Below are 115,343 nucleotides of genomic sequence, written 5' to 3' on the forward strand. Positions count from 1 at the left end.
TTCACGATAATTATAAATCCCCGGCGGTAGCACAAGTTGCCAGGCAATTTCTTCGGCTTTCTCACGCCCCAACAGCAAGAACACAATCTTCAGGGCGAAATCAATGGATGTCCCAGGCCCTTGGCTGGTGACCAAATTGACTCTTCGGTCGTAAACAACGCGCTGATCCATCCATTTCGTGGGCGTGATTTTATCCTTCAATGCAGGAAAGCCGGTCATATTCCCTACTGGAAATAAGTTGTGATGCTCAAGCACCAAAGCCGGGGCGGCGCAAATTGCGGCTACCAACTGGCCTTCATTATGTGTTTGCCGGATTTTTTCTACCAATAACGGGCTGTCGCGAAAACATTCCGCACCCTTAATTCCACCGGGCAGAACCACCACATCAAATTTTTGATCCGCCACATCCACAAGACGGGTGTCGGCCAATAACCGGACACCACGGGAACAGACTATTTCCAGCTCACCGTCACCGGCGACACTGGCTGTTGTGACCTTAATACCGGCGCGCACCAGAATATCAATGGTGGTGACAGCTTCGGTTTCTTCACTACCAGGAGCCAGGCAAACCAGTGCCGAAACGCTCATACTCATTTTCCTTACGTTTAATTAAATCATACAGGCGGGCATTCTCCGGTAATGTCATACCGTGGCTTCGTGCGCGGCGCAGCAAATAGCCAGTGATATAATCTATTTCGGTGTGCCGTTGGCAGCGCAAATCCTGTAAAAGTGACGAGGTGTTATCTGCCGTGCTCTGAATAACGTTATTTACATAGTTGAGCAGACTTTCAGTTGAAGTATGGTAGCCCTCCATCTCCATCACACTGGCAACTTCAGCACATAAGCGTTGAATCAGCTCAGGGTAGCGCTGCAAATCACCATTGCGGCAGTTATATTGGCCGGTAAGTGGATTAATTACGCAGTTTACCGCCAATTTTTGCCAGCAAGCAGCTGAAATATCGTTATGCCAGGCAACTTCGGGCAGGGCTTGATGCAGCACATCCGCCAGCGGACTGATATCTTTCGCAATAGGTGAGGTTGGGCCGATATGGGTAATGCCACTGGCGACATGGACAATCGTGTTGCCATCCCGGCGCGCTGCATGAGTGGTAACACCGCGCAGAACAATATGCTCATCTCGAGGCAATTCTTCCTGAGTCCCCATCCCATTATGGAGCAGTAAAATTTTACAATCAGGATTAAGCTTAGGCAGTAGGGCGGTCACCGCGCTGGAAACTTGCCATGCTTTTAAGCAAACCAACAGTAATTCACTTTTCGACAAATGCTCGGGATCGTTAGTGGCAAGGTTCTGATTGAAATCTTCACCATTTAACGTAATGACATTGACTGAACAAAAGGGCTGCGGCACACGAAGCCAGCCTTGTACATCATGGCCTTGCTGATATAACGCAGATAGCCATAATTGCCCGAGAGCTCCGCAACCAAGCACAGTAATTATCATTGAGACCTCCTTGGTATTAGCGGAAATACACCACTTATTTTTAACTATTATGATTTGATTATAGACTTTTTGGTCACTAAGCGCAGAGTTAGCTACACGTCGGGTTCGCTAAGCCCAGCAAGTTAGTTGAGTAATTGTCAGCGGCTTGGCTTTGTCTGTAGGGACAAAGCGGGTATTATGCTCGCCATTGATCTTATCTGGAGGAGGGAATATGCCATCTTTCGACATCGTATCTGAAATTGATATGCAGGAAGTGCGTAACGCCGTTGAAAACGCCACCCGTGATCTGGCGAACCGTTGGGATTTTCGTAACGTTCCAGCGAGTTTTGAGTTAAATAGAAAAAAACGAAAGTATCAAAGTAGCCAGTGAATCTGATTTTCAGGTGGAACAACTACTGGATATTTTGCGTGCGCAACTGAGTAAGCGCGGTATTGAAGGTGCAGCGCTGGAGATCCCAGAAGAAATGGATCGCAGTGGCAAAACCTACAGTGTCGAAGCTAAGCTGAAGCAAGGTATTGAAAGTGTGCAGGCGAAGAAGCTGGTTAAGCTGATTAAAGATAGCAAGCTGAAAGTTCAGGCTCAGATTCAGGGTGAACAAGTTCGTGTAACCGGCAAAGCCCGTGATGATTTGCAGAGTGTGATGGCATTGATTCGCGGTGCTGATCTGGGCCAGCCATTCCAGTTCAATAACTTCCGCGACTGATAGTTAGTTAAATCAGGTACAAAGATTGTTATCTTCTTTGTACCTGATGCTGATTTATAGCGCGTTAACCAATTGCTCAAGCTGGCTGCGGTTGGTTTTTTTCGTGTCCACTTTGATGTAAGCGCTGCGCTCCGCCGCCACCACTACCGCCTCCGTGACGCCCGGTTGAGCTTTAATTCGCTCCTCCAATGCAGAATCTTTTACCGCCAATTCTGACAAGGTAATTCGCAGGCTACTGACATAGGGCGGCTCCTGCATGGTGGTACTGATGAAGAACCATACCAGCGCGATAACTGCCCCGGCGGCAAATACTATTCCCGCGCCCTGCATACCAAATAGCCAGCCACCTAAACTCCCGCCGATAGCCACGCCGATAAACTGGCTGGTGGAGTAAATCCCCATCGCTGTCCCTTTATAGCCTGCGGGCGATTCTTTACTAATTAATGATGGCAATATTGCTTCCATCACATTGAAAGCAATAAAGAATAATTGCACGCCAGCAATAATAATCCATAGCTGTTGCCCGGCAGACCAGAGGACAACCTCGGCGGCAAACAGCACGGCAACGCAGCCCACAAAGACCTGTTTCATGCGGCGTTTAACTTCAGCATAAATAATGAATGGCACGACGGCGGCGAACGACACCAGCATGGTTACCAGATAAACAATCCAATGCTGGGCAGGGGGTAATCCTGCGCTGGCCATAATTTGCGGTAGTGCCACAAAGCTCGACATCAACAGAATATGCAGGCACATAATGCCAAAGTTAAGCTTAAGCAACCGGCTGTTATTGAGCACTTTGCTCACACTGCCCTTGACGATGCTGGACTCGCGATTAAGCACATGTCTTTCGGCATCAGGCACCACGGCTAAAGTGATAACAATGCCTAATAGTGCCAGTATCGCGATTCCCCAAAACAGCGCTTGCAGACCAAAGGCATGGGTCACTATTGGCCCAATAACCATTGCAATCGCAAAGGTGATACCAAAACTGACACCAATAAATGCCATCGCTTTGGTGCGGTTTTGTTCGCGAGTCAGGTCAGATAACAGAGCCATCACCGCCGCCGCTATTGCCCCAGAGCCTTGTAATGCGCGCCCCAGAATAATGCCCCAGATAGAGTCACTCATTGCAGCAATAACGCTACCCAAAGCAAATACCAACAGGCCGCCGACAATCAGAGGCTTACGGCCGATACGATCGGAAACCAGTCCAAATGGGATCTGGAAGATGGCCTGAGCCAGACCATAAATACCAATCGCAATACCAATCAGTGCTTCACTGGCACCTGAAAGTGCCATTCCATAGGTGGTGAGAACTGGCAAAACCATGAACATGCCAAGCATGCGCAAAGAAAATACTGTACCCAGCCCCCAAGTCGCTCGAAGCTCTAGCGGGGTCATTTTATTGTCGTTCATTGCACCTCAAAAAACATTCTGCGCGATACTCATCATCTTCTAAGTTGCTATTGTGCTGGCTGTGTTTGTTAATCCGAATAACTGACTGGTAGTTGACCTACCTTAGTTAGCGCATCGCGACGTTGAACTGGCCGCCTTCCTGCATCTTGAAATCTATTGGAGTATTGTAATGATGTTAATAGGGGCCGGTAAATCTATAGATGTTTAGAATGTATTACAGGCGAGTTTTTAGATAGCAGCCGGGTAGGGTAGAAATACAAAGTGGCTGGTAGGTAATGAGCCTGCCAGCCACTTGAGTTATTTTTCTAACATCAACTCGGTTGAGCTTATCCGACGTAAGTCAGCAACCCTGCCGAGGAAGGGACATTGAAATCAACCGACATCATGACGCTCAATGACGTAATCGCAATGATAGAGAAGACAAATAGTTTTCTCGCCCAGACGATGTCATTGGTTGCTTTATAACCGCGCAATGCCATTCCCAACCACCAGACACTTACCGCAGCAGCAACCACCAGATATTTATAACCGGCATAGCCACTCAAGGTCAGCATCAAGGTTGCTACCATAAATGCCAAGATATAAAGGGTAATATGGTTTTTGGTGACCGATATTCCTTTTATTACCGGCAATACCGGAATGTTGGCAGCTTGATAATCCTTAAAGCGGAAAATCGCGATGGCATAAGAATGCGGCATTTGCCACAAGCTGAAAATAAGCAACAGAATCAATGCACCCATATCAAACTGCCCGGTAACGGCGCAGTAACCAATCACTGGCGGAGCGGCACCTGACAAGCTACCAATCAAGGTGCCGTAGACGGATTTGCGCTTCATATAGAGGCTATAAACCCCAACATAAATAACAAAGCCGATGACTGCCAGCCACATGGCTAATGGGTTAGCGGCGACGTAAAGCAACAACATGCCAGCAATACCCAAGACTGATGCATAAATCAGGCTCACTTTCGGATCGATAAGCCCTTTTACCAGGACACGATTCTTCGTTCTCTCCATGACTCGGTCGATATCACGGTCGATATAGTTGTTAAATACACACCCGGAGGCAACAACTAACGAGACACCGAACAGGGTGGCGAGAAAAAGGGGGTAATCAATCACGCCTTTGGAAGCGAGGAGAAATCCCCCAACGACAGAAATTAAATTGCCGAAAATAATTCCTGGTTTAGTTACTTGCAGGTATTGCTTAATCATCACATGCAGCTCTTCAGTCAACCATCATATTGATGTTGAGGTTGTACATAATCCAGAGTGAGCCCACAACAACGATTGCGATAATCATAGCGGTGAACAGAAACGCCACCAGATTCCAACGTTCTTCGGACGATCCATTCATATGCAGGAAGTACACCAAGTGCACAATAATCTGCACTACGGCTAAACCAACCACTGTGGCCAGAATAGTCGTATGGGAGGCGGTACCGCTCATCACCATAGCGAATGGAATAACTGTCAGAATGACCGACAGAATGAAGCCAATAATATATGACTTCAAGCTACCGTGGCTGGCTCCACCGTGAGTAGTTGTTGGATGACTCATTACATGGCTCCTAACAGATAGACAACGGTGAATACACAGATCCAGACCACGTCCAGGAAGTGCCAGAACAAGCTCAGGCACATCAGGCGGGTTCGGTTCGTTTCATTCAGACCGCGTTTGGCTACTTGAATCATCATAATGATGATCCACACCAGGCCAGCAGTAACGTGAATACCGTGGGTGGCAACCAGTGCGAAGAAGCTGGACAGGAACGCACTGCGATCCGGGCCGTAGCCTTCAACAATCAGGTGATGGAATTCATAGATTTCCATTGCCACAAAGCCCAGACCGAACAGGAAAGTCAGACCTAACCAGGTATTAACCTGGTTTTTGTGGCCTTTATTCATGCCCAGCATAGCAATGCCGTAAGTAATACTACTGAACAGTAACAGGAAGGTTTCGACCAGAACAAAGTTCAAGTCGAAGATATCCTTGCCTGACGGGCCGCCAGCGGTTCCGTTGACCAGGACTGCATAAGTTGCGAACAAGGTCGCAAACAAAATACAGTCGCTCATCAGGTAGATCCAGAAGCCGAAGACCTTAGTCGCTCCTGCATCGTGATGCCCATGCTCTGCATGGGCGACGTTGTGGTTAGTCAGAGTTTCAGTTGACATTATTCACGCCTGCTTTGCTGAGTTGTTCATGATGAAGATTTTCAATGCGCTCAACTTCTGCAACTGGCACATAGTAATCCACATCCTCGTCGAAGCTTTTCACAATCCAGGTCACAATCATGCCAGCGAAGCCAATAATGGCCAGCCACCAGATATACCAGATCATGGCAAAGCCGAAGATCAAGCTGAAGCCAGCAATAATCACACCTGCACCGGTATTTCTCGGCATGTGGATTTCTTCGTATTTCGCTGGGCGTTTGTACGCTTCGCCTTTCTCTTTCATATCCCAGAATTCGTCACGGTCAACAACTTCAGGGACTACAGCGAAGTTATAGAACGGCGGTGGGGAAGAGGTAGACCATTCCAGCGTACGGCCACCCCAAGGGTCACCGGTCAGATCGCGGTTTTGTTCGCGGTCACGGACACTGACGTACACCTGAATAACCTGGCACAAAATACCACAAGCAATCAGAGCAGCACCGCATGCCGCCACCATCAACATTGGGTGGAATTCCGGGTTGATGTCCTGGCTCAGACGACGGGTCATCCCCATAAAGCCCAGCACATACAACGGCATGAAGGCAACGAAGAAACCAATTATCCAGAACCAGAATGCACGGATGCCCCATTTCTCATTTAGCGTAAAGCCAAAGGACTTAGGCCACCAGTAAGTCAGACCGGCGAAGCAACCAAATACCACACCACCGATAATAACGTTATGGAAGTGCGCAATCAGGAACAGGCTGTTATGCAGTACAAAGTTTGCACCCGGAACAGCAAGCAGAACGCCGGTCATCCCACCGATAGAGAAGGTGATAATGAAGCCAATCGTCCACAACATTGCGGAGTGAAACTGAATACGACCTTGGTACATGGTGAACAACCAGTTGAAGATTTTCACCCCTGTTGGGATGGAAATTATCATCGTCGCGATACCAAAGAAGGCGTTAACGTTGGCACCTGACCCCATGGTAAAGAAGTGGTGTAGCCAAACAATAAACGACAGCACGGTAATGGCGATGGTTGCCCAGACTAGAGAGGTGTAGCCAAACAGACGCTTTTTCGAGAAGGTTGCAGTAACTTCAGAGAACACCCCGAATACTGGCAGAACCAAAATGTACACTTCCGGATGGCCCCAGGCCCAAATCAGGTTGATGTACATCATCATGTTGCCACCCATATCATTGGTAAAGAAATGGGTGCCAATGTAGCGATCAAGAGTCAGTAACGCGACGGTCACAGTCAAGATAGGGAAAGAAACGATAATCAAAATGTTGGTGCAAAGTGCCGCCCATGTGAAGACTGGCATCTTCATCATCGACATACCCGGCGCACGCATTTTCAAAATAGTGGCGAAGAAGTTAACACCGGTCAGCAAGGTTCCCAGACCAGAAATCTGTAGACTCCAAATCCAGTAATCGACCCCGACACCCGTGCTGTACTCTTTGCCCGACAGTGGCGGATAAGCCAACCAACCGGTTTGCGCAAATTCACCGACTCCCAGCGAGATGTTGATTAACACCACCCCGACGACAAAGAACCAGAAACTCAGTGAGTTCAGGAACGGGAAGGCAACGTCGCGTGCACCAATTTGCAAAGGTACGACGATGTTCATCAGGCCAACCACGAAAGGCATCGCCATGAAGAAAATCATGATTACGCCGTGCGCAGTGAAAATCTGATCATAGTGATGAGGCGGGAGGAACCCGGCTTCACCCGCGGAGGCCAGCGCTTGCTGACCGCGCATCATGATGGCGTCGGCAAAACCACGCAACAACATGACCATGGCGACCAGAATATACATGATCCCGATTTTTTTATGGTCAACAGAGGTCAGCCATTCGCTCCATAACCATTTCCATTTGCCGAAATAGGTCAGGGCAGCAACCAGGGCCAGCCCGCCTACAATAATGGCAGCAACGGTAACCATAATGATTGGTTCGTGTAGCGGAACCGCATCAAGTGTTAATTTTCCCAACATCGTTTTATTCCTCGGCTCCGGCGTGAGCGGCGTGTTCGCCCATATCCATGCCCTGGCTCATATCCATACCTTTATGGGTATCATTGCCTTTCTGGTGCATGTTCATATCGCCCATAAATTTGCCAATGATTTCTTTAAACAGCTCCGGCTTAACGCTGGAGAAGTACTCAACCGGATTGTTTTCACTCGGTTCAGCCAACTTATCGAAATCAGCAAGGGTATTTAGGGTGTTTGGCGATTTTTTCACCTGTGCGACCCACTGGTCGAAATCACCCTGCGTTGGTGTTGCGATCGCAGTGAATTTCATCCCAGAGAAGCCTTTACCACTGAAACTACTGGAAATACCATTGTATTTACCGGCTTCATTGGCGATCAGATGCAGTTTGGTTTGCATCCCGGCCATCGCATAAATCTGCCCGCCTAACTGAGGAATAAAGAATGAATTCATTACCGAGTTAGATGTGATCTTAAAGTTCACGGGAACATCTGTAGGGAAGGCGATTTCATTGACGGTAGCAATACCTTGTTCTGGATAGATAAATAGCCACTTCCAGTCGAGGGAAACTACTTCAATGGTGATCGGTTCTTTACCTTCAACGACTAAAGGTTTGAACGGATCAAGTTCGTGAGAGGTTTTCCAGGTTATCGTTGCCAAAATGGCAATGATAATGATTGGAACAGCCCAAACAACAAGCTCAATTTTGTTGGAATGGGACCAGTTTGGGGTGTAGGTCGCACTTTTGTTGGACGCGCGGAACTTCCATGCAAAAGCAAACGCCATAAAAATAACCGGAATGACGACGATCAACATTAAACCGATAGCAGTAAGTATCAGTGTTTTTTGTTCGACTCCGATTGCGCCTTTGGGGTTCATCAATACCATATCGCAACCACTGAGCATGACGGTGGCTGCTAATAAAGACAACATACCCATATTTTTAATGTATTTCTTAAGTCTCATCTAACGACCTCAATTACAAAAGGGCTCTATTGTCGTTTCATGTGTGCGGGCATTTTACGGGAAGGTTGCAGGACTGTAAACATGCTTAAGATTGTGTCAGCGGCTTGTTGACACTTTATGTTAAGGGGGTCACAGATGTTACTGTGCAAGACAATTTTCTAATTGCAACAATGTGTTGGCGCTAATGTAGGGTAGAAAAACCGTGGATATTAAGGAAAAACAACGTTTATTGCGGTTTTATTTACGGGAAATACTGATTTTAAATTATTAATTAATTTTATTTTATGTAGATAATATGTAGCGAAGCCGTAAATTAACATGCATTCGGGGTGCTATAAATAGTCACCCCAGAATGATATCAGTTAGAAATTATATTTAATTGAGTAGACGATACCGTCTTGTAAAAAATCTTCGCCCAATTTGTTATAAGCATAACGATACTGAATACCTGTAGTGAATTGCTTAATTGGTGTCCACCAAAGTGCAATCGCCCCATTCACCCCGTTACGGCCACCGTTACCTGCGGCATAACGTTCTGCTCGGTTGAACTCCAGTTCATTCCAGTTGGTGATACTGAAGTTTTCCTCAAACGCCGTAAAGTCATAACCGGCCACCCAGCCCACGACATAGCCGTTATTGCCAGAGTAATAAGTTTGATCAACATAATGCAGTGCAACAAAAGGTTTCATCCACACACCGGCTACGGTGGCGTTATAGCCAATCCCGTACAAGGTATTTACTTCGTGGAAGTTGCTGTAATTGTTACCTTCAGCGCTTGGCAGTGAGTAAGTGCCATAAATATGGCCATACAGGTTAAAACCAGAGTCGCCTAAGTAATAACGGCCGGTTGTTTTGAAGGTATAACGTTGATTATCGCCAGGCTGTGCTGTTTTTGAATTGAATGGGTTTTCAAGATCAAAGAAACCGTAAACCTCGCCCCAGCTATAACCTGCCCCACCTTCCAACTCGATATAAGCAAAGTCATCTTTGTGCGAAGAATCGCCTGATTTATGCGTAGTGCTGCGAGTCCAGTCAAGATAGTTCATGCTGATATTGGCAAATCCCCACTGATATTCAGCTTGTGCGGCAGGAGCCAAAGTGATCGCAGTCAGCGCTACGGCGCCGATAAGAATTTTACGCATAAATGCCTCTGTGTAGTTGAAAGATGTCAGAAGAAACAAAAGGACACAGTCCTTAACAAAAAGTGCGCTCATCATAGACTCAGAGCACGAAAGGATAAATAGCCGAGAGTGATCAAGATCTCGTTTTGTGAATAATGTTTTGCAATAGTTGCTTAAGTTTGTGATGCGGTTCAAGTATCGCGCAGGGGGAACTTTAAATAACCCCACTGAATGAGATTGTTTTTCTGGCTGATAAAAACAAAAAAGCCGGTATAAGCACCGGCTTTAGTTAATATATGGAGCTTGTTAAGCTAGTTTCTCTCGTTTTAGCGCGAGATAATCTAGAATTCCGCCGAGCACCATACCTACCACACTGAGTTGAATACCCCGCAGCAGTAGCATATCGGCTAATTGTGGTGCAGCGGTCAAATCCAACGCATTGCAAATCAGCAAAATCAGCCAAATCGCCAATAATATGCAGCCAATCGTCAAAAAGCGTAACGCCCAACGGTAAGCGGTTTTAAATGCAGTTCGGGGCATAAATTCATCTGTTTTCTGGGTATGTTCCAGTGTCTGCCGGCAGATATACAGCAGCAGCAGCCCTGGGATGGCCGCGGCAATTGAGAATAAATAAAACAGCGGCCAGCCATGCATTTCAACAAACCAGCCGGCAATGGGGCCAACATAAACCCGACCTACTGCCGATAATGCGGATAACAAAGCAAATTGTGTTGCCGAGAAAGATTTGTTACAGAGCGTCATCAGCAGTGCGACAAACGCCGCAGTCCCCATTCCCCCGCATAAATTTTCCAGGAAAATAGCGCTACCCATAGAGAATATATTCTTGTCAGTGATGGATAACAGCCAATAACCGGCATTGGAGATCGCCTGTAAAATCCCAAAAATCATCAATGCCCGGAATAAACTCAAGCGCCGCATCAGCAGGCCGCCATAGAGGGCGCCAATAATAGTGGCAATCAATCCTAAAGATTTATTAACCAATCCGACTTCACCGGCATCAAATCCAACGCCGCGGATCAGGAATGTGGTGCTGAGGCTGGCGGCAAAGGCATCGCCCATTTTGTATAACACGATAAGCAGCAGGATAAGCCAGGCATTGTTGCGGCCGAAAAAGTCACGTAATGGCTCGACAACCGCCTGTTCCAAGGTTTTGGGCGGGGCAATTTTAATATCGGGTTCAGGGGCAAAAAGAGTGGTAATTACCCCGATTAGCATTAATCCGGCCATCAGCCAGTAAGTGTATTGCCAGCCAAGATAGCGATCGGCTATCCACAGTGCCAGCCCGCCAGACACCAGCATCGCCAGGCGATAACCTAATACCGAAACTGCCGCCCCAGTGCCGCGCTCTTCCGATGTCAGTAAATCAGTTTTATAGGCATCAAAAACAATATCTTGCGAAGCAGAGCAAAATGCGACTAATACGGCGATAGCCGCCAACCACCATAAGTGTTTGGCCGGTTCCATAAAGCCCATGGCAAATATGGCAACAATTAATAGCAACTGACTGATTAGCAACCAACCACGTCGGCGGCCAAGAAATGAGGGGGTGTAGCGGTCCATCAATGGCGACCAGAGGAACTTGAAGACGTAGGCCTGACCGACCAGAGAAAAAATGCCAATAGTTTTTAGGTCGACGTTTTCGACCGTCATCCAAGCTTGCAGTGTCCCACTAGTAAGGGCTAAAGGAAGGCCTGAAGCAAATCCTAATAATAAAAGAACAAGAGAATTACGCTGGGTAAAAAGGTTCGAATAGCGATTGGACATGTGAGACCTACGTGCTCTCCCTTAAGTGCCGGGAGAGCATTCTGTTAAGCAGTAATAATGTTAAGCAAACAGCAGATTAGCGGGCATTTTCTTTGATAAAGCTGCTGACACTGGTGTCTTGCGCCATATCGGCAATGACATCGCTTAGCACGGTATTAACGGCATTGGTGATTTTTTCGTTGGTGGCGGTAAATGCGCCCTGCACGTTGTAACTGGCACGGTAGTTTTTCACCTGTTTATTGCCATTTTTTGCAGTAGCAGTAATAGAAATATCAGCCTTGGTGGTGATGTTGTAACGCAGGTTACCTTCTTGCACATCAGCATATAATTGATTTACAACAATTTGAAGGTCAACTGGGGCATTGGTGCCAATCATATAACCGCGGGCAGTCATTTGTTTTTCCAGAACTTCCTGTAACAGGAAACGCAGGTCACGTGATGGTGTTAACACCACCAGTTGACCATCACGATTGACTTTCGCCAAGGCTGAATCTTGGCGCTGATCCGCGCCATTAATGCTAATAGTAACCCCCATCAAGGTAGGGTCTTGTGGTGGTAAGACGACTTTAGGGGTGACGTTTAAGGTGTTGTTGGTGGCAGCACAACCCGCCAAGATAAAAACAGCCAACAGCGGGAAAAGAATTTTCTTTAGCATGTTCACTTTCTCAATAGTTATGGAATTTTTTAATAATCAGAGCGGGATAGCGGCTATGTTATTTTGCGAATTTGCAGTGGCGACATCATAGCACTGCGATGGGCCGGTGGAAGATCCCGATGCAGAGAAATTCACCAAAAAAGACGATTTTCCGCCAAGAGGTCGTGTATTTAGGACTAAGGGCTTACAAATAACCTTTTGCTGGCCCGCAGATGAGTCTCTTAACCTAAATCGCTGTTGAGGAGATATTCAGGATATTTTGTATCTGAAATGTTATAAAACAGCGAAAATAAACTAATATTACCATAGCGAGTAGGCAGTTCTCTGCCTAAGCAGTAAGGAGAGCGCGATGATTTTGATTCGAGAACAAATTGAAGAGAAACTTAAAATAGCATTCGAACCGGATCATCTGGAGGTGATTAATGAAAGTTACCGCCACAATGTTCCTGCCGGCTCTGAAAGCCATTTTAAAATTGTGATCGTCAGCAATAAATTTGAGGATCAGCGCTTTCTAAGCCGCCACCGGGCGATTTATAGTGCGTTGGCTGATGAGCTGGCAAGCACGGTTCATGCGCTGGCCTTGCATACCTATACTCAGAAAGAGTGGGCTGGGTTACAAGATACCGTGCCAACTTCACCTTCTTGTCGCGGGGCGGGTACATTGGCCTAATCTGCCAGCGTAATCAAATACAAACCGGATAACAGTAGTAATTCTGGTCTGATTTAGGGTATTAGTAGGTGAGAATTTTGCGAGCGGCCTTTAGGGCCGCTTGTGTTTCTATATAGGCGACATGTTAGTTTCATTAGTGTGCTGTGGGAGTTTTAGCCGAGGGAACGATCAACGCGTGAATTTTACCGCGACAACATTCGCTTGCTTTCCTCGACTCATAACCTGCGCGCCGCTATAATGTCGCGTCTTATTTTTCCGGAATGGTTTCGGGACGCTTCTGACATCTGGGATACTCGGTTCTGTTTAATGCGGCCATCCCGGTTCTTAGAAGATGTTTTCAGAGTGGGTATCATTCCTGAAAGGGGATTGGTGCTGCTTTGTTTGCAGCTTCTGGAGTTGACCGAGCACTGTGATTTTTTTGAGGTAACAAGATGCAAGTTTCTGTTGAAACCACTCAAGGCCTTGGCCGCCGTGTAACAATCACTGTTGCTGCTGACAGCATTGAGAAAGCAGTAAAAAGCGAATTAGTTAAAGCCGCTAAAAATGTTCGTATCGACGGTTTCCGTAAAGGCCATGTGCCGATGAATATCGTTGAACAGCGTTACGGCGCATCTGTTCGCCAGGATGTATTGGGTGACCTGATGCAACGTAATTTCGTTGATGCGATCATCAAAGAAAAAATCAACCCAGCTGGCGCACCTAACTATGTGCCAGGCCAGTATAAGCAGGGTGAAGATTTTACTTATTCCGTTGAGTTCGAAGTGTATCCGGAAGTTGAGCTGAAAGATCTGGAAAGCATTGAAGTAGAGAAGCCAGTTGTTGAAGTTAATGACGCTGACGTTGATACCATGCTGGACACTCTGCGTAAGCAACAAGCTACTTGGAAAGAAACTGACGCCGCAGCAACAGCTGAAGACCGCGCAACTTTGGATTTCACCGGCTCTATCGACGGTGAAGTGTTCGAAGGTGGTAAAGCGTCTGATTTCGTACTGGCAATGGGCCAGGGTCGTATGATCCCAGGTTTCGAAGAAGGTGTAATCGGCCATAAAGCCGGTGAAGAATTCACCATCGACGTAAACTTCCCTGAAGACTACCACGCCGAAAACCTGAAAGGTAAATCAGCTAAATTTGACATCGTGTTGAAAAAAGTTGAAGTGCGTGAGCTGCCAGAACTGACTGAAGAGTTCATCAAACGTTTCGGCGTTGCTGATGGTTCATTAGCTGGCCTGCGTGCAGAAGTACGCAAAAATATGGAACGTGAGCTGAAAGGCGCGGTGCGTAACCGTGTTAAAACTCAGGCAATCGACGGGTTGGTTAGCGCTAACGAAATCGACGTTCCAGCTGCACTGGTTGAAGGTGAAATTGACGTTCTGCGCCGTCAGGCTGCACAGCGTTTCGGTGGCAACGAAAAACAAGCTGCTGAATTGCCTCGTGAACTGTTCGAAGAACAAGCTAAGCGTCGCGTTGTTGTTGGTCTGTTGCTGGGTGAAGTTATCAGCCAGCACGAGCTGAAAGCTGATGAAGATCGTGTTAAAGCATTGATCGAAGAAATGGCTTCTGCTTACGAAGATCCACAAGAAGTGATTGAGTTCTACAGCCAAAACAAAGAGCTGATGAACAATATGCGTAATGTTGCTCTGGAAGAACAAGCGGTAGAAACTCTGCTGGCTAAAGCCAAAGTAACTGAAAAACCAACTACCTTTAGTGAACTGATGAATCAGACCACTAATGCGTAACGTTTTTTTGCATATTAACTGAGTGTAATCTCGACCCAATGAAAGCGGAGTTGTAGCGACTAGTCTTGCAACTTCAATTTCGGTAAGAATACTCAGTGTTTGCTTGATTAAGCCCGTTGCCTTTGGCTACGGGCTTTTTCTTTTAGTAACAATAATCCCTCAATAGTATGATTAATCTGGCATGTTTCACTGCAATCTGCGCTATATTTGAAAAGTGAAATAGGGTACTTAACAGATAAATAATTAACAGAGCATCAAGATTGCGGCAGGGATAGCAGGCGGTTATTAGTGCATAAATTGTGGGAGGGGCTTGAAAATGAATATTAATCCCCCAATTAACCTAATAGACGTTCATAACGATGTTGATGAAACACTGGCTGATTACCACCGTCGAATGAGTCTGTATCTACCCTAAATAATTCGAGTTGCAGGAAGGCGGCAAGGGAGATAACCCCGATGAGCTTACTGTCGTAAGTGATTCGGGTTATTGAGTGTAGCCAACGCACATGCAGCTTGAAGTATGACGGGTATAACCAGATTGTTTGCATGCAACCTTGATGCATGAGCATAGTCATCATTACTTATCTCAAGTAGAATCGGTTATGAATGGCGCCAAAGTAAATTCTATTAGGAGACGGTAATGTCATACAGTGGCGAACGAGATCAATTTGCACCTAACATGGCTCTGGTGCCAATGGTGGTTGAGCAGACTTCACGTGGGGAACGTTCTTACGATATTTTCTCCCGTCTGCTGAAAGAGCGCATTATTTTTCTGACGGGTCAGGTTGAAGACCATATGGCCAACTTGATCACAGCGCAAATGCTGTTTCTGGAAGCAGAAAACCCAGAAAAAGACATCTTCCTGTACATTAACTCACCAGGTGGAGTGATTACTGCTGGGATGTCGATTTATGACACCATGCAATTCATTAAGCCGGATGTCAGCACGATTTGTATGGGTCAGGCATGTTCAATGGGTGCATTCCTGTTGACGGCGGGTGCTAAAGGCAAACGTTTCTGTTTACCGAATTCACGCGTAATGATCCATCAACCGTTGGGCGGCTTCCAAGGCCAGGCCACAGATATTGAAATTCATGCCAAAGAGATTTTAAAAGTGAAATCACGCATGAACGAGCTGATGGCGCATCACACGGGGAAATCTCTTGAAGAAATAGAGAGAGACACTGAGCGCGACCGTTTCTTGTCAGCTGAACAGGCTGTAGAATACGGTTTAGTTGATTCTGTGTTCACCCGTCGTGACTAACGACTTATTTCTGTGAGCCGATATACTATAGTGAATATAAATAGAACAAATCGTGATGCTGAATAAATCAGATTGTGTATTGTTTGTACCGTTCCCATTATATCGGCTGCCCGTTGAAGGCTAACGTGGCATACAGAAGTAGAGAGAATAGTCTCCCTGCCATAGGATTTCAGGTATGGCAGATACTAAAGAAGAGGTTTACTGATGACAGATAAGCGCAAAGACGGTTCTGGAAAGCTGCTGTATTGCTCTTTCTGCGGCAAAAGCCAGCATGAAGTGCGTAAGCTAATTGCCGGGCCGTCAGTGTATATCTGCGATGAATGTGTCGATTTGTGTAACGACATTATTCGCGAAGAGATCAAAGAGGTCGCGCCGCACCGGGAGCGCAGTTCACTGCCAACGCCACATGAAATTCGTCGTCACCTGGATGATTACGTTATCGGACAGGAACCGGCGAAAAAAGTCTTGGCGGTTGCGGTGTATAACCATTACAAACGTTTACGCAATGGCGACACCAGCAATGGTATCGAGTTGGGTAAAAGTAATATTCTACTAATCGGCCCGACGGGCAGTGGTAAAACACTGTTGGCGGAAACCTTAGCACGCTTCCTGGATGTGCCATTTACGATGGCAGATGCGACCACACTGACTGAAGCGGGTTACGTGGGCGAAGATGTTGAAAATATCATTCAGAAGCTGCTACAGAAATGTGATTACGATGTGCAGAAAGCACAGCGCGGCATAGTCTATATCGATGAAATTGATAAAATTTCACGTAAGTCTGATAACCCATCGATCACCCGTGATGTGTCGGGTGAAGGTGTGCAGCAGGCTTTGTTGAAATTGATTGAAGGGACTATTGCCGCTGTTCCACCGCAAGGTGGCCGTAAACATCCGCAGCAAGAATTTTTGCAGGTTGATACCTCTAAGATTCTGTTTATCTGCGGTGGGGCTTTTGCGGGCCTGGATAAAGTTATCGGGCAGCGTATTAACACCGGCACGGGCATTGGTTTCGGTGCCACGGTAAAAGGCAAGTCAGAAAAGGCAACAGAAGGCGAGTTATTGAGCCAGGCTGAGCCAGAAGACTTGATTAAATTCGGTTTAATCCCTGAATTTATCGGCCGTCTGCCTGTTGTGGCGACCTTGAGTGAATTGAGTGAAGACGCTCTGATTCAGATCCTGAAAGAACCGAAGAACGCACTGACTAAACAATATCAGGCGTTGTTCAATCTTGAAGGTGTAGAGCTTGAGTTCCGTGATGAAGCCTTGACAGCTATTGCCAAGAAAGCGATGGCGCGTAAAACCGGTGCTCGTGGCTTGCGCTCTATCGTAGAAGGCGCTTTGCTGGATACCATGTATGATTTACCGTCAATGGACAGTGTGGAAAAAGTGGTAGTGGATGAATCAGTTATTGCTGGTCAATCTGCACCTATGCTGATTTATGGTCAGCCTGAAGCGCAAGCTTCTGGCGAATAATTAGCCAAATAATCCAGATGGTTAGTATGACAATGGGGGATTTTATCCCCCATTTCTTTTTCCTCGCATTGTAATCGTTGAATGTAAGACATTCGTCCCCATATACTCAATTACCTATTTAGTGAAACTCGTGATGACTCGTGTTTCACGAGATTCCCAGTAATCTGGCGGAAGCTAAACTAAGAGAGAGCTCTATGAACCCTGAGCGTTCCGAACGCATAGAAATCCCCGTATTGCCTCTGCGCGATGTGGTGGTTTATCCGCATATGGTGATCCCACTGTTTGTTGGCCGGGAAAAGTCGATTCGGTGCCTGGAAGCTGCAATGGATCATGATAAAAAAATCATGCTGGTTGCGCAGAAAGAAGCCTCAACTGATGAGCCTGGTATCAACGATCTGTTTTCAGTCGGCACTGTAGCTTCTATTCTGCAAATGCTGAAATTGCCTGATGGCACGGTCAAAGTGCTGGTTGAAGGGCTACAGCGTGCGCGTATCACCACGCTTTCCGACAGCGGCGAGCATTTTGCTGCCCAAGCGGAATACCTGGAATCACCGGTGATGGACGATCGTGAGCAGGAAGTCCTGGTTCGCACGGCGATTAATCAGTTTGAAGGTTACATCAAGCTGAACAAAAAAATCCCACCAGAAGTGCTAGCTTCATTGCATAGCATTGATGATGCTGCACGCCTTGCTGACACTATCGCGGCACATATGCCGTTGAAGTTAAATGATAAGCAAGCTGTGCTGGAAATGTTTGATATCACCGAACGTCTGGAATATTTGATGGCGATGATGGAGTCTGAAATTGATCTGTTACAGGTCGAAAAACGGATCCGTAATCGCGTTAAAAAACAGATGGAAAAGAGTCAGCGTGAGTACTATCTGAATGAGCAAATGAAAGCTATTCAGAAAGAGCTGGGCGAGATGGACGATGCGCCAGACGAGTACGAAGCACTAAAACGCAAAATTGAAGCGGCTAAAATGCCGAAAGATGCGCGCGAAAAAACCGAAGCTGAACTGCAGAAACTGAAAATGATGTCGCCGATGTCGGCGGAGGCCACCGTAGTTCGTGGTTACATTGATTGGATGTTGCAGGTGCCGTGGAGTAGCCGCAGCAAAGTTAAAAAAGATTTGGTAAAAGCGCAGGAAGTTCTGGATACCGACCATTACGGCTTGGAACGCGTTAAAGATCGTATTTTGGAATACCTCGCAGTACAGAGCCGGGTTAGCAAAATCAAAGGGCCAATCCTGTGTTTGGTGGGGCCTCCAGGGGTGGGGAAAACCTCTCTGGGGCAATCTATTGCCCGCGCCACAGGCCGCCAATATGTGCGAATGGCACTGGGTGGGGTACGCGATGAAGCCGAGATCCGTGGTCACCGCCGCACCTATATTGGCTCTATGCCAGGTAAATTGATCCAAAAAATGGCGAAAGTTGGGGTGAAAAACCCGCTCTTCCTGTTGGATGAGATTGATAAAATGGCATCTGATATGCGTGGCGATCCAGCCTCTGCATTGCTAGAGGTGTTAGATCCAGAACAAAACGTCGCATTTAACGATCATTATCTTGAAGTGGATTATGATCTGTCTGATGTGATGTTTGTTGCAACGTCTAACTCCATGAATATTCCGGCACCTTTGCTCGATCGTATGGAAGTGATTCGCCTGTCCGGTTATACCGAAGATGAGAAACTCAATATTGCCAAGCAGCATTTGTTGCCGAAACAATTTGAGCGCAACGCCATTAAGAAAGGCGAGCTGACCATCGACGACAGCGCCATCATGAGCATTATCCGTTATTACACCCGTGAAGCTGGGGTGCGTAGCCTGGAGCGCGAAATCTCCAAGTTGTGCCGTAAAGCAGTAAAAAATCTGCTGATGGATAAGACGGTTAAGCACATTGAAATCACGGGCGACAACCTGAAAGATTTCCTGGGTGTGCAGAAAGTCGACTATGGCCGTGCTGATACTGAAAACCGCGTAGGGCAGGTGACTGGTCTGGCATGGACAGAAGTCGGTGGTGATTTGCTGACCATTGAAACTGCCTGTGTTCCGGGCAAAGGAAAACTGACTTATACCGGTTCATTGGGTGAAGTCATGCAAGAATCCATTCAGGCGGCATTGACTGTGGTTCGTGCACGTGCGGATAAATTAGGTATTAATCCTGATTTTTACGAAAAACGTGATATCCACGTCCATGTGCCTGAAGGTGCGACACCAAAAGACGGCCCGAGTGCTGGTATCGCCATGTGCACGGCATTGGTTTCTTGCCTAACGGGTAACCCAGTGCGTGCCGATGTCGCCATGACCGGTGAAATCACTTTACGTGGCCTGGTATTGCCAATTGGTGGTTTAAAAGAGAAATTGCTGGCCGCTCACCGTGGTGGGATCAAAGTTGTGCTGATTCCAGAAGATAACAAACGTGATTTGGAAGAGATTCCAGACAATGTTATTGCAGATCTGGAAATTCATCCGGTTAAACGAATTGATGATGTTTTAGCCATTGCTTTGCAAAATCCTGCCTTCGGGGCACAGCCGGTAACGTCAAAATAGTGACGGATCGCAAGAAGTATTGATAAAACTGATGCTGGTGAGTGAAATGCTACTTGCCAGCTATTTTTTGTGCCGCTAAGTTAGTTCGGCTGTCTGGTAAAAGTTTACGCCTCTGGGCTGCTTGCTAAGGCCAGACAGGATTGATATAACAGCTGCGCTGTCGTGTTGTCCGTAGGGATTTCGGCGCAACGATAGAATTTTAAAGGGGATGAAAGAGTGAATAAGTCACAACTGATCGACAAAATTGCCGCAGGTGCTGATATTTCTAAAGCGGCCGCTGGGCGCGCGTTGGATGCAATTATTGCTTCTGTTACTGAATCTTTGAAAGAAGGAGATGAAGTAGCTCTGGTTGGTTTTGGTACTTTTGCAGTACGTGAGCGTTCTGCACGTACTGGCCGTAACCCGCAGACCGGTAAAGAAATCAGTATTCCAGCCGCTAAAGTACCAGGTTTCCGCGCCGGTAAAGGCCTGAAAGACGCTGTAAACTGATTATCACGTCAATCTTCAGCTGTGTTTGTGTTAAACAATAACCTGACGCAGTTGAGCTGGTAAGGTAAGATACAAGGCGCATCGTTATTGATGCGCTTTTTTTTCGTTTAGGTCGTTGAACTGACTGAGAGCTGAACTTACTAACCTGTAAGGGTGACGAAAAATATCAGCAGCCTGATGAGTAAAAATACCGTAGTAAAAAGTGCACTAAAATAAGTAGTTTTAACGCGCAGCAGCACGAAGGGCTGTCGCAAGGAATGCTGGGTTTATTTAGACCTGCGCAACAGTTTTAATCCATATTACAGCGGAGTATTGTCACATTATGATGGACAATTTACGCGCGGCTGCTAATAACGTCGTGCTCAAAATCATTCTGGCCTTGATCATGTTGTCCTTTATCCTGACCGGGGTTGGCAGCTATTTGATTGGCGGTTCCAACGACTTTGCAGCCAAAGTTAATGGCCAAGAAATTAGTCGTGCTCAGTTAGAACAAGCTGTACAGAGTGAACGTAGCCGCATGCAACAACAATTAGGTGAACAGTTCTCCGCTCTGGCCGCAAACGAAGGCTACATGCAGCAAATGCGTCAGCAGGTTCTCGGGCAGTTGGTCAACAATATGTTACTTGACCAATACGCTAAAAAATTAGGTCTGACTGCCAGTGATGCACAAGTTAAAGATGCCATTCGTCAGGCACCTTATTTCCAGACCGAGGGTAAATTTGATAACAGCAAATATCTCGCGCTGGTTAATCAAATGGGCTATACCCCAGACCAATTTGCTCAATTACAGCGCCAGCAGCTTATTAATCAACAATTGCTGCAAGCCTTTGGTGATACTGGCTTTGTTCTGCCAGCGGAAGCACAGGCAATGTCAGAGCTGATTTTGCAGCAACGTGACGTCCGTTTGGCGACACTAGACCTCAAAGCACTGCAAGCTCAGCAGAAAGTAACTGATGAAGAGCTGCAAGCCTATTACGACCAAAACAAAAATAGCTTTATTGCACCGGAACAGATGAAAATCAGTTTCATTGCAATGGATGCTGCGGCGATGCAGGACAAAATTACTGTTACTGAAGAAGATATCACCGCATATTACGATCTGCATAAAAGCAGCTATACCCAGCCAGAACAACGCAATTACAGTGTTATTCAGTTTAAGACTGAAGCCGATGCTAAAGCTGCGTTGGATGAGCTGAAAAAAGGTGCTGATTTTGCCACTATCGCAAAAGAAAAATCTACCGATATCATTTCTCGCAAGAATGGCGGTGAATTGGGTTGGTTAGAACCAGATACCACTGCCGATGAACTGAAACAAGCCAATCTGAGTGACAAAGGTCAGTTATCTGATGTGGTTAAATCCTCTGTTGGCTATTTGATTGTTCGTTTAAATGACATCAAGCCAGAGCAGGTTAAACCGCTGTCAGAAGTACATGATGCGCTGGCAAAACAGGTTAAGCAGGAAAAAGCTGTTGACGCCTATTACGCGTTACAGCAGAAAGTAAGTGAAGCGGCTACCAGTGATAACGAATCTTTGGCTTCTGCTGAAGAGGCTGCTGGTGCTAAAGCGAAGCAAACGGGTTGGTTCACCCGCGATGCAGTACCTGCTGACGTTAATTTCAAACCCGTTATTCAGGCTATCTTTGATGGCGGTTTAGTTGGTGAGAATGGTGCGCCTGGTAGTAACTCAGATGTCATCACCGTGGATGGCGATCGTGCGTTTGTTATCCGTATTGACGGCCATAAACCAGAAGGTATCGAGCCATTTGACCAAGTTCGTGATCAAGTTGCCGAATTGGTGAAACGCCAGAAAGCGGAGCAATTAGCACGTGTTGATGGTGAAAAGATTCTGACTGCGCTGAAACAAGGTAAAGGCGAAGAGGCCATGAAAGCCGCGGGTATCAGCTTCGGTGAGAAGAAAACCTTATCGCGGGCACCTGGTGACGAGCAATTGGTACAAACTGTCTTTGCCTTGCCTCATCCACAAAAAGATCAACCGGTTTATGGTTTATCTCAGGATCGTGCAGACAACATTGTATTGATTGAGCTGCTATCAGTGATACCAGGTAAATTGCCGGAAGGTGAAATGAAGACCTTTATCGCTAAAATGGAAGAAGGGGCGAGTAATGTGACCTTTGATGCATTAATGGCGAACCTGCACAAACAGGCCACGATTAAGATGGGTACTCTGGAGCAGCAGCAACCGCAATAAGCTTCGCATTCATTTGCAAATCGATGTAATAACGAAAGGTCGCTTTGGCGGCCTTTCGCATATCTGAAATCTGCTATTTGCTGTAAATCGGTGGGTGCGGCAAGGTAGTCGTGCTGTCAAACACAAGGAGGATACAGCATGAAATACCTAGGAAAGTTATTTGTAATTGCAGGATTATTGGTCGGTTTTAATCTTCAACTCTTAGCCCATACAGCACCTGTAAGCCCCACCAGTTCCTCTCAGGAAAAAGTGCTTAATCGGCCAGCTAACGCCACTGCAACCAATAAACCGGTGAACGCGACACAGGATAAAATGACGGTAACCGCGACAGCGGGCAGACTGGTAAATAGTCACCACAACCAAATTAATGTTAATAGTGCTGATGCGGAACAGTTGGCGCAGTTCCTCAATGGGATTGGCAAAAAGAAAGCGGAGGCCATTGTTAACTATCGCGAGCAGTTCGGCCCTTTTACGGATGCCGAACAATTACTTGAAGTCCCTGGTATTGGCCCTTCTTTTTTAGATAAAAACAGTACCAAAATTAAGTTGTAAATATCCTGGTCAGGTAGGTACAGCTGAGTGTTTGCCTGACTATTCTTACCGCTAATACCTCCCAGCATTTCATAATGTAAATCGTAAGGATAGGGAGAAACTGTGATGCGGATCCAGATTACATAGTAAGCATGCTATGAAGTGTTTTTCCTCTGCTACTCTTTTTCCCTGAGGTCATACCAGTTGTGTTTGCCTCCTTAAAATTATTATTAACTGTGTGGAGAATCTCGCCGTCATGCATACTCATATTAAAGTCAGGGGTTTTCATATTGATGTTTTTCAACATGTTAATAATGCCCGCTACTTAGAGTTTCTCGAAGAAGCCCGCTGGGAATGGCTTGAGGGAGAGCCAGCAGCAATATGGATGGCTGAAAACCAAATTGCTTTTATCGTGGTGAATATCAATATTAATTACCGTCGGCCTGCTGTATTGGGTGACTTACTGCGTATTGATAGCCAACTAATAAAACTTAACGGTAAAAGTGGTGTGATGAAACAAACCATCACGTTAGAACCTGAGTCTATTTCGGTGGCAGATGCAGAGTTGACCTTCGTTTGCATCGATTTGCGTAACCAAAAGGCATTACCCATTGAGGGGGAATTGCGCGAAAAACTCGAGGAGTTTGTTAATCGAGGGGCTAAATAGGGGCTCTGTGATGTCTATATTCCTACCTCGCTGATAGCGCGAGGTAGGAATACGAACGTAAAAGTGAAAATACTTAATTCAACCCAGTCTTTTGTTTCATGCTCAGAAGGACTTTAGGTTTATTAGCTAAATAGAATGTTAACCCTTTAGCGCGCAAGTGGCAGGCGGCGCATTGACCACAGCCATCGCCCTGAATACCGTTGTAGCAGGTGAGTGTGTCATGGCGAACCCGATCTAGTTGCTGATAGTAATCAGCTAGCGCCCAGGTTTCGGCTTTATCTAGCCACATCAGCGGGGTGATAAAGGCAATATCTCGGCCAATACCTAAATCTATAGCATGGTTAAGCGCTTTAACGAACTCATCCCTGCAATCGGGGTAGCCGGAGAAATCAGTTTCGCAGACGCCAGTAATAACAGCCTGAGCTTGAACCTGATAAGCATAAATAGCAGACAAGGTCAGAAAGAGAATATTACGGCCGGGAACAAATGTGTTGGGAACCGCATTCTCGTCGTCTTCATGGTAAGAAGGCACGGGAATACTGTCTCGGGTCAAACTGCTGACAGCCAATTCGTTGAGCATACCGACATCCAGTACCTTGTGTGCTTTGACACCAAGCTGAGTTGCTAGCTGGCGGGCAACCTCTATTTCGGCACTGTGGCGCTGTCCATAATCAAATGTAATACAGTGGACTTCATCATATTGCTGTAATGCTTGAATTAAACAGGTCGTGGAATCTTGTCCACCACTGAAAACAACGACGGCGCGTTTCATGCTAATACCTCGTACGGCTGTGGAGAGTAACAAAGCAAACCCACAGCAAAATTAAAAACTGACACTATGGTACTCAGTCAGTGAGAGAAAAGGTAGCAATCCAGATTTGTCATTATGCTACCGCCGGCGGTAGCCATGCCTGGCTGAAATCGAACCATCCGTAAGCGGTTAATGTGACACCATTAATTCGTGGCGGCGCATTGACCTGATATTGGTAGTTGAACAGCGGCAAAATCAGCCCAGATAGCATCAGGTGATGATAATGTTCGCGTAATTGACGAAAACGCTCTGGAGCCAGTTCAATTTGCTGAATATCAGCCAGTGTTTTTTGCTGCATTTCCAGTTGTTCAGACGAGAGAATACCTTGCCACAATGGGTCAAGCCGGAGCCAGCTCTCCATTGCGGCCTCTGGCGATTCGCCAACTAAATGATCCGCGAGTAATAAATCGGCCTTTTCAATTTGGTGGCTATCTTTCCACTCTTTATCATGGCTGGCGCGGATTTCTAATGTGCAACCATTGGCCGCTAATAGCGTTTTGAGCAATTCAGCAACACTCTCAAGCTCTATTGGCGGTTGATATATCAGCAGTAAATGGGGTGGCAGGAGAGGGGCTTCAACAGAAGTAAATTGTGGAATAGGCCAACCGGGCAACATTTCATGACAAGGGGTGATCACGCCACGTTTGATGGATAACTCCTCTAATATTCCGGAGGTTTGCACTAACATCAGTAATTTAGCTATTTGCTGAGGCGTCATGTTACGTCGATGCTGATTAATTGCCAGATAACAAAATCCGAGGCTCATACTGCGCTGGACTGGGCGGGCTAACGGGAACTCTTCTTCCTGACCAATGGTGATACGCACTGGGTGTTGGCAGCTTCCATCGGCTGATGATATTGCCAAATTTGGGGTTATCCAGTATTCGATTATCTCCAAATAAGGATGTTGCAGATGGTAAAACTCGTGTTGCTCTAATCGCACCAAATGCTGTTCGAAGGTCGCCAGTTTAAAGGGGCCAGCCCCCAACAGTGGAAAGTCTGGATGAAATAGCCGGCAGGGTAAATCTGCCAATCGATGTGCTAGCCAGTAATCAGATTGGGAAAGTGTAAATTGCAAACATAGGGCATGGGGCAAGGTGATGGCTAAAATATTGCTAAAACTAGGCTGACTGCGAGAGTTTGATTGTAACTGTGCCAGTGTTTGCAGTAATTGCTCACCCCTGATGTGTTCACCATTATGCCAGCGCAGTTGGCTACGTAAAAAAAATTGCCAGGTTAAACCATCTTTACTCACTTGCCAGTGATGGGCCAGGTCGGGCTTTGGCTGTGGATCGCCGGTGTTAAATCGGGTCAGACCGGCGTGTAAAGTATAAATAAGATGTTGCTCAGCCCGGCCAGTGGCGGTGAGTGGGTTTAACGGTTCGAGTTCGCGATAATAAGGTATTCGCAATATGGGGCTATCTGCTTGCCATTGCCCGCCCATATGCGGATTCAGTAAAGACTGTAGGCGTTCTGGTTCTAACTGAGCTAATGCGAGTGCGGCTTGATGATCACCTTGTTCAAGGAAGGTTTGCAGATAAGTTGCCCGAAGTGTCTCCGGGTTTTTCAAACATTGCAGTTGTGCGCGCTTTCCTCTACCAACTTGTGAATGCCAGCTTAGCCAGTCATTCACCTGCAACTGCTGGATCAGGGTTCGGGCATGCCGCTCACTGCAAAATAGCAGACTGGCGACTTCACTCACCGTGGTTGCGACTTGCCGATCGGCGAATTTCTGATACAAACGCTGGTATTGAGTCAGTCGATGAATAATTCGCATAATTAAGGGCCTATACCTTTGGCGCTATTTTATTGGCCATTCTTTGCTATATAGCACGAACCTGTACAGGGCTTATTTACACGTACTGGCGCATAGACTGGCAAGGGGAATTTTCTACCTATAGAAATAGGTTATAAATACGGAACAGTTTATATTATTTGTTCACTATTAGTTCCGTAAATACTACGGCATAATTTTATTCATACCACCAGTTTCACTCTTTATGAGGTTTTAAATGTACCGTTTAGCCGCTTTTGATATGGATGGAACCTTACTGATGCGCGACCATAAAATTGGCGGCGCGACATTAAATGCGTTGCATCAGTTAGTGGAGGCTGGGGTCATTCTGACGTTTGCGACAGGGCGTCATTACATTGATATGAAAGGGATTTTGTCCCATTCAGGGATTGATGGATATTTGATTACGGGCAATGGTACCCGAGTATCTGACATGGAAGGTGCGCCGTTATATGGTATGGATTTGCCCGCAGAACTGGTGGAGTTTGCATTGCGCACCCCGTGGCAAACCAATGCCAGCATCCATATTTTTCGCGATAATGGTTGGTTTACTGACTGCAATGACCTGGCATTGTTGAACGCACATAAAACCAGTGGATTCCAGTTCCAGCAGACCTCTTTGGATACTTTGCCTTTGACTGGTAATCATAAAATTTGTTTTATTGCACCGCATCAGGAGTTAGTTGAGCTCAAAACTCAACTTGAACAGCAGATGGGGGGTAAGGCAGATTTTTGTTTTTCAGCCGCAGAATGCTTAGAAGTGTTGCCCCTTGGTTGTAATAAAGGGGCGGCGTTGGAACGACTAAGCCATCACCTTGATTTAACACTGGCTGACTGCATGGCATTTGGCGACGCGATGAATGATAAAGAAATGTTGTCTCGAGTTGGCCGTGGGCTGGTGATGGGAAATGCATTACCGCAATTGAAACTAGAATTGCCTCAGTTACAGGTTATTGGTCGCTGCGAGCAACAAGGTGTAGCGCACTATTTGCAACATTGGCTAAGTTCACCACACCTCACCTATTCCCCCGAATTCTGAGGTTTTGCTATTAGCCAGCCGGATAACCATCCGGTTTTTTTCTTCTCAAAGGGGCCGTTTTGCGGCCCCGTTTACCCGTCGTTTACAGGTTATTTAATTCATTACTGAATGGGGTTAAATCGCCAATATTCTTACTGACCCATTGGGTATCGTAATAGGTATCGAGATAACGTTCACCGCTATCACAGAGTAGTGTCACGATAGCGCCGCTTTTACCCTGTTCGCGCATCTGTTTCGCTAATTGCAATGCTCCCCAAACATTGGTGCCAGTTGAGGCTCCCACTTTGCGCCCAAGGATGCCTTCCAACCAAAGGATGGTCGCAACACTGGCGGCATCAGGGACACATAGCATGCTATCGATCACTTCAGGAATAAATGAAGGCTCTGCGCGCGGTCGCCCAATTCCTTCAATACGGCTACCACAACTGCCAGTTACACTGCGGTCACGGTTGCAGAAACAGTCATAAAATACTGAGTTTTCCGGGTCGACCACCATCAGTTGAGTATCATGGCCTTGATAGCGAATATAGCGGCCTAAGGTTGCTGATGTGCCGCCAGTCCCCGCGCTCATCACAATATAGTTAGGAACAGGGAAAGGCTCACGGGCCATTTGGCGAAAGATACTATCAGCAATATTGTTATTGCCCCGCCAATCCGTCGCCCGTTCGGCATAAGTGAACTGATCCATATAATGGCCGTTAAGCTCGCGCGCTAATTGCTCAGACGCCGCATAAATTTGCCCGGCGTTTTCGACGAAATGACAGCGGCCACCATAGAAGGCGATTTGTTCAACTTTACGTCGGGCGGTGCAACTTGGCATTACCGCAATAAAAGGCAAACCAATCAGACGCGCAAAATAAGCTTCAGATACCGCGGTGCTTCCTGAAGACGCCTCTATTATCGTCGTGCCTTCTTTTATCCAGCCATTACACAAACCATAGAGAAATAATGAGCGGGCCAGACGGTGTTTCAAGCTTCCGGTTGGATGGGTGCTTTCATCTTTTAAATAGAGATAAATACCGGGGAATGCCGGCAGATTCAGACGGATCAGATGAGTATCCGCGGAGCGTTGAAAATCGGCTTCTATTTCACTGATAGCATTTTTTACCCAAGTATTGCTCATTTTATGGCCTGCAATGAATACCCTTTGTTTTTGAAGCAGCAGTTAACCACCCTGTCACACCAATTACTTGAATATGGTTAGTAAATTAATGATGACTAGATTAACTGTTTTGGTAGAAAAAAATATTGCCATTTTTCCTTCTTTATCGCCAAATGGTAGAAATTTATTCTACGGTGGATGGCTATGTTAGATAAAACTGACCGAAAACTCCTTTGTATGTTGCAAGCAGATTGCACACAATCACTGCAAGTTTTGGCCGATGCAGTCAATTTGACTTCAACACCCTGTTGGAAACGTTTGAAGCGCCTTGAAGAAGAGGGGTATATTCGCGGGCGAGTCGCCTTGTTGGATAGCGAAAAGCTAGGATTAGGACTCACCGCATTTGTACTGATTAAAACGCAACAGCATAATAGCGGTTGGTATCAGGAGTTCGTCGAATTTACCCGGCAAATGCCAGAGGTGTTGGCATTCTATCGAATGGCGGGGGAGTACGATTATCTGATGCAGGTTGAAGTTGCCGATATGAAAAGCTATGACAACTTTTACAAACGTATGGTTAATGGTGTTCCGGGGTTGATTGATGTGACGTCGAGCTTTGCGATGGAACGAATTAAATACACCACCATGCTACCGGTGCCTGAATAATTATTGATTTGATAGTTAACGTTTTTTGTTGTCAGCTCAGGTTAATTTGGATCTCTGACTGGTGTCAGTTCACTCGGCTTGGTTGCTTGCCGCATTGTTGCAACTTGACATCTAATGAGTATAAAAAACCATTTTATCAATGGTATTCTACTTACCGCCTGTAGCGAGATAATACCGATACTTTTCGGTGTCAGACCATGGAATAAAACTGCGTGAGATTGTTTGCACAATTAGGCTGGTATTTCCGCCGTGAATGGCGCCGTTACGTGGGTGCGGTGTTGTTGTTGATAGTAATCGCTATTTTGCAATTATTGCCACCTAAGTTGGTAGGGGTAATTGTGGATGGCATCAGCACTAAACAGATGTCCACCAATATGTTATTGGTATGGATTGGCGTAATGCTGGTGACCGCCATTGTAGTTTATCTGCTGCGCTACGTATGGCGAGTGCTACTTTTTGGTGCCTCTTATCAATTAGCCGTAGAGTTGCGGGCAAAATTTTATCGCCAACTCAGCCGGCAGAACCCTGGTTTTTATTTACGTCACCGCACTGGTGATTTAATGGCGCGCGCCACTAATGATGTCGACCGCGTGGTTTTTGCCGCCGGTGAAGGGGTTTTGACGCTGGTGGATTCACTGGTGATGGGCTGCGCCGTGCTGATTGTGATGAGCACCCAAATCAGTTGGCAGTTAACTTTGTTGTCATTGTTGCCCATGCCGGTGATGGCGATAGTCATCAAATATTACGGCGACCAATTACATCAGCGGTTTAAATCAGCCCAAGGGGCATTTTCTAACCTTAATAATCAGGCGCAAGAAAGTTTGACCAGTATTCGCATGATTAAAGCCTTTGGTTTGGAAGAAAGCCAGTCGCAGCAATTTGCGCAGGTCGCGGAACACGCCGGGGCCAAGAATATGTATGTGGCGCGCATTGATGCCCGTTTTGACCCAACAATCTATATTGCCATTGGTGTCGCTAACTTATTAGCCATCGGTGGCGGCAGCTGGATGGTGGTGAATCACAGCATTACTCTGGGCCAGTTGACCAGCTTTGTTATGTATTTGGGGTTAATGATTTGGCCCATGCTGGCACTGGCGTGGATGTTTAATATTGTCGAGCGGGGCAGCGCGGCTTATAGCCGGATCCGCAGTTTATTAGAAGAAGCGCCAGTGGTAAAAGATGGCGATATTCCATTATCTGATGAACGTGGCACTTTAGTGGTTAATATTCGCCATTTCCATTATCCGCAAGCAGAAAAGCCAGCATTGCATGATGTGGCGCTAAAGTTGGCTCCAGGGGAAATGCTGGGGTTATGTGGGCCTACGGGCTCGGGTAAAAGCACCTTATTGGCATTAATTCAGCGGCAATTTGATGTAGATGACGGTGCGATTTGCTATCAGGGGCACCCTCTGTCTGAGCTGCGTTTGCATGACTGGCGTGGCCGTTTATCGGTGGTGAGCCAGACGCCATTTTTGTTCTCTGACACTGTCGCTGGCAATATTGCTTTGGGAAAACCGGAGGCCACGCAGGAGCAAATTGAATGGGCCGCCCGCTTAGCCAGTGTGCATGAAGACATTTTGCGCCTTCCGCAAGGATATGACACTGAAGTGGGCGAGCGCGGTGTGATGTTGTCCGGTGGGCAGAAGCAGCGGATTTCCATTGCCCGAGCGCTGTTGCTAGACACTGAAATTCTAATCCTTGATGACGCGCTTTCTGCGGTTGATGGCCAGACTGAGCATGAAATCTTAAAAAATCTGCGGGAATGGGGCGAACATCGCACCGTGATTATCAGCGCTCACCGCCTTTCTGCTTTGACCGAAGCCAGTGAAATTCTGGTCATGCAACATGGCGGAGTCATGCAGCGAGGCAGCCATAATCTCTTGGTTAATCAGCCGGGATGGTACAGGGAAATGTATCGCTATCAACAACTGGAGGCTGCTTTGGATGACGGCGAGCCGGAGGCCAAAACCGATGAGTAATATTGAGCAACTCAGGTCGCCGAAAAAACTCTGGCCGACACTAAAACGCCTGCTTTCTTATGGTTCTCCTTACCGTAAACCCTTAGGGTTGGCGGTATTAATGCTGTGGGTTGCGGCGGCGGCCGAGGTCAGTGGCCCACTGTTGATAAGCTATTTCATTGATCATGTGGTCGCGAAAGGAACCTTACCTTTAGGGTTGGTCAGTGGGTTGGCATTGGCTTATTTACTGCTGCAATTGTTGGCCGCGGCTTTACATTATTTTCAGGCATTATTATTCAATCGGACAGCTGTTGGCGTGGTTCAACGGTTACGTATTGAAGTGATGGATGCCGCCTTGCGCCAGCCTCTTAGTGCTTTTGATACTCAGCCAGTAGGGCAATTGATTTCCCGCGTAACAAATGACACTGAAGTTATAAAAGATTTGTATGTGATGGTGGTGTCAACCGTACTGAAAAGCGCGGCGTTAATTGGTGCAATGCTGGTGGCGATGTTCAGTTTGGATTGGCGTATGGCGCTGATTTCAATTTGTATTTTCCCAGCGGTGCTGGTGGTTATGGCTATTTATCAGCGCTATAGCACGCCAGTGGTGCGCCGGGTTAGGGCCTATTTGGCTGACATTAATGACGGCTTTAATGAAGTTATTAATGGTATGGGCGTTATCCAGCAGTTTCGCCAACAAGCCCGTTTCGGGGAGCGGATGGAGTCTGCCAGCCGTGCACACTATGCTGCACGGATGCAAACGCTGCGCTTAGAAGGTTTTCTCTTGCGCCCATTGCTGAGCTTATTTTCTGCCATGGTGCTATGTGGTTTGTTGCTGCTGTTCGGCTTCAGCCCAGAAGGTTCGGTGGGTGTCGGTGTGTTGTACGCGTTTATTAACTATCTGGGCCGGCTGAATGAGCCATTAATTGAACTGACATCACAGCAATCCGTCATGCAACAGGCGGTAGTGGCAGGGGAGCGAATTTTCGAACTGATGGATCGCGCTCAGCAGGGTTATGGTACTGATGACCGCCCACTGAGCAGTGGACGCATTCAGGTCAAAAATGTCAGTTTTGCTTATCGTAGCGATAAAATGGTGCTGCAAAATATTACTCTTGAGGTGCCATCCCGCGGTTTTATTGCCTTAGTTGGGCATACTGGCAGCGGCAAGAGCACATTGGCTAACCTGTTGATGGGTTATTACCCCGTGCAGCAAGGCGAGATTTTTCTCGATGGCCGGCCGCTAGCTGAACTATCACATCAAGCTTTACGCCAGGGGGTTGCTATGGTGCAACAGGACCCAGTGGTTTTGGCGGATTCATTTTTTGCTAATGTGACTTTAGGTCGGAATATCAGTGAGCAACAAGTGTGGGCGGCGCTGGAAACCGTGCAATTGGCTCCCTTAGTCCGGGCATTACCGGATGGGCTACACAGCATGCTTGGGGAGCAGGGCAATACCTTATCAGTAGGGCAAAAACAGCTATTGGCGATGGCTCGGGTATTAGTACAGACGCCACAAATTCTAATTCTGGATGAAGCGACGGCGAATATTGACTCTGGCACTGAGCAAGCTATTCAGCGGGCATTACAACTTATTCGAGAACATACCACGTTAGTGGTGATAGCCCACCGTCTTTCAACCATTGTTGATGCAGACACTATTCTGGTATTGCACCGTGGCGTCGCAGTGGAGCAAGGAAAGCACCAAGAATTGTTGGCAGCTCATGGCCGCTATTATCAAATGTACCAGTTGCAATTAGTAAGCGAAGATTTAGCCGCCATTGATCAAGTAGAAACCGCGGCGAGTTAGCAGACAACCTGTGGGGCTGGTTGGCCCCACAAGCTCTGGCTGGATATTTTCCTACCCTCTTTTTTGGGGGCCGCCCCCATTAATACCCACGGGCCATGATAGCCGCACGACAATCATCCACACGACAATCATCCACACGACAATAATCCACATGACAGTCAGCCGCACTACAATCAGGCGAAGTCATCACCTGACTGAAGCCTTTGTGCACTTTTGTGACATAAGTCGCACTAATTTGGTGCACGAAAACCGTTCAATTCTATTGATTCAGTCACAAAGCCTCTGGAGTTAGCAGCTCCGCCACCCTGAGTTCGCCCTTTCTGCATTAAATTCTTAAAACTTATATTTATGGCATAGCCTTTGCTTTATTTGTTTCGTGGCAGACGTGAATTCGACTTAATTCGAGAAGGGGCAAATATGAAGCTGGTTACCGTGGTTATCAAACCATTTAAGCTGGAAGATGTGCGTGAAGCCTTGTCCTCTGTGGGTATTCAGGGGCTGACCGTAACCGAAGTGAAAGGATTTGGTCGCCAAAAAGGGCATGCAGAACTCTATCGGGGAGCTGAATATAGCGTCAATTTCTTACCTAAAGTAAAAATTGATATTGCCATTGCCGATGATCAATTGGATGAAGTTATTGATGTGATCAGCAAGGCGGCCTATACCGGAAAAATTGGTGATGGCAAAATTTTCGTTGCTGAATTGCAACGTGTTATTCGCATTCGTACCGGCGAAACAGACGAAGCAGCACTGTAATTTGCAGGCTCAAATTGAGTGAATAGGGATGGGTCGATGATGAAAAAACTTTTATCCGTGTTGGGCTTGGGTTCGGTCGCAATGCTGCCTTCTTGGGCAATGGCCGCCGCACCGGCTGTAGCTGACAAAGCTGATAACGCTTTTATGATGATTTGCACCGCCTTGGTGCTGTTTATGACTATTCCCGGTATTGCCCTGTTCTACGGCGGCTTGTTACGTTCTAAAAACGTATTATCGATGATGACTCAGGTCATGGTGAGCTTTGCCCTGATTTGCGTCTTGTGGATACTGTATGGCTACAGTCTGGCATTCAGTACCGGCAATGCGTTCTTCGGTAACTTCGATATGGCGATGCTTAAAGGCATTGGGCTGACAAGCTTGAGCGGCACCTTCTATCAATATATCCATGTTGTGTTCCAGGCCTCATTCGCCTGTATCACTGTCGCGCTGGTGGTTGGTTCATTTGCCGAACGAATTCGTTTCTCCGCAGTATTAATTTTTGCCGTGCTGTGGTTTACCTTCTCATATCTGCCAATGGCGCACATGGTATGGGGCGGCGGTTTCCTGGCAATGGACGGCGCACTGGACTTCGCTGGTGGTACTGTGGTGCACATTAATGCCGCTATCGCTGGTTTGGTGGGGGCTTACTTGCTCGGCAAACGTGCTGGTTTTGGCAAAGAAGCCTTCAAACCACACAACTTACCTATGGTGTTTACAGGTACAGCAATTCTGTATATCGGCTGGTTTGGCTTCAATGCCGGTTCCGCCAGTGCCGCTAACGAAATCGCCGCACTTGCCTTCGTGAATACGGTTGTGGCAACCGCGGGTGCCATTCTTTCCTGGGTCTTCGCCGAGTGGATTTTACGCGGTAAACCTTCGCTGTTAGGCGCATGTTCTGGTTGTATCGCAGGTTTGGTTGCGATTACTCCAGCAGCAGGTACTGTGGGGGTCGGTGGTGCACTGATTATCGGCCTGATTGGTGGTGTGGCCGGGCTGTGGGGTGTGGTGCTGCTGAAAAAATGGCTGCGGGTGGATGACACCTGTGATGTGTTCGGTGTTCACGGTGTGTGTGGGATTATTGGTTGTATTCTGACCGGGGTTTTCACTTCTGCTTCACTGGGCGGCACCGGTTACGCCACTGGCGTGACTATGGGGCATCAGGTGGGTGTGCAGTTGTTTAGCGTCGGTGTGTGTTTAGTCTGGTCTGGTGTGGTTGCTTTCGTTGCCTATAAAATTGCTGACTTGGTGGTGGGGCTGCGGGTACCGGAAGAACAAGAACGCGAAGGCTTGGATGTTAACAGTCACGGCGAAAATGCCTATAACCAGTAAGAACTGGCTGAAGGCGGCCTAGTTAATAATAAGCTAACAAGACATTAAGATAAGTAGGGCAGTTGCTGGGGAATAATGCCAGAGAGTGTAATTACCCCAGCAGCACAAAAACAAGAATAATGATGATGCGAGAAACAGGGGCGATGGCGACATCACCCCTGTTTGTTTTAAATAAAGACAATTGATTACAGCACCGGACGCAAACGAATCACACCTTCCTGCACAGTCGAGGCAACGAGTTCACCTTCTCGGTTATAGATCTGCCCGCGAACAAAGCCCCGCGCGCCAGAGGCCGATGTACTTTCAACCGCATACAACAACCAGTCATCTAAACGGAAAGGCCGATGGAACCACATAGAATGGTCGATAGTGGCAATTTGTACTTGCGGCTCAAGGAAACCAATTCCGTGCGGTTGTAAGGCGGTTGGCAGGAAATTGAAATCTGAGGCATAACCTAATAAATACTGATGAACCCGCAGGTCGTCCGGCATTTGGCCATTGGCACGGAACCACACATGGCGATTTGGCTCATCGATTGACCCCTGCAGTGGGTTGTGGAATTTTACTGGCCGCATTTCAATGGGTTGATGACCAATAAATTTTTCGCGCACTTTCTCGGGAATCAAATGGGCAAATTTACGGGCAATGTCAGTTTCTGACATCAATCCCTCCGGCGGGGGAACATCTGGCATGGTATTTTGGTGCTCAACGCCCTCTTCTTGGACTTGGAACGATGCCGTCATGTAGAAAATAGGTTTACCATTTTGAATGGCACTAATTCTACGCGCACTGAAACTTTTGCCATCACGCAAAGTTTCGACGTCATAAATAATAGGTTTGCTGCTGTCCCCAGGGCGTAAAAAATAGCTGTGAAACGAATGGACAGAGCGGTCACTGGGGACAGTCTGTTTGGCCGCATAAATTGCCTGACCCACAACCTGGCCACCAAACACTTGGCGTAAGCCCAAATCTTCGCTTTGTCCCCGGAAGATCCCTTCTTCAATTTTTTCCAGAAAGAGTAGATCGAGCAGTTTTTTTAGTGCCTGACTCATGTTGCGGCCCCTGATGATTGAGTTCATACACAGTGTGCTGAATCCATTGGGGGGACGTCAATATATTGCTGCTCAACTAATGATTATCTAATAAGGATTAGTCTGATAAATAGCGCAATGGGGTGGAAACGGACATTAATCAGCATATTGCGCTATAATTAGCAGGCTAGGTGGTTGAAGCCACTTATTAAACGCGGGCTTAAGTTGGACATAGCCAGCATCTTAATAATAAGAAGGAGGGAGACCTATGAAACCTTGGCAACCAATTAAATTATGGCAGATAGTGGGTGGGGCAGTATTCGTCGTGAGTTTAGCAGGGTGTGCTCATAAAGGAGCTGATGTTCCGGTGCCCGCGCCAGCAACAGCAGCGGCTGCACCTATTACGCAGCCGACAGTGCAGGGGACAGTGAACATCCGCGAGCGCATTGCTTTGCCACCTGATGCCGTTGTAACGGTTACGTTGTCGGATGCCTCATTGGCAGATGCACCTACCCGGATCATTGCGCAAAAAGCCGTTCGAACTGAGGGTAAACAGGCACCATTTACTTTTGTCTTGCCATTTAATCCGGCAGAGATTCAGCCAAATGCCCATATTATTGTCAGTGCGGCTATCACCCATAATGGCCAATTGATGTTTATCACTGACACCATTCAAGAGGTCATTAATAATGGGGCTGGTACTCAGGCTAACCTGTTGTTGGTTCCGGTGACCTCAGTGGCCATTGAGACAGCACCAACAGCGGCAACCCCTGGCACGGGGACGATACAGTAACCTTGAAAAGCGCTATAGGAATATCATCATTCTGCAGCGCTTTTATTATTCGTATTGCCAACGATACTGTTGTAAATCAATCCGCCCAGCAGGGGTTATTTCAATACCTTCAGCCAACAACGCGTTTTTCTGCCTAAGATAATCCTCACCAACTAATGATATTTCGCCATGACGATTAATAACGCGATACCAAGGTAATAGAGAGCCTTGGGGAAGGCGCTTTAGTACACCGCCAACTTGTCGTGCAGCTCTAGGGGAACCTATCAGCCGGGCAATATCACCATAGGTGGTGACTTGCCCATAAGGGATTGCCGCCACCACATGGAATACACGTTGGCGAAAACTGTCTGCTATTTGTGCGTTGCTTTGCTCTGCGATAGCATTCAGTTCTTGGGTACTATCCTGATTTTGTGACTCTATTTTTAATGATGTCACGGCATTCCCTTTTTATCTGTAATCTGCCGGGTGGATAGATTGGCGCTATCAAGGTAAATAGCGAGATATAAATAAAATAAGTGAAATAAATAGCATTCGCAGCCACTTTTTTACTAAAAGAAAATAATTTTGATATTCATTAAAGGATGGTTGGACAAGAAACCATCGGTTGGCGCGGGTTGTCTTGCTATTTAATGAGGCATGGCCGATAATGCACACCGCTCCAGAGTATAAGGAGCCGTTAACGTCAATGGAGGCCCTGTTGGTTCTCCCGCAACACTAACTTGTGAACTCGGTCAGATCCGGAAGGAAGCAGCCGTAGCAGGCGAGGTGTGTGCCGGGATGTAGCTGGCAGGGCCTCCACCATTTCTATCGTATCAATCTCTCGCCTGATTTCTCTGATGACTTATTGCAATATCCTCCTCCAATAGCATTTGCTGTTACTTTGCCACACCCTGCATCTTTCAAGTTGTCGTTTATTATCGCCATCGTTGTATTTTGATATCTTGTTCGTCAGATATGGGGTTACTGAAGTGAATGAATTTCGAACAATTTAATAGGATTTTTCTTATTTTTATAGAAGTATGTATTCTATTTATATTTTAGATTTAGCAAAGAATTAATAATATTTCAAAGCTATTAGCTATAAGTTCGAGTTTTAATAAATTAATAGAAGCCACAATGTTTTACTGAAATGCGGTGATAGTCCTATGACTTTCCTTGAGCACAGCTGTGCAATAAGGCGGGATTAAAGTTAACCTTTAATACCGTAGCGCCATCACAACAGTTATCCCAAATTAAAACACGTACAAACCACCTACCGCATTGAAGCCAATAGTGATTATCGGCTCAACGTGGTGTGTCTTAACCAGCGTTAAGCAGACTATTTTACATGTTGCCAGACGGTAGGGGGAATTTTATCATAAAGCTTATTCATAGTGAGTTCAGCTAAACGATGGTCAGCGGCTGAGTAAAATAATTCCAACTCATCATCTGAAAGCTCATACTTATTTTTTTCAATTACGCGCTCTAATGTATCGATAGTCGTACATTTTCTTAAACGCATTAGATAGTCAGTCTTTGTCATGGTAATTTTTCTTCTCAATATACTAATAATATTAGGGGAACTATCCCTTAAGTTTTCATCAGGGTACAGATGTATTCCCCTGAGAATAGTCTGAATAAACGCTCTTTAGTTTTTTGCCAGCGGTGCAATTCAGGATCGTTGATCCCATAACTACTAAACAAAGTATATGTATCGTCTAAATATTCTTCAACTAACTCTGACAGTTCACCGCCATCGGGGTATTTTATTTTAAAACTCATCACAAATGAAGCTATATGCTCGATCAAATCATTGAGTTGCAGGTTTACGGCAGATGTCGGGTCATTTACCCAGCCATGGTGACTATCACCGAGGGTGGCGATACCTTCATCATACAAACTCTCACATAGAAACTTCAATTGGGCAATATCATGCCGCTTAGGTGAGTACTCATCCATATCATCCCCTCCGTAAACGCTTAATTCGGTGTTGATAACACAATGTGAGTAGATCGGTAATCATATAAAGGCAGAGTCTTATCGGTAAAGAATATAAACTTGTCTTGCTATGAATATAAATCATTTCTCTGCTCACCGCGCAACTTTATTACTTAATCTTACAATTCATCAGCGGTTGAGGGCCTATCTTTGTTAATTATATCAAAGATGATTTTTTCTGGATGTACAATAAATGTTACAGTATCTGTTAGTGATTCTTCAGTATTGATATCCAGGCATGGGTTGAAAATATGCCACCTATAAGAGTAAGTCATTGAATAACAATTATCTTCTAAGTGGGTGATATCAAGGATTACTAATGAATCCGCTGTAAATTTGGCATTTTCAGAATAATACATTAACCCGGAAACTAAACTTCCTTCAATTTCTTGGATATTATTACTGATAACATTCTTCAGTAATAAAACCGAGTATCCCACCGAGCTGAAGTCCCCAGCTATTTCATTGTTCATTAATCGTCCGCTTATGGTGGTGCAAAATGCGATGATATTTTGTCCTCAACAGCTATTGACCTGATCTGAAGCAAAACATTCAATTTTAATCAAATTTATCAACCCAAAGGGTTAGTTAACGCATAGTGGGGTTATTGGGGCCACTATCTTTCAATAACGCTATCATTCAATAACACTATTCTACAATAAAGACATTAATCTTAAATAGGGCATCCCGCTATTTAAGATTATTACCCGCGATTAATTTTTCATAACACTATTAATTTAGAATGCTCTGTGAGTTTTATCAAGTGGAGGCTATCGAATTAATTATTTTTTTATTACGTAATTTACTGTTTTGCGAGCATTAACGAGTAATTGTCTTACTAGAATACCAAAATCAAGCTGGCCCTCACCAGTGAAGCCCAGTAAGGAGAGTTTAATTTACTGTAACTAATGATGTAACGGCATTTTTACCCACAGAGCTAGATGCTGTTGCGCATAATTTTCATGTGTATCGGGGGGCGCAATGGCTCGTGACTTGTGAAATGGAACAGCCAACAACAGAGTCTTGAACTTAATGATGATATGTGATGTTATAATATAACTATATAGCCACCTGTCATTTATCTAAGATGAATAAATTATCTTCCCCGCTAAACCCTTGTTGTGACTGGACGTTGTTCTCACTTTCGTCATTACAACGTATTGCAGGTGTTGCCATACTTTGCATATTTCTATGGGGCGCTATTTATTGGGCCAATGTATTGCCATGATAAATTTGAGAAATATTGAGATTGGCTATGCACAGCATGCCCTGACCCCGCCCATTAATGGGTGTTTTGTGGCGGGATCTCTGACGGCGGTTATCGGAGCCAATGGCTGCGGAAAATCGACATTGCTGAAAACCTTGGCGGGTTTGCAACCGACAGTCGCCGGGCAAGTTATTTTTGCAGGCGGCCGCGCACCGCAAATGGCCTACCTTCCTCAGCAAACTGAATTAGATAATCATTTTCCAATCACAGTACAAGATGTGGCGGCCATGGGGTGCTGGCCACAAAGTGGACTATTTGGTGGGATTAACTATCAATCACGGCAACGTATTCAGCAGGCATTAGAGTCGGTTGGCATGCAAAATATGGCTCGCATGCCCGTGGGGGTACTTTCCGGCGGCCAGTTACAGCGGGTATTATTTGCCCGCCTTTTAGTGCAACAAGCTCCACTTATTTTGTTGGATGAGCCTTTTACCGGCATAGATAACCAAACGGTAGAGCAGTTACTTAAGGTTATTCATCAGCTGCATGATGAGGGGCGAACTATTATTGCTGTTCTGCACGATATGGCGATGGTAGCAAATGACTTCCCACAAGCATTATGGCTAACCCCTCAGGAATATTGCTGGCAATCCTCTGAGCAGGTGTTAGCTCAATGGCATCACACCCGCAGTTCACCTTCTGCACTTTCCTCTTTGATTTCGGCAGAACCTCAGGGCGCTATCTCATGATGACATTGCTGCATTTACTTGCGGATCCTTTTTTGGATTTTGGTTTTATGCGCCGGGCTTTGGTGGCCTGCTTGGCTCTGTCACTCAGCTCCGCCCCATTAGGTGTCTTCTTATTATTGCGGCGCATGAGTTTAGTGGGCGATGCTTTATCTCATGCGGTTTTACCGGGTGCGGCTATTGGTTATCTGATTTCAGGTATGTCATTGGTTGCAATGGGTATTGGAGGATTTATTGCCGGACTTGCTGTCGCCATGATGTCTGGCTGGGTTAGTCGGCGAACCCTGTTAAAAGAAGATGCCAGCTTTGCCGGCTTCTACCTTGGCTCATTGGCGTTGGGGGTTACGCTGGTTTCGCTGCGGGGTTCCAGTATGGATCTGCTCCATGTGTTATTTGGTTCTATTTTGGCCGTTGATAGCAGCGCGATGGTCTTGGTGGGCATTATAACCACACTATCTATGCTGATTCTGGCCGCCATTTATCGCGCGCTGCTGATTGAGTCATTCGATTCTGTGTTTCTGCAGGTCAGTATGGGGCGCTGGTTGATGGTCATCCATGCACTGTTTTTATCCTTAGTTGTGCTTAATCTGGTTGCTGGCTTTCAAATCCTGGGCACTTTGATGTCGGTCGGATTAATGATGTTACCAGCCGCCAGTGCACGTTTTTGGGCCAAAAATTTGCCTCAAACTCTGGGTGTTGCAATAGCGATTGGGATGATTGCCAGCCTTATCGGTTTGCTGTGGTCATATTACGCCTCGTTACCTGCCGGCCCAGCAATAGTGCTCAGCGCCAGCCTTATTTTCTTTTTCTCTATTTTATGTGGAACGCGTGGGGGTGTTTTGGTCACCGCGCGCCGTTGAGAAGTGCCTGTCATTAAAGGAGTATGAAATAAATGAAGTTTTTACCTATTAGTTTGGCGGTGGCTGCCCTACTGTCAAGCCCCTTGGCAATGGCGAAAACTGTTGAAGTTGTGGCCAGTTTTTCTGTTTTAGGTGACATAGTGCAACAAGTTGGGGGAGATCACGTCAATGTAGTGACCTTGGTTGGGCCTGATGGGGATCCTCACAGTTTTGAGCCAACACCGAAAAATAGCCGGCAATTATCGAAAGCTGATGTAGTGTTTATCAGTGGGTTAGGGCTGGAAGGTTGGTTGGAGCGGCTAATTAGTGCCTCGGGTTATAAAGGACAGGTAGTTATTGCATCAACCGGGGTAGATATTCGCAAGATGGATGAAGATGGCAAAGTTATAACTGACCCCCATGCATGGAACAGCATGACGAATGGGATTAAATATGCCCATAACGTGATGAATGCATTGATCGTCGCAGACCCGGAAGATGCCGATTATTTCCGCCAGCGCGGGAGTGCATATATTCAACAGCTGGAGAAACTGTCGGCCTACGCCAAAGCACATTTTGCCGCTATTCCCGCCGAGCAGCGAAAAGTTCTGACCAGCCATGATGCTTTCGGCTATTTTAGCCAGGAATATGGGGTTAGATTTCTTTCCCCTGTGGGGTTCTCGACCGAGTCTGAAGCCAGTGCTAGTGGGGTAGCGGCACTAATTAATCAAATTAAACGAGAGAAAATAAAAACCTATTTTATTGAAAATCAGACAGACTCACGTCTGGTGAAACAGATTGCTACCGCCAGTGGTGCTAAAGCCGGTGGCGTGCTCTATCCAGAATCCTTGTCTACTGCAGATGGCCCCGCCTCAACTTATGCTAAGGCGTTTAAGCACAATGTGGATACTTTGGTGAGCAGTATGAAAGAGTAATAAGAAGATCATTATGCAGCCTCTGATTGGTATTAGAGGCTGAATTTCAATGCCTTTTATGACAAAAAAAAGCCCCGCTGGGCAGCAACGGGGCTTATCAATAGGTAACAGATTCAATATCAACGCTTCTTATGGGTTCCCCCTTGTACTGCTTTAAACCTTGGATTACTTTTGCAAATAACATATACCCGACCACGTCGACGGACAATTTTACAATCGGGATGGCGATTTTTTGCCGAACGTAAAGAACTCAAGACTTGCATAATTAACTCCCAGAATTAGCTGACTTTTTTGGTCAGGAAACTGCCGAAACGTTGATGGAAACGTGCTGTGCTACCTTCTTTGGAAAACTCTTTTTGTTTACCGGTGTAATACGGATGTGAGGCCGAGGAGATATCCAAGGTGACATAAGGATAAGTCTGGCCGTCACGTTCAATAGTACGAGCCGTGGCAATGGTTGAGCCGACGGTGAAATAGCTGTCGGCGCTGGTATCGTGAAAAACAACTTTCCGATAGTTAGGATGGATGCCCTGTTTCATAATAACCCTCAACTGTTATGTTATACTATAACAATAATTATGCTCTATTCATTTTTGAGTTTCAAGCCCGAATAAAAAAAACTACAAACTCACCGCTGCATTTTCTCAATGTGGGGGCTGTAATTGTTCAAAATTTGGAGGCGACATATTATTTATTGGCCACGAGTGGCAGCTAAGGGGCAAGGGGGCTTTGTTGTATAGGGCATTATTGTGGTGGAGGTTATTGTGGTGGAGGTTATTGGGTAGCGCAGGGAATAAAAAAGGCCCCATCAGGGGCCTTTACGTTGATGACAAACCGCTATTTTTAGTTCCAAGTCAGTAGGAGAAACTGTAGCGATGGTTGCTTTGGTCGCTTACACGACGTCAATCCATTCGCTACATTCCCCCCAATCAACGGTTAAATAGGGTGTCATCCATTGTCTAAAAGGTTTACTTCACCTTAGGGTCAACAGCATGAGGGTGTTCTAAATCTTCGCTTTTGCTAGAGAAGCGGCGGCGAACCACCACGAAGAATACCGGAACAAAGAAGATAGCCAATACTGTTGCGGTCACCATCCCGCCCATTACACCAGTACCAACCGCATTCTGTGCACCAGAACCTGCCCCACTACTGACCACCAGTGGTAGAACGCCAAGGATAAAGGCCAATGAAGTCATTAAGATAGGACGCAGACGCATACGTACTGCTTCCAATGTTGATTCCACTAAACCTTTACCTTCTTTATCCATTAAGTCCTTGGCGAACTCAACAATCAAGATGGCGTTCTTAGCCGATAGCCCGATGGTGGTTAACAGACCAACCTGGAAGTAAACGTCGTTATTCAAGCCGCGTAAAGAAGCGGCGAGTAACGCGCCGACCACACCCAGTGGTACCACCAACATAACTGAGAAGGGTATCGACCAGCTTTCATACAAGGCTGCCAGACACAAGAAGACCACAATCAGTGAAATGGCATACAGCGCCGGGGCTTGGTTACCAGACAAACGCTCCTGATAGGACATACCCGTCCAGTCATAACCGATGCCACTTGGTAATTTAGAAACCAGCTCCTGCATCATATCCATTGCTTCACCGGTACTTTTACCCGGTGCCGCCTGACCCAGAATTTCCATGGATGGTAAGCCGTTATAACGTTCTAATCGCGGTGAGCCGTATTCCCATTTTGCTGTAGAGAAAGTAGCAAATGACACCATCTGACCTGAACTGTTACGGACATACCATTTATCAATATCATCCGGCAACATACGGAATGGTGCGTCAGCCTGCACATAAACTTTCTTCACACGACCGCGGTCGATAAAGTCGTTTACATAACTGCCGCCCATAGCGGAGCCCAGAGTGGTATTGATATCAGAAATTGCCACGCCAAGTGCTTGGGCTTTTTCTTGGTCAACTTCTACTTTGAACTGAGGTGTATCTTCCAGCCCGTTTGGACGCAAGCCCACCAACAGATCTGGATGTTGCGCAGCCATGCCGAGCAGTTGGTTTCTTGCTTCAGTTAATTTTTGATGACCCAAGTTACCTTGGTCAATTAACTGGAAGTCAAAGCCACTGGCAGTACCCAATTCCACAATTGCTGGCAAGTTAAAGGCGTAGACTAAACCGTCTTTAATTTTTGAGAAGGCCGCAGAGGCCCGACCAACAATGGCTGGAACTTTGTTTTGATCGCCCGGACGCTCATCCCAGTTTTTCAAACTGACAAATGCCAAACCGGTGTTCTGACCCTGACCACTGAAACCGAAGCCGTTAACTGTAAATACTGAGTTAACCACGTCTTTTTCTTTGTCGAGATAATAGTCAGTAACCTGATTAAGCACTTTCTGAGTACGTTCTTGGGTCGCCCCGGCAGGCAATTGCACCATGGTCAGGAACACGCCCTGATCTTCTTCTGGCAAGAATGATGTTGGTAAGCGCAGGAACAGCACGCCCATACCAATCACAATGGCCAGATAGATAACCAGATAACGACCGGTGCTGCGCAGAATATTGCCAACACTGTCAGTATAGTGGTCGGTACTTTTCTCGAACATGCGGTTAAACCAGCCGAAGAAGCCGGTTTTCGGGCCATGTTCACCTTTGGCAATAGGTTTTAGCATGGTTGCGCAAAGGGCAGGGGTCAGAATCAATGCGACCAAAACCGAGAGCACCATGGCCGAAACGATAGTGACAGAGAACTGACGGTAAATTGCCCCAGTTGAGCCGCCGAAGAAGGCCATAGGGATAAATACCGCTGACAGCACCATCGCAATCCCCACCAATGCACCCTGGATTTGTTCCATGGATTTCTTGGTGGCTTCTTTTGGTGGCAGCCCTTCCTCTTGCATTACACGTTCGACGTTCTCGACGACGACAATGGCATCATCCACCAATAGCCCTATCGCCAACACCATCCCGAACATCGTTAGGGTGTTTATCGAATAGCCCAAGGCAGACAGAATGGCAAAAGTCCCCAGCAATACGACCGGAACCGCAATCGTTGGGATCAACGTCGCGCGGAAGTTTTGCAAGAACAGATACATAACAATGAACACCAGAATAATGGCTTCTATCAGTGTTTTTACCACTTCATTAATCGAAATTTTAACGAATGGAGTGGTGTCATACGGGTAAACCACCTTCAACCCGGCAGGGAAGAACGGCTGTAATTTTGCCAGTTCAGCTTTTACTGCCGCAGAGGTGTTCAGGGCGTTAGCCCCAGTCGCTAGCTTAATACCAATACCTGCCGCGGGTTTACCGTTATAGCGGGCAATGATGTTGTAGTTTTCAGCACCCAGTTGAACGATAGCCACGTCTTTCAGACGAACTTGCGAACCATCAGTATTGACTTTCAGCATGATCTGGCTGAATTCTTCCGCGTTAGTTAAACGGGTTTGCGCAATAATTGATGAGTTCAGTTCCTGGCCAGGAACCGGTGGAGTCCCACCGAGCTGACCGGCTGCGACCTGGTTGTTTTGTACTTTAATAGCATTGATGACATCGACTGGCGTTAAGCCAAAATTATTCAGCTTGTGCGGATCCATCCAAATACGCATCGCATATTGGGAACCAAACAGCTGAACATCACCAACCCCTGCGGTACGGCTTATCGGATCTTTAACGTTCGAACCGACGTAGTCAGCAATATCTTCTTGTAACATGGTGCCGTCTTCAGAAATAAAGCCGGCAACCATCAGAAAGCTACTACTGGACTTTTCAACACTCACACCTTGCTGTTGCACTTCTTGCGGCAGCAATGGCATGGCTAATTGCAGTTTGTTCTGTACTTGAACCTGGGCGATATCCGGGTCAGTGCCAGAGTTAAAGGTCAACGTCAACTGAACGTTACCGGATGAGTCACTGCTGGAAGACATATACAACAGGTTATCGATACCGTTCATGTTCTGTTCGATAACCTGCGTAACTGTATTCTGCACAGTCGTCGCATCGGCGCCAGGATAGTTGGCGGAGATTGAAATTGCCGGCGGCGCAATGGTTGGATATTGCGCGATAGGTAATTTCATTATCGCAAGAGCGCCCGCCAACATTAGTATGATAGCGATAACCCAAGCAAAAATAGGGCGATCTATAAAGAACTTAGCCATGAATTACCGGCTCCTTTTAAGACTTCTTCGCTGTATCAGCTGGGGCTGCTTTTTGCGCCTGGTCAGTAACTTCCTGCACTTTTACCTGCACGCCAGGTTTGATTTTCTGTAAGCCGGAAACAATAAGACGATCGCCTGCTTTCAACCCTTCAGTAACCAACCACTTATTGCCAATTGCTTGATTTGCAACCAGTGTGCGCAATTCAACTTTATCGTCGGCACCGACTACCATTGCAGTGGCTTCACCACGTGGGTTGCGGGTAACACCTTGTTGAGGCACTAACAGAGCGTCAGGTCTGACACCTTCATCCAAGCGGGCACGGACAAACATCCCCGGCAATAATGCTTCATTCGGGTTAGGGAAAATTGCCCGAATAGTAATAGAACCGGTGGTTTCATCCACGGTCACACCAGAGAACTCCAAAGTACCGGTTTCGGAGTATTCAGCACCATTTTCCAGCAACAAACGAACTTTGGCTTTACCATTTTCTTGTTTGAGCGTGCCATCAGCCAGCTCTTTTTTCAGGCGAAGGAATTCATCGCTTGATTGAGTGACATCAACATACATCGGGTCAAGCTGCTGAACAGTGGTCAGCGCGGTTGCCTGGCCGCTGGTTACCAGCGCACCTTCAGTGACTGAAGATTTGCCTGTACGCCCAGTGATTGGCGAAGTGACCTGAGTATAGGCCAGATTAATACGCGCACTTTCTACTGCCGCTTTTGCTGCGACTACTGCTGCATTAGCCTGCATTGAATTAGAAACAGCCTGGTCATATTCTTGCTTACTGATGTAGTTGGTACCCAGTAAAGGTTTGTAGCGATTTACAGTCAGGTGGGCAATTTCAGCGGCAGCTTGTGCTTTAGCTAAATCACCTTTTGCGCTGTCATAAGCAGCCTTATAGGTTGCTGGATCAATTTGATAAAGTGATGTTCCGGCTTTGACATCACTACCTTCAACATAGTTACGTTTAAGAATAATACCGCTAACTTGCGGGCGAACTTCTGCAACACGGAATGCGGACGTACGGCCTGGCAACTCGGTCGTGATATTCAATGGTGCAGCTTTCAATGTCACAATGCCGACTTCAGGTGCCTGTTGAGCATGGGCTTGCGCCGCATCTTTATCATTACATCCTATAAGTACTAAGCTGCCTGAAAGTACCAGAATTGCAGCCAGAGGCATTACCCCTCTGTTTTTGCTCATAGATAAACCTCAAGTGTCCGATTTTTTAATTTAATCCAATGGATCACAAGCTTTAAAACCCATTGCTGCGTAAATTATATGTGCGTGCTATGGTACATACATTCGTGAATGTATGTAAATCGCACCCCCTAGAAAAAACAACCCTATGGCACGAAAAACCAAACAGCAAGCCGAAGTGACACGGCAACAAATCCTAGATGCCGCTGTGCGAGAATTTTCTGCGCACGGCGTTTCTGGTACCTCGCTTACTGATATTGCTGCTGCCGCAGGCGTAACCCGAGGCGCAATTTACTGGCACTTCAAGAATAAGGTAGACCTGTTTAACGAAATTTGGGAGTTATCAGAGTCTAAAATTGATCAGCTCGAGTTAGAGTATCAAGCAAAATATCTTGATAATCCACTCCGGATTTTACGCGAAATACTCATCTATGTACTTGTTTCTACGTGTGAGGATAATCGACGCCGTGCATTAATGGAGATTGTCTTTCATAAATGTGAGTTTGTCGGTGAGATGACCTCTGTCCACGATGCGCGTAAAGTCCTTGATTTAGCTAGCTATGAGCGAATTGAATCAATCTTACAAGGCTGTATTGAGGCGAATCAATTGCCCGTAAATCTTGATACTCGCCGTGCTGCGATAATCATGAGAGCCTATATTACAGGGTTGATGGAAAACTGGCTTTTTATGCCAGAAAGTTTTGATATAAAGCAAGAGGCGCCTATATTAATTGATGCTTATCTGGATATGCTAAGTCACAGCCTTTCATTACGAAAAGAAACTAATAGCAAGGTATCGGATTAACTGGAGATATTAATATGGGTCACGAGATGAATTCACTGGTTGTGATTGCCAATGGTGCGGCTTATGGCCATGAATCACTATTTAATGCCCTACGTTTGTCTATCGCCTTAAAAGAGCAGAAAGCCGAGCTCGATTTACGTCTATTCTTAATGTCTGATGCGGTTATTGCGGGTTTAAATGGGCAACAACCACGAGAAGGCTACAATTTACAGCAGATGCTGGAAATCCTGACCGCACAAAATGTTCCCGTTAAACTTTGTAAAACCTGTGCGGATGCACGAGGTATCAGTGAGTTGACACTGGTTGATGGTGTGGAAATTGGCACGTTAGTCGAACTAGCACAATGGACGCTGGCGGCGGAGAAAGTTTTGACCTTCTGAGTTACATGTAAATCACTGTTTTTGAGCTTCTGAATCAACTGCTATTTTAAGCGGCTACATTACACCGCAAATGCGAATCTGCCCGCATTATTACAGTTATTCATGCTCTGAAAGACTTTTGTTATTATGACCCGAGACTGAACCTGATAGGATTTCAGTCTCTTTGTTGAAATGAAGTTCAAATATGAGCAGCCGATTTCACAATCAATATTCTCTACCATTCTCACTGCCAATCATTGCGGCGACGGGCACGTTTTTACTGCGCTGTCAGATAATGATTTTCGTGCTTATAATTACGTTGCTAATTTCTCCGTCAATCTTTGCTGCGGGCGTCAATGTTGATGTACCGACCCGGAGTGAAGTGCTCAGTCAACTGGATACATTAACAAAGCAAAAGATATTGTCGCCTGCAGAAAAGCTGGCACAGCAAGACTTGACCAAAACGCTTGAGTACCTTGATGTTATTGAGCGCACTAAGCAGGAGGCCATTCAGCTAAAGCAGCAATTGGCTCAGGCCCCGGTAAAACTACGTCAAGCAACAGAAGGGCTGGAGGCGCTTAAAGACAGCTCAGCAGATACTTTGACTCGTGAGTCACTGGCTAACTATTCATTACGCCAATTAGAATCGCGGCTGAATCAAACCTTGGATGACTTACAATCCGCTCAAGAAGACCTCTCTGCCTACAATAGTCAGCTGATTTCCCTGCAAACCCAGCCCGAGCGCATACAGAGCGAGATGTATAATTCGTCGATGCGTTTAATGCAAATTCGTAACCAACTTAATGGACTGGCACCAAGCCAAGACGTTTTGCGCCCAACCCAGCAGCAAGAGTTATTTACTGAACAAGTCATGCTTAATATGCAGTTAGATTTGCAGCGTAAAAATTTGGAGGCCAATACTACCTTACAAGATCTGCTGCAAAAACAACGAGATTATACTAACGAGCACATTAATCAATTAGAGCGCTATGTTCAGCTACTGCAAGAGGTGGTTAGCGGTAAGCGGTTAATATTGTCAGAGAAAACAGCCAAAGAAGCACAGGCACCTACAGATGCGACCGATATCCAAAATGACCCTTTAGTCAGCCGTGAATTAGCTATTAACAAAGAATTGAGTCAACGGCTGATTAACGCGACAAAAGAAGGTAACACCCTGGTACAACAGAATATTAGGGTTAAAAACTGGCTGGATCGTGCCCTGCAATCTGAGCGCAATTTAAAAGAGCAAATAACAGTCTTGCGCGGCAGTTTACTGCTTTCTCGTATTCTGTATCAGCAGCAACTCAACTTACCGACTTCTGGTTTAATTACCAATATGGGGCCGCGCATTGCTGATTTACGGCTAGAGCAATTTGAGATTAATCAGCAGCGTGACCAGTTATTCCAAGGTGATAACTACATTCAAACGTTGACAGAAAATAGTAAAGAGAAAGTCAGCCCTAATGTGGAAGATGCATTAGGGCAAATTGTTGATATTCGACGTGAATTGCTGGATCAACTCAATAAGCAGCTGGGTAATCAACTCACTCTCGCGATTAATCTACAAATTAACCAGCAGCAGCTATTGAGTGTTAATCAGTCATTGCAACATACTCTTACCCAACAGATTTTCTGGGTTAGCAGTAATAAACCAATGGATTGGTCTTGGTTGAAAGCATTGCCGGGTGCGATTAAGACTGAAATAAGTAATTTTCAGTTTACTTTGTCGTGGAGTGACGCCCTTACAGGTTTAGGCAAATCAGTGGTGTTCCTGGTACCGATGCTAATTGTAGTGGGGGGGCTCAGGTCACGTTACAAAATTATCAATAAGCATTTGGATAGACTGGCCGCTGATGTTGGGCAATTAAAACACGACAGCCAGATGCACACACCAAAAGCCATCATGCTTACCCTCCTGAAAGTGTTACCGGGATCCTTGATAATTCTAGGTGTTGGGTACTGGTGTTCGCGGTCAAACTTTAATCTTAGTGATTTGCTCTGGATTTTCTTCCAACGTTTAGCGCTGTTCTGGTTAGTGTTTGACCTGACATATCGTATGTTATCGCCAGGCGGCATAACTGAACGGCACTTTATGATAGACGCGGCCCGATGTGCTCATTATCGGCGGCAGATTATACGTCTGGGGGCAGCCTTATTGCCGGTTATCTTCTGGTCTGTCTTAGGGGAAAAAAGTCCACTTCGGCTGGTCGATGATGTTATTGGGCAGGTGGTTATTGTCATTGCACTGGCATTGCTGGCCTTATTCGTCTATCCATTCTGCCGTGATAGTTGGCGTGAGAAAGATTCCCATGCTGTGCGGTTAGTGGTTGTTACCGCAATAGCTGCAACGCCGATCATATTGATTGGGTTAATGATTGCAGGGTATTTCTACACAACATTGCAACTTGCGGGCCGCTGGATAGATAGCCTGTATTTATTATTCTTGTGGTATATCGTTTATCTGACAGCTATTCGCGGTTTAGGGGTTGCTGCGCGGCGTTTGGCATATCGGCGAGCAGTTGCCCGTAGGCAAAGCTTGGTGAAAGAGGGGGCAGAGGGCAGTGAGCCAATAGAAGAACCCCCACTGGCCTTGGATCAAATTAACCAGCAGTCATTACGATTGACCACCATGACACTGTTCTTAATTTTCGCTACTGCCTTCTACGGCATCTGGGCTGATCTGATAACGGTTATCTCTTATCTGGACAGCATTTCTTTGTGGCATTACACCACAACTGTGGCCGGGGCGAGTGTCACACAGGCTGTCACATTGGGAAATATGCTAGTGGCCCTGATGGCGTTAGTCGTCTCCTATGTTTTAACTCGTAACTTACCGGGCTTACTTGAAGTCTTGGTGCTGTCGCGTTTACAACTACGCCAAGGCACTTCTTACGCGATAACCACAATTTTGACCTATCTTATTACCGTGATGGGGGTGGTAACCGCGCTGGGCTCGCTCGGTGTCTCGTGGGATAAATTACAATGGTTGGTGGCTGCACTGTCTGTGGGGTTGGGGTTTGGTTTGCAGGAAATATTCGCCAACTTTGTGTCAGGTTTGATTATTCTATTCGAACGCCCCGTCCGCATTGGCGATACCATTACTATTGGGACTTTCTCTGGCAAGGTCAGTAAAATACGTATCCGTGCGACGACAATTACCGATTTTGATCGTAAAGAAGCCATTATACCGAACAAAGCCTTTGTTACTGAACGTCTGATTAACTGGACACTCTCTGATACGGTTACCCGAATTATTATTAAAGTCGGCGTTGCCTATGGTTCTGATTTAGCAAAAGTAAAAGAGCTTTTGCTAAAAGCCGCGCACGAAAATCCCCGGGTAATGACCGACCCTGAGCCACACGTATTCTTCCTGAATTTTGGTGCCAGCACTCTGGATCATGAATTGCGGGTGTATGTACGTGAATTAGGCGACCGGAGCTATACGGTGGATGAATTGAATCGTGCGATTGATAAATTATGTCATGAGAATGACATTAATATCGCGTTTAACCAGTTGGAAGTGTATTTACACAAATCTGATGGTACCGAGGTTCAAGAAGTAAACCGCCCATTTGATACCAAAGGATTAGCTTCTTTACCGTCTGAAATAGACAATAAAAAATCAGATTTACCGGATATCAATAAGCCACTGGTTTGAAAATTACGGATCAGGGTGTTTTGAGTCGATAGACTGATGACAGCAGATCAATTCTGCATTTTGTAAGATAAAAATCTACCCTAAGGCGATACCTGAATGTATCGCCTTGGTTAAACATCAGAGACAACCTGCTTAATCAGAGGTTTGACGGCGTAACTTACGCTGATAATCAAGTTGCACTATCTCTAATGCTGCCAGTGCTGTTTCTGGCGCTATCTCATTGCATTCCAGCAAGTAGATAAGATCTACTGCCAGTTGCAGTTCTGGTGAAGCTTTTTCAACTGACATAATGTGGCCAATATTTGATTTTCAGTTAATTGGGAAAGTCGAGCAGTAATACCCAACTGTGGGTTTCCACCTAACTTGATTTCAGTCTAACACCCAATAGATTTCAATATGCAGGAAGGTGGCAAACGCAGCCCACAGACCTACAACGTGAAAGATAACGGTATAGAGATTATAGAAAACAATTCGAGGTCGGAACCCTAATGATTCAAAGAATGTGACAAATATTCAAAAACCGTTCTCTTTCTTTTCAATGCTGCGCTCAATTTTTATTAACGCTTGCCGGCATCGCATTAGTCGGCCTTCTAGCGCGGCGAGCTCTTTCTGTATTTTTTGTTGCTCAGTTAATAAATTTTGCTTACCAAGCTGGCTTTCTCGATCTTGAATCATCGCCAGTATCCGCCGTTCATAATCTTGATGTTCAGCTAATTTATGGTAAGGATCTAGCTTATTATCCCGCGGTTCAGGATTAGATTTTCTCAGCTTTTGTGTTGCCAATTCTCTTTGTAATGCGGATATCTGCGCAACCAGCTTCTCAGCCAAAAAGGCCACCTGCTGGGTACGATTTTCTGCCACGACCTGTTTCAATTGGGCCATGTTCTTGTGTACTTCCAGTAGATAGTCGCGAAAGCGATTACCATGATTGCTGAATAAATTCAGGTCAAAACGCGCTTGCTGGGAAGGGGTGTTGGCTTGTGGTCCAACTTGTGCGGATAATGCTGCAATTTGGCTTTCAAGCACCTGCAATAATTGTTCTGTACTCATGGCGCTTCTCCTTGATGTTTCCCGCCAGCTTGCCTTTGAACCGTAATAGTTACAAGCTGAGGGCGAGCAAATACCTGTATTGTGTTAATAATGCCAAGAATATGTATTGATGATGGTTAGCGTATGCGCTAATGATAATGCGGCCTTGATGAATATCATAAAGGGAGTGTATGTCTCGTTGGTTGTTAATAGTTTTGGGTTGGTTGGCGGTCGTCTTGGCAACCTTAGGTGTCGTGCTTCCTCTGTTACCCACTACGCCATTTTTGTTACTGGCGGCGTGGTGTTTTGCGCGCTCATCTCCCCGGTTTCATCATTGGCTACTCTATCGCTCATGGTTTGGCAGCTATATACGCACCTGGCAGCAACACCGCGCTTTGCCTCCTGGAGCTAAGTGGAAAGCAATAGCTGTTACCCTGCTCACCTTTGCTATTTCACTTTGGTTAGTAAAAATTTGGTGGGTCAGGGGCATATTGCTCGTGATATTAACGCTATTATTGATATTCATGTTGCGAATGCCCGTTATTGACCTATCGCAACAAAAAAAGCGCTGAGCAGCTCACACCAGTTGCATTTTAGTGCCAGTTTGCATAGATTTGAGCGCTTTCGTGCGCGGGATAATCCCTTGTTGCGTCCTTAGGGTTAAGGATGCGGTAATTTATTCTATTGGGGCGTTAGCGCCAGATAGATTAGGTTACTCAGTTGATGCCATTTTAGCACCGGCTGGCCGCGCTTTAGTATGTACAGCAGTTTTATCAGGCACAAATTATGACCGCTACTGCACCTAACACAGCACAACAGCTTCAATATATTAAAGACAGTATCAAAACCATCCCCGATTATCCAAAAGCGGGAATACTGTTCCGTGATGTGACCAGCTTGCTGGAAGATCCATTAGCCTACGCCTCCAGTATTGAACTGCTGGTTGAGCGCTATCTGGATGCAGGCGTGACCAAAGTCGTGGGCACTGAAGCCCGTGGTTTTCTGTTCGGCGCACCAGTAGCTTTGGCTCTGGGCGTGGGTTTTGTTCCGGTACGTAAACCGGGCAAGTTACCTCGAGCAACTATCAGTGAAAGTTATGAGCTGGAATACGGCACTGACAAACTAGAGATCCACACCGACAGCATTCAACCGGGCGATAAAGTCTTGGTTATTGATGATTTGCTGGCAACGGGTGGCACTATCGAAGCGACAGTTAAGCTGATTCGTCGTTTGGGCGGTGATGTCACAGACGCTGCATTTATCATCGATTTGCCGGAGCTGGGTGGTGAAAAACGCTTGGTTGAGCAAGGACTTACTTGTTACAGCTTGGTCTCTTTCAGCGGCCACTGATTGTCTTGAAAACAGCGTTTCTCGAATAAAGCCTCGCCATCAGTCGTGAGGCTATATTTGAGTTATCCCCTCCGCCTCTCTGGCCTGAAAAAGTTTAGGTTGGGGACGCACACCCAGTCTTCACAAGCTATTCCTATCAAGCCCGCTCTAATACTGTATCGCCATAAGTGCTATATCACCATATCCCCGGTTTGTTCCCTTGTTTTGCTAGGGCAAGGTTCATATCCACAAAGTAAATTTATGGGAATGAGGATGGTCGTACTGATACACTAAGGTGAGCATCAACATTATGCGAGTTGCATATGTCTGAAAATAGACCAATTATCCCCAGCGGCTTTCGGATTGCAGGTCGGCGGCAATGGAATAAATCCAAGGAATTGGGTAAGTAAAGTTTGCCGCACCCTTGCATCTTGAAAGATGACGGGTATAGATATACTAGGTTAAATTATCCATCATAAATCAACGATGAAGTCTTAATGAGCTATCAGGTACTTGCCCGTAAGTGGCGTCCCAAAACATTCGCAGACGTTGTTGGACAGGAACATGTTCTGACCGCATTAGCTAATGGCCTTTCGTTAGGGAGAATTCATCACGCCTATTTATTCTCTGGTACTCGGGGGGTAGGTAAAACCTCTATCGCTCGGTTGTTAGCCAAAGGCCTGAACTGCGAAACGGGCATTACTGCGACACCTTGTGGTATTTGTGCTAATTGTCAGGAAATTGAACAAGGCCGTTTTGTTGATCTTATCGAAATAGACGCCGCCTCTCGGACGAAAGTAGAAGATACCCGAGAGCTGCTGGATAATGTTCAATATGCTCCCGCCCGTGGCCGCTTCAAAGTCTACCTTATCGATGAAGTTCATATGCTGTCACGGCACAGTTTCAATGCGTTGCTGAAAACCCTTGAGGAGCCGCCAGCACATGTGAAATTCCTGCTGGCGACGACTGACCCGCAGAAATTGCCGGTGACCATTCTTTCCCGCTGCTTACAGTTTCATCTCAAAGTTATTGATGTTGAAATTATTCGCGCGCAGCTTGAAAAAATACTGCTGGCCGAACACATCAGCAGTGATGCCCGAGCCTTGCAATTATTGGCGAGAGCCGCTGATGGCAGCATGCGGGATGCACTCAGTCTGGCGGATCAGGCCATCGCGATGGGGGACGGTCATGTGACGACCGCCACCGTCAGCCACATGCTGGGAACGCTTGATGACGAGCAACCGCTGGCAATTATTGAAGCTTTGGTTAGTGCCGATGGCGCACGCGTTATGGCTCAGATTGAGCAAGCTGCATCACGCGGTGTCGACTGGGAAAACCTCTTGGTCGAAACCTTGAGTTTGCTGCATCGCATTGCGATGGTGCAATTATTGCCCTCGATGCTGGATAATCACTATGCCACTATTGAACCGCGGCTACGTGAGCTAGCTCGAACACTGCCGCCAGCGGATATACAGCTGTATTATCAAATATTATTGGTAGGGCGCAAAGAGTTGGCTTACGCGCCTGACCGCCGCATGGGGGTTGAAATGACCTTATTGCGGGCATTGGCATTTCATCCTAAAGCAATCATTGCAGAACCCCAGATTGCGCCGGTGAATGCTCCAGCAGCAATAGCCAATAACACCCCCGCTGCGCAGCCGATGTCAGCCCCTGCCTATGCTCAGGATGCGCCGCCCCCATTGGGTGTCGCGCCGCAGGTGAATACCCAGCTACCGGATTCAACTGCGCAATTGTTGCAAGCGCGTACGCAGTTATTGCGACAATCGGGGACGACCACACCAAAAAAGAATGAGCCGGCAGCGCCAGGAAAAGCGCGGCCGGCAAACTCAGCTCTGGAGCGACTGGCTTCAGTGACTGAGCGCAGCCAACAGCGCCTGGCGGCGAAATCCACCGAAGAAAAGAAACCGGTGAAGAAAGAAGCCTATCGCTGGATTGCGCAAAATGAACCTGAGGTATCAGCTGAGCCGGTTGCTACTCCTAAAGCATTGCGTACCGCCTTGGAGCATGAAAAAACCCCGGAGCTCTCGGCTAAATTGGCTGAAGCTGCGATGGAAAGAGACCCTTGGGCGGCAGAAATAGATAAATTATCAATCCCGAAATTGGTGCAGCAACTTGCGCTGAATGCATTTAAAGAAGAAAAAGAAGCGGGTAATATTTGCCTTCACTTGCGTTCTGCGCAGCGCCATTTAAACTCGCCTTCGGCGCAGAGTGTACTGGCTGATGCACTGAGTGAATTACGGGGTAATGCTGTTACACTTAGCATTGTTGAAGATGATAATCTAACGGAGCGTACCCCGTTAGAATGGCGGCAGGCCATTTATGAAGAAAAACTGGCACAAGCGCGCCAGTCAATTATTGCGGATAACAATATTCAGACATTGCAGCGCTTTTTTGATGCTGAACTGGATGAAGAAAGTATCCGACCGGTTTAATCGCTGCGATAAGTACATGGTGTACTGACGCGGCCCTTGCGATGAGAGATGACTATGTTTGGTAAAGGCGGTATGGGCAATTTAATGAAACAAGCCCAGCAGATGCAGGAAAAAATGCAGCAGATGCAGGAAGAAATTGCCAAATTGGAAGTTACCGGTGAATCTGGCGCAGGTTTGGTAAAAGTAACAATTAATGGGGCGCATAACTGCCGCCGGGTTGAGATTGACCCAAGCCTATTAGTTGAAGACGATAAAGAAATGCTGGAAGATTTGATTGCTGCGGCCATCAATGATGCTGCTCGTCGAATTGATGAAACGCAAAAAGAGAAAATGGCTTCTGTATCCAGTGGTATGCAATTACCACCAGGCTTTAAGATGCCGTTCTGATGCAAACCAGTCCACTCCTTGAATCATTAATGGAGGCGTTGCGCTGCCTACCGGGTGTTGGCCCGAAGTCGGCGCAGCGTATGGCATTCCAACTGCTACAACGTGATCGTAGCGGTGGAATGCGTCTGGCGCAGTCTTTGACCCGTGCCATGTCCGAAATAGGCCACTGTGCTGACTGCCGCACATTTACCGAGCAAGACCGCTGCACTATCTGCTCCAACCCGCGTCGCCAGCAAAATGGCCAAATCTGTGTGGTCGAAAGCCCGGCAGATATCCATGCTATCGAGCAAACGGGTCAGTTTGGTGGGCGCTATTTTGTATTGATGGGGCATTTATCACCGATGGATGGCATTGGCCCGGGTGATATTGGTTTGGATTTGCTTGAGAAACGGCTTGAAACTGAAACTATCAGTGAAGTGATTCTGGCGACCAACCCGACTGTCGAGGGTGATGCAACCGCCAACTATATTGGCCAGATGTGCGGTCAATATGGGGTATTAGCCACGCGTATTGCGCATGGCGTGCCGGTGGGGGGCGAGCTGGAAATGGTTGATGGCACCACTCTGTCACATTCATTAGCCGGACGTAATCCGATTAAGTTCTAATGTTACCCAGTTTCTTTCTCATTTTATCTGGTGGGCGATGGCTTTTGTTATTGATTATCATATGGATGACTTTATTCATGATCTTCAGTAAATCGCCCCTGATTGAGGTTGATTCAGTTTCGGGTTAGTCGGGCGAATACGGCTATCGGCGTTCGGTTCGTTTATCCGGTTACGGCCTCTGCGGCACATTTTCTCTCCAATCAACTTTGTCAGCAGTTGCTCCTGATTCTTTGTTTTTTCTGCGTTATGACTTGAAACCCTCCTCTCTTGGCCCCATTTGATCTCCATCATTCGGCTATGTATACCTGTCGGCAATTTAGATTGAGGTAATTAATGAGTATGAAAGGTCAAGAAACCCGTGGATTCCAATCTGAAGTAAAACAACTGCTCCATTTGATGATTCACTCGCTTTATTCCAATAAAGAAATTTTCTTACGTGAGTTGATCTCTAACGCCTCTGATGCGGCAGATAAACTGCGTTTTCGCGCGCTATCTACCCCTGAGTTATTAGCTGGGGATGCCGATCTGCGCGTGCGCATCTCTTTTGATAAAGAAAAACGCACTTTGACCCTAAGTGATAACGGCATCGGTATGAGCCGTGATGAAGTCATTGATAATCTTGGTACTATCGCGAAATCAGGTACTAAAGCATTCCTTGAGTCTATTGGTTCAGATCAAGCTAAAGATAGCCAGTTAATTGGTCAGTTTGGTGTGGGCTTCTATTCTGCTTTCATTGTGGCGGATAAAGTCACAGTGCGCACCCGCGCAGCTGGCGCACCTGCGGATGCCGGTGTGTTCTGGGAATCAGAAGGCGAGGGTGATTACACCATCGCGGATATCACTAAAGAAGATCGCGGCACAGAAATTACATTGCACCTGCGAGCAGGTGAAGATGAATATCTGGATGACTGGCGTTTGCGCTCGGTTATTAGCAAGTATTCAGACCATATTGCCCTGCCGGTCGAGATCCAAAGCAAAAATGAAGAAGATGGCACGGTAACTTGGGAAAAAATCAACAAAGCCCAGGCATTGTGGACTCTCAGTAAATCTGAGATATCTGACGACGAATATAAAACTTTCTACAAACATATCGCGCATGACTTCACTGACCCACTGATTTGGAGCCATAACCGCGTTGAAGGTAAGCAAGAGTACACCAGCTTGCTGTATATCCCGGCGCAAGCACCTTGGGATATGTGGAATCGCGACCATAAACATGGTTTGAAATTGTATGTCCAGCGCGTCTTTATCATGGATGATGCAGAGCAGTTCATGCCGAACTACCTGCGGTTTGTTCGTGGTTTAATAGATTCTAATGATCTGCCGCTGAACGTCTCACGTGAGATCCTGCAAGACAGCCGCGTGACTCAGAACCTGCGCAGTGCGCTGACTAAACGTGTGCTGCAAATGTTGGAAAAACTGGCGAAAGATGATGCTGAGAAATATCAGCAGTTCTGGCAACAGTTTGGTATGGCATTAAAAGAAGGCCCTGCTGAAGATGCGGGTAACAAAGATATCATCGCCAAGTTATTGCGCTTTGCTTCAACCCATAGCGACAGTTCCGCGCAGACCGTCTCATTAGAAGATTATGTCGGCCGGATGGCAGAAGGGCAGGAGAAGATTTATTACATCACTGCTGACAGCTATGCTGCCGCGAAAAACAGCCCGCATCTGGAGCTGTTCCGCAAAAAAGGCATTGAGGTCTTGCTGCTATCAGACCGTATTGACGAATGGATGATGAGCTACCTGACTGAATTTGATGGAAAAGTATTCCAGTCAGTCAGTAAAGCGGACGATTCACTGAACAAGCTGGCAGATGAAGAAAGCCCAGAGAAACAAGAAGCGGATAAAGCGCTGGAGCCTTTTGTTGAGCGAGTCAAAACCCTGCTGGGTGAGCGCGTCAAAGATGTCCGTCTGACACATCGTCTGACCGACACCCCGGCGATTGTAACCACAGATGCTGATGAAATGAGTACGCAGATGGCGAAATTATTTGCTGCTGCGGGTCAGCAAGCGCCGGAAGTGAAGTATATCTTTGAATTGAATCCAGAACACGGCTTGGTCAAACGTGCAGCCGATGTTACTGATGACGCCCAGTTTGCTGAATGGGTCGAGTTATTGCTGGATCAAGCGCTGCTGGCTGAAAGAGGAACCTTAGAGGATCCGAATCAGTTCATTCGCAGAATGAATCAGTTATTAACCGCTGAGTAATAGGACGCCCTTGATAGACATCTATCAGGGGCGTTTTTTATCTAATATCAATTAGTTATAGTTTTATTCTGTTGTGTTTTTCTTCATTCAATCTCGCCCGCTAAACTCACGCGCCTTGAGCCAACCCCCCTGAAAATGGTATGGTTGCTTGTTTTCCGCAATTTCGATTTTTTTAAGTAAAAACACATAGAAAAACTACATAGCAAGGGGATTTACGCAATGCGTATCATTCTGCTGGGCGCTCCGGGCGCTGGTAAGGGTACTCAGGCTCAATTCATCATGGAGAAATACGGTATTCCGCAAATCTCTACTGGTGATATGTTGCGCGCCGCTGTAAAAGCAGGTTCTGAGTTAGGTCTGAAAGCGAAAGAAATTATGGATGCCGGCAAGCTGGTAACTGATGAGCTGGTTATCGCCTTGGTTAAAGAGCGCATCACACAGGACGACTGTCGTGATGGTTTCCTGCTAGATGGGTTCCCACGTACCATTCCTCAGGCTGATGCCATGAAAGAAGCGGGCATCAAGGTTGATTATGTTCTGGAGTTTGATGTTCCGGACGAACTGATTGTTGAGCGCATCGTTGGCCGCCGGGTACATGCGGCTTCAGGCCGTGTTTATCACATTAAATTCAACCCACCAAAAGTTGAAGATAAAGACGATGCGACGGGCGAAGAACTGACTATCCGTAAGGACGATCAGGAAGCCACAGTACGTAAACGTTTGATTGAATATCATCAACAAACTGCGCCTTTGGTTTCTTATTATCGTAAAGAAGCTGATGCGGGCAATACACAGTATTTTAAACTGGACGGAACCCGTAAAGTAGCTGAAGTCAGTGCAGAGCTGGCGACTATTCTCGGTTAATTCTGAATGGTAAGATAGCTAAGGCGGCCTGAGGTCGCCTTTATTATTTTACGGATACCGTCGAAACCTATTCGTCAGTGCAAATAATCGGCGTAATACCCACAACAAGGACTTCAGCATGAAGCAAAGCAAGCTTGGCGTACTGATGGTTAATCTGGGCACCCCAGATGCCCCTACACCACAGGCGGTCAAACGCTATCTGGCTGAATTCTTAAGTGACCGGCGGGTGGTAGATACCTCGCCCTGGCTGTGGTGGCCACTGTTACGTGGGGTTATTTTACCGATTCGCTCCCCGCGCGTGGCAAAATTATATCAGTCTGTCTGGATGGACGAAGGTTCTCCGCTGTTGGTGTATAGCCGGCGGCAGCAAAAAGCGCTCGCGGCACGAATGCCGGATATCCCAGTGGAGCTAGGCATGAGCTATGGCTCACCCAATCTACCGGGTGCTATTGATAAATTATTAGCACAAGGCGTGACCAGGCTGGTGGTATTACCGCTCTATCCACAATATTCGTGTTCGACAAGTGCGGCGGTTTGGGATGCTGTTGCGCGTATTTTGAAAGGCTACCGCCGCTTGCCATCAGTTACATTTATTCGTGATTATGCCGAGCATCCTGCTTATATTTCAGCATTGAAGCAAAGTGTCGAACTGGCATTTGAGCAGCATGGAAAGCCCGACCGCCTGGTTCTTTCTTTTCATGGTATTCCTAAACGTTACGCCCATTTAGGAGATGACTATCCACAGCGCTGTGAAGATACCAGCCGTGCATTACGCGCGGAGCTAACTTTGCCCGCGGAACACGTCATGATGACCTATCAATCGCGATTTGGCCGCGAGCCGTGGCTGACACCTTATACTGACGAAACATTAAAAAGTTTACCTTCGCAAGGTGTGAAACATATTCAACTCGTCTGCCCCGGTTTTTCTGCTGATTGTCTGGAGACATTGGAAGAGATCAAAGAACAGAACCGAGAGATTTTCTTACATGCGGGCGGTGAAAAATTTGAATACATTCCAGCACTGAACGACGACCAGGCGCATATTGATCTTTTAGAACAGCTAATAAAACAAGAGATTAACCCTGGGGCCCATTACTCATAATTTTGTCTGTTTTGACTACCACCAAAATGGTTTGTTATGACCTACTTTTGGCTCTCCCTTTTGCTTGTAATGCTTGTTTAGATGTATAAGAATTAGACGTTTATGATTGGCTGGCGCATCAATAAATTATGTAACCTTTGGTTATAAAATATATTTTAAGTTTAATTTAGACTAAAACCTGAGATCAGTGCATTGGTAGCTGTAAGCCAAGGGCGGTAGCGTGTCTGGATTTAGGTTGATATTCTCATCATCAATTGTGAAAACTAAATTTTGCTTGATGAGAAAAAGAAGAACTAATTAATAGGCTTAACAAACATGAGCAATATCATTTAATCCATCGCTGGAAATTAAAATGTCAGTGTTACGAAGAAATATTTTTTCTTTATTCATATTGCAAGGCAGTAATTATATTATTACCTTTCTGACCCTCCCGTATTTGACGCGAGTATTAGGGGTGGAAGGTTTTGGTGTTTATAGTCTTACACTATCAATAGCCCAGTATTTTGTTATTTTTATTGATTTCGGGTTTAACTTATCAGCATCGAAAAGAATTGCCGAACATCAAAATGAACCTGAATATATATCCAGGGTTTTCTTCGAAACACTCTTTGCTAAATCAATACTCTGTCTCATATCGATACTTGGTATTGTTTTGTTTGCATTCGTCAGTTCATTCTCAATTATTAGAAGTGAATTAATTTATACTGTTTTAATGCTAATAGGCACTGTATTAATGCCTATCTGGTTTTTCCAAGGGATAGAAAAACTGTCTGTTATTACCAAGTTAATGGTGATCTCTAGATTGGCATTATTGCCGTTATTCTTTATATTTGTTCGTAGTGATGCAGACATTAAACTTGCTATAATAATACAGTCGTCATTGAGTCTACTGGCTGGGATAATAGCAATAATATATATATATAAACAAAAATTAATACAAATAGTCAATTTTTCCAGTTTAAAAATAAGTCATACACTAAAAGATTCTCTGCCTATTTTCTGTGCCACGCTATCTAATAGTCTTTATACAATGAGCACCACCATTATCATCGGTATATTTAGCAGTGTTTATGAGGTCAGTATATTTACGGCTGCGGACAGGATGAAAGGTGCCATTCTCGGCGTGTTTTTGATTTTGGGTAATGCTTTTTACCCTAGAATAAACGCCTTGCTTGTTAATAATAAAGAACAAGCCTATGCATTGATACGAAAGATTTTTTATTGGCAAACTGCATTATGTTTGTTTATCATTTTATTTGTTGTTGTCTTTTCAAAATTGATTACCAAAATAATGTTCGGAGAGGAATATTCAGAAGTTGCTCCTTTGTTAATATTGTTTTCTCCTGTTTATTTTCTTATCTTACAGTCGGCCGCTTTGGGTAATTATATTTTACTGCCACATGGGCATAAAAAGGCCTATACAATCCTACCTATAGCATCAGCAATTATACATATTCCACTTTGTGCTTACCTGGCCTCAAAGTATGGGGCTTGGGGTGGAATAGTCTCGATTGTTACCGTTGAAGTTATATCATTAACTTTATTGGTCTTTATTCTAAAAAGAAAAAAATTATTATTCGAAATTCTGTATAGAAATAAACAAAATTTAATTCAATAAGGTATAGAAAACAGAATGATAGCAGTTACCGTGTTTACACCAACATTCAATCGAGCTGATTTATTAAAGCGTTGTTACCTGTCTATTTTGCAGCAAAATAGAGATGATATCGAGTGGTTAATAATCGATGATGGTTCAATAGACAACACGGCAGAAGTGATTAAAGAATTTAAAAATGAGAATAAAGTAAAAATAAATTATATATATCAAGAAAATAGCGGAAAACAAGCCGCCTGGAACTTAGCTGTTAACAAAGCAAATGGTGAATACTTTATCGGTTTAGATTCTGATGATGCTCTGGTTGCTGGTTCTATTGATAAATTACTTTCAATAAATACGGTATTTGATGATAAAGAAATCATGGGTATTAGAGCGGTTTCAGTGAGTTCAGCAACAATGAAGCCCAACAATGCTTATTTATTAAATGAAGATAAAAAAAGTTCATGGTTTGATGAGTTTCAATCAGGAATTAAAGGCGAGCGAATTGATTTTTTTAAAACTGAGTTATTGCGAAAATATCTCTACCCAATAACCTCGGGTGTGAAGTTTATTCCTGAAATTTGGTTTTATAGTACTGTATCTAAAGAGTATTGTTTTTACTACAGCTCAATTCAAGTGCGTATCTTTTTCGATGATGAAGAAACTAATCGATTGAGTAAGTCATCAATAAAAAAACATGCGATAGGTCACTATATATCACGTAAGGCTTTACTGGATAATGTACCTAAAAAAATATGGCTATCTCGACCAGTCGATTTTATAAAATCTGTTGTACGCCTTAATCAGGCTTTAACTATGATTGATAGCAAATATATCGACCATAGCAAATCCTCTATCTTAGTGAAAATTGTTGCATTGCCTGGTGTGATAATGAATAAAATTAAAAGGCAATAGGGTATTTTATGAAGAAAGTTGCTTTCTTTGGTGGCGATATCAGCCATACCGGTGGGACTGAGCGAGTAAGCATTGCTCTGGCTAACTACCTGGTTAACTATGGCTATCAGGTTGTCATTATCAGTTTGAGTGGCAGCACCCCGCCTAAATTTCATGTGGATGAACGCGTTAAATTAGTATCAATCTTTGATAAGAAAAGGCGTTTTTCACTGGCCTATTTTTCTGTTGTTTCGAGATTGCGCCGTATTTTAAAAGATGAATCCATAGATGTGCTTATTGATGTGGATACGATGTTAGCATTATTCAGCACTGTTGCCGTGATAGGGACAGGTATTAAGCATATTTCGTGGGAGCATTTTAATTATAAAAGTAATTTAACTGTAAAGTCGCGAAAACTTGCCAGAAGAGTGGCTGCTAAATATGCTGATGCCGTCGTCACTCTGACAGAGAAAGATCGTGAATATTGGTTAGCAGAAAACCCATATCCTGAAAAAATAATATCAATACCCAACCCATTACCTTTTGAACCCGACAGCGAACTTAACACAAAAAACAAAAAAACAATCTTGGCATTAGGGCGTCTAAATTATCAGAAAGGTTTTGATCTGTTGCTAGATATTTGGGCTGGAATTGAAAGTAATAATAATGGCTGGCAACTTATTATTGCCGGTGATGGTGAAGATAAAAAACTATTATTGGATAAAATAAAAGAGTTAAAGCTAAAAAATGTGGAATTACTTCCAGCCACCCAGAATGTCAGAGACTTATATAACCAGTCTGCAATCTATGTAATGACCTCTCGTTTTGAAGGTTTTCCTATGGTGTTACTTGAAGCCAAGGCCTGCGGGCTGCCCATTATTGCCTATGATTGTGATACTGGCCCCTCGGACTTGATCGCGGATAACGAGGATGGCTATCTTGTGCCATTTGCCGATAGTGACACATTTATTACCAGACTTCTGAAACTGATAAAGGATGATAATTTAAGAGAAGCAATGTCAATAAAGTCATTGGCCAGCGCTGAAAAATATAAGATAGAATCTACTATTGGAAACAAGTGGAAGAGTTTGATAAATAACATTAATAACTAAAAATCAGCGTTTAATTTTCAATAGAATGAGAGGCATCAGTGAACATATTATATATTATCACCGGACTTGGTATGGGAGGGGCCGAGAAGCAAACCGTCTTAATTGCTAATAAAATGTATGAAGCGGGTCATAAAGTTATGATTGTGTCTCTCACTGGCGAGACACTAGTGAAACCCCAAAATGGGGTTCAGTTAAGTGAGTTAAAGTTAGATAAAACTCCTTTTAGCTTGTTCAAAGGTTTATTCGCAGTTAGAAGAATAACAAAAAAATTTAAACCTGATGTTGTCCATAGTCATATGTTTCATGCCAATATCTTTGCCAGAGTTCTACGGCTGCTTACACATATTCCTGTTTTAATATGCACAGCTCATAATACCAATGAGGGCAGTTCTTTGCGGATGTTGGCATATAAATATACTGACAAACTCGCGACTATTTCTACTAATGTTAGCCAGGATGCAGTGGATTCATTTATTCGCAAAGGTGCAGCGAAGCCAGATAGAATGATTGCTGTATCTAATGGTATTGATACTTCCCAATTCGATTTTTCACTAAATGATAGAAATGTTAAAAGAGCAGAGCTAGGGCTTGCGGATGAAACGCCTATGCTACTCAGTGTTGGTCGATTAACTGAAGCAAAGGATTATCCTAACTTACTGACTGCATATTCTTTACTGCTAAAAAATAACATTTTTCAGAATGTACCTCGCCTATATATTGTCGGGACAGGTCATCTTGATGCTCATCTGGAAAGTATGGCTAAAGAGTTAAATATTGATAAATACCTGACATTTCTTGGGCAAAGAGATGATATCCGGCAATTAATGTGTGCTACTGATATCTTTGTTCTGTCTTCCGAATGGGAAGGTTTCCCGCTCGTAATTACTGAAGCCATGGCATGTAAGAAAATGATCGTTGCTACGGATGCCGGTGGTATAAAAGAGGCTTTAGGTGATTGTGGTGCAGTTGTTCCAATAAAAGATCCGGTCAGTTTATCTCAAGAAATAAATAAAATGATAAATTTATCTGATAAAGAAAAAGAGATATTAGCTAATAGAGTTAGAGAGCGGATTATAAAAACAAATTCTATTGAAAAAATAATAGAACGCTGGATGTCTATTTATACCCAATATAAAAGTAAATGATAAGTTTGATCGAAATATAATGAAAGTTGAAGGTGTATTTATAGTTTGTGTAACTATGAAATGAATTGGGGTTAAAATGTCAAAATTAATGCTATTAATATCAGTGTTCTTTATTGCTTCCGCAATACTAACGTATTTATTACGTTTTTATGCATTAAAACATAATATTATTGATACACCTAATTCTCGAAGTTCGCATGTTATCCCAACCCCAAGGGGCGGCGGGGTAGCAATAGTTATCAGCTTCCTCATAGGGATAATCTTGTTTTATTTTCAAGGTTATCTGCCTCTTTTATCGACGGTAGGATTAATTGTATCTGGTGGGGTAATTGCACTAGTGGGTTTTTGGGATGACCACGGGCATATTGCGGCTCGTTGGCGTCTTCTGGCGCATTTTTCAGCAGCTGCATTTTTGTTATTTTGTTTGGGTGGTTTCCCGCCATTAATTATCTCCGGATACAGTATAAATCTTGGAATTTTTGGTAGCCTGTTTGGATTGTTATTCCTGGTATGGATGCTGAATCTCTATAATTTTATGGACGGTATAGATGGTTTAGCCAGTATCCAAGCCATAACCTCCTGTCTTGGTGCTATTCTCATCTATGCTATCAGCGCTGATAACATTGCACTGGACAATTATCTGGTTCTTTGGTTACTTGCGAGTGCTGTTTTAGGATTTTTACTGTGGAATTTCCCACCGGCGAAAATATTTATGGGGGATGCCGGTAGCGGATTTTTAGGACTGATAATTGGGGCTTTAGCGATAAATGCGGGTTGGATAGAAACGAAATTTTTCTTCTGTTGGCTGATTCTGTTGGGGCTATTTATTGTTGATGCAACCTGGACTTTGGTACGTAGAGTGCTTGGTGGCTTTAAAGTTTATGAAGCTCATCGCAGTCATGGCTATCAGATTTTCGCGAGAAAGTGTAAACGTCATTTACCGGTAACATTATCAGCCATTGCCATAAATGTTATCTGGCTATTCCCTATTGCATTACTGGTTGGGTTAAACATAGTTAATCCGATAATAGCATTGATTATTTCCTATATTCCTCTTTTGTTTATTGATTATAAGCTTAATGCCGGTGTGAATAATAATTAACTTTTTTAGTTTGTAATGATATACCGGGTTAATTCAGTATTAAAATGGCGTATTCCGTCTTGGGGTTGGTATTATATGTTTCCCATTTTTTTATTATCTTTACCAAGATCTATTAAGCGAATCATTATGCTGCTGTTAGATGCTTTTCTAATTACGCTGGCATATTGGGGCGCTTTCTGGGTGCGACTGGATGTAGACAGCCCATTTACCAGTGTTTCACAATGGGTGGCATTGGCCGTAATTATCCCTCCGACTCTTTTTGTCTTTATTCGACTGGGGTTGTATCGGACGGTATTACGTTATGTCAGTGCTCAAATTGTTCGTGTCGTGCTCGCCGGTGTTGTATTGTCCTCCGGTTTACTGGTGTTCGGTTCTTATTTCTTAGGTGTATATTTGCCAAGAACCGTCTCTTTGATGTTCTTTGTTTTCTCGTTGGTTCTCATCTGTGGTTCACGGCTATTTTTTCGCATGCTATTAAACTATGGTGTCAGAGGTCAGATACCGGTAGTTATTTATGGTGCGGGCGCTTCCGGCCGACAATTACTACCTGCCCTCACACAGGCAAGTGAGTATTTCCCCATTGCTTTCATCGATGATAATCCTAAGTTACATAAAGCAGTTATTCATGGTGTGACCGTCTATCCCTCAGAAAAGCTAGAGTATTTAATTGGCCGCTATGGTATCAAGAAAATATTGCTCGCAATGCCGAGTGTTAGTCAAAGCCAGCGCCGGGCAGTCGTCGGTAAACTTGAAAATCTTTCTTGTGAAGTGCTCTCTATTCCAGGTATGTCAGATTTAGTTGAAGGTCGGGCGCAAATCAGTAGCTTAAAGAAAGTGTCAATCGAGGAATTGCTGGGCAGAGATCCTGTAGAACCTGATCAAAAACTATTAGCTAAAAATATTAAAGACAAAGTGGTCATGGTGACAGGGGCTGGCGGATCAATTGGTTCGGAATTGTGTCGCCAAATTATCTTCGAAAATCCAAGCATGTTAATTCTGTTTGATATTTCTGAATTTTCACTTTATGCCATTGATAACGAAATAGCCGCAATTTGCCGGAATCATCACCTTGATACAAAGCTGGTAGCTCTACTTGGGTCAGTACAAAGTGAAAAACGGTTAGCTCAAGTGATGGCCAATTTCAATGTTAATACTGTTTATCATGCCGCTGCCTATAAACATGTTCCCCTTGTTGAGAATAACGTGATTGAGGGGGTGAGAAATAATATATTCGGCACGCTCTCTTGCGCCAAAGCAGCAATTAAATCTGGGGTTGAAAAATTTGTTTTAATCTCTACGGATAAAGCCGTGCGGCCAACCAATACTATGGGCGCAACTAAGAGAATGGCTGAGCTGATATTACAGGCATTATCAAAGGAGCAAAATAAAACGAAGTTTTGTATGGTTCGCTTTGGTAATGTGCTTGGATCTTCAGGTTCTGTTGTCCCACTCTTTAAGAAACAAATCGCTGAGGGTGGCCCTATCACTCTCACCCATAAAGATATTATTCGCTACTTTATGACCATTCCAGAAGCGGCTCAACTGGTTATTCAAGCTGGTGCTATGGGGCAAGGAGGCGATGTTTTTGTCTTGGATATGGGGGACCCGGTTAAAATTATTGATTTGGCTAAACGGATGATTAACCTTTCGGGGCTTTCAATTAAAAATGAAGACAATCCCGATGGCGATATTGCGATAGAGGTTTCAGGTTTACGTCCTGGTGAAAAGTTATATGAAGAGTTGCTGATTGGGGAATCTGTACAGAATACTTATCACCCACGAATAATGACAGCAACTGAAGTTATGCTGGAATGGGAGCATTTGAACATTTTGTTAAATAGAATTGAGACTGCCTGTGATGATTTTAATTATGAATCTATCCGCGCTCTATTATTAGAAGCACCTACAGGGTTTCAACCAACAGATGGTATTTGCGACTTAGTTTGGCAAAAGACTCATGAGGAAAATGCAAAAAGACTCACTGTTCATTAATGGTTTGTAGTCTGCTATCTGGCTATATTTGCATTCTAATGTTTATGGAACTGATATGAAGAATATTGCATTTGTCATCACAAAATCAATCATTGGTGGCGCTCAAGGCTGGGTCTTAGAGCAAGTTAAGCTACTAAAAGATGACTGTAAGATTATTTTGATTACCTCTGAAGCAGGTTGGTTAACTGAAACTATTAGTTGTGACAAAGTGGTTATTATTCCAGAGATAAGAAAAATGGCCAGTATTAAGGCTGTTTACACTTTGTATAAAACTCTTAAAGAAAATAAAATAGATATAGTGGTATCCAGTTCGGCTAATGCGGGGCTATATAGTCGGTTAGCCAGTTTATTCTTACGTTTTCGGGGCGTATATGTTTCTCATGGCTGGTCATGTATTTATAATGGCAATATATTAAAGTTTATCTTTTGTTATATTGAGAAACTACTATCAAATATTACTGATGTTATATGGTGTGTTTCTCAAAGTGATGCTGATAAAGCTATTAATATTATTGGTATTAAACCCGAAAAAATCATAACTCAACTTAATGCGATCACACCATTAGTTGAGCGACCAGACCGCCCTTGTCAAAATAAAATTATTTATGTTTGCAGATTAGCCTATCCTAAGAGACCTGATTTGATCTTAAAAGTAGTTGCTGCTAATCCTCAATATGATCTCGATATTGTTGGTGATGGTGAATACTATCAAGATCTTAAAAATGAATATGGTAGTTATGAAAATATTCATTTTTACGGTGAAATTAAAGGATTCGACAAATTCAATGAGTATGATGTATTTGTATTAACATCAGAAAGTGAAGGTTTACCCATGGCAGCAATTGAGGCGACCAGTGCAAGTCTACCGGTTATCCTGAGTAATGTTGGTGGCTGTGGTGAGGTTATTGATCAAAATGGTATCTTGATTGAAAATACAACTGAGCAATTAGAAACTGCGCTAAATACTGTATTTTCAAATTATGATTCATTTTATAAGGCAGCACAGCAGCAAAAAAATAAATTTGATATCAATAGTGTTAAAGATAAATGTCGTGAAATTATTCTTGGGTGATAGCCCAGCCTTGATACATCAAATTCAATAGGTAAATTATGACTATTCTAGTGACCGGTGGTGCAGGTTATATTGGTTCACATACAGTATTAGCATTGTTAGAACAAGGCGAGAATGTTGTAGTAGTAGATAATTTATCTAATTCTTCTGCTGAGTCATTACTTCGTGTAGCTAAAATCACTGGCCGAAGTGCGGCATTTTATCAAGGTGATATATTAGATAGGAATTGCCTTAAAAAGGTATTTTCTGAGCATAAGATTGATGCCGTGATTCATTTTGCTGGTTTGAAGGCTGTCGGGGAATCCGTTAGCAAGCCCATTGAGTATTATCAAAATAATGTTGTGGGCTCAATTGTCTTGCTGGAAGAAATGGTGGCGTCGGGAGTGAAAAAACTCATTTTCAGTTCATCTGCCACGGTATATGGCGATCCTGAATTTGTTCCCTTGACCGAGGATGCCCGCATTGGCGGAACAACAAATCCTTATGGCTCATCTAAGGTCATGGTTGAGCAAATATTGAAAGACTTCTCTTTTGCTCATCCGGATTTTTCTATCAGGGCACTGCGTTATTTTAATCCAGTTGGGGCTCATCCATCAGGATTAATTGGCGAAGATCCTAATGGCAAACCTAACAATTTATTGCCATTTATTACCCAAGTTGCCATTGGGAAACTCCCTAAATTAGCAGTCTACGGTAATGATTATCCTACCTTGGATGGTTCAGGGGTGAGAGATTATATCCATGTAATGGATCTGGCTGAGGGGCATCTTTGCGCGCTGAATAAACTGACTCCAGGGTTCAAGGTTTATAATCTTGGCTCGGGTGTTGGCTACTCAGTGTTACAGATGATTGCGGAATTTGAGCGTATCTCAGGTAAAAAAATTCCTTATGAGATAGTGGCACGTCGATCTGGCGATATCGCTGAGTGTTGGGCGAGTGCCGAACTTGCGCTTAAGGAGTTAGATTGGAAAACCAAACGCAACTTGACGGATATGTTGACAGATGCTTGGAAATGGCAGCAATCCAATCCAAATGGCTATGCTCGCTGAATATCCGATAACTTATGCTAAAATTCCTTATCTTTCATTTCTAATTTGTCACTATTAACCATGAAATTTCCTGGTAAACGTAAATCTAAACACTATTTCCCTGTTAATGCCCGTGATCCGCTATTGCAACCGGCCCTGACAGAGAATGAAGTGAGTACATCTTATATTGTCGGTATTGATCAGACGCTGGTTGATATTGAAGCGAAGGTCGATGAGGACTTTATCCAACGTTATGGCCTGAGCCAAGGCCATTCTTTGGTTATTGAGGATGAAGTCGCAGAGCGCCTATATCAGGAGTTAACTGCCAATGAGTTGATTACACATGAATTTGCCGGCGGAACTATTGGTAATACGTTACACAACTATTCTGTATTGGCCGATGACCGTTCCATTTTGTTAGGGACGATGTGTAGCAATATTAAAATTGGTAGCTATGCCTATCGCTATCTGTGTAATACATCCAGCCGTACTGATTTGAACTATTTACAGGCAGTCGATGGTGCTATTGGCCGTTGTTTTACGTTAATTACGGATAATGGTGAGCGGACATTTGCGATAAGTCCGGGCCAAATGAATCAGTTACGGCCCGAGAGTATTCCTGAAGAGGTTATTGCTGGTGCATCTGCATTAGTACTTACAGCTTATCTGGTGCGCTGTAAGCCCGGCGAGCCGATGCCAGAAGCCACGATGCAGGCTATCAATTATGCGAAGAAGTATAATGTGCCAGTAGTCATGACTCTGGGGACGAAATATGTCATTGCAGATAATCCGCAGTGGTGGCGAGATTTCCTTCATGAACATGTTTCTATTGTGGCAATGAATGAAGATGAAGCCTATGAGCTGACGGGCCTTAGTGATCCGCTGATGGCTTCTGATATGGCACTGAACTGGGTTGATTTGGTGCTGTGTACTGCTGGCCCTAATGGGCTTTATATGGCGGGCTATACCGAAGAGGCTAATAAGCGCCAAACTCAGCATCCATTATTACCTGGCGCTATTGCTGAATTTAACTTGTATGAATTCAGTCGAGCGATGCGCAAGCAGTATTGTGATAATCCATTACGTATTTATTCTCATATTGCCCCTTATATGGGCGGGCCTGAGAAAATAATGAATACCAATGGGGCAGGGGATGGTGCTTTATCTGCTGTGCTGCATGATATTGCGGCCAATGGGTATCACCGTAATAATGTGCCTAACTCGAGTAAACATGTTCGTAGCTACCTGAGTTATTCTTCACTGGCGCAAGTGTGTAAATATGCTAATCGTGTCAGTTATCAGGTACTGAATCAGCACTCACCGCGTTTAACTCGTGGTTTACCCGAACGGGAAGACAGTTTGGAAGAGTCTTACTGGGAGCGGTAATTTAGTACAATAATAGGCATCAAATATCAGAAAATAAACAGGGCCGGCATATGCTGGCCCTGATTGTATCTATTATGCGTAATTGCGGTAATACCGCTTAAATTGGGCAGCCCTGGCGGGTATCTTCTTCGCTCAGCTTATCTATTTTCAGCATATTAAGCATACTGTTGGCAATTTCCCGTTCGCCCATAACCACCTGATTTGCTCCGCGATCTGAGATATAGACCACTTCGTCGTCATAATGGGCGCGCGCAATTATCTCAAGGTCAGGGCGTCTAATTCGAGCCGCGGCGACAATTTCACCTGCTTCATAACCATTTGGGATCGTCAGTAATAGCCAGCGAGCGCAATCTAGTCGAGCCAACGACATGGTATCTGCGCTGGCAGCATTACCTAAAACTGCATGAATTCCTTGTTCGCGCAAGGCTTCAACTCTTGGTCGGGAACTTTCAATAACAACCAGAGGAACCCCCTCGGCATGAAGTTTTGCCCCTAATAAGCTTCCTACCCGGCCATAACCCACCAACAATGCATGATTGCACAAGTCGACCGGGATCTGTTTTTCCTCTTCTACCGCTTCTTCCAGAATTTGGTCTTCCATAGTTTCATTCTTGGTTAAATAGCGGTCTAACAGAGTGAAAAGCAACGGGTTGAGCATAATGGACAAGATTGCCCCTGCCAGTACCAGATTACGGCCATGTTCTGACATTAAACCAAGAGAAATCCCTAGCCCTGCCAGAATAAAGGCAAATTCGCCAATTTGCGCCAGACTGACGGAAATGGTGAGTGCGGTACGTTTTGAGTGACCGAATAGCCGTACCAATAGATATGCCGCTGCTGATTTTCCGAAGATGATGATCGCCAGTGAAGCCAATACGGCTAACGGCTCGTGAATTAAGATCATTGGATCAAACAGCATGCCAACAGAAACGAAGAACAGCACCGCGAATGCATCACGTAACGGCAAGGTATCTTGTGCCGCTCGATGGCTGAGTTCAGATTCATTCAATACCATTCCGGCGAAGAATGCTCCCAGAGCAAAGGATACATCGAACAGCCCTACAGCGCCGTAGGCAATCCCCAGTGCTAAGGCCAGCACTGCCAGGGTGAACAGCTCGCGGGAGCCGGTACTGGCGGTTTTAGCCAATATCCAAGGGACTAATCGGCGGCCGACCACTATCATCAATGTAATGAAGGCGATAACTTTACCAATGGTAATCGCCAATTCAGTAAATAATTGGCTCAAACTGGTGGTTTCGTTGCCCATCACACCGGCAAATGCCGGGAGAAGCACCAGTGTCAGTACCATGGCTAAATCTTCAACAATCAGCCAGCCAATAGCAATTTGCCCTCGCTGACTATCAATGAGTTGCCGTTCTTCCAGTGCTCGCAGTAATACCACGGTACTTGCGGTTGATAGACAGAGGCCGAAGACAAATCCAGTCATCAAATCCCAGCCTAATAAATGAGACAATCCCATTCCTAGCACGGTTGCGACGGCAATCTGTGCTATAGCACCAGGGATGGCGATGGCTTTTACTGCGAGAAGGTCTTTAAGCGAGAAGTGAAGTCCGACACCAAACATCAACAAAATTACACCAATTTCAGCCAGTTCCGGTGCTAATGAGGTATCAGCGACAAAACCTGGCGTGAATGGCCCGGCTAGCACCCCTGCGGCAAGGTACCCCACCAGTGGTGAGATGCGCAGGCGGTGGGCCAGGGTGCCCAAGAGGAAGGCGAGGACAAGGCCTCCGACGATCGTGGTAATTAAGGGTGTTGAGTGGTGCATCCAGACTCCTTCTAGTTATACTTGTTATCTTTCAAGTTGCAGGTGTGTTGGCGGCGAATTTATTCAGCCCCTCCTTGGGCCTTGCCTCTGCGAGACCGCTGTAATAGTTTCACAGTAATAGCATCAGTTTATTGCATTTATGCGATCAATGCGCGATAAAAATTAAATTTTAATCGAAAAAAAACAGGTTTGGCATGGAAATTGTTTGAAATGGTTGTTTGTGAGGGGTTTGACGATTTAAATATGATTCTATGCGGAGTTGTCCTGACTAAGAATGCTATCTCAGTCAGGATTATAAGGTTATTACTATTACTTATCTTCTATATTAGGCAGTAAGGCCGTGAATATCCCCAATAATGGCAGGAATGCACATATTTGATAAACCAACTCAATACTGGTTAAATCAGCCACATAGCCTAGTACTGCCGCACCTATCCCCCCCATACCGAAAGCAAAACCGAAGAATAGACCGGATACCATGCCCACTTTCCCCGGAATAAGCTCCTGTGCATACACCAATATTGCGGAGAAGGCCGAGGCAAGGATAACACCAATTATCACGGTCAAAATCCCAATCCAATACAAAGATGCATAGGGTAAAATGAGGGTGAATGGTGCAACACCTAAGATTGACCCCCAAATAACATATTTTCGCCCTATTCTATCGCCAAGAGGGCCGCCAATGATGGTGCCAGCCGCGACGGCAAACAGGAATGCAAACAAATGTATCTGGGCGTTTTGGACAGAAACACCGAACTTATGCATCAGATAAAAGGTGTAATAGCTGCTAATGCTCGTCAAGTAGAAGTATTTCGAGAATATCAGCACCATTAAGATAGCTAGTGTCTTAATAACTGTCTTTTTTGGCAGCATTTTTACTGAAGAGATTTTAATGGCTTTGCCATGGCTGGCTTTTTGTTGCTGTTGATACCATTTACTGACCTGCAAGAGCACCACAATCGCCAGTAATGCAGCGAGTGAGAACCAGCCGACATTGCCTTTGCCATAAGGGGCTATCAGTATCGCCGCTAACAGAGGGCCGAGGGCGCTACCCAAGTTACCGCCGACCTGAAAAATAGACTGAGCCATACCATGACGGCCACCAGATGCCATACGCGCGACCCGCGAGGATTCCGGATGGAAGACTGAAGAGCCTGTCCCAACCAACGCCGCTGCCAGTAAAACGACCGGGAAGGTGGTGGCAACCGCCAGTAGCAAAATACCGGATAGAGTAAAACCCATACCTATTGGTAATGAATAGGGCTGCGGGTGTTTATCTGTATACAGGCCAATTAATGGCTGTAATAACGAGGCGGTAAGTTGGTAAGTTAGAGTAATTAACCCTATCTGGGCAAAACTTAGCGAAAACTCGGCTTGGAGGAGAGGATAAATCGCCAGGATCAGCGATTGAATCATATCGTTGAGTAAATGAGATACGCTGATAGCACCCAAAATAGAGAAAGAAGTACGTTTTACAGCGGTATTAGCAGAGGGCTGAAATCCTGTCTCAGAGCGATCGGTCATATTGAGTATTCGCCTAATAAATTTCACTGTTAATAATATGTTTGTAATGAATACATAATATGCAGATCGCATGCTTTTTACTACTGCTGACACACTTTGATGTTCGTCTCAAAGTTATGAAATTCTTACATTCTCCAACACATTACAATGCAAACTGTGTCAGAGTTTGGCTTTGATTTATCATTATGTTGATATATTTGACCCCATTTTCATTCATTAAGCTGGTCGTTAGCAGGCTAGTTTTTAACGATAACATGGAGATTTACCATGCGTTTTTCATTACCGTCGACAGTGGGTATTTTAGCTGTGTCGCTGGCGCTCACACCGGCATGGGCCGCCGCCTGGGAAAAAGATAAAACCTACAATATCACTATCTTGCACACCAATGACCATCATGGGCACTTTTGGCAAAACGATCACGGCGAGTATGGTTTGGCGGCACAGAAAACCCTCGTCGATGGTATTCGTAAACAAGTTGCTGCCGCCGGGGGGAGTCTGCTGCTGCTTTCTGGCGGGGATATCAATACTGGCGTGCCTGAGTCTGACTTACAGGATGCAGAACCTGATTTTCGTGGTATGAATTTGGTCGGCTATGATGCCATGGCTATTGGTAACCATGAATTTGATAACCCACTAACCGTGCTGCGTCAGCAGGAAAAATGGGCAACTTTCCCGTTATTATCGGCCAATATCTACCAAAAAAGTACGCAACAGCGGTTATTCAAACCTTATGCTTTGTTTGATAAGCAAGGGGTGAAAATTGCGGTGATTGGGTTGACTACCGATGATACGGCCAAGATTGGTAATCCTGAATATTTCACCGACATTGAATTTAAGGTGCCAGCAGAAGAAGCTAAGCAAGTTGTTGCTGAGCTGAGAAAAACAGAAAAGCCGGATATTATTATCGCCGCGACCCATATGGGACATTACGATGATGGCAAGCATGGCTCTAATGCTCCAGGTGATGTCGAGATGGCGCGCAGCCTGCCCGCAGGTTATCTGGATATGATAGTGGGTGGTCACTCGCAAGATCCAGTTTGTATGGCCAGTGATAATAATAAGCAAGCTGATTATGTCCCTGGGACTGCTTGTGCCCCTGACCGGCAAAATGGCACTTGGATTGTGCAGGCGCATGAATGGGGTAAATATGTTGGTCGGGCTGATTTCACCTTCCGCAATGGTGAATTGAAACTGACCAGTTATCAGTTAATCCCGATTAATTTAAAGAAAAAAGTTGAGAAGGCTGATGGCACCAGCGAGCGGGTTTTTTATACCCAAGAAATAGCCCAAGATCCGTCGATGCTGAAACTTCTGACGCCATTTGAAGAGCATGGTAAGGCGCAACTGGATGTCAAAGTGGGCAGTGTGAATGCCAAACTTGAGGGCGATCGCAGTAAAGTCCGTTTCGAGCAGACAAATCTGGCACGTCTGTTATTGGCAGCACAAATGGAACGTGTGGGCGCTGATTTTGCCGTGATGAGTGGTGGTGGCGTTCGCGATTCTATTGAGGCCGGTGATATTACCTATAAAGATGTGCTTAAGGTTCAGCCCTTTGGTAATACCTTGGTTTATGTGGATATGCCCGGTCATAAAGTGAAAGAGTATTTAGCAGTAGTGGCAAATAAAAAAGTAGATTCAGGTGCTTATGCACAATTTGCTAATGTTAGCCTGGTGGCTGATGGCCAGAATGTGAGTGATATAAAAATACAGGGGAAACCATTAGACCCGAATAAAACCTATCGTCTGGCAACATTGAATTTCAATGCATTAGGCGGTGATGGCTACCCGAAAATAGAGACTCTACCGGGTTATGTCAATACCGGTTTTATCGATGCTGAGGTGCTCAAACAGTATATTGAAAAACACTCGCCGTTGGATGCTAAGCAATATCAGCCGCAAGGTGAGATAGTTTATAAGTAATTGTAATTAATCGGGATGAAGTACATTAAATATCATGAAGTACATTAAATATCATGAAGTACATTAAACGTGATGTATTTCATCCCGATTTAAACCTTTGGAAAAGGCGGCTACAAAACGCCACTTCAAAACTGAATACAAATTAAAGAGCAGCGGCAATCTATTTTCGCCACGAAACATTATATTTATCAATCTCGTTTGGCGATATCCGCAAAGGTACCTTGCAGTAATCGGCATAAATCCGCTGCGGCTAATTCAATATCTAAACCCCGCTTGCCACCGGAAACAAAAATAGTGGCGTATTCTTGTGCCGGGCTATCAATGACGGTGGGCAGGCGTTTTTTCTGCCCTAATGGACTGATGCCGCCGACTAAATACCCGGTGCTGCGCTGGGCCAATTGCGGATCTGCCATTTCTGCCTTTTTGGCTCCCAGGGCGCGTGCCACTTTTTTTAAATCAAGCTGAGTCGCCACTGGAGTCACCGCCACTGCCAGATTTTTGGCATCACCATTTAATGCGACCAATAATGTTTTATAAACTTGATCGGCATTAAGGCCTAATTTCTTCACGGCTTCGTCACCAAAGTGGGTCTCTGCTGCATCGTGGTGATAAGGATGCAAAGTGAACGGTACTTTTTGTTTTTCCAGCAATACTACGGCAGGTGTCATAATAAACGTCCAATTAGAAATGAAGATTTATTCAGGTGGATTATCCTACACGCAATCATCTACATGATTAGCTTAAATATTAACCTAATGAAATCAGTATATTGACATTTGATGACCTGAGTTGGGGTGAATGTTGGTTGCCAATCTAATCCTGAGGTTGCTACCCTATCACTGCTGCTCATATTATCCGCAAGGAATGTGGGCGCTAAATAACTAAAATAATGAAAATTCCTCTTTGACTGGCCGATAGCGATATCGGCCATTTTTTTACAGCGAGTTGGGTTGCAATAGCTCAGGCAAATTCCCCGCACCATATAAATGCAATGCGCCAACGGCAACCACATAGCGCCCGGCAGGTAACTGTTCCAGTTGCTGCTGCCAGCGTTTATTGCGCTGAGTCATCAGCACATCATAGAGATCCTGGCTAAAAGTGGGGGCCATTGCTGTTAAATCAGTTGCTGGTTGATGTTCCAGCCACCAGCCAATCATAGTTTGCAACAAGCGGGCGTTAGTGTGCCAGTGGGTTAAGGTATCCAGTAGCAAAGACATGCCGTTGTCCGGCAAGGTCTCCAGCAAATCGAGCTGCATTTGTGCGCCTTCCAGTTCAATAACTGTTTTTGCCTGTGCGGCAGCCGCTCGCAATAATTGATAATCAATACCGTATTCACCACGTAACCCTAAACGCTGCGCCTGCCGGGCCTGAAGCATCAAGGCGACTTGCCAGGCGGGCAGAAAAGCCATGGACTGCGGGTCATTATCCAGCTCTTCACAACGTCGCAGCAACTGCTGATAGTGTTCTTCAGATAATCTGTCAATTAAAGGGGTGGCAAGGTTATCGTTACCAAAGGGCGAGGCTGTTGCAGTGATATCAGCCTCGACGATAAGTGCATCAGCCTGATTTAATTTATTGAGCAATTCATGGGGAAGGGGAAACATTCCCTCGGTTCCCATATGAATGCTGCCGACCAAATGGAGGTGGCGCTCGCCGGGTAATGTGACGTCCAAAGCCGGATAGGTATAGGTTGTTGGGGCTGCGATACCTAGAAATTTTGCAAGGCGGCGTAATAATTGGCCCATGAGTTTCCCTGATTAGCTTTTTTTCTATGCTATCCCTTCTTCGTTGAAATTGCAGCGTTGTTCACCCTTATTACCTCTAAATTACGGATTATTTTTAGCACTTCGAGCTAGCTTAACTTGTTGTATTGCATTAGGTAAAAAGGGAAAGGCGCACAAGATAGCCTTGTGCGCCAGTGAGATATTTTATTGTTTAGGTTTAAAACGCAGTAACCGGTTGGCATTACTGACGACGGTAATGGATGAAAGTGCCATCGCCGCCCCCGCCACCACTGGGCTGAGCAATGTGCCAGTGAAGGGGAACAAAATACCCGCAGCAATCGGGATCCCCAAGGCGTTGTAGAAAAATGCCCCCAGCAAGTTTTGTTTCATATTGCGCAATGTCGCTTTGGAAAGCTCCACCGCATCCGCGACCCCATGCAGGCTATGGCGCATCAGAGTGATAGCCGCAGTTTCAATTGCAATATCACTGCCGCCGCCCATGGCAATCCCGACGTCTGCTTGCGCCAATGCAGGAGCATCATTAATGCCGTCACCAATCATGGCCACTTTATGTCCAGCGGCTTGCAACTGCTTGATAGCTTCTGCTTTACCATCCGGCAGGACACCGGCTATCACCCGATCAATTCCTGCTTCTTTGGCAATGGCATTGGCAGTTATAGGATTGTCACCGGTTAACATCACCAGGTTGTATCCTTGCTGGTGCAATCTTTGCAGCGCACTGACACTGTCACTGCGCAGTGGGTCACGAATTGACAACAAGGCCGCAGGTTTGCCCTGCGCGGTTAAAATAACCGGCGTGGCACCACTTTCTGCTTCTTGCTGCATCAAAGAGTGCAACTCGCGGGTATCAATTTGTTGCTCTTCCAGCAGGCGGCTGTTCCCCAGCAACAGCGGAATGCCCTCGACTTCACCACTGACCCCTAAGCCGCGCAATGTTCTAAACTGGCTGGCTGTTGGCAGTGTTATTCCTTCCGCGCGCTGTAAAATCGCCCTGGCCAATGGGTGATTTGACCCCGTTTCCAGTGCTGCAGCCCATGCCAGCGCTTGCTGTTCAGTCACACCATTGAAAGTATGAATGGCAACCACTTGCGGATGCCCTTCGGTCAGAGTCCCGGTTTTATCGAACACTAAAGTGTCGAGATTACTGGCCTGCTGCAAGGCATCGGCATCACGTACCAGCACACCAAACTCAGCCGCACGCCCTACGCCGGAGATAATTGACATCGGCGTTGCCAACCCGAGAGCACATGGGCAAGCAATAATAAGCACCGTGGTAGCAACCACCAGGGTATAGACCAGCTGCGGTTGCGGACCGAAGAAATACCAAATTAGCCCAGCAATAATGGCGATCGCGACCACGGTTGGCACAAATACCGCAGAAATTCTATCTGCCAGTTTGCCGATTTCTGGTTTACTGCTTTGCGCCTGGCGCACCAACTTGATGATTCGCGCCAAAGTGGTCTGGCTACCAATAGCATTGGCGCGAAACAGCACCGAGCCATCCTGCACCTGTGTTCCGGCATGGACAACATCACCTGCGGATTTTTGTTGTGGAATGGGTTCGCCGGTCAACATGGCTTCATCCATCCACACTTCGCCTTGTACAATTTCTCCGTCGACGGGGACGCGGTCGCCGGTTGTCAGCCGCAATGTCATGCCCAGTTGGACATCCGCCAGCGGGATAACTTTTTCGCCTTCGTCAGTGACCAGCCGTGCGGTGGGTGGTGCTAAATCTAACAGTCGCTCCAGCGCGTTAGACGAACGCTGTCTGGCGCGCTGTTCCATGGCATGACCCAAGTTAATCAAACCAATAATCATGGCGCTGGCTTCGTAATAAAGATGTCGGGCTTCCATCGGGAAGACCTCTGGCCAGATATTCACCGTGATGGAGTAGAGCCAGGCCGCACCGGTACCTAATGCCACCAGAGTATCCATAGTGGCGCTGCCATTCTTCAAGCTGACCCAAGCATTACGATAAAAATGGCCGCCGGCAAATATCATCACCAGCAAGGTGACTACGCCGACAATCAGCCAGGGTGTTTGGGTTTCGGCTGTCAGCGTCATGCTGCCGCCAAATAACCCCCATGCCATCAATGGGATACCCAGCAACAGGCCGAGAGCAGCTTGCCACTGGAAGCGCTTCATACTGGCTTGCGACATTTGCTGTTGCCGTTCGCGGCGCTCCCCTTCATCTTCAATAATTTCAGCACCATAGCCCGCATTTTTGACCGCTGCTATCAAAGCTTCATGGCGAGATTTGCCGGTCACCAAAGCACTGCGCTCGGCCAGGTTGACTCGGGCCACCTCAACACCTTCAACACTTTCCAGTGCATTTTGTACTTTCGAGACGCAACTGGCGCAGCTCATCCCCGTCAGCAAGAGTTGGACACTCTCACTATCAGTTTCAGTATCCACCGGTTCTATAGCCGATGGGGTGGTTGGTGTGGTTGGTGTGGTTGATTGATTCTGCTCAGTATTTTTTGTTTTTTGTGTTGGCTCAATCTGACTTTCTGCCCCAATCTTATTTATTTTTCCCAGATGGATTGCCGCCGGAACTGTCGAAGAGGCCGCTGCCAGATGTTCCGGCTGAGATGGGGCTGAGTGAGTCAGCGGCTCAGATTTTGGGGAGTCAGCCCCTTGCAGTGTGGCGTGATAGCCCGCCTGTTCTACTGCATCAATTAGGGTTTTGGCCTCGACCTGGCCGAAAACTTTGGCGCTATCAAGGCTCACCTCCGCTGCAACTACGCCGGGAACGGCCTCCAGAGCCTTGCGGGTGGATTCGGTACAATGCCCGCAGCTCAAGCCAGAGAGTTGTAATTCGACATCGGGCGTTTGAGCAATTTCGGCCTGATAACCGGCTTGTTTGACGGTATCAATCAGCACCTTGGTTTCGGCTTCACCCGTGACTTTTGCATAGTGGACATCGACTTGCGCGTGATGAACATCTTCACGGCTTTCTAATGCCGTTTTCACCCGTTTGGCACAATTCATACAGGAAAGGCCGTGTAAGGCCAGCACTGTGGTTTGCAACATAGTTAACTCCTTATCGAGTAGTAACCTAACTGGACGTTTGGTCGGGATAAGTTTAGTCGGAATTCCCAGTCATACACTTTATCTATGACAATAATATCTATGACAATAATATCTATGGTAGTAAGGGTGTTATCCATCACCTTAGGGAGCACCGAGCTTATTCTGCTTGACCGACATGGCTATTTTTACTAATTATAGAGGTTAAACCTTCCAGCAAGGGTAAGGTCAAGGGGGAAAGATGAATATTAGCGATGTTGCAAAAAAAACCGGTTTAACCAGCAAAGCTATACGTTTTTACGAAGAAAAAAAACTGGTGACCCCGCCTATCCGCACCGATAACGGCTATCGCAGCTACAACGCTAAACACATTGAAGAATTAACACTGTTGCGCCAGGCGCGGCAGGTGGGTTTTACCTTGGATGAATGTCGTGAATTATTGGCATTGTTTCATAATCCGGCACGCCATAGCGCGGATGTGAAAGCCGCGACATTGCAAAAAGTTGCTGAGATCGAGCAGCATATTAATGATCTTAACCAGATGCGATTGCGGTTATTGGCTTTAGCCGAGGAATGCCCAGGGGATGAAGGGGCCGATTGCCCAATTATCAATAATCTGGCTGGCTGTTGCCATGCTGGTGGTAAGTAGCTCTTGGCAGCATAGCAAGAATAGCGTGCGCGTAAAAATATTGGCTAACAAAGTAGAACCAAGGGGAACCGGTTGTTTGGGGCAGAGTGCTACCCAAATGGGCCAACCCTTGGTTCACTGTCTTTGTCATTCACTGCGGCGGGTTGAGTAAAATACGTCTCTCTATTTAATGGCGGACAGCCCTGACATGCAAGGTATTGCCTTCCACTAATATCACTTCAACTTCAGTGCCGACACTCAGTTCGGTTGCACTGTAAATGCGCCAACTGCTGTCACCTACTTTCATGCGGCCATAGCCATCAACCGTCGCTTCAGTCAGTGTTGCCCGCGTCCCCAACAATTGATGATTACGTTGGTTTAGCATCGCCGGCTGTGGTTTGGTACGTTTACTCAGCCAATACCACCATAGGAATGCGGCCACTACGGTCAGCACGGAAAAAAGGACGCCCTGCATTTCCCAGCTAAAAGGAAATAGCCAGACTAGAATGCCGACGACCACAGCAGCAAGCCCGCTCCACAGCATATAACCACTGGCACCCAGCATCTCAGCGGCCAATAACAGACCGCCGAGTGAAAGCCAAAACCAATTTGGATTTGCTGCAATTTCCGCCAGCATGGTTATTTACCTCGGCTGTTTTTACTCTCACCAATCAGCTCTGCAATGCCGCCAATCGCGCCCATCAGGCTGCTGGCTTCCAGTGGCATCATAATAACCTTGCTGTTATTGGCAGAGCCAATGTGTTGCAGTGCGTCGGTGTATTTCTGAGCCACAAAGTAGTTAATGGCTTGGATATCACCAGCGGCGATGGCTTCAGAAACCATTTTGGTCGCCTGAGCTTCGGCTTCTGCGGCACGTTCGCGTGCTTCTGCCTGTAAGAAAGCGGACTGGCGCTCACCTTCAGCTTTCAGAATTTGTGATTGTTTCTCACCCTCGGCACGCAAAATTGCCGCCTGGCGCACCCCTTCAGCTTCCAGAATATCTGCACGTTTGGTACGTTCAGCTTTCATCTGAGCATTCATCGCCGAGATCAATTCAGTCGGTGGGCGCACGTCACGAATTTCAATGCGGGTGATTTTAATGCCCCACGGGTTGGTGGCTTCATCGACGATATGCAGCAGTCGGCCGTTGATGTTGTCGCGTTGAGACAACATTTCATCCAGCTCCATTGAGCCTAAAACAGTACGGAAGTTAGTCATAGTCAGATTGACGATGGCCAGCTCCAGATTGCTGACTTCATAGGCGGCTTTTACTGGGTCAATAACTTGGATAAAGCAGACGGCATCAATTGCCACGTTGGCGTTATCGCGAGAAATAATCTCTTGGGATGGAATATCCAGCACCTGTTCCATCATGTTGATTTTACGACCAATACGGTCCATAAATGGCACGACGATATTCAAGCCCGGCATTAGTGTTTTGGTATAACGGCCAAAACGTTCAACAGTCCATTGAAAGCCTTGTGGGACGATTTTGATTGAGGAAAAAACCACAATCAAGGCGACAACGATAAGAATTGGGATAACCGTAAACATATTTAACTTCCTGTCAGCAATGAATATTGTTTCTTAATATTACGTGACGGTGCGCTAAATGCCTAACGAAAGGCAGGTAAAAGCGTGTAAATGAGAAAAAGCTTGGTTGGGGCAGAATAAAACAGCGCGGGATGGCCCCGCGCAGTAGCAAATAATGCCAATGTCCCCGTCGTTTGGCATGGGGCTGGGGGATAACTCAGCCAAGCCATTGAGTGAGCTCAACGGCCTGGGTTTGTTCGGCTGCCGCCTTTTTACACGGTAAAATCTGTGGGGCAAACAGAACAGAAACGCCGATTAATACAGTAAAGCATACAACTGGCGACGGTATTTGGCTGCCAGTGCATCGCCAGTACCCAATGCGGCTAAAATATCCATTAATGTTTTACGCGCACTGCCATTAGCCGCCGCTAAGTCTTTTTTCAGGTGACCCAGCAGCAGTTCCAGCGCCTCTTCGTTGCGGCCAACCTGATGCAATTGCAGGGCTAATTGCACCGCGAGCTCGACGTTATCGGGTTGAGTCGCAACTTGCTGTTGTAGCTGCTGAATTTCGGGGGTGTCAGCGGCCTGTTTTAGCAATTCGATTTGTGCAATCAGCCCCTGATAGCGGGTATCGCGGTCTTGCAATGGGATTGTCGCCAACACGCCTTCAGCATCTTCACTGCGGTTCAGCAGAATTTGTGCTTCTGCCAGTTGCAGCGCGATATCGCTGGTTTGTGGGTTATTGCTTTGCTGCATCAGTTGCCAGGCATCTTTCAGTAATGGCAGCGCTTCCTGCACCTTTCCTTCACTCATTAACTGTGCTGCTTCTGCCGCTTTCAGTTCTTCCGGTTTTGGTAATACCCGTTGCAGTAATTCGCGGATAACCTCTTCCGGCTGTGGCCCCTGAAAACCATCGACCGGCTGGCCATCTTTAAATAAATAAACCGCCGGAATTGAGCGCAAGCCAAATTGTGACGCCACCATTTGCTGCGCATCACAATCGACACGCGCCAAAATGAATTGGCCAGCATACTCGGCGGCCAGTTTATCCAGCACTGGGCCTAGTTGTAGGCAGTGTTGGCTGCGTTCAGACCAAAAGTAGAACAGAACTGGCACAGCCATGGATTGTTCTAAGGTCTGATGTAGGTTCTCTTCAGTAATATCAATCGTAGTAGGTGCTAGCATGAATTATTTCTCTCATCCGTTTTAGCAATAGATGGGGGCAGATTATGTTGCTTCAACCCTCACGACTATTATCAAGAATTGCCCCGTAGGACTTTATCTAACATTCGCCCTGGTAATATACGGCGCAGTATTGTTAGCGCATGGGCCACCATAGTGACCGGATACCGCAGTTGTGGGCGCGGGCTTTCCAGCGCGTGGCGTAATTTCGGTAAAATAGCTTGCGGCGGCAGGGTAAAGCGCTTCGCAATTCCGGGGTTATTCACCGGCTTATCGGTATCGGTCTGATTCACATTTTGCGTAAAATGGGTGCTTATCGGGCCGGGCTCAATCAGACTAACCTGAATACCACTGCCGTGCAGTTCCATGCGCAAGGCATCTGACCAGGCTTCCAGTGCATATTTACTGGCGGCATAAGCCCCGCGCCCGGCGGTTGACACCAATCCCATCACCGAGCTGGTTTGAATAATGCGGCCTTCGTTGTGTGGCAGCATTGCGGGTAACAACAATTGCGTCAGTTGGTGAGTACCAAATAAGTTAGTGGAAAATTGCTGCTCCAACTGCTGGCGCGAGATGGTGTGCAATGGGCCATAGAGCCCAAAACCGCCATTGTTAAACAGCGCATACAAGCGCCCACCGGTCAGTTCGATAACTTGCGCCGCGGCACGTTCGACACTGTCACTGTCATCCAAATCCAGTTCAATACCTTCCAGACCCAATTGCGTCATCTTGGCGACATCATCAGGTTTACGGCAGGCGGCCAGTACGCGGTAACCTCTATTTTTTAAGTCTTGCGCTGCAACCAAGCCAATGCCGCTGGAACAACCGGTAATTAATACTGCTTTTTGCATAACTTTACCTAATCAGTGAATCTATTTGCCTAAAGTAATGGTTAACTCATTACACTCATTCAATGTTATTTGATAACTAACGGTTTGAGTTGCTGTGCCATCCAGTCCGCAATAAAAGGCTGGGCCAGGGCGTTAGGGTGCAAGCCATCATCCTGCATCCACTCTGGTTTGACGGCAACAGATTCCATAAAGAATGGGACTAATGGGATGTCAAATTGCTGTGCCAGCTGCGGATACATTGCGGTGAAGGCCTCAGTATAACGGCGGCCATAGTTAGGTGGAATGCGGATTTGCATCAATAAAGGTTGAGCTTTCGCTTCTTTTATCAGATTGATAACTTGGGTTAAGTCGCGTTGAATATCTTGGGTTGGAAAACCGCGCAGGCCATCATTCGCACCCAGTTCAATTAGCACCCAACGCGGCTGATGCTGTTTGAGCAGGGCGGGCAGGCGGGCCAGACCCTGAGCGACAGTATCGCCACTGATGCTGGCATTGACGATTTTCGGCAATGCGGGCAATGACGAATCAGCTTGCCAGGTTTTATCCAGCTGTGAAGGCCAGGCTTGTGCAATAGGCAGGCGGTAACCGGCGCTTAAACTGTCGCCAAGAATCAACAATGTATCGGTTGCGGCGGCACGCAAACTGAATAATCCCAACAGCAATAGGAAGGGAAAATGCCAGCGGAAAACGTTCTTGAAGTTCATCATCTTAATAAACACGTCGGTCAGGGTGAGCAACAGCTCTCCATCCTTACCGGAGTTGAGCTGGTTGTCAAACCCGCTCAGACAATTGCGCTGATTGGTGAGTCAGGTTCAGGCAAATCAACATTGTTGGGCATATTGGCGGGCCTGGATGATGGCAGCAGTGGGGAGGTCAGCTTGCTCGGTCAGTCTTTGACGACAATGGATGAAGAGGGGCGGGCGCAACTGCGGGCAAAAAACGTCGGCTTTGTTTTTCAGTCATTTATGTTGGTGCCGACACTCAACACTTTGGAAAATGTGCAACTTCCGGCGCTGTTACGCGGTGAAAGTGAGCGCGACAGCAAAGCCCATGCGATTGAATTATTAACATTGGTGGGGTTAGAAAAACGCCTTCACCACCTTCCGGCCCAACTTTCCGGCGGCGAGCAACAGCGCGTGGCATTAGCGCGGGCGTTCAGTGGTCGGCCTAAAGTGTTATTTGCCGATGAGCCCACGGGCAACCTTGACCGACATACCGGCGATCGCATTGCCGACTTGTTATTTTCCCTTAATCGGGACTATGCCACCACCCTGATTTTGGTAACTCATGATGTGCAACTGGCAGGCCGTTGTCAGCGCCGGTTGCGTTTACAGGACGGAAAATTGTGGGAGGAAGCATGACCTGGCGGTGGTTTTGGCGTGAGTGGCGCTCCCCCTCACTGCTGATTGTTTGGTTGGCATTAACTCTGGCGGTTGCTTGTGTGTTGGCGCTGGGCAGCATCAGTGACCGGATGGAGCAAGGGCTTAGTCAGCAAAGCCGTGATTTTTTGGCCGGCGATAGGGTACTCAGAAGCGCTCATCCGGTGCCGGAAAGTTGGTTGCAGGAAGCCAGGCAACAGGGGCTGAGTGTCAGTCGTCAACTGTCGTTTATGACCATGACTTATGCCGGAGACCGCCCACAGCTGGCAGATGTGAAAGCCACTGATTTGGCTTATCCGCTGTATGGCACGCTGGAAACGATTCCGCCGCAGGCCAGGTTGGAACCGGGAACTGCGCTGGTGGCCCCGCGCCTGCTGGCACTGCTCGGGGTTAAGGTCGGCGATACCCTTGAAGTGGGTGATACCGCACTGAAAATCATTGGCGAAGTGCTTCAGGAGCCAGATTCAGGTTTTAATCCCTTCCAGACCGCGCCGCGTATTTTGATTAATTTGGCTGATGTGGATAAAACCGGTGCCATACAGCCGGGGAGCCGTCTGAGTTATCGCTATATGTTTGCCGGTTCTGCCAAGGCCGTCGCCGAATTTAGTGATTGGCTCACGCCGCAGCTGACACCAGACCAGCGCTGGTATGGATTACAAGAATCCGGCGGTGCGCTGGGGAAATCCCTGCAACGCGCACAACAGTTTTTGCTGTTATCAGCATTATTGACGTTATTGTTATCCATTGCTGCGGTTGCCGTGGCCATGGGGCACTATTGCCGCAGTCGCTATGATTTGGTGGCGGTACTGAAAACCTTGGGGGCAGGGCGTCGCGCTTTGCGCCGGTTGATTATTGGCCAGTGGTTCTCGGTGTTGGTGTTGGCGGGCCTGTGTGGCAGCCTAATTGGCTTATTATTTGAAAAGATATTAATTCAGCTGTTATCCCCGGTATTACCGGCAGCATTACCGGCGGCCGGATTATGGCCTTGGGCCTGGTCAATGGGATCGTTGGTATTGATTTCATTGCTGGTGGGTATCCGCCCTTATCGGCAATTACTGGCGACTCAACCTTTGCGCGTCTTGCGCCGTGATGTCTCGGCCAATGTGTGGCCGCTGCGTTATTTTATTCCGGTAATGATATGCATTGTGGTGGGGTTATTGGCCTTATTGATGGGCGGCAATTCGCTGCTGTGGGCGATCCTCGGGGGCATGGTGGTGTTGGCGCTATTATTGGGGGTGATTGGTTGGGGCGGATTATTACTGCTGCGCCGCCTGACCGTCACCCGCTTATCATTGCGCTTGGCAATCAACCGGTTACTGCGCCAACCTTGGATGACACTCACCCAATTGGCGGCCTTCTCACTCTCATTTATGCTGTTAGCTTTGTTATTGGTGCTGCGCGGGGATTTGCTAGACCGCTGGCAGCAGCAATTACCCCCGGACAGCCCAAATTATTTCTTGCTGAATATCACACCGCAACAAGTACCTCAGGTAACCGAGTTTCTGACACAGCACCAAATAACGCCCTCGACCTTCTATCCCATTGTTCGGGCGCGTTTGGCTGAAATTAATCAGCAGTTGGCAACTGAGCGAGTGCATGAGGATGACCCCGGCGGCGAAGCGGTTAATCGGGAGCTGAATCTGACCTGGCAGCAACATTTACCGGAGCATAATCTGTTGACTGCGGGCCAGTGGCCGCCCAAGTCAGATGAAGTGTCGATGGAGAAGGGAATTGCTGATCGGCTAGGGATTAAAATCGGCGATAAACTGACATTTAGTGGCGATACCCAGTCTTTTGAGGCCAAAGTGAGCAGTATTCGTCAGGTTGACTGGGAAAGCCTGCGTCCTAATTTTTACTTTATTTTCCCACCGGGTGCTCTGGATAAGCAGCCGCAAACTTGGCTGACCAGTTTCCGCTATCAGGGAAATGGCGAGGTGCTGACGCAATTAAACCGCCAGTTCCCGACACTCAGCTTACTGGATATCGGGGCGATGCTTAAACAGGTCGGGCAGGTGCTGCAACAGGTCAGCCGTGCACTGGAGGTCATGGTTATCTTAGTGATTCTGTGTGGCACTTTGCTGCTATTAGCACAAGTGCAGGTCGGTATGCGCCAGCGCCGTCAGGAATTGGTAGTTTATCGCACGCTCGGAGCCAGTAAGCGCTTACTGAGGGGCACTCTGTGGTGGGAGTTCGCCCTGCTGGGGCTGGTGGCGGGATTGGCTGCGGCACTGGGGGCAGAAGCGGCGCTGTGGGCATTACAGCGGTTAGTGTTTGATTTTCCGTGGCAACCAAATTGGCTGATGTGGTGGGTATTACCACTGGCGGCGGCTTTGTTGTTGTCACTCTGTGGGGGGTGGCTGGGGGCGCGATTGCTCCGTGGCCGAGCATTATTTAGAGGATACGAAGGCTAAGATTCTTATTCAGCGGGCAGTGCATGGCTGCCCGCTAATGGATCACAACTTATTCTGCGCCCAGATTAGCCCAGATTGATATTCGCCAGGCAATAAAGGCGCTAACGCTGTCAACGTGGCCCGCAACTGTGCGCCCTCGGGATCATTTAAATTCAAATGGCCCACTTTGCGCCCGTCACGTACCTCTTTTTCATACCAATGCAAATGCACCAATGGCAATGATAGCCATGCGGTATTCACCGGCGTGCCAATCAGATTAACCATAGCCGACGGGGTATTTACCACCGGCGTTGGGAGGGGTAAATCTAAAATAGCGCGCAAGTGCAGCTCGAACTGGCTGATGGACGCGCCATTTTGTGTCCAGTGGCCACTGTTATGCACTCGTGGTGCCAACTCATTGATTAATAAACTGTCGCCGACGATAAAACATTCCATCGCCATCACGCCGACATAATTCAGCTCATCCATAATGGCCGACAGCATCTTTTCTGCAAGCTGCTGCAAGCGGCTATCAGGCTGCGGCAAGGCCACACTCATGCGCAGGATGCCATCTTCATGCAGATTATGGGTGAGAGGATAAAAGACGGCGTTACCTTGATGGCTACGCGCCCCGACCAGTGAAACCTCGCCGGAAAAATTTATCCCCTGCTCGACAATACATTCACCATAAGCATCTGCGGGTAAGGTTTTTTGCTCACCGGGACGTAAACGCCACTGACCACGGCCGTCATAGCCGCCGACCCGACGTTTTACTATCGCTAATTCACCCAATGTGGCGAAGATGTGCGGCCACTCAGACTCACTGGCTAATAACTGCCAAGGCGCAGTGGCCAGATTCAGGCTATCGAGCAATTGTTTTTGAGTCAGACGATCAGCCAGACGCGGGAAAATATCACGGTTCACAAAAGCGGTATGGGTCGCGAGTTCTCGGGTTAAGGCGGTTTCTGGCCAGCGCTCAATCTCGGCGGTGATAACACTGTGCTGATAAGGCACGGCCTCGGGTTCAGCATCTAACCCCACCGGATAAACGGCAATACCCAGCGGCTCACCGGCTTGACGCAGCATGCGGCCTAGCTGGCCATTTCCCAATACGCAAACTGGCTTCATGCATCCACCCGTGGATCTGGATTATCCAATACTTCGTCAGTCTGGTTTTTCCGCCAATCGGCTATACGCGCAGCCAATTCAGCATCATGCAACGCCAGTATTTGAGCGGCCAGCAATGCCGCGTTTGCAGCACCTGCTTTACCAATCGCCAATGTGCCCACTGGAATACCCCGTGGCATTTGCACAATGGAATACAGGCTATCGACGCCATTTAATGCGGCACTTTGCACCGGGACACCTAAAACCGGCACACATGTTTTGGCGGCCAGCATACCTGGCAGATGCGCCGCGCCGCCCGCACCGGCAATAATGACATGTAAGCCATTGGCCTCGGCTTGTTCGGCAAAACTGAACAATTTATCCGGGGTTCGGTGGGCAGAAACCACTTCGACATGAAACGGGACATTGAGCGTGGTGAGCACGTCGGCGGCGAACTGCATGGTGGCCCAGTCACTCTTGGACCCCATTACGATAGCGATTTTAACCCCGGCTGCATAAGCCGAATCGAGGTTAGCTCCCATGGGTGTAAAGCTCCTGTGATTGCGCAAACGTCGGCCAGCCCGATTTTAAAGAGAAAGCGACTGGCGAAGAGGGCGTAGAGCATATCATGAGCCAAAGGCAAGGAAAACGGTTGCGTCGCGGCTTTTCGCGGGATTTTTCGGTTTTTTTTATGTGAAGGTAATAAAAGTTAGGGCGGAAATGGCTCTTGCTGACATGGCAGTTAGCCGATTAAAACGGGAATTTAATCAACTCGACATGCTCTTTAGTGACTTTCACCATCGAGCCTTCAACATGCCAGGCACCTAAAACTACCCGGTGGGCGGTCGTGGTGGGTAATGTTACCTTATGAACCTCAGGGCGATGAGTATGCCCATGAATCATCCAACTGACATGATTTCGCTGGAAAGCTTCCACCACGGCTTGCGGATTTACATCCATAATAAGCTGCGATTTTCCGCTATTATTTTGCTGGCTTTGGTTGCGCATATAAGCGGCAATACGTAAACGAAAGCGGAGAGGTAGCCACAGGAATAATTTCTGGATCAGTGGATTGTGGACTCGGCGACGAAAATGTTGATAGTCGGCATCATCAGTACACAAAGTATCGCCATGTAAAATAACAATTTTACGGCCATATAACTCGATCACTTTTTCTTCTGGCAGTAAGGTCATACCGCTTTCAAGAGCAAAACGTTTACCCAGCAGGAAGTCGCGGTTTCCGTGAATAAAGTAGCAGGGCACACCCTGTTGCTGGAGTGATTTTAATGCAGCCGCGATTTGCCGATACAAAGGTTCGGGGTCATCATCACCAATCCAAGACTCAAATAAATCGCCAAGGATATATAGGGCGTCAGCATGAATAGCATCGCGCTGTATAAAATGCAGGAAACCGGCAGTGATTGCCGGTTCCTGAATACTCAGATGCAAATCAGCAATAAAAAGCGTGCTCATTAAAACGCTGTTACTCGCTTACAGTAACGCTTTTGATGAGAACATCTTCTTTTGGCACATCTTGATGCATACCACTGCGGCCAGTAGCAACGTTTTTGATTTTATCAACCACGTCCAGACCTTCAGTGACTTCAGCAAATACACAATAACCCCAGCCATCCGGGCGCTCTGAACGGAAGTTCAGAAAATCGTTGTCAGCTACGTTAATAAAGAACTGAGCTGTGGCAGAATGTGGGTCATTAGTACGCGCCATAGCCAAAGTGCCACGGGTGTTTTTCAGACCATTGTTGGCTTCGTTCTTGATAGGTGCGTCAGTGTTTTTCTGATTCATGCCCGGCTCAAAGCCACCGCCCTGGATCATGAAACCATCGATAACACGGTGGAAGATAGTGTTATCATAGAAACCTTTACGGCAGTAGTTCAGGAAGTTTTCAACGGTAACCGGCGCTTTATCAGCGAAGGTGTTGATGACGATATCGCCGTGATTAGTATGAAAAGTGACCATAATAATATTCCTGCTAGTGTAATAAGTGTATTCACAGATGAGTCGTAACTCTTTAGACGGCTCTTATATCATATCTCTGGGGTTGAGTCAGCACTCGAAACGCCGCCTTTGTGGGCGAAAAAGTGCTGTATCAGAAGCTGATTTGCCGCATAATCTGATGATATCCCTTTAAACCATGCGTATCGCAAAACAAAAACTACGGAATGTCCCGATGCTAAAGATTTTTAATACACTGAGTCGCCAAAAAGAGGAATTCAAGCCTATCCATGCCGGTAAAATTGGCATGTACGTATGCGGGATCACTATTTATGACCTGTGTCACATTGGGCATGGGCGTACTTTTGTCGCTTTCGACGTTGTTGCACGTTATTTGCGTTATTTAGGTTACTCGCTGACTTATGTTCGCAATGTGACCGATGTTGACGATAAAATCATCAAACGTGCAATTGAAAACAATGAAACCTGTGAACAGCTGACGACACGTATGTTGGCTGAAATGCATAAAGATTTCGATGCACTGAATCTTGAACGCCCCGATTTAGAACCGCGTGCAACTCATCATATCCCAGAGATAATTGAGCTAACCGAGCGCTTGATAGCCCGTGAGCACGCCTATGTGGCGTCAAATGGCGATGTGATGTTCGCGGTAGACAGTGATCCTGATTATGGTTTGTTATCTCGTCAGGATTTAGACCAGTTGCAGGCGGGGGCTCGGGTTGAAATTGCTGATGTTAAACGCAATCCGATGGATTTTGTGTTGTGGAAAATGTCCAAGCCCGGAGAGCCTAGCTGGGAATCACCTTGGGGGCCGGGCCGCCCTGGCTGGCATATTGAGTGCTCCGCTATGAACGGCAAGCAGTTAGGTGCGCATTTTGACATTCACGGTGGGGGTTCTGATTTGATGTTCCCGCACCATGAAAATGAAATTGCTCAATCGACCTGTGCCCATGATGGCCCCTATGTTAATTACTGGATGCATTCCGGTATGGTGATGATTGACAAAGAAAAAATGTCAAAATCACTGAATAACTTCTTCACTATTCGCGATGTGTTGGAATATTACGATGCTGAGACCGTGCGCTACTTCCTGATGTCTGGGCACTATCGTAGCCAACTCAACTATAGCGAAGAGAACCTTAAACAAGCGCGAGCATCATTAGAGCGATTATATACCGCGCTACGTGGTACTGATGTGCATGCTGCTCCGGCGGGGGGCGCTGAGTTTGAAGCGCGTTTCCGTGCGGCAATGGACGATGATTTCAATACTCCAGAAGCTTATTCTGTGCTATTTGATCTCGCCCGTGAAGTGAACCGCTTAAAAACTGAAGATATCACTGCGGCAAATGGTTTAGCGGCAGAGTTGCGTAAACTTGCTCATGTACTGGGGTTGTTAGAGCAGGATCCAGAGCTGTTTTTACAAAGCGGTGCGCAGAGCGATGGTGATGAAGTGGCAAAAATCGAAGCTTTAATCAAACAGCGCAATGATGCTCGTAGCAGCAAAGATTGGGCGCTGGCGGATTCTGCCCGAGACCAATTAAATGAGTTGGGTATTGTGCTGGAAGATGGCCCGCAAGGGACAACATGGCGTCGTAAGTAACACAATATTTGAATAGCGAAATGGGCAGTTGTTCAACTGCCTAATTCGATACCTAATAGATTTCGAGTTGCAGGTAGGCGGCAAGTGGAAAATCCCGATAAACTTATTAATGTAGTGGCAACTACAAGTAAGTGATTCGGGTAACTGAATGCGGTCAACACACCTGCAACTTGAAAAATAAAGGGTATATCAGGCTTTAACTTGTACTTTCATACCCTGAAACTCAACAATTTGGTCAGCCAGGATTTTGCAGCGCTTACGCGTTTCTACATTCCCATCGACTTTTACCTGCCCATCAGCGATGGCAGCTTTTGCTGAGGCACCGCTATCGTTCCAACCTTGCAACTTCAATAAGTCGCATAGCTCGACGTGCGGGTGTTTTTCTAAATGAAAAATGTCCATTACTGTCCTTTCTATCAATTTTCGTTGATGTCGTGATATTCCTCACAGGCTTGCAAGGTATTTTGTATCAGTGTCGCAACGGTCATCGGCCCAACGCCACCGGGAACCGGTGTAATCCAACCCGCACGTTCAACGGCGACATCAAATTCTACATCACCGACTACTTTACCACTTTCCAGGCGGTTAATGCCCACATCAATCACGATAGCGCCGGGTTTAATCCACTCGCCGGGAATAAAACCGGGTTTTCCTACCGCTACGACCAATAAATCAGCATTTTCGACATGCTGACGCAAATTCTTGGTGAAACGATGGGTTACAGTCGTGGTGCAGCCCGCGAGCAATAGCTCAAGGCTCATCGGACGGCCAACAATATTGGATGCCCCGACCACCACAGCATTCAGACCATAAGTCGGGATTTCATAACGCTCCAGCAGGGTAACAATACCGCGCGGGGTGCAGGGGCGCAGTTTTGGGGCGCGCTGACACAAGCGGCCAACATTATACGGATGGAAACCATCGACATCTTTATCTGGGTGGATGCGCTCTAAGACTTTGACATTATCAATGCCCGCTGGCAGCGGTAATTGCACTAAAATCCCATCAATCTCACTATCGCCATTCAGTGAATCAATTAGAGCCAGCAATTCTGCTTCAGTAGTGGTCATGGGCAGATCATAAGACCGTGAAACAAAACCGACCTCTTCACATGCCTTACGCTTACTGGCGACATAAATTTGTGACGCTGGATTTTCGCCCACCAACACCACGGCAAGACCGGGAGCTCGTTTGCCCGCAGCTAAACGTTTTTGTACCAACACAGCAACTTCTTTTCTTACCTGCTGCGCAATCGTTTTACCATCAATAATTTTTGCTGACATCAGTGGAAGGGTCCATCAATTAAAAAAGCGGGATTCCACCTATTTTGTCAGAAGCGAGGCGTGCTGTCAGGCGTATAATAACGATTAATTAACGATTAAATAGCCAGATGATAAACTGTAAGGCGAAAACCCATTGACTCGAAAGCGGCTGCCCGTATAATCCAACCCGCAACTGACTACCAGCAGTCTTCTATACTGCGGTAAACATCAAATGCGCCCTTAGCTCAGTTGGATAGAGCAACGGCCTTCTAAGCCGTAGGTCACAGGTTCGAGCCCTGTAGGGCGTACCATTTTTAAGTCAACACACCTCTACTGAATTCTCTTTTTATCCCTTATACTCCCTGAAATTACTGAATTTTTCTGTCACGAGCTCTATCGAGGTCAACTCAGTTATACCCAAATCAAGTGGTATCTGGGGGCCTTTGAGGGGGCTCATCTCGTTCAATGGAAATTAGGGGCCCCTTTATGCCACTAAATGCACGACAGATTGATACTGCAAAACCCAAAGAAAAAGAATACAAGCTCACTGATGGCGGTGGGCTGTATCTGTTGGTGAAACCTAACGGTGCGAGATACTGGCGCTTGAAGTATCGTTTTTTGGGTAAGGAGAAGAAGCTTTCTATCGGTGTTTACCCTGATATATCTCTGGCTGATGCTCGCTTGAAGCGAGAGGAAGCACGGAAGATAATTGCTTTAGGCGGTGACCCTGGAGAGGAAAAGAAAGCAGAAAAACTGGCTCAAAAGGCCAATGTCGAAAATACTTTCAAGGCTATCGCGCTGGAATGGCATGAGTACAAGCGGGCTAATTGGTCGAAAGGCTATGCTGAAGATCTGATGGAAGCGTTCGAGAACGATATATTTCCTGATATTGGTAAGCGTCCCATTGCTGAGATCAAACCGCTCGAAGTGCTCAGTTCGCTACGTAAACTCGAAAAGCGAGGTGTACTCGATAAACTGCGTAAAATCCGCCAGGCCTGCAATCAGGTATTTCGCTATGCCATCGTCACCGGAAGAGCTGAAACTAATCCGGCCTCTGAACTGGCAAGTGCCTTAACTGCACCTAAATCTACCCATTACCCCCATCTGCTAGCTGATGAACTCCCTAATTTCTTACAAGCCCTTGCCGCGTATTCTGGTAGCCCGATCACCCGACTTGCTACTCGAATTCTGATGTTGACCGGGGTTCGCACCGTCGAACTCCGCCAAGCTGAATGGAAAGAGTTTGATTTCGATAAACGTGTTTGGGAAGTCCCGGTTGAAAGGATGAAGATGCGTCGTCCGCATCTGGTTCCTTTATCCGATCAAGTTGTGGCAGCACTGCGAGAGATCCAGGCAGTGACGGGCCGTTACAATCTGGTTTTCCCAGGCCGTAACGACATTACGAAACCGATGAGTGAAGCGAGTATCAATCAGGTGCTGAAACGGATTGGTTACCACGGGAAAGCTACGGGGCACGGTTTCCGGCACACGATGAGTACTATCCTGCACGAACAGGGCTATAACACTGCGTGGATCGAGTTACAGCTTGCTCATGTGGATAAGAACACCATTCGTGGAACATACAACCATGCGCAGTATCTGGAGCAGCGTAGGGAGATGTTGCAGTGGTATGGGGACTATGTGGACAACCTAGAGCTCGGTGGGGGTGTGGTTCATGGGAAGTTTGGATGTCGTGCTTAAGTTGAGGTGGGTTTTCTGAAGGGGATCGGCAGTGCCAGCAGTGCTGCTGGTGCTGCTGGTTTTCGTGATCACTTGTTTTTTGTTTGGTTTCGATGAAATGGGAGTCTGAGTCGAGCTTTATCGACATGCCATAACCCTTCAAAGCCGATATCTGCGGGCATGGCATGTAGCTCGTTGATCGAATCGGGGTTGTGGTCTAAAGATGCGGTTGAGCAGCAGATGAGCCATCAGGAGCGTAACTCTGTGCGTGCGTCTTACATTCATAAGGCGGAGCACCTGGATGAACGCAGGCTAATGCTGCAGTGGTGGGCCGATTTTCTGGATGCGAATCGGGACAAGGGGATTAGCCCGTTTGATTTTGGAAAATCTAATAACTGGCAATAACTAAAACCATGTGCTGTATCTTGAAGGTCGTACTGAAATGATACAGTGGTATGCGGATTTCATTGACCTTTTTGCTATCAGCGGAATTATTTCACGATAATTCGATAGGTAAAGGCAAACCAGAAACAAAAAAGACATCTAGATGTCTTTTTTGTCATTTTACACATGTTAGTCGAGGTGAGGTCATCCCAAAAAAGAAATCTATTCATCAACGAGCTATCTGTTTATACCGTTCAAAGAACCCATTTTATGAAATATTTCGAATTATCACTCAGCATTATTCCCATTGAAGGCAAAACTGGAATGCTGACCAATTTGGATTCTGTGTATCAATTACATAAAAATTTCGTGGGAAGTTCCCTCCAGCGCTTCTTCCTAAGCGATTTGCACCATACATAGACAGATAGCGGCCAACCTTTCTCTCTGATTTAGGGAGAAGCTGTGTAGGGATTCGGAACACCTTAACCGTAAAACCATTATCTAGCTGAACTCTTAACGTAATTAAACCATCGTTCTCTTTAACATCTATCAACCGCCCGCTAATATCGTAGCCAAAATGAACTGGATCAAATCGGTGTTGTTGCAAGTACTGCTGTAATCTTTCCCGGTAAACAGAGCACGAGCAACGGCTAATACATGTTGTGCAATGTTTACCCGATTGTGCCAAGAGCTGTGGATACAAAGAAACATTAAGCGGTAATGTGTTATTCAATTTGATAAGTATTTGTGCGATTCGCTCATGCAGGTTTGCATCGAGAAAACCAGTCCAAGTATCTAATATTCCAGCAAGTTCTAGCTCAATATGCACACGTGGTGCCCATTCTTTTACCATCATGCCATATGCCGCAACCTGTAACAGGTAATGGTCTTTCGGCTGGTTTGGGGCATCTGTCACTTTGCCGGTTTTAAAATCAACTATGCGTAGCTGATCCGGGGCTATCTGGTAAATAAGGTCTGCGCGTCCGCTCATATTAAACCGCACACTGGTCAGTGGTTGTTCACGCCCAACAGGAATGTGGTTCTCACACTTTTCTGGACTATCAGGGAAATATTTTTCTCGTTCAACGCTGGGTGTTGTCAGTGAATTGGCATAGCGAATTTGTTCTAGCAGCGTCTGACGAGAAATTAATCCAGCAACGCCGTGACGTTTCAGGATCCATTCGGTGAGTGGGCCGACCCTGTGAGTAGAATTTATGGCGCTGATGAAGGTATTTTCCAGTTGCCCGATCATTGCAGTTGACGTACCCCTTGCCCCCTTTTTATTAACCAATCGATGCACTACACTCCCGAGGATCGTTCTCGGGTGCAGCGGTAGGCACTGAAGAGTATGCAGCTCACTCTCCAGCAAATATCTCAGCGGACAGGCAACAAATACCCCTAATTTGGAGGGTAGTACTGGGCGAGTGCGTGTAATAACATTCATGCTGTACTCAATTACCCAAGTTACTTTCTGGGTTTTTCAATTTGGTCATAACAGCGCCCATGCGGCGCGAGAGATCAAACGTACTAACCGTTTGTTTTTCCAGTTTCCACTCAAGGAATAGCCTTTCAAGTTCAGGATTAGCATTAAAAATGCCATCACTGCTCCAGAACGGATGTGTCACCGCGACCCAGCGCTGTGGGCCAATGCCAATTAGGGGAATATGGCCTACCATTCTAATTTCGCTATTAAAAAGTGATGCAGCCTCTTTTGCTAAACGCTGGGCGTTCTCTCGCCAATCAGCGATACCAGGAGCGGAAAAATCACCATTTAATCCGGCATCATAATTTTCATCCAGAAGCAGCTGGATAACGTCCAGCCCAAGTCGCCAATCAAGCAACCCGTGATAGGCCTGATTGCCATATCTATGAAGACAGTAGTAGCACCCCTGAAAACATTTTTCTCGATGAGAATCGTCTAAAAACTCTTTTAGCGGGAAATCATTTTTGTTACTGACAATAGCTTTCATTATCTCCAAAATGATCGGCGTACCGGATGTTCCTATCTGCTGTAGGCGCTCGCATAATCCGGAACCATTCACCAGACGGTCGGCCATTTGCAGTATCGGTGCCAGCCTGCCGTCCTCTAATCTCTGGACTCGAGGTTCCAGAATTTCGATTTCTTCTGGATCAATGTCGAGTAGCTCTTTTGAGGCATAGTTAACGATGATAAATGCAGCGGAGAGCGCTGCAGCACGAAATGCCTGTGTCTGCAACTGAAGCCCCGCAGGGGTATTGACCACCATCAGAGCCAACAAATCGGTCACTTTAGGTGCGGCAAGATAAAATGAAGTTTTACTTTCCTGCAATGGTGTGAAACGTCTCTTTAATAAAAGATCAGCCTCAAGCAATTGACTATCTACCCAAACGCGATTTGCTGTTAATGGCTGGTACGTTCCCCCATTTCTAAAGGGAACCCGTAAATTGCCTTGCGCCGCATTAAAACCACTCCATCGTTCATCGACATAGGTGCCGCGGTTCAGCCGGTGAAGACAGATTTGAGATTCAAGTTGGATAGCGACATTAGCGTAAAAATCCGACACGGCAGAAAATGAGTAGGCTTCAGCTATTGAAACACGGCTAGCATTGGTTAGGGTTTGATCGACATCCTCTTTGACAGATTTATCTTCCAGTGAGGTAATAAACCCATAAGGTACATAGCATTGGTACTGCTCAGCATCTTCCGTCTCGGCACCGCAGGCAGTACATTCGCTGATCTCGTGATTGATTGGAGCCCAAACGTGACAGACTGGACAGGCTGTCATCATTCTGCTTTCTCCCAGTTCATTCGCGTTAGAATCAAATTCTATAGATTTAGGATAGCGTCGCTTCAGCATCCCGGCATAGCCTGCCGTTAAGTAGCGCCTTTTGTCCTGTACCAGATATTTCCCCGGTGCAAATTCTTGTATTGCAATGTCTAAATCGCGATCCATGCTGGCAAACTGAATATCATCTTCGCCAGTAGCAATGGCCCTGGTTTGTAACAGACGCGTGCGGGTTGGCATACCATACATCGGGAGTTGCCCTCGCTCAGCCAGCGACTCAGCCAGCCCTTTGCCTGTCATAGCATCGTCGTTTAGTGCTGCACCAATATCCTGAATCAGATTGTCTGGGGTCAGTAATTGCACAATGCGATGATAGAAGGATTGCTCGTCAGGCATGCAGACATGGGCAAATTCATCACGATTTCTAATCGTTGCTATTAGAGCCTGACGGATACGTGGTTGCCATGTAACCCAATTCACTTTTAGCCAGTCAACCTGAAAAAACTCACCATGGTTATCGGGTTTTTGTCTGTGCTCATCGACAGGCCATGACTGGTGTGAGTTAATTGTGTTTTGCCTTAGCCATTTGAACGCGGCCACCAACCAGATTTTGCGTACCAGTCGCTGGCAGATCATTTCCAGCTTAGTAGTTAAGAAAGGAGGAGGTGGCAGATCACCAGTGATCTTTTCCGGGTGGCGGAAATAGAACAGATCGTGACTTTTGCTACGGCATGCGGTTAGTACAAAGGCAAAAGCTTGTCCACGTCGCCCAGCTCGGCCTACACGCTGTTGATAATTAAAGCGCTGTGGCGGCATGTTCGCCTGAAAAACAGCTCGTAAATCCCCAATATCAACACCAACTTCCATAGTGGTGGTGACTGAAAGCACATCAATAACGCGTGCCTTTCTGTCCAGTTCAGTGTCTGGTTCAAAGTTTTTCAGCCCCGTTGGTAAAATATCATCATCATCCGCAATCAGAATACCTTTGAAGCGACGTAATCTTGCAGCTGGATTTTCAGTCATTCCAGTGAGCTCTTCAGAACGCATTCGATGGCTGCCAGATGAATATAAAATACGTTTACCAAGGTAGTTTTGCTTTTGAAGCACACCCGCTTCACCGTATTGTATTTCAGGTAAAAGAGCATGGCAGCGGGTGCATATTTTTGCCCCTAGATGTAAGTGAACGCGACCGCACTTGCTGCAGCGCCAGAAGCTACTTGTGGGTTCAACTAAATGGAAATGTACTTTCCCAATATCAATGATGCCACCTTGATGACCCGTTTTTTCAAGGAGCAGGAGGAACTCATCAAGTAAATCTAAAACACTACCACCAGACTGATGGCATATGGAATTTGCAAAGGAATATACCCTGTTGCGTTTAGGGATCGCTGATGCTGTTTTCCAGGGGGTGTCAGGGTTATCGGGATTACGATATTGCGATGGGTCGACTCGGTAAGCGTCAGCCAAAACTCGAAGTAATGCGTCAAATATTGCTAATTTTTTCCGGGAATAATTCTCAGAAATAGGGATGCAAGGATATCCCCATCCAGCTTCTTCTAACGCAAAATAAGTTTTGCTGAACACGCTTTCACCGGCTAATTCTTTCAGGTCGCGTGAAATTTCCTGACGGGCAATATCTAGATCGGTTTCATAGTAAGGAAAAGCCTTCCAGCACCATTTATTGTGATGGTCTTTATCAAAGAGCTGTTGCCATGTAAAAGTTTTAATGTTTTCGCTATGTTTTGACGGATCGGGCACAGGAGTGATGCCTGTACGGTCCGTCGGATGAATCCCAGCTTTAACTAACTTAGCCAGCAATCTATTAAGTGGTTTACCCGCTTTGGGCGAATTTTCCAATATTGCTTCTAGCGAGACACTATCAGCCTGCGGGAGTAATAATGTTTCTTTGATGCGTTTTCGTTCTTTCCAAAGATCGTTTAATTCTTTTTCTTGTTCATCTGAAAGCTTGTTAAGATCGTCAATAATATCAAGTGCTTTCTTCCTTTTTGTAACCTCATCTAAACGTATCAGCAATTTTTCATGTGAACATTTATCTGCTACAAGCTCTTTCAGCGAACCGATGAGGATCTCCCGCCTAATATCATCATGATGACCCGATTCGAGATCAAGTGCTGCCTTAGCCGCATCTTGTCGACTATCAGAGAATGTTACTAGCCGTTCTTGATCTCCAGATTTTTGCAACTCAGCCATTAATGTACTGGCAAGTAGCTGCGTGGTTTTTGCGAAACCTACTCGAAAACCACGAATAGGCGACTGTTTTCCTTTACCGTATTTATATGAGGTTCCGCATGCTGGGCATTGGAAAGGCAATGATGAACCAGGCGATTTACTGGATGACTGCTCTCTTTTCGGAGGAATAAAATTACCTGAAGGAACACTATAAAACCAGCCTGCAATATCGGTTTCTGGTAAGGGTTTTACTGGGGATATAGGCTGAGTAATCGTTGCGGTAAACGGATCGTAACTTGCCTCTCTCCATTTACCAAAAGAATCGTCATCAGTGAGTTTTTCACTACCGAGGGGCCAGAACCGATCAACGGTTGGCATGAACAGGACATACTCTTCTGCTGATCTTCTCTCAATCATGACTGATTTGGCATGTTCGGGGAGCTTCTCTGTGTCAGGATCGTTTGGTAGTAGTTCTGTGCGGTGACTTGTGACTGAGAAAGCAGATGGTTTACCGCCCAAAAATAATGTTGCACAACATTCACAATAAAGCAGTTCCACGCGTCGTGAACGCTGCTTATCTTCATACAAACGATCACCGTAGCGTAGACCGGATTCAACCGTAAGATCTGCGAATAAAGATTGATTTATTTCATCTTTATTTGCTTTTGGCGGAGATGGTAATGGAGCAACATACAAACCTTCCAGCGCACGTAAAAATGCGTGAGCACGGAAACGCGGTAGTATGATGTGAGCAGGAAAAGGATGTTCAAACCACTGTTGCCAACGATCAACCGTCGTGCGTATCCAGATTAGCGCACTGACTCCTCTACGCGCATCGAGATGTTCTCCAAACAAGCCTGTTGCCAGTGAATTGATGGCGGTTGCACGTAGAGATTTTTTATTATCAGTGCATCCTTTTTCCAACATCCTGGCAGCCAATAAGACCGTATGCTGCGCCAATTCTTCTAAAGTAACTTCGTCACGATAGCATCCCAAACTACGAGCTATATCGCGCCATATTATAGATGCCTCCGTTGACTTTAGTTGCTCAACCGAGTGACAAAACGCGGGTAGGTCACAACAATAATCCGATATATCAACCAGTGCTTCGGGTTTTCCGTCGACAATGCAAGCCTTCCAGTCCTTCGCACTGGCATTCATTGTTAATCCGCGTTGACCAAACATACCCCACAAATAGTCGATACTTTGATTACCTTCCTGACCACTCACGGGAAGCGAAGCACTCGAAGCCAGGATTCGTAATTTGTGCCTATGTTGTGGTTGATCCAACCCCAGACGGTTGATCAAATGTTTAAGCAAATAGCTGACTTCAGTGCCTGCCGTGCCACGCTGTAGATGCAGTTCATCGAGCACAAGGTAAAAATAGGCGTTTGGGTCATGTTCAATCCATTTTTGAGTCTGATCAAATATAGGATCGTCAATTTCACGCACCAGCATAGTTGAGAGCATGCTGGTGTTGGTAATGAGAATATCTGGCGGCGTTTTTTGCATTTCCCAACGGCTGAGCACTTCGGCCCCATCCGGTCTCGGGAAATTGAACTGTAAATTGTCATCCTCATCGCGTTTCCCTTGATACACCGCCTCTTTATGTGTCTTATCAGCAAATTGCATGTATTTACGTAATTCAGTGACTTTAACAGCTACACGTTTTTTCTCTTTTGGATCATTACGTAGCCGAGGGTGATCTAACCATCCCGTTACTTTCGTTGCACTAGTATAACGACCAAAGAAAATACGATTCCCACCAAAATGAGAATCCATCACTTTGTGAGCTTCATCAGAGTCGAGTGCTCGGCGCATGCGGACTAATTGATCTTCTACCAGCGCATTCATCGGATAGAGGATTAATGCTCGCACAGCTTTAGGGCGCCCAGAAGTGGATGCTTCTCGATCTCGTACAAAGGTAGGTTGGGCGTTTGGCTCACTCCACCATGGTTGCCAACTTTTAAGCTCAGAACTTTGCGACCACTGACTTGCCTCTTTAGCAATTTGAGCAAAAACAGGTAGTAAGAAAGATTCTGTTTTACCGGAGCCTGTTCCTGAAGTAACAATACCCGGCATTCCGGGTTGCACACCTCGTTTTAACATTTCTAATTGATGGGTATAGAGTTTAAAACGCCCTTTGATTGTATCCATAGGGTCGCGGGGTAAAAGGCCGCCCAAACAGAGATCGATAAATGCAGCTCTTTGCGGGATAGTAAACCCCGGTAGCCATGTTTCCCCTTTCGGGGCATCCAGCAAATCACTGATAGTTAAACCATAGTCTTTATATCGGGGCATTGGCTCCAAAAATAGATCCGCACACAACGTCCCTTGTTTTTCAAGTAATTCTCGACGATATTTCTGAATAGCTGGAGCGCCGATTCGGAAGGCAGTTTCAAGATAAGCGATGTAGAAATCTCTAATTGATTCAAATGTTTCAAGTGGATTATTCATACCAAGCCTCTTTCTTATGCCTGAAACAGGCAATCAAGTACAGCAGTGACTTCGCCTTGGGTAATTTCCCGAGCATAATTCATCAATACCGGAGTTAGTGATTCGATATCTGAAACCAGATTCGCTGATGGGCTACGCCCAGCTTCAAACGCTAGCTTGGCAATTCCTTCTGATTTTTGCTCAGTAAAACCGAAATCATTTAGTAAGTTTTTCAAGCTTTCCAGTTCGTTATGACTATGGCTGCTAAATTGTTGCAGAGTTGCATAAAGCAATTGCCAGACTACCGATGTTACATATGTCACAGTTACATCATTAGTATCAACTGCAGGTTGCTCATCCCCCCAAATATTCTCGGTTAAAAATACCGGTAATCTGTTGGAAGCTGATCCTTGTAATGGAAATGTGCTTTTGCCAATAACAAATGTCAGCACAAATAAGATAGGGTGGTTGATTGAAAGATGGCGTAGCTTCTGCTGTTCGTCTGTCCAGCAGAAGCCAGATGCTTGTTTATCACTCAGTAGGCAATCACTCAACTCGGGCAACAATGTTTCTGGCGGCATGCGGTTAAATCCACGTAATTCCACCACAGTAGCCTGCCCATTCGCTTGCTGGTGCGCCAGGAAATCTCCCAGAGACATGGTACAAGTGTCTTCTAGGCTTCTGACTAATACGGGAGATCTCATTAAATCACTGATGCTAAAAAGATCACCGTGAATAGAGACTTCCCCCCGTACCCCACTTGACAGAATATTTGCCACGGTAGAAAGCACTTTTTTAGTATATTTTCCCAGTAATCCAATAATAGGGGTTACATTCGCGGCAGCAATAATACTGGATAATAACGTTTCACTTAACCCAGTTACTGCCGCTTGCTCCTCTATTATCGTTAGTAACCGTCTTTTATTGGTGATTTCAACTGCTACCGGCAATTTAAAAGGCTTTAACGCCAATGAAGGTGCCATTACAGTATCTGGCTCTAATTTACCCATAGGTTCTAACTGAGAAACCGGTCCTGTAACATCAGCAGTCAATGCGCGTAATAGTGCAGTTTGCGCCAACGTTTCGATGCCAGCCTGAGATGCATTTTCGAAGGTTTGCCTTATGCGTGAATCTAGTTCTGCTTCCTGTTGGCGAATTACTTTTTTCGATCGCTCTGTTTCAGCTTTCAGACGTTTTTTTTGATTATCAACTTCGGCTTCAAGCTGCGTTTTTTTGTCTACCAGTGATGCAATCACCAATCTTAGTTTTTCTTGTTCATTCTCATAACCAGAAAGTATCACTTTCTTTTGTTCATTAATTTGAGCTTCTACTACAGGCAAGTTCAGCAATTTCTGAACCATACTATCCAAAAACTCTCTTGAAACTACGACTTGTTCCAGATGAGCTAAGGCACGAATATATTTATCGTTCTCAGATTCATTGCTCTCAATAAAGTAGGCTAAGTTTTGTAACTGCGCTTTGCTAAAAGCAGGAAAGTCTATCGATGAATAATTCAACTTTATTAATCTCTTTATCCATGTACTGGCTGGAGCACAGTCATATTTTTCTGTGAGCGTTGGAAGTTGGGTCGCAAGGGTAATTTTCCGGGAACATAATTCAATGCAAGCTAATTCTCTATAGCTATCTAATGGTGAATCAAAATCGTATTTTTTAGGGTCTGCTATATCACCAGGAAGCCTTAATGCAATACCATCATCTAGTAGAAAAATAACGGGAGAATCATTTTTTGGCTGATACTGGGTTAACAACCACTCTCTTATAGCATCCGGCTCGCTGAGCTGATGTGGAAGCCTGATGATAGGATATATGCGTGACTGATACCTAGTCAGAACGTATTGAGCAAGCTTATCGGATGGCTGATGAGTGGCTTGCCATATCCCCAATTCTCCTTGTGTAAAATTTCTGGAGAAATGATTCATAAAGCCGACGGTTTCACCATGATGAGGATACAAAAATTTTGCGTTTTCCTCTGATAGATCCCTCAAACCATTATCAATAAATAAGGCAATCGGTGTAACGAAGAAGGCACCTGATGGGAGTAATTTAGTAACAATACCAACAAACGTTATGTTATCTATATTGTCATCCATGCTCTCTGGTGTAACAAATTCTGCTGGTAATACCGCTAGACTATCAGCTATTTTCTGGCCATGACCAGACTCGAACTCTGCAATAATACCTTCAAGTTTTTTTGCCATTGGGAGAGGATGAGTGGCTAGTTTTTCTTTCCATAAAATAGCCGAATTCTGATTACCATTAAGCGTATCAGTTAGACCAGCGATAAACATAGGTAGTATCCGATCAGAAGGAGATATATTCTGTCCCTGACCAATTAATAAACATTGTTCTATATCTTCATCTGTCACATTAAGGGCAGATTGTGCAAACAAATTAGCATTATATTTCTCAGTATCACCATTATTGAGTTGATTCATTTCTTCATCATTCAGAAACCGTTCAATAATCTCTGGACAGGGTTGAGAGACGTAAAATCCCAGAATGGCACGCCATAGTGGCTTTAAATGTTCTACATCATCGCCACTTTTTTCTTTCAACAGAAGTTCATTAAGGATTTCATTAGGATCATTATGCTCAGAAAACTGAATGTTAGTACTAAACCACGTCTGAATAATAAGTTGCGCTTTCGGCTGTAGCTTACTCAAAAAATGCAATTTTTGAGTTAACGTTCTAGGTAAGTTATCTGCTTTAGCGCCAGCCATAATAAGCTTCTGCTTGCATTCTTTCAGGCAGTTTGCTAATTCGTGAGGTTCTATAGCAAAACAGTACATCTGGCTCAGTCGTTCTTTTATAACGCTCTGTTTTTTAACCATCCGGATTGAACTCCTCTATATACCAACTCAATATGTTCATTGTGAATAAAAAAACAAATAATTTGTTCGTATTATCGTTATTATCGAGCTCTACGTAGCTTTAATGCTCGTGAGCGGCGAACAGTAGCTCGATCGATATATAGTTGCTCTGTCTCATCTGAACAATCGATATCGCCCCACATGGAACTACCTCCACCTAAAAATGAAATGCTGCCGTTATCACTAATGGAAAGGCAACCACCAGCAAAATGTAACCACCATTGTGTTAGAGGAAGCGGTAATGCAATGAGATTTTTTGACCAAGAGAGATCGCCATTATGGCTCTGATAACCCAATGTTTTTTTTGAAAAAATAGCCTGAACGACCAATCCCCAAGCAAAACTATCGGTCTGCCAGCAAGCATTTTGAGTAGTGATAAAATAACGATTACGCTGTTTTTCCTGGCAGCGCATTAAAGCATTGCCGCTAGGATCAATTGCCGTAGTCTCTTCAGACCACATATTTTTCCCTTCCTGCCAAGTCGACACGTTGATGTTTTCAGGTAGCGTTGGGATATTTTTTATTTGGGTTATTGGTAGGATTACACCACTTAATGGGCTGACAGAAAAATCTGTTTTGGTGACCAATTTCAAACCAAACTGTTCAATCAATGTTTCTACGCGCTCAATACCTGTCAAATTTAACTCAATACAACCGGCTGCAAGATCATGACCTAATACTGACCACCGTTTAACTTGCTCGCCATCTACCAGTGCGCACTGCAGTTGATTACGCTCGCTTTTTGTCATCATTCCACAGATACGAGCAACTACACCCGCTTTCTCGTCAGAAACTGATATTGTACGGATAGCCAGTGTTACTAACGGATAAGGAGCATAACGACTCTCAGTCATTGAAAGCCAGCCAGTCGTAAACAGCATTCGACGTAATCGCCAAACAGGAATGTTTACAGCGATTGAAACTGGTATAAGATGTTTATTCAGTTCATCAAAAGGCAGTGTGCTACGCCTTTGAAAACGCAGCGCCAGCGCTTCGACTAACCAGTCGAGCGCAATAGGAATAGAATGCAAATCAATAGATTCGCATTCTGCAGGCGGATATTCATTTTGTTGCCATAATGACCACTCCCCCCCCATAGGGGTAAGTTTTAGCTTATTTATAGACCTAGAGGCAGGTACATTATTAGCAATATCATTAAATGGTACTAAAGTTCCCATAGGACCATCAATCAACCAATTATTTGGTTCATTTAAACGTCGATAAGCTGCATCAGGAGCATGGTCTAATACACAAACATCATAAACCAGAGGTGATTCTTGTTGGTCCAGTGTTAATAAATAACGGCAAAGTGTTTGTCCGGAAATGGCAACCAACTTTTCAGATGAAATATATAATCCGTCGTCACTGACCGTAAGTTCGCCTGTAGCCAGTTTATTATCCGCAGAGTCACTAATTACGAATCTTCCGCTACTAGCTCCTTCCATACGAATAAATGGAGTACTGGCCGGATTAAGTAACACTGCTTGCCCAAAGCGCGCTCCGCCAGCCAAATGAGGTCTTATAGGCATCCAATTTTGAATAAAAAATCGTTGGGCGAGTTTAGGAAGAGCAGTTGCCAAAGTGAGCAATGCCTGTTGATTTACTGATTCAAATACAATAAGTTGCCATTCATTCAGCTCTGGGGTAAGTCCTAATGAATGGAATCTTAACTTTATATGATTACATACCGCATAAACTTTCCTTACATAGTTACTGCTGATTACTAGACAAACTGGACCATCGTCAAAATAGTGACCATCAGAATTCATAAATCCCGAATCATCCCGAAATAGCGGTAAACATCCAGCCTGCAATGCCATGCCTACTCGCGATTGCGATAATCCTTTTTTATGTTTTTGTAATAGTAATGAAATGTGTATCAGAGTGTTATTTACATCTGATTTACAATAGCCTTTGCTATAATTTTCTGTTTTCTGTGGTAGTGTGTAGATTCGATTGGTACCTAATTCCTTAGCCCCTTTGCTATCCATCAATAAATAAATTTCGGGGTTCCACATATCAGTAGCATCTTCTAACTGTATGCAAAAACGTCCATTCGCAGTTACTTGTTGGTTTTCCTTGTGTCGAGTAATATCTCGAACGGCACCCCAAAATGGGCTGTTATAAGCTTGCTTCGATAAAGCCTTTAATAGCAGCCTTCTAAACTGATCAAATTCATTGATGAATGTTTGACTGAAGGAACTTATCTTTTGATGAATGATTTGACTAATTGATTCAAATGTTGAATGACTATCCAGATTTTTATCAGCCAGCAAGCGTCTTAGTAATAAATCGTCTTTATAAGATGGAAAGGAAAGTCTTTTTGAATAACCAATTAATGTTTCGCGATGAGGATCTGGTAAAATAAGATGCGCACATTCTTTTTTATTATGACTCCATCTTTCTAATCGCTCCCACATTTTAGGGAGTTCACTAAAGATAAATTTCTTATCTTTATCAAAACCTAGCAGAAGGGAAAATCTAACACGAAAATCACCTTCATCATAGGTGTCATCATCAGCACTTGCGGCAAGTAACGTTAAATATAAGATAGCAAAATGAGGAGGAACCCCGTTTCTCGCCGCTAATATATCAAGCCTTAGTTCATCTCTAAAATAATTTTGTATCTTTTCTGCACTAGTACCAAATGCATTCAAAAAGCTACCTTTAGCTTCTTCTTTACTACGAGTACCTTTCAATTTATCAAAAATGCGTCCGGTCGCATCAATACGACTCAGTGTTGAACCAATACAAGAAGGGTCAAAAAAAATGGCTCTAACTAGGGCGGTATTCCACTCATCTAAAGTAACCGGGAAAGACTCCTCCATTTCAATTACCTGCTTTTATCGAGAGATTCTTCAAGCCTGCGCCTGAAAAAAGGTGGCTAAAAAGAACCTCAGCTAGCATAGGAGGAACCGCATTACCTATTTGGGTAAATTTGGCATCAATATCCCCTACCGGTTCATAATCGTGGCGAAACGTTTGTATGCGAGCACATTCTCGCCATGACAAACGTCTGGCTTGCTCCAATTTAGGGCGGGTATCATCAACAGTTAAGTGTTCGTATTCATCGGAAAAGTCCCAGCGTTGTTTCCAGCCGTCATCAAGGTTTGACCAGGTTAGTTTCATGACTGGGCTTGCTGGATGCAATGTGACATGTCGCCAGTTAGCTACTACGGTATAAGCAGGGCTATCCCATTTAGCCTTACGATTCCTTGACATGAAATACCATGAAAAATGGCCTTCTGGATCATGGGGACGTTCATAAAACTCCCCTTCTGGCCATAAGGGAAGATCGCAAATAGCATCACCATGAGACGCATAAGGTTTTAAATGAGGGTTCTTCTGGCTTAGCTTACCGTGAGTGGCTAGAGGGAACTCAAAATATTGATCTAAATCTTTTCGTACACCAATAATAAACAAACGCTTACGTGACTGTGGCACACCATATTCTTTAGCATTAACCAGATGATAACTGACCTGATAACCAGCTTGCTGGTATGCTGTAAGTTGTTGTTCTAAAAAACTGCCCGCACCAAGTTGCTGTAATCCAGACACATTCTCTGCCACAAAATATTTTGGACGGACAATATTTAACACACGTAAAAACTGCTTATAAAGATTGCTCCGAGCATCACTATCCGGCTTTCTGTTACCCGCCATCGAAAATGACTGGCACGGGTAACCGCCAACAACAACATCAACACATGGAAAACTCTGGATATTGGATATATCGCCAAGTCTGATATCTGAGTCAGGAAAATACTTATCTAATGTCTTACAGGCGTTTTCAACAATATCATTAGCAAAAACAACCTTCCCACCGGCAGATTCAATGCCAAAATCCATGCCACCACCGCCAGAAAACAGTGAAAGAACTCGGATATTTTCATGCTCTCTTTCAAAAATATTGCTCATATAATCATACTGGGCGTTGCCATCCTAACTTTATCATTACCAATCCTAAGATCATGATTGCCTGTCCATAAAGACAATAAATTCTCTCTAAAAATTATGAAAATAATTATAGCGTGGGAAGATGGCATCAAGCATTGACATTATTTATGTTTTTGGCAATTGAAGTAAAAAATAACGCTGTTAATGGAATGATCTCTCCCTCTTGTGCCACTGCAGGATAATAAATCGTCACTAATTGAGCGGAGCGATCATCATGAATGTTAAAAGTATTGGCATCGATTTGGCAAAAGAGGTTTTTCAAGTCTACTGGGGAGTCATCAAGACAGAAACAACACCACTGATTGCCCAAGCAAGCATTAAGTGATTGCAGTACAGGTCAGACCGTGATGAGGAAAACCAGTTTATTCAAAACTCTTTAAAGAAAAAGCGATTTCTGTAATCGTCAGAGTATAGCAGTGCACTGAATTTAGACACCTAAATAGTGGTGAGATGTGGCGTATCTCTGAATGGGCAAATGCAGGGCTTATCTGGTAGTGGTTTTTGATTTATTCTCCCGCAATCCGATGGTCATCGCTCAAACGGTTTTCCGTCGTATACAGGAGTTGCTGGCATTGGGGGCATGTCTTTGGCCCAGTATACTTATGCTGGCATAGCACACAGAAGTAAGCTCTGTGTGGCAGAGAACTCAATGGCACATGTTGGGCCATGATAGTCTTGCGCAGGGTACTTAAGGCATCAGTAGTTTGTGACGATGTTGATGCCATTTTTGTTCGGTATTTACAGTTTATATCGGGGTTAAAATTGGGATGCTCCTGGTCATGAATGAATAGACGCCCTGAGACATGAGTATGTTGTAATTGCAGCGGGTTATGGCAGGAAGGGCAGTAATAGCATTCAACTGCTGAACCTAGAAAAATATTTGCACTATTAACTCGTGAGCCCTCTGTTGTCAGGGCGGTTCATGGAATTGCTTTGGGGTAATGATGTTGTATAGCTATACAGTGAGAAAATTGGGAGTTCAGAAGCCTTTTTGGCATGTATTTGATACGGTGAATGTTGGTTTAC

General features: G+C 45.7%; 93 protein-coding genes, 1 tRNA gene, 1 other RNA gene, 3 pseudogenes and 1 other annotated feature. Of the genes and pseudogenes, 49 read left to right on the forward strand and 49 right to left on the reverse strand.

Annotation, left to right across the window (positions count from 1 at the left end):
* Together yajL and panE are read right to left on the reverse strand one after the other, a co-directional pair.
* A partial coding sequence (gene yajL, locus YROHD0001_RS09525; protein ID WP_032816837.1) for a protein deglycase YajL occupies positions 1–588 on the reverse strand: 588 nt, incomplete at its 3' end.
* A complete protein-coding gene (panE, locus tag YROHD0001_RS09520) occupies positions 551–1,462 on the reverse strand; it encodes a 2-dehydropantoate 2-reductase (RefSeq protein ID WP_004714564.1) in 912 nt (303 codons plus the stop codon). The genes yajL and panE, both read right to left, overlap by 38 nt.
* A 211-nt stretch (positions 1,463–1,673) precedes the next feature.
* On the opposite strand from panE, the pseudogene YROHD0001_RS19310 reads away from it, so the two are divergent.
* Positions 1,674–2,166: pseudogene (locus tag YROHD0001_RS19310) on the forward strand (YajQ family cyclic di-GMP-binding protein).
* Between the two features lie 54 nt (positions 2,167–2,220).
* Here the strand turns inward: YROHD0001_RS19310 and YROHD0001_RS09515 are convergent.
* The 9 genes from YROHD0001_RS09515 to YROHD0001_RS09475 form a co-directional block, all read right to left on the reverse strand.
* Positions 2,221–3,585, reverse strand: a complete 1,365-nt coding sequence (locus YROHD0001_RS09515; protein ID WP_004714567.1) for an MFS transporter — start codon at positions 3,583–3,585, stop codon at positions 2,221–2,223.
* A 326-nt stretch (positions 3,586–3,911) separates the two neighbouring features.
* Positions 3,912–4,799 carry a heme o synthase gene (gene cyoE, locus YROHD0001_RS09510; RefSeq protein WP_004714568.1) on the reverse strand — a complete coding sequence of 296 codons (888 nt, stop codon included), beginning with the start codon at positions 4,797–4,799 and terminating at the stop codon, positions 3,912–3,914.
* A 13-nt stretch (positions 4,800–4,812) separates the two neighbouring features.
* Positions 4,813–5,145: a cytochrome o ubiquinol oxidase subunit IV gene (locus tag YROHD0001_RS09505; RefSeq protein WP_032816838.1), complete on the reverse strand. Its 333-nt coding sequence runs from the start codon at positions 5,143–5,145 to the stop codon at positions 4,813–4,815.
* Positions 5,145–5,759 (reverse strand): cytochrome o ubiquinol oxidase subunit III, encoded by a 615-nt coding sequence (locus YROHD0001_RS09500; protein ID WP_032816840.1) that lies wholly within the window; start codon positions 5,757–5,759, stop codon positions 5,145–5,147. The genes YROHD0001_RS09505 and YROHD0001_RS09500 overlap by 1 nt, the downstream gene beginning before the upstream one ends.
* The gene (gene cyoB, locus YROHD0001_RS09495; RefSeq protein WP_004714570.1) at positions 5,749–7,740 is read right to left on the reverse strand and encodes a cytochrome o ubiquinol oxidase subunit I; all 1,992 of its coding nucleotides are present in this window, start codon (positions 7,738–7,740) and stop codon (positions 5,749–5,751) included. Before cyoB ends, YROHD0001_RS09500 begins: the two co-directional genes overlap by 11 nt.
* 4 nt (positions 7,741–7,744) lie before the next feature.
* Complete coding sequence (gene cyoA, locus YROHD0001_RS09490) at positions 7,745–8,701, reverse strand: cytochrome o ubiquinol oxidase subunit II (RefSeq protein WP_032816842.1); 957 nt, start codon at positions 8,699–8,701, stop codon at positions 7,745–7,747.
* A gap of 362 nt (positions 8,702–9,063) precedes the next feature.
* Positions 9,064–9,843: a nucleoside-specific channel-forming Tsx family protein gene (locus YROHD0001_RS09485; RefSeq protein WP_004714572.1), complete on the reverse strand. Its 780-nt coding sequence runs from the start codon at positions 9,841–9,843 to the stop codon at positions 9,064–9,066.
* 285 nt (positions 9,844–10,128) lie between these two features.
* Positions 10,129–11,607 carry a muropeptide MFS transporter AmpG gene (gene ampG, locus YROHD0001_RS09480; protein ID WP_032816844.1) on the reverse strand — a complete coding sequence of 493 codons (1,479 nt, stop codon included), beginning with the start codon at positions 11,605–11,607 and terminating at the stop codon, positions 10,129–10,131.
* Between the two features lie 76 nt (positions 11,608–11,683).
* Positions 11,684–12,262, reverse strand: coding sequence for a lipoprotein (locus YROHD0001_RS09475; protein WP_004714574.1), 579 nt, complete (start codon positions 12,260–12,262; stop codon positions 11,684–11,686).
* A 349-nt stretch (positions 12,263–12,611) separates the two neighbouring features.
* On the opposite strand from YROHD0001_RS09475, the gene bolA reads away from it, so the two are divergent.
* Entirely contained in the window at positions 12,612–12,932 is a 321-nt protein-coding gene (gene bolA, locus YROHD0001_RS09470) for a transcriptional regulator BolA (RefSeq protein ID WP_004714575.1), read from the forward strand.
* A 431-nt stretch (positions 12,933–13,363) separates the two neighbouring features.
* On the forward strand, positions 13,364–14,668 hold the full coding sequence (tig, locus tag YROHD0001_RS09465; RefSeq protein WP_004714576.1) for a trigger factor: 1,305 nt from the start codon (positions 13,364–13,366) through the stop codon (positions 14,666–14,668).
* A 335-nt stretch (positions 14,669–15,003) separates the two neighbouring features.
* Here the strand turns inward: tig and YROHD0001_RS20455 are convergent, their stop codons facing one another.
* The gene (locus YROHD0001_RS20455; protein ID WP_032816846.1) at positions 15,004–15,246 is read right to left on the reverse strand and encodes a hypothetical protein; all 243 of its coding nucleotides are present in this window, start codon (positions 15,244–15,246) and stop codon (positions 15,004–15,006) included.
* Positions 15,247–15,308: 62 nt separating this feature from the next.
* Between YROHD0001_RS20455 and clpP the strand changes: the two genes are divergently transcribed.
* The 7 genes from clpP to YROHD0001_RS09430 all read left to right on the forward strand — a co-directional run bounded on the left by clpP (position 15,309) and on the right by YROHD0001_RS09430 (position 23,853).
* Positions 15,309–15,932 (forward strand): ATP-dependent Clp endopeptidase proteolytic subunit ClpP, encoded by a 624-nt coding sequence (gene clpP, locus YROHD0001_RS09460; protein ID WP_004714577.1) that lies wholly within the window; start codon positions 15,309–15,311, stop codon positions 15,930–15,932.
* A gap of 204 nt (positions 15,933–16,136) precedes the next feature.
* Entirely contained in the window at positions 16,137–17,408 is a 1,272-nt protein-coding gene (gene clpX, locus YROHD0001_RS09455; protein WP_004714578.1) for an ATP-dependent protease ATP-binding subunit ClpX, read from the forward strand.
* A gap of 194 nt (positions 17,409–17,602) precedes the next feature.
* Positions 17,603–19,957, forward strand: coding sequence for an endopeptidase La (gene lon / locus YROHD0001_RS09450; protein WP_004714579.1), 2,355 nt, complete (start codon positions 17,603–17,605; stop codon positions 19,955–19,957).
* A 216-nt stretch (positions 19,958–20,173) separates the two neighbouring features.
* Positions 20,174–20,446 (forward strand): nucleoid-associated protein HU-beta, encoded by a 273-nt coding sequence (gene hupB / locus YROHD0001_RS09445; protein ID WP_004714580.1) that lies wholly within the window; start codon positions 20,174–20,176, stop codon positions 20,444–20,446.
* Positions 20,447–20,768: 322 nt separating this feature from the next.
* Positions 20,769–22,655 carry a peptidylprolyl isomerase gene (gene ppiD, locus YROHD0001_RS09440; protein WP_004714581.1) on the forward strand — a complete coding sequence of 629 codons (1,887 nt, stop codon included), beginning with the start codon at positions 20,769–20,771 and terminating at the stop codon, positions 22,653–22,655.
* A gap of 138 nt (positions 22,656–22,793) precedes the next feature.
* Positions 22,794–23,207, forward strand: a complete 414-nt coding sequence (locus YROHD0001_RS09435; RefSeq protein WP_004714582.1) for a ComEA family DNA-binding protein — start codon at positions 22,794–22,796, stop codon at positions 23,205–23,207.
* A gap of 235 nt (positions 23,208–23,442) precedes the next feature.
* A complete protein-coding gene (locus YROHD0001_RS09430; protein WP_004714583.1) occupies positions 23,443–23,853 on the forward strand; it encodes an acyl-CoA thioesterase in 411 nt (136 codons plus the stop codon).
* A gap of 73 nt (positions 23,854–23,926) precedes the next feature.
* Here YROHD0001_RS09430 and queC read toward each other — a convergent pair whose 3' ends face one another.
* Both queC and YROHD0001_RS09420 read right to left on the reverse strand, forming a co-directional pair.
* A complete protein-coding gene (queC, locus tag YROHD0001_RS09425) occupies positions 23,927–24,625 on the reverse strand; it encodes a 7-cyano-7-deazaguanine synthase QueC (RefSeq protein WP_004714584.1) in 699 nt (232 codons plus the stop codon).
* A 112-nt stretch (positions 24,626–24,737) separates the two neighbouring features.
* Positions 24,738–26,441, reverse strand: coding sequence for an SgrR family transcriptional regulator (locus tag YROHD0001_RS09420; RefSeq protein WP_004714585.1), 1,704 nt, complete (start codon positions 26,439–26,441; stop codon positions 24,738–24,740).
* A gap of 235 nt (positions 26,442–26,676) precedes the next feature.
* On the opposite strand from YROHD0001_RS09420, the gene cof reads away from it, so the two are divergent.
* Positions 26,677–27,498 (forward strand): HMP-PP phosphatase, encoded by an 822-nt coding sequence (gene cof / locus YROHD0001_RS09415; RefSeq protein ID WP_004714586.1) that lies wholly within the window; start codon positions 26,677–26,679, stop codon positions 27,496–27,498.
* A gap of 82 nt (positions 27,499–27,580) precedes the next feature.
* Here cof and YROHD0001_RS09410 read toward each other — a convergent pair whose 3' ends face one another.
* The gene (locus YROHD0001_RS09410; protein WP_004714587.1) at positions 27,581–28,621 is read right to left on the reverse strand and encodes a PLP-dependent cysteine synthase family protein; all 1,041 of its coding nucleotides are present in this window, start codon (positions 28,619–28,621) and stop codon (positions 27,581–27,583) included.
* A gap of 183 nt (positions 28,622–28,804) precedes the next feature.
* On the opposite strand from YROHD0001_RS09410, the gene YROHD0001_RS09405 reads away from it, so the two are divergent.
* From YROHD0001_RS09405 to amtB, 5 genes are all read left to right on the forward strand, one after another.
* Entirely contained in the window at positions 28,805–29,266 is a 462-nt protein-coding gene (locus YROHD0001_RS09405; protein WP_032816849.1) for an Lrp/AsnC family transcriptional regulator, read from the forward strand.
* A gap of 212 nt (positions 29,267–29,478) precedes the next feature.
* The gene (locus tag YROHD0001_RS09400; RefSeq protein ID WP_032816851.1) at positions 29,479–31,245 is read left to right on the forward strand and encodes a SmdA family multidrug ABC transporter permease/ATP-binding protein; all 1,767 of its coding nucleotides are present in this window, start codon (positions 29,479–29,481) and stop codon (positions 31,243–31,245) included.
* Positions 31,238–33,034, forward strand: a complete 1,797-nt coding sequence (locus tag YROHD0001_RS09395; protein ID WP_032816853.1) for a SmdB family multidrug efflux ABC transporter permease/ATP-binding protein — start codon at positions 31,238–31,240, stop codon at positions 33,032–33,034. Before YROHD0001_RS09400 ends, YROHD0001_RS09395 begins: the two co-directional genes overlap by 8 nt.
* Positions 33,035–33,451: 417 nt before the next feature.
* Positions 33,452–33,790, forward strand: a complete 339-nt coding sequence (glnK, locus tag YROHD0001_RS09390; RefSeq protein ID WP_002208627.1) for a P-II family nitrogen regulator — start codon at positions 33,452–33,454, stop codon at positions 33,788–33,790.
* 39 nt (positions 33,791–33,829) lie between these two features.
* Positions 33,830–35,119, forward strand: a complete 1,290-nt coding sequence (gene amtB, locus YROHD0001_RS09385; RefSeq protein WP_032816887.1) for an ammonium transporter AmtB — start codon at positions 33,830–33,832, stop codon at positions 35,117–35,119.
* A gap of 185 nt (positions 35,120–35,304) precedes the next feature.
* On the opposite strand, the gene tesB is transcribed toward amtB, so the two are convergent.
* Positions 35,305–36,171: an acyl-CoA thioesterase II gene (tesB, locus tag YROHD0001_RS09380; RefSeq protein ID WP_004714595.1), complete on the reverse strand. Its 867-nt coding sequence runs from the start codon at positions 36,169–36,171 to the stop codon at positions 35,305–35,307.
* A 247-nt stretch (positions 36,172–36,418) separates the two neighbouring features.
* Here tesB and YROHD0001_RS09375 point away from each other — a divergent pair, with 247 nt between their 5' ends.
* A complete protein-coding gene (locus YROHD0001_RS09375; protein WP_004714596.1) occupies positions 36,419–36,943 on the forward strand; it encodes a YbaY family lipoprotein in 525 nt (174 codons plus the stop codon).
* Positions 36,944–36,988: 45 nt separating this feature from the next.
* Here YROHD0001_RS09375 and YROHD0001_RS09370 read toward each other — a convergent pair whose 3' ends face one another.
* Entirely contained in the window at positions 36,989–37,378 is a 390-nt protein-coding gene (locus tag YROHD0001_RS09370; protein ID WP_004714597.1) for an MGMT family protein, read from the reverse strand.
* A gap of 260 nt (positions 37,379–37,638) precedes the next feature.
* Between YROHD0001_RS09370 and ffs the strand changes: the two genes are divergently transcribed.
* Positions 37,639–37,735: signal recognition particle sRNA small type (gene ffs / locus YROHD0001_RS19680), an RNA gene on the forward strand.
* Between the two features lie 526 nt (positions 37,736–38,261).
* Here ffs and ymoA read toward each other — a convergent pair.
* The 3 genes from ymoA to YROHD0001_RS09355 form a co-directional block, all read right to left on the reverse strand.
* Complete coding sequence (gene ymoA, locus YROHD0001_RS09365) at positions 38,262–38,465, reverse strand: expression modulating protein YmoA (protein ID WP_002208622.1); 204 nt, start codon at positions 38,463–38,465, stop codon at positions 38,262–38,264.
* A gap of 47 nt (positions 38,466–38,512) precedes the next feature.
* Positions 38,513–38,881: an Hha toxicity modulator TomB gene (tomB, locus tag YROHD0001_RS09360; protein WP_032816856.1), complete on the reverse strand. Its 369-nt coding sequence runs from the start codon at positions 38,879–38,881 to the stop codon at positions 38,513–38,515.
* A gap of 158 nt (positions 38,882–39,039) precedes the next feature.
* Positions 39,040–39,393 (reverse strand): hypothetical protein, encoded by a 354-nt coding sequence (locus tag YROHD0001_RS09355; RefSeq protein ID WP_004714600.1) that lies wholly within the window; start codon positions 39,391–39,393, stop codon positions 39,040–39,042.
* Between the two features lie 751 nt (positions 39,394–40,144).
* Between YROHD0001_RS09355 and YROHD0001_RS0117855 the strand changes: the two genes are divergently transcribed.
* The 3 genes from YROHD0001_RS0117855 to YROHD0001_RS09345 are packed head-to-tail and all read left to right on the forward strand — an operon-like array spanning position 40,145 to position 42,647.
* Entirely contained in the window at positions 40,145–40,876 is a 732-nt protein-coding gene (locus YROHD0001_RS0117855; protein WP_072086988.1) for a metal ABC transporter ATP-binding protein, read from the forward strand.
* On the forward strand, positions 40,876–41,733 hold the full coding sequence (locus YROHD0001_RS09350; RefSeq protein ID WP_004714601.1) for a metal ABC transporter permease: 858 nt from the start codon (positions 40,876–40,878) through the stop codon (positions 41,731–41,733). Before YROHD0001_RS0117855 ends, YROHD0001_RS09350 begins: the two co-directional genes overlap by 1 nt.
* 32 nt (positions 41,734–41,765) lie before the next feature.
* Complete coding sequence (locus YROHD0001_RS09345) at positions 41,766–42,647, forward strand: metal ABC transporter substrate-binding protein (protein WP_004714602.1); 882 nt, start codon at positions 41,766–41,768, stop codon at positions 42,645–42,647.
* A 119-nt stretch (positions 42,648–42,766) separates the two neighbouring features.
* Here the strand turns inward: YROHD0001_RS09345 and ykgO are convergent, their stop codons facing one another.
* The 4 genes from ykgO to acrA all read right to left on the reverse strand — a co-directional run bounded on the left by ykgO (position 42,767) and on the right by acrA (position 47,972).
* A complete protein-coding gene (gene ykgO / locus YROHD0001_RS0117860; protein ID WP_002208618.1) occupies positions 42,767–42,910 on the reverse strand; it encodes a type B 50S ribosomal protein L36 in 144 nt (47 codons plus the stop codon).
* A 15-nt stretch (positions 42,911–42,925) separates the two neighbouring features.
* A complete protein-coding gene (locus YROHD0001_RS09340; protein ID WP_004714603.1) occupies positions 42,926–43,186 on the reverse strand; it encodes a type B 50S ribosomal protein L31 in 261 nt (86 codons plus the stop codon).
* Between the two features lie 429 nt (positions 43,187–43,615).
* On the reverse strand, positions 43,616–46,768 hold the full coding sequence (gene acrB / locus YROHD0001_RS09335; RefSeq protein ID WP_004714605.1) for an efflux RND transporter permease AcrB: 3,153 nt from the start codon (positions 46,766–46,768) through the stop codon (positions 43,616–43,618).
* 16 nt (positions 46,769–46,784) lie between these two features.
* Positions 46,785–47,972: an efflux RND transporter adaptor subunit AcrA gene (gene acrA / locus YROHD0001_RS09330; protein ID WP_032816859.1), complete on the reverse strand. Its 1,188-nt coding sequence runs from the start codon at positions 47,970–47,972 to the stop codon at positions 46,785–46,787.
* A gap of 145 nt (positions 47,973–48,117) precedes the next feature.
* Between acrA and acrR the strand changes: the two genes are divergently transcribed.
* From acrR to mscK, 3 genes are all read left to right on the forward strand, one after another.
* Positions 48,118–48,774, forward strand: coding sequence for a multidrug efflux transporter transcriptional repressor AcrR (gene acrR, locus YROHD0001_RS09325; protein WP_004714607.1), 657 nt, complete (start codon positions 48,118–48,120; stop codon positions 48,772–48,774).
* Positions 48,775–48,800: 26 nt separating this feature from the next.
* Positions 48,801–49,154, forward strand: a complete 354-nt coding sequence (locus YROHD0001_RS09320) for a DsrE/DsrF/TusD sulfur relay family protein (protein ID WP_004714608.1) — start codon at positions 48,801–48,803, stop codon at positions 49,152–49,154.
* Between the two features lie 184 nt (positions 49,155–49,338).
* Complete coding sequence (mscK, locus tag YROHD0001_RS09315; protein ID WP_004714609.1) at positions 49,339–52,791, forward strand: mechanosensitive channel MscK; 3,453 nt, start codon at positions 49,339–49,341, stop codon at positions 52,789–52,791.
* Between the two features lie 132 nt (positions 52,792–52,923).
* Here the strand turns inward: mscK and rsmS are convergent, their stop codons facing one another.
* Together rsmS and priC are read right to left on the reverse strand one after the other, a co-directional pair.
* Positions 52,924–53,079, reverse strand: a complete 156-nt coding sequence (rsmS, locus tag YROHD0001_RS09310) for a pleiotropic regulatory protein RsmS (RefSeq protein ID WP_004714610.1) — start codon at positions 53,077–53,079, stop codon at positions 52,924–52,926.
* Between the two features lie 225 nt (positions 53,080–53,304).
* Positions 53,305–53,841, reverse strand: a complete 537-nt coding sequence (gene priC / locus YROHD0001_RS09305; RefSeq protein ID WP_004714611.1) for a primosomal replication protein PriC — start codon at positions 53,839–53,841, stop codon at positions 53,305–53,307.
* 170 nt (positions 53,842–54,011) lie between these two features.
* Between priC and YROHD0001_RS0117865 the strand changes: the two genes are divergently transcribed.
* From YROHD0001_RS0117865 to YROHD0001_RS09230, 17 genes are all read left to right on the forward strand, one after another.
* On the forward strand, positions 54,012–54,392 hold the full coding sequence (locus YROHD0001_RS0117865; protein ID WP_032816861.1) for a DUF454 family protein: 381 nt from the start codon (positions 54,012–54,014) through the stop codon (positions 54,390–54,392).
* 214 nt (positions 54,393–54,606) lie between these two features.
* Positions 54,607–55,170, forward strand: a complete 564-nt coding sequence (gene apt, locus YROHD0001_RS09300) for an adenine phosphoribosyltransferase (RefSeq protein WP_004714613.1) — start codon at positions 54,607–54,609, stop codon at positions 55,168–55,170.
* A 476-nt stretch (positions 55,171–55,646) separates the two neighbouring features.
* Positions 55,647–57,602, forward strand: a complete 1,956-nt coding sequence (dnaX, locus tag YROHD0001_RS09295) for a DNA polymerase III subunit gamma/tau (RefSeq protein WP_004714614.1) — start codon at positions 55,647–55,649, stop codon at positions 57,600–57,602.
* Positions 56,933–56,996: a sequence feature (DnaX frameshifting element), on the forward strand. (Overlaps the previous gene by 64 nt.)
* Positions 57,603–57,656: 54 nt before the next feature.
* Positions 57,657–57,989: a YbaB/EbfC family nucleoid-associated protein gene (locus tag YROHD0001_RS09290; RefSeq protein ID WP_004714615.1), complete on the forward strand. Its 333-nt coding sequence runs from the start codon at positions 57,657–57,659 to the stop codon at positions 57,987–57,989.
* Positions 57,989–58,594 carry a recombination mediator RecR gene (gene recR, locus YROHD0001_RS09285; RefSeq protein ID WP_032816864.1) on the forward strand — a complete coding sequence of 202 codons (606 nt, stop codon included), beginning with the start codon at positions 57,989–57,991 and terminating at the stop codon, positions 58,592–58,594. Before YROHD0001_RS09290 ends, recR begins: the two co-directional genes overlap by 1 nt.
* A gap of 339 nt (positions 58,595–58,933) precedes the next feature.
* Positions 58,934–60,805, forward strand: coding sequence for a molecular chaperone HtpG (gene htpG, locus YROHD0001_RS09280; protein ID WP_004714618.1), 1,872 nt, complete (start codon positions 58,934–58,936; stop codon positions 60,803–60,805).
* Positions 60,806–61,024: 219 nt separating this feature from the next.
* Positions 61,025–61,669 (forward strand): adenylate kinase, encoded by a 645-nt coding sequence (gene adk / locus YROHD0001_RS09275; RefSeq protein ID WP_032816867.1) that lies wholly within the window; start codon positions 61,025–61,027, stop codon positions 61,667–61,669.
* A 118-nt stretch (positions 61,670–61,787) separates the two neighbouring features.
* On the forward strand, positions 61,788–62,771 hold the full coding sequence (gene hemH, locus YROHD0001_RS09270; RefSeq protein WP_004714620.1) for a ferrochelatase: 984 nt from the start codon (positions 61,788–61,790) through the stop codon (positions 62,769–62,771).
* A 352-nt stretch (positions 62,772–63,123) separates the two neighbouring features.
* Positions 63,124–64,389, forward strand: a complete 1,266-nt coding sequence (locus YROHD0001_RS09265) for a flippase (RefSeq protein ID WP_004714621.1) — start codon at positions 63,124–63,126, stop codon at positions 64,387–64,389.
* A 15-nt stretch (positions 64,390–64,404) separates the two neighbouring features.
* Entirely contained in the window at positions 64,405–65,283 is an 879-nt protein-coding gene (locus tag YROHD0001_RS09260) for a glycosyltransferase family 2 protein (RefSeq protein ID WP_004714622.1), read from the forward strand.
* Between the two features lie 8 nt (positions 65,284–65,291).
* The gene (locus YROHD0001_RS09255; protein WP_004714623.1) at positions 65,292–66,374 is read left to right on the forward strand and encodes a glycosyltransferase family 4 protein; all 1,083 of its coding nucleotides are present in this window, start codon (positions 65,292–65,294) and stop codon (positions 66,372–66,374) included.
* A gap of 38 nt (positions 66,375–66,412) precedes the next feature.
* A complete protein-coding gene (locus YROHD0001_RS09250) occupies positions 66,413–67,519 on the forward strand; it encodes a glycosyltransferase (protein WP_032816868.1) in 1,107 nt (368 codons plus the stop codon).
* A 76-nt stretch (positions 67,520–67,595) separates the two neighbouring features.
* Positions 67,596–68,621: an MraY family glycosyltransferase gene (locus YROHD0001_RS09245; protein WP_004714625.1), complete on the forward strand. Its 1,026-nt coding sequence runs from the start codon at positions 67,596–67,598 to the stop codon at positions 68,619–68,621.
* A gap of 126 nt (positions 68,622–68,747) precedes the next feature.
* Positions 68,748–70,613: a polysaccharide biosynthesis protein gene (locus YROHD0001_RS0117875; RefSeq protein WP_269429065.1), complete on the forward strand. Its 1,866-nt coding sequence runs from the start codon at positions 68,748–68,750 to the stop codon at positions 70,611–70,613.
* Positions 70,614–70,668: 55 nt separating this feature from the next.
* The gene (locus YROHD0001_RS09240) at positions 70,669–71,685 is read left to right on the forward strand and encodes a glycosyltransferase (protein ID WP_004714627.1); all 1,017 of its coding nucleotides are present in this window, start codon (positions 70,669–70,671) and stop codon (positions 71,683–71,685) included.
* Positions 71,686–71,723: 38 nt separating this feature from the next.
* Positions 71,724–72,734, forward strand: coding sequence for a UDP-glucose 4-epimerase GalE (galE, locus tag YROHD0001_RS09235; protein ID WP_032816869.1), 1,011 nt, complete (start codon positions 71,724–71,726; stop codon positions 72,732–72,734).
* A gap of 60 nt (positions 72,735–72,794) precedes the next feature.
* Positions 72,795–74,099, forward strand: coding sequence for an inosine/guanosine kinase (locus YROHD0001_RS09230; protein ID WP_004714629.1), 1,305 nt, complete (start codon positions 72,795–72,797; stop codon positions 74,097–74,099).
* 97 nt (positions 74,100–74,196) lie between these two features.
* Here YROHD0001_RS09230 and ybaL read toward each other — a convergent pair whose 3' ends face one another.
* Together ybaL and rosA are read right to left on the reverse strand one after the other, a co-directional pair.
* Complete coding sequence (ybaL, locus tag YROHD0001_RS09225; RefSeq protein ID WP_032816870.1) at positions 74,197–75,888, reverse strand: YbaL family putative K(+) efflux transporter; 1,692 nt, start codon at positions 75,886–75,888, stop codon at positions 74,197–74,199.
* 309 nt (positions 75,889–76,197) lie between these two features.
* The gene (gene rosA, locus YROHD0001_RS09220; RefSeq protein WP_004714631.1) at positions 76,198–77,412 is read right to left on the reverse strand and encodes an MFS transporter RosA; all 1,215 of its coding nucleotides are present in this window, start codon (positions 77,410–77,412) and stop codon (positions 76,198–76,200) included.
* Positions 77,413–77,679: 267 nt separating this feature from the next.
* Between rosA and ushA the strand changes: the two genes are divergently transcribed.
* Positions 77,680–79,332, forward strand: a complete 1,653-nt coding sequence (gene ushA / locus YROHD0001_RS09215) for a bifunctional UDP-sugar hydrolase/5'-nucleotidase UshA (protein ID WP_004714633.1) — start codon at positions 77,680–77,682, stop codon at positions 79,330–79,332.
* Positions 79,333–79,520: 188 nt separating this feature from the next.
* Here the strand turns inward: ushA and ybaK are convergent, their stop codons facing one another.
* From ybaK to YROHD0001_RS20940, 4 genes and pseudogenes are all read right to left on the reverse strand, one after another.
* A complete protein-coding gene (ybaK, locus tag YROHD0001_RS09210; RefSeq protein WP_004714634.1) occupies positions 79,521–80,000 on the reverse strand; it encodes a Cys-tRNA(Pro)/Cys-tRNA(Cys) deacylase YbaK in 480 nt (159 codons plus the stop codon).
* 267 nt (positions 80,001–80,267) lie between these two features.
* Positions 80,268–81,077 carry a TraB/GumN family protein gene (locus YROHD0001_RS09205; protein WP_004714635.1) on the reverse strand — a complete coding sequence of 270 codons (810 nt, stop codon included), beginning with the start codon at positions 81,075–81,077 and terminating at the stop codon, positions 80,268–80,270.
* Positions 81,078–81,260: 183 nt separating this feature from the next.
* Entirely contained in the window at positions 81,261–83,960 is a 2,700-nt protein-coding gene (copA, locus tag YROHD0001_RS09200; RefSeq protein WP_428837340.1) for a copper-exporting P-type ATPase CopA, read from the reverse strand.
* A gap of 27 nt (positions 83,961–83,987) precedes the next feature.
* Positions 83,988–84,110: pseudogene (locus YROHD0001_RS20940) on the reverse strand (cation transporter); the annotation flags it as partial.
* Between the two features lie 238 nt (positions 84,111–84,348).
* Between YROHD0001_RS20940 and cueR the strand changes: the two are divergent.
* A complete protein-coding gene (gene cueR / locus YROHD0001_RS09195) occupies positions 84,349–84,756 on the forward strand; it encodes a Cu(I)-responsive transcriptional regulator (protein ID WP_004714637.1) in 408 nt (135 codons plus the stop codon).
* A gap of 166 nt (positions 84,757–84,922) precedes the next feature.
* Here the strand turns inward: cueR and YROHD0001_RS09190 are convergent, their stop codons facing one another.
* From YROHD0001_RS09190 to tesA, 5 genes are all read right to left on the reverse strand, one after another.
* A complete protein-coding gene (locus YROHD0001_RS09190; RefSeq protein ID WP_004714638.1) occupies positions 84,923–85,372 on the reverse strand; it encodes an NfeD family protein in 450 nt (149 codons plus the stop codon).
* Between the two features lie 2 nt (positions 85,373–85,374).
* A complete protein-coding gene (locus tag YROHD0001_RS09185) occupies positions 85,375–86,289 on the reverse strand; it encodes an SPFH domain-containing protein (protein ID WP_004714639.1) in 915 nt (304 codons plus the stop codon).
* Between the two features lie 294 nt (positions 86,290–86,583).
* Entirely contained in the window at positions 86,584–87,453 is an 870-nt protein-coding gene (locus YROHD0001_RS09180; protein WP_032816871.1) for a co-chaperone YbbN, read from the reverse strand.
* A 71-nt stretch (positions 87,454–87,524) separates the two neighbouring features.
* Positions 87,525–88,301 carry an SDR family oxidoreductase gene (locus tag YROHD0001_RS09175; protein WP_004714641.1) on the reverse strand — a complete coding sequence of 259 codons (777 nt, stop codon included), beginning with the start codon at positions 88,299–88,301 and terminating at the stop codon, positions 87,525–87,527.
* Between the two features lie 65 nt (positions 88,302–88,366).
* Positions 88,367–89,005 carry a multifunctional acyl-CoA thioesterase I/protease I/lysophospholipase L1 gene (tesA, locus tag YROHD0001_RS09170; RefSeq protein WP_032816872.1) on the reverse strand — a complete coding sequence of 213 codons (639 nt, stop codon included), beginning with the start codon at positions 89,003–89,005 and terminating at the stop codon, positions 88,367–88,369.
* On the opposite strand from tesA, the gene ybbA reads away from it, so the two are divergent.
* Both ybbA and ybbP read left to right on the forward strand, forming a co-directional pair.
* The gene (gene ybbA / locus YROHD0001_RS09165; RefSeq protein WP_004714643.1) at positions 88,976–89,662 is read left to right on the forward strand and encodes a putative ABC transporter ATP-binding protein YbbA; all 687 of its coding nucleotides are present in this window, start codon (positions 88,976–88,978) and stop codon (positions 89,660–89,662) included. The genes tesA and ybbA overlap by 30 nt on opposite strands.
* Positions 89,659–92,091, forward strand: coding sequence for a putative ABC transporter permease subunit YbbP (gene ybbP, locus YROHD0001_RS09160; protein ID WP_032816873.1), 2,433 nt, complete (start codon positions 89,659–89,661; stop codon positions 92,089–92,091). Before ybbA ends, ybbP begins: the two co-directional genes overlap by 4 nt.
* A 42-nt stretch (positions 92,092–92,133) precedes the next feature.
* Here the strand turns inward: ybbP and purK are convergent, their stop codons facing one another.
* From purK to ppiB, 4 genes are all read right to left on the reverse strand, one after another.
* Positions 92,134–93,198, reverse strand: coding sequence for a 5-(carboxyamino)imidazole ribonucleotide synthase (gene purK / locus YROHD0001_RS09155; RefSeq protein ID WP_032816874.1), 1,065 nt, complete (start codon positions 93,196–93,198; stop codon positions 92,134–92,136).
* Positions 93,195–93,719, reverse strand: coding sequence for a 5-(carboxyamino)imidazole ribonucleotide mutase (gene purE, locus YROHD0001_RS09150; RefSeq protein WP_004714646.1), 525 nt, complete (start codon positions 93,717–93,719; stop codon positions 93,195–93,197). The genes purK and purE overlap by 4 nt, the downstream gene beginning before the upstream one ends.
* 208 nt (positions 93,720–93,927) lie before the next feature.
* Positions 93,928–94,650: a UDP-2,3-diacylglucosamine diphosphatase gene (locus tag YROHD0001_RS09145; RefSeq protein ID WP_004714647.1), complete on the reverse strand. Its 723-nt coding sequence runs from the start codon at positions 94,648–94,650 to the stop codon at positions 93,928–93,930.
* A 10-nt stretch (positions 94,651–94,660) separates the two neighbouring features.
* Positions 94,661–95,155 carry a peptidylprolyl isomerase B gene (gene ppiB / locus YROHD0001_RS09140; protein WP_004714648.1) on the reverse strand — a complete coding sequence of 165 codons (495 nt, stop codon included), beginning with the start codon at positions 95,153–95,155 and terminating at the stop codon, positions 94,661–94,663.
* A gap of 211 nt (positions 95,156–95,366) precedes the next feature.
* Between ppiB and cysS the strand changes: the two genes are divergently transcribed.
* Positions 95,367–96,752: a cysteine--tRNA ligase gene (cysS, locus tag YROHD0001_RS09135; protein ID WP_032816875.1), complete on the forward strand. Its 1,386-nt coding sequence runs from the start codon at positions 95,367–95,369 to the stop codon at positions 96,750–96,752.
* A gap of 189 nt (positions 96,753–96,941) precedes the next feature.
* Here the strand turns inward: cysS and ybcJ are convergent, their stop codons facing one another.
* Together ybcJ and folD are read right to left on the reverse strand one after the other, a co-directional pair.
* On the reverse strand, positions 96,942–97,154 hold the full coding sequence (gene ybcJ / locus YROHD0001_RS09130) for a ribosome-associated protein YbcJ (RefSeq protein ID WP_004390634.1): 213 nt from the start codon (positions 97,152–97,154) through the stop codon (positions 96,942–96,944).
* Between the two features lie 14 nt (positions 97,155–97,168).
* Entirely contained in the window at positions 97,169–98,035 is an 867-nt protein-coding gene (gene folD, locus YROHD0001_RS09125) for a bifunctional methylenetetrahydrofolate dehydrogenase/methenyltetrahydrofolate cyclohydrolase FolD (protein WP_004714650.1), read from the reverse strand.
* A 213-nt stretch (positions 98,036–98,248) separates the two neighbouring features.
* Here folD and YROHD0001_RS09120 point away from each other — a divergent pair.
* From YROHD0001_RS09120 to YROHD0001_RS0117880, 3 genes and pseudogenes are all read left to right on the forward strand, one after another.
* Positions 98,249–98,325 (forward strand) — tRNA-Arg (locus tag YROHD0001_RS09120).
* Positions 98,326–98,500: 175 nt separating this feature from the next.
* Positions 98,501–99,715 carry a tyrosine-type recombinase/integrase gene (locus YROHD0001_RS09115; RefSeq protein ID WP_004714651.1) on the forward strand — a complete coding sequence of 405 codons (1,215 nt, stop codon included), beginning with the start codon at positions 98,501–98,503 and terminating at the stop codon, positions 99,713–99,715.
* Between the two features lie 159 nt (positions 99,716–99,874).
* Positions 99,875–100,099: pseudogene (locus YROHD0001_RS0117880) on the forward strand (integrase); the annotation flags it as partial.
* A 277-nt stretch (positions 100,100–100,376) separates the two neighbouring features.
* Here the strand turns inward: YROHD0001_RS0117880 and YROHD0001_RS09110 are convergent.
* The 6 genes from YROHD0001_RS09110 to YROHD0001_RS21040 all read right to left on the reverse strand — a co-directional run bounded on the left by YROHD0001_RS09110 (position 100,377) and on the right by YROHD0001_RS21040 (position 115,042).
* Entirely contained in the window at positions 100,377–101,522 is a 1,146-nt protein-coding gene (locus YROHD0001_RS09110; protein ID WP_004714652.1) for a PD-(D/E)XK nuclease family protein, read from the reverse strand.
* 7 nt (positions 101,523–101,529) lie between these two features.
* Entirely contained in the window at positions 101,530–107,490 is a 5,961-nt protein-coding gene (locus YROHD0001_RS09105) for a DEAD/DEAH box helicase (protein WP_004714653.1), read from the reverse strand.
* 14 nt (positions 107,491–107,504) lie between these two features.
* The gene (locus YROHD0001_RS09100; protein WP_032816879.1) at positions 107,505–110,321 is read right to left on the reverse strand and encodes a hypothetical protein; all 2,817 of its coding nucleotides are present in this window, start codon (positions 110,319–110,321) and stop codon (positions 107,505–107,507) included.
* An 80-nt stretch (positions 110,322–110,401) separates the two neighbouring features.
* On the reverse strand, positions 110,402–113,188 hold the full coding sequence (locus YROHD0001_RS09095) for a hypothetical protein (RefSeq protein ID WP_004714655.1): 2,787 nt from the start codon (positions 113,186–113,188) through the stop codon (positions 110,402–110,404).
* A gap of 1 nt (position 113,189) precedes the next feature.
* Positions 113,190–114,278, reverse strand: coding sequence for a DNA cytosine methyltransferase (locus YROHD0001_RS09090; protein WP_004714656.1), 1,089 nt, complete (start codon positions 114,276–114,278; stop codon positions 113,190–113,192).
* Between the two features lie 545 nt (positions 114,279–114,823).
* On the reverse strand, positions 114,824–115,042 hold the full coding sequence (locus tag YROHD0001_RS21040; protein ID WP_456119699.1) for a putative zinc ribbon protein: 219 nt from the start codon (positions 115,040–115,042) through the stop codon (positions 114,824–114,826).
* Positions 115,043–115,343: the final 301 nt, after the last annotated feature.

The sequence above is a fragment of the Yersinia rohdei ATCC 43380 genome (assembly GCF_000173775.1).
In the GTDB taxonomy this organism is placed as follows: Bacteria; Pseudomonadota; Gammaproteobacteria; order Enterobacterales; family Enterobacteriaceae; genus Yersinia; species Yersinia rohdei.

Bases quoted from the DNA above. Each gene is read 5' to 3' on its own strand.
- YROHD0001_RS09110 (WP_004714652.1), bottom strand. From the start codon at position 101,522: ATGAATGTTATTACACGCACTCGCCCAGTACTACCCTCCAAATTAGGG.
- cof (WP_004714586.1), top strand. From the start codon at position 26,677: ATGTACCGTTTAGCCGCTTTTGATATGGATGGAACCTTACTGATGCGC.
- ampG (WP_032816844.1), bottom strand. From the start codon at position 11,607: ATGTCCAATCGCTATTCGAACCTTTTTACCCAGCGTAATTCTCTTGTT.
- YROHD0001_RS09515 (WP_004714567.1), bottom strand. From the start codon at position 3,585: ATGAACGACAATAAAATGACCCCGCTAGAGCTTCGAGCGACTTGGGGG.
- YROHD0001_RS09435 (WP_004714582.1), top strand. From the start codon at position 22,794: ATGAAATACCTAGGAAAGTTATTTGTAATTGCAGGATTATTGGTCGGT.
- acrR (WP_004714607.1), top strand. From the start codon at position 48,118: ATGGCACGAAAAACCAAACAGCAAGCCGAAGTGACACGGCAACAAATC.
- YROHD0001_RS09500 (WP_032816840.1), bottom strand. From the start codon at position 5,759: ATGTCAACTGAAACTCTGACTAACCACAACGTCGCCCATGCAGAGCAT.
- cueR (WP_004714637.1), top strand. From the start codon at position 84,349: ATGAATATTAGCGATGTTGCAAAAAAAACCGGTTTAACCAGCAAAGCT.
- YROHD0001_RS09115 (WP_004714651.1), top strand. From the start codon at position 98,501: ATGCCACTAAATGCACGACAGATTGATACTGCAAAACCCAAAGAAAAA.
- ymoA (WP_002208622.1), bottom strand. From the start codon at position 38,465: ATGACAAAGACTGACTATCTAATGCGTTTAAGAAAATGTACGACTATC.
- YROHD0001_RS09405 (WP_032816849.1), top strand. From the start codon at position 28,805: ATGTTAGATAAAACTGACCGAAAACTCCTTTGTATGTTGCAAGCAGAT.
- cyoA (WP_032816842.1), bottom strand. From the start codon at position 8,701: ATGAGACTTAAGAAATACATTAAAAATATGGGTATGTTGTCTTTATTA.
- ybaL (WP_032816870.1), bottom strand. From the start codon at position 75,888: ATGCACCACTCAACACCCTTAATTACCACGATCGTCGGAGGCCTTGTC.
- ykgO (WP_002208618.1), bottom strand. From the start codon at position 42,910: ATGCAAGTCTTGAGTTCTTTACGTTCGGCAAAAAATCGCCATCCCGAT.
- YROHD0001_RS09230 (WP_004714629.1), top strand. From the start codon at position 72,795: ATGAAATTTCCTGGTAAACGTAAATCTAAACACTATTTCCCTGTTAAT.
- recR (WP_032816864.1), top strand. From the start codon at position 57,989: ATGCAAACCAGTCCACTCCTTGAATCATTAATGGAGGCGTTGCGCTGC.
- YROHD0001_RS09290 (WP_004714615.1), top strand. From the start codon at position 57,657: ATGTTTGGTAAAGGCGGTATGGGCAATTTAATGAAACAAGCCCAGCAG.
- purK (WP_032816874.1), bottom strand. From the start codon at position 93,198: ATGAAGCCAGTTTGCGTATTGGGAAATGGCCAGCTAGGCCGCATGCTG.
- YROHD0001_RS0117865 (WP_032816861.1), top strand. From the start codon at position 54,012: ATGTCTCGTTGGTTGTTAATAGTTTTGGGTTGGTTGGCGGTCGTCTTG.
- ybbA (WP_004714643.1), top strand. From the start codon at position 88,976: ATGCCAGCGGAAAACGTTCTTGAAGTTCATCATCTTAATAAACACGTC.
- dnaX (WP_004714614.1), top strand. From the start codon at position 55,647: ATGAGCTATCAGGTACTTGCCCGTAAGTGGCGTCCCAAAACATTCGCA.
- YROHD0001_RS09240 (WP_004714627.1), top strand. From the start codon at position 70,669: ATGAAGAATATTGCATTTGTCATCACAAAATCAATCATTGGTGGCGCT.
- YROHD0001_RS09355 (WP_004714600.1), bottom strand. From the start codon at position 39,393: ATGAACAATGAAATAGCTGGGGACTTCAGCTCGGTGGGATACTCGGTT.
- apt (WP_004714613.1), top strand. From the start codon at position 54,607: ATGACCGCTACTGCACCTAACACAGCACAACAGCTTCAATATATTAAA.
- cyoE (WP_004714568.1), bottom strand. From the start codon at position 4,799: ATGATTAAGCAATACCTGCAAGTAACTAAACCAGGAATTATTTTCGGC.
- acrB (WP_004714605.1), bottom strand. From the start codon at position 46,768: ATGGCTAAGTTCTTTATAGATCGCCCTATTTTTGCTTGGGTTATCGCT.
- YROHD0001_RS09175 (WP_004714641.1), bottom strand. From the start codon at position 88,301: ATGCAAAAAGCAGTATTAATTACCGGTTGTTCCAGCGGCATTGGCTTG.
- YROHD0001_RS09100 (WP_032816879.1), bottom strand. From the start codon at position 110,321: ATGGTTAAAAAACAGAGCGTTATAAAAGAACGACTGAGCCAGATGTAC.
- YROHD0001_RS09255 (WP_004714623.1), top strand. From the start codon at position 65,292: ATGAAGAAAGTTGCTTTCTTTGGTGGCGATATCAGCCATACCGGTGGG.
- YROHD0001_RS09320 (WP_004714608.1), top strand. From the start codon at position 48,801: ATGAATTCACTGGTTGTGATTGCCAATGGTGCGGCTTATGGCCATGAA.
- YROHD0001_RS09475 (WP_004714574.1), bottom strand. From the start codon at position 12,262: ATGCTAAAGAAAATTCTTTTCCCGCTGTTGGCTGTTTTTATCTTGGCG.
- ppiB (WP_004714648.1), bottom strand. From the start codon at position 95,155: ATGGTCACTTTTCATACTAATCACGGCGATATCGTCATCAACACCTTC.
- clpX (WP_004714578.1), top strand. From the start codon at position 16,137: ATGACAGATAAGCGCAAAGACGGTTCTGGAAAGCTGCTGTATTGCTCT.
- tig (WP_004714576.1), top strand. From the start codon at position 13,364: ATGCAAGTTTCTGTTGAAACCACTCAAGGCCTTGGCCGCCGTGTAACA.
- YROHD0001_RS09180 (WP_032816871.1), bottom strand. From the start codon at position 87,453: ATGCTAGCACCTACTACGATTGATATTACTGAAGAGAACCTACATCAG.
- YROHD0001_RS09245 (WP_004714625.1), top strand. From the start codon at position 67,596: ATGTCAAAATTAATGCTATTAATATCAGTGTTCTTTATTGCTTCCGCA.
- YROHD0001_RS09375 (WP_004714596.1), top strand. From the start codon at position 36,419: ATGAAACCTTGGCAACCAATTAAATTATGGCAGATAGTGGGTGGGGCA.
- YROHD0001_RS09505 (WP_032816838.1), bottom strand. From the start codon at position 5,145: ATGAGTCATCCAACAACTACTCACGGTGGAGCCAGCCACGGTAGCTTG.
- panE (WP_004714564.1), bottom strand. From the start codon at position 1,462: ATGATAATTACTGTGCTTGGTTGCGGAGCTCTCGGGCAATTATGGCTA.
- YROHD0001_RS09350 (WP_004714601.1), top strand. From the start codon at position 40,876: ATGACATTGCTGCATTTACTTGCGGATCCTTTTTTGGATTTTGGTTTT.
- YROHD0001_RS21040 (WP_456119699.1), bottom strand. From the start codon at position 115,042: ATGGCATCAACATCGTCACAAACTACTGATGCCTTAAGTACCCTGCGC.
- amtB (WP_032816887.1), top strand. From the start codon at position 33,830: ATGAAAAAACTTTTATCCGTGTTGGGCTTGGGTTCGGTCGCAATGCTG.
- acrA (WP_032816859.1), bottom strand. From the start codon at position 47,972: ATGAGCAAAAACAGAGGGGTAATGCCTCTGGCTGCAATTCTGGTACTT.
- mscK (WP_004714609.1), top strand. From the start codon at position 49,339: ATGAGCAGCCGATTTCACAATCAATATTCTCTACCATTCTCACTGCCA.
- tomB (WP_032816856.1), bottom strand. From the start codon at position 38,881: ATGGATGAGTACTCACCTAAGCGGCATGATATTGCCCAATTGAAGTTT.
- YROHD0001_RS0117875 (WP_269429065.1), top strand. From the start codon at position 68,748: ATGCTGCTGTTAGATGCTTTTCTAATTACGCTGGCATATTGGGGCGCT.
- YROHD0001_RS09340 (WP_004714603.1), bottom strand. From the start codon at position 43,186: ATGAAACAGGGCATCCATCCTAACTATCGGAAAGTTGTTTTTCACGAT.
- ybbP (WP_032816873.1), top strand. From the start codon at position 89,659: ATGACCTGGCGGTGGTTTTGGCGTGAGTGGCGCTCCCCCTCACTGCTG.
- YROHD0001_RS20455 (WP_032816846.1), bottom strand. From the start codon at position 15,246: ATGATGACTATGCTCATGCATCAAGGTTGCATGCAAACAATCTGGTTA.
- queC (WP_004714584.1), bottom strand. From the start codon at position 24,625: ATGAAACGCGCCGTCGTTGTTTTCAGTGGTGGACAAGATTCCACGACC.
- htpG (WP_004714618.1), top strand. From the start codon at position 58,934: ATGAAAGGTCAAGAAACCCGTGGATTCCAATCTGAAGTAAAACAACTG.
- YROHD0001_RS09410 (WP_004714587.1), bottom strand. From the start codon at position 28,621: ATGAGCAATACTTGGGTAAAAAATGCTATCAGTGAAATAGAAGCCGAT.
- YROHD0001_RS09205 (WP_004714635.1), bottom strand. From the start codon at position 81,077: ATGGGCCAATTATTACGCCGCCTTGCAAAATTTCTAGGTATCGCAGCC.
- folD (WP_004714650.1), bottom strand. From the start codon at position 98,035: ATGTCAGCAAAAATTATTGATGGTAAAACGATTGCGCAGCAGGTAAGA.
- hemH (WP_004714620.1), top strand. From the start codon at position 61,788: ATGAAGCAAAGCAAGCTTGGCGTACTGATGGTTAATCTGGGCACCCCA.
- glnK (WP_002208627.1), top strand. From the start codon at position 33,452: ATGAAGCTGGTTACCGTGGTTATCAAACCATTTAAGCTGGAAGATGTG.
- clpP (WP_004714577.1), top strand. From the start codon at position 15,309: ATGTCATACAGTGGCGAACGAGATCAATTTGCACCTAACATGGCTCTG.
- YROHD0001_RS09145 (WP_004714647.1), bottom strand. From the start codon at position 94,650: ATGAGCACGCTTTTTATTGCTGATTTGCATCTGAGTATTCAGGAACCG.
- YROHD0001_RS09395 (WP_032816853.1), top strand. From the start codon at position 31,238: ATGAGTAATATTGAGCAACTCAGGTCGCCGAAAAAACTCTGGCCGACA.
- rsmS (WP_004714610.1), bottom strand. From the start codon at position 53,079: ATGTCAGTTGAAAAAGCTTCACCAGAACTGCAACTGGCAGTAGATCTT.
- YROHD0001_RS09190 (WP_004714638.1), bottom strand. From the start codon at position 85,372: ATGCTGGCGGAAATTGCAGCAAATCCAAATTGGTTTTGGCTTTCACTC.
- tesA (WP_032816872.1), bottom strand. From the start codon at position 89,005: ATGAACTTCAAGAACGTTTTCCGCTGGCATTTTCCCTTCCTATTGCTG.
- ushA (WP_004714633.1), top strand. From the start codon at position 77,680: ATGCGTTTTTCATTACCGTCGACAGTGGGTATTTTAGCTGTGTCGCTG.
- YROHD0001_RS09260 (WP_004714622.1), top strand. From the start codon at position 64,405: ATGATAGCAGTTACCGTGTTTACACCAACATTCAATCGAGCTGATTTA.
- YROHD0001_RS09430 (WP_004714583.1), top strand. From the start codon at position 23,443: ATGCATACTCATATTAAAGTCAGGGGTTTTCATATTGATGTTTTTCAA.
- ybaK (WP_004714634.1), bottom strand. From the start codon at position 80,000: ATGACACCTGCCGTAGTATTGCTGGAAAAACAAAAAGTACCGTTCACT.
- YROHD0001_RS09090 (WP_004714656.1), bottom strand. From the start codon at position 114,278: ATGAGCAATATTTTTGAAAGAGAGCATGAAAATATCCGAGTTCTTTCA.
- YROHD0001_RS09345 (WP_004714602.1), top strand. From the start codon at position 41,766: ATGAAGTTTTTACCTATTAGTTTGGCGGTGGCTGCCCTACTGTCAAGC.
- YROHD0001_RS0117855 (WP_072086988.1), top strand. From the start codon at position 40,145: ATGATAAATTTGAGAAATATTGAGATTGGCTATGCACAGCATGCCCTG.
- cysS (WP_032816875.1), top strand. From the start codon at position 95,367: ATGCTAAAGATTTTTAATACACTGAGTCGCCAAAAAGAGGAATTCAAG.
- tesB (WP_004714595.1), bottom strand. From the start codon at position 36,171: ATGAGTCAGGCACTAAAAAAACTGCTCGATCTACTCTTTCTGGAAAAA.
- YROHD0001_RS09265 (WP_004714621.1), top strand. From the start codon at position 63,124: ATGTCAGTGTTACGAAGAAATATTTTTTCTTTATTCATATTGCAAGGC.
- priC (WP_004714611.1), bottom strand. From the start codon at position 53,841: ATGAGTACAGAACAATTATTGCAGGTGCTTGAAAGCCAAATTGCAGCA.
- YROHD0001_RS09420 (WP_004714585.1), bottom strand. From the start codon at position 26,441: ATGCGAATTATTCATCGACTGACTCAATACCAGCGTTTGTATCAGAAA.
- YROHD0001_RS09095 (WP_004714655.1), bottom strand. From the start codon at position 113,188: ATGGAGGAGTCTTTCCCGGTTACTTTAGATGAGTGGAATACCGCCCTA.
- YROHD0001_RS09485 (WP_004714572.1), bottom strand. From the start codon at position 9,843: ATGCGTAAAATTCTTATCGGCGCCGTAGCGCTGACTGCGATCACTTTG.
- cyoB (WP_004714570.1), bottom strand. From the start codon at position 7,740: ATGTTGGGAAAATTAACACTTGATGCGGTTCCGCTACACGAACCAATC.
- adk (WP_032816867.1), top strand. From the start codon at position 61,025: ATGCGTATCATTCTGCTGGGCGCTCCGGGCGCTGGTAAGGGTACTCAG.
- galE (WP_032816869.1), top strand. From the start codon at position 71,724: ATGACTATTCTAGTGACCGGTGGTGCAGGTTATATTGGTTCACATACA.
- ppiD (WP_004714581.1), top strand. From the start codon at position 20,769: ATGATGGACAATTTACGCGCGGCTGCTAATAACGTCGTGCTCAAAATC.
- YROHD0001_RS09185 (WP_004714639.1), bottom strand. From the start codon at position 86,289: ATGTTTACGGTTATCCCAATTCTTATCGTTGTCGCCTTGATTGTGGTT.
- ybcJ (WP_004390634.1), bottom strand. From the start codon at position 97,154: ATGGACATTTTTCATTTAGAAAAACACCCGCACGTCGAGCTATGCGAC.
- purE (WP_004714646.1), bottom strand. From the start codon at position 93,719: ATGGGAGCTAACCTCGATTCGGCTTATGCAGCCGGGGTTAAAATCGCT.
- bolA (WP_004714575.1), top strand. From the start codon at position 12,612: ATGATTTTGATTCGAGAACAAATTGAAGAGAAACTTAAAATAGCATTC.
- rosA (WP_004714631.1), bottom strand. From the start codon at position 77,412: ATGACCGATCGCTCTGAGACAGGATTTCAGCCCTCTGCTAATACCGCT.
- YROHD0001_RS09105 (WP_004714653.1), bottom strand. From the start codon at position 107,490: ATGAATAATCCACTTGAAACATTTGAATCAATTAGAGATTTCTACATC.
- lon (WP_004714579.1), top strand. From the start codon at position 17,603: ATGAACCCTGAGCGTTCCGAACGCATAGAAATCCCCGTATTGCCTCTG.